This window comes from Streptomyces sp. NPDC058240 (genome assembly GCF_042882135.1).
Taxonomy (GTDB): domain Bacteria; phylum Actinomycetota; class Actinomycetes; order Streptomycetales; family Streptomycetaceae; genus Streptomyces.
This window is the reverse complement of record NZ_JBHVWT010000005.1, coordinates 272443-387785: the sequence shown is the minus strand read 5'-3', so window position 1 is coordinate 387785 and position 115343 is coordinate 272443. Positions and strand designations below refer to the sequence as shown.

General features: G+C 70.8%; 97 protein-coding genes, 1 tRNA gene, 1 pseudogene and 1 riboswitch (1 of these 100 running past the window's edge). Of the genes and pseudogenes, 37 read left to right on the top strand and 62 right to left on the bottom strand.

Features of this window, described 5'->3' with window-relative positions; all coding sequences use genetic code 11:
• The 3 genes from ACFVX4_RS13790 to ACFVX4_RS13780 form a co-directional block, all read right to left on the bottom strand.
• A protein-coding gene (locus ACFVX4_RS13790; protein ID WP_389975743.1) for a DUF5719 family protein crosses the window boundary here: on the bottom strand, positions 1-87 show its start. The gene continues 1434 nt to the left of window position 1, outside the view; only the first 87 of its 1521 coding nucleotides appear in the window; its start codon is at positions 85-87; the stop codon falls past the left edge of the window.
• On the bottom strand, positions 84-4019 hold the full coding sequence (locus ACFVX4_RS13785) for a glycosyltransferase (protein WP_389975740.1): 3936 nt from the start codon (positions 4017-4019) through the stop codon (positions 84-86). The genes ACFVX4_RS13790 and ACFVX4_RS13785 overlap by 4 nt, the downstream gene beginning before the upstream one ends.
• 326 nt (positions 4020-4345) lie before the next feature.
• Positions 4346-4609: a WhiB family transcriptional regulator gene (locus ACFVX4_RS13780; RefSeq protein ID WP_030927001.1), complete on the bottom strand. Its 264-nt coding sequence runs from the start codon at positions 4607-4609 to the stop codon at positions 4346-4348.
• 716 nt (positions 4610-5325) lie between these two features.
• Here ACFVX4_RS13780 and ACFVX4_RS13775 point away from each other — a divergent pair.
• The 3 genes from ACFVX4_RS13775 to ACFVX4_RS13765 all read left to right on the top strand — a co-directional run bounded on the left by ACFVX4_RS13775 (position 5326) and on the right by ACFVX4_RS13765 (position 8208).
• Positions 5326-5826 (top strand): cysteine dioxygenase, encoded by a 501-nt coding sequence (locus ACFVX4_RS13775; protein ID WP_389975737.1) that lies wholly within the window; start codon positions 5326-5328, stop codon positions 5824-5826.
• 103 nt (positions 5827-5929) lie between these two features.
• The gene (gene cofD / locus ACFVX4_RS13770) at positions 5930-6886 is read left to right on the top strand and encodes a 2-phospho-L-lactate transferase (protein ID WP_389975734.1); all 957 of its coding nucleotides are present in this window, start codon (positions 5930-5932) and stop codon (positions 6884-6886) included.
• A complete protein-coding gene (locus ACFVX4_RS13765) occupies positions 6883-8208 on the top strand; it encodes a coenzyme F420-0:L-glutamate ligase (protein WP_389975731.1) in 1326 nt (441 codons plus the stop codon). The genes cofD and ACFVX4_RS13765 overlap by 4 nt, the downstream gene beginning before the upstream one ends.
• Before the next feature lie 47 nt (positions 8209-8255).
• On the opposite strand, the gene ACFVX4_RS13760 is transcribed toward ACFVX4_RS13765, so the two are convergent.
• From ACFVX4_RS13760 to ACFVX4_RS13750, 3 genes are all read right to left on the bottom strand, one after another.
• On the bottom strand, positions 8256-9254 hold the full coding sequence (locus tag ACFVX4_RS13760; protein ID WP_389975728.1) for a DNA-3-methyladenine glycosylase family protein: 999 nt from the start codon (positions 9252-9254) through the stop codon (positions 8256-8258).
• A 98-nt stretch (positions 9255-9352) separates the two neighbouring features.
• Positions 9353-10444, bottom strand: coding sequence for a sugar phosphate nucleotidyltransferase (locus ACFVX4_RS13755; protein WP_389975725.1), 1092 nt, complete (start codon positions 10442-10444; stop codon positions 9353-9355).
• Between the two features lie 119 nt (positions 10445-10563).
• A complete protein-coding gene (locus ACFVX4_RS13750) occupies positions 10564-11979 on the bottom strand; it encodes a peptidoglycan recognition protein (protein WP_389975722.1) in 1416 nt (471 codons plus the stop codon).
• Between the two features lie 137 nt (positions 11980-12116).
• Between ACFVX4_RS13750 and ACFVX4_RS13745 the strand changes: the two genes are divergently transcribed.
• From ACFVX4_RS13745 to ACFVX4_RS13730, 4 genes are all read left to right on the top strand, one after another.
• Complete coding sequence (locus ACFVX4_RS13745) at positions 12117-12869, top strand: TIGR03089 family protein (RefSeq protein WP_389975719.1); 753 nt, start codon at positions 12117-12119, stop codon at positions 12867-12869.
• Positions 12870-13051: 182 nt separating this feature from the next.
• A complete protein-coding gene (locus ACFVX4_RS13740; protein ID WP_389975716.1) occupies positions 13052-14284 on the top strand; it encodes an LCP family protein in 1233 nt (410 codons plus the stop codon).
• 223 nt (positions 14285-14507) lie between these two features.
• Entirely contained in the window at positions 14508-16316 is a 1809-nt protein-coding gene (locus tag ACFVX4_RS13735) for an LCP family protein (RefSeq protein WP_389975713.1), read from the top strand.
• Positions 16317-16363: 47 nt separating this feature from the next.
• Positions 16364-18037: an LCP family protein gene (locus ACFVX4_RS13730; RefSeq protein ID WP_389975710.1), complete on the top strand. Its 1674-nt coding sequence runs from the start codon at positions 16364-16366 to the stop codon at positions 18035-18037.
• A 63-nt stretch (positions 18038-18100) separates the two neighbouring features.
• Here ACFVX4_RS13730 and ACFVX4_RS13725 read toward each other — a convergent pair whose 3' ends face one another.
• Complete coding sequence (locus tag ACFVX4_RS13725; RefSeq protein ID WP_389975707.1) at positions 18101-19114, bottom strand: glycosyltransferase family 2 protein; 1014 nt, start codon at positions 19112-19114, stop codon at positions 18101-18103.
• 276 nt (positions 19115-19390) lie between these two features.
• Between ACFVX4_RS13725 and ACFVX4_RS13720 the strand changes: the two genes are divergently transcribed.
• A complete protein-coding gene (locus ACFVX4_RS13720; RefSeq protein WP_389975831.1) occupies positions 19391-20755 on the top strand; it encodes an LCP family protein in 1365 nt (454 codons plus the stop codon).
• A 33-nt stretch (positions 20756-20788) separates the two neighbouring features.
• Here ACFVX4_RS13720 and ACFVX4_RS13715 read toward each other — a convergent pair whose 3' ends face one another.
• Positions 20789-21337, bottom strand: coding sequence for an acyl-CoA thioesterase (locus tag ACFVX4_RS13715; RefSeq protein WP_389975704.1), 549 nt, complete (start codon positions 21335-21337; stop codon positions 20789-20791).
• A gap of 119 nt (positions 21338-21456) precedes the next feature.
• Here ACFVX4_RS13715 and ACFVX4_RS13710 point away from each other — a divergent pair, with 119 nt between their 5' ends.
• Positions 21457-22740 (top strand): LCP family protein, encoded by a 1284-nt coding sequence (locus ACFVX4_RS13710; RefSeq protein WP_389975702.1) that lies wholly within the window; start codon positions 21457-21459, stop codon positions 22738-22740.
• A gap of 78 nt (positions 22741-22818) precedes the next feature.
• Here the strand turns inward: ACFVX4_RS13710 and ACFVX4_RS13705 are convergent, their stop codons facing one another.
• Entirely contained in the window at positions 22819-23829 is a 1011-nt protein-coding gene (locus tag ACFVX4_RS13705) for a DUF5954 family protein (protein ID WP_389975699.1), read from the bottom strand.
• Between the two features lie 94 nt (positions 23830-23923).
• Between ACFVX4_RS13705 and ACFVX4_RS13700 the strand changes: the two genes are divergently transcribed.
• Positions 23924-24664 carry an SMI1/KNR4 family protein gene (locus tag ACFVX4_RS13700; protein WP_389975696.1) on the top strand — a complete coding sequence of 247 codons (741 nt, stop codon included), beginning with the start codon at positions 23924-23926 and terminating at the stop codon, positions 24662-24664.
• Positions 24665-24701: 37 nt separating this feature from the next.
• Here ACFVX4_RS13700 and ACFVX4_RS13695 read toward each other — a convergent pair whose 3' ends face one another.
• Both ACFVX4_RS13695 and ACFVX4_RS13690 read right to left on the bottom strand, forming a co-directional pair.
• Positions 24702-24911 (bottom strand): DUF397 domain-containing protein, encoded by a 210-nt coding sequence (locus ACFVX4_RS13695; RefSeq protein ID WP_389975693.1) that lies wholly within the window; start codon positions 24909-24911, stop codon positions 24702-24704.
• Positions 24908-25786: pseudogene (locus ACFVX4_RS13690) on the bottom strand (helix-turn-helix domain-containing protein). The gene ACFVX4_RS13695 and the pseudogene ACFVX4_RS13690 overlap by 4 nt, the downstream one beginning before the upstream one ends.
• Positions 25787-25951: 165 nt before the next feature.
• Between ACFVX4_RS13690 and ACFVX4_RS13685 the strand changes: the two are divergent.
• From ACFVX4_RS13685 to ACFVX4_RS13665, 5 genes are all read left to right on the top strand, one after another.
• Positions 25952-26353, top strand: a complete 402-nt coding sequence (locus ACFVX4_RS13685; RefSeq protein WP_389975690.1) for an ATP-binding protein — start codon at positions 25952-25954, stop codon at positions 26351-26353.
• Between the two features lie 305 nt (positions 26354-26658).
• Positions 26659-27639: a helix-turn-helix domain-containing protein gene (locus ACFVX4_RS13680; protein ID WP_389975687.1), complete on the top strand. Its 981-nt coding sequence runs from the start codon at positions 26659-26661 to the stop codon at positions 27637-27639.
• 33 nt (positions 27640-27672) lie between these two features.
• Complete coding sequence (locus ACFVX4_RS13675; protein WP_389975684.1) at positions 27673-28557, top strand: hypothetical protein; 885 nt, start codon at positions 27673-27675, stop codon at positions 28555-28557.
• A 413-nt stretch (positions 28558-28970) separates the two neighbouring features.
• Positions 28971-29162, top strand: coding sequence for a hypothetical protein (locus ACFVX4_RS13670; protein WP_030115393.1), 192 nt, complete (start codon positions 28971-28973; stop codon positions 29160-29162).
• Complete coding sequence (locus ACFVX4_RS13665) at positions 29146-29670, top strand: DUF6879 family protein (protein ID WP_389975681.1); 525 nt, start codon at positions 29146-29148, stop codon at positions 29668-29670. The genes ACFVX4_RS13670 and ACFVX4_RS13665 overlap by 17 nt, the downstream gene beginning before the upstream one ends.
• A 773-nt stretch (positions 29671-30443) precedes the next feature.
• Here the strand turns inward: ACFVX4_RS13665 and ACFVX4_RS13660 are convergent.
• On the bottom strand, positions 30444-31601 hold the full coding sequence (locus ACFVX4_RS13660; RefSeq protein WP_124723042.1) for an acyl-CoA dehydrogenase: 1158 nt from the start codon (positions 31599-31601) through the stop codon (positions 30444-30446).
• Between the two features lie 243 nt (positions 31602-31844).
• Here ACFVX4_RS13660 and ACFVX4_RS13655 point away from each other — a divergent pair, with 243 nt between their 5' ends.
• Both ACFVX4_RS13655 and ACFVX4_RS13650 read left to right on the top strand, forming a co-directional pair.
• Positions 31845-33188 (top strand): UDP-glucose dehydrogenase family protein, encoded by a 1344-nt coding sequence (locus ACFVX4_RS13655; RefSeq protein WP_389975678.1) that lies wholly within the window; start codon positions 31845-31847, stop codon positions 33186-33188.
• Positions 33185-33556 carry a VOC family protein gene (locus ACFVX4_RS13650; RefSeq protein ID WP_389975828.1) on the top strand — a complete coding sequence of 124 codons (372 nt, stop codon included), beginning with the start codon at positions 33185-33187 and terminating at the stop codon, positions 33554-33556. The genes ACFVX4_RS13655 and ACFVX4_RS13650 overlap by 4 nt, the downstream gene beginning before the upstream one ends.
• A 56-nt stretch (positions 33557-33612) precedes the next feature.
• On the opposite strand, the gene ACFVX4_RS13645 is transcribed toward ACFVX4_RS13650, so the two are convergent.
• The 3 genes from ACFVX4_RS13645 to ACFVX4_RS13635 are packed head-to-tail and all read right to left on the bottom strand — an operon-like array spanning position 33613 to position 36488.
• The gene (locus ACFVX4_RS13645) at positions 33613-34806 is read right to left on the bottom strand and encodes a dipeptidase (protein WP_389975675.1); all 1194 of its coding nucleotides are present in this window, start codon (positions 34804-34806) and stop codon (positions 33613-33615) included.
• A gap of 6 nt (positions 34807-34812) precedes the next feature.
• Positions 34813-35352 (bottom strand): 5-(carboxyamino)imidazole ribonucleotide mutase, encoded by a 540-nt coding sequence (gene purE, locus ACFVX4_RS13640; protein WP_389975673.1) that lies wholly within the window; start codon positions 35350-35352, stop codon positions 34813-34815.
• The gene (locus ACFVX4_RS13635; RefSeq protein ID WP_266418405.1) at positions 35349-36488 is read right to left on the bottom strand and encodes a 5-(carboxyamino)imidazole ribonucleotide synthase; all 1140 of its coding nucleotides are present in this window, start codon (positions 36486-36488) and stop codon (positions 35349-35351) included. Before ACFVX4_RS13635 ends, purE begins: the two co-directional genes overlap by 4 nt.
• 173 nt (positions 36489-36661) lie before the next feature.
• Between ACFVX4_RS13635 and ACFVX4_RS13630 the strand changes: the two genes are divergently transcribed.
• The gene (locus tag ACFVX4_RS13630) at positions 36662-37210 is read left to right on the top strand and encodes a GtrA family protein (protein ID WP_389975669.1); all 549 of its coding nucleotides are present in this window, start codon (positions 36662-36664) and stop codon (positions 37208-37210) included.
• Positions 37211-37237: 27 nt separating this feature from the next.
• Here the strand turns inward: ACFVX4_RS13630 and ACFVX4_RS13625 are convergent, their stop codons facing one another.
• Together ACFVX4_RS13625 and ACFVX4_RS13620 are read right to left on the bottom strand one after the other, a co-directional pair.
• Complete coding sequence (locus ACFVX4_RS13625) at positions 37238-38503, bottom strand: ATP-binding protein (protein ID WP_385329147.1); 1266 nt, start codon at positions 38501-38503, stop codon at positions 37238-37240.
• Positions 38504-38518: 15 nt separating this feature from the next.
• Positions 38519-39196, bottom strand: coding sequence for a response regulator transcription factor (locus ACFVX4_RS13620; RefSeq protein WP_072488330.1), 678 nt, complete (start codon positions 39194-39196; stop codon positions 38519-38521).
• 491 nt (positions 39197-39687) lie between these two features.
• Between ACFVX4_RS13620 and ACFVX4_RS13615 the strand changes: the two genes are divergently transcribed.
• Positions 39688-41178: a peptide MFS transporter gene (locus ACFVX4_RS13615; RefSeq protein ID WP_389975666.1), complete on the top strand. Its 1491-nt coding sequence runs from the start codon at positions 39688-39690 to the stop codon at positions 41176-41178.
• A 110-nt stretch (positions 41179-41288) separates the two neighbouring features.
• On the opposite strand, the gene ACFVX4_RS13610 is transcribed toward ACFVX4_RS13615, so the two are convergent.
• The 6 genes from ACFVX4_RS13610 to ACFVX4_RS13585 all read right to left on the bottom strand — a co-directional run bounded on the left by ACFVX4_RS13610 (position 41289) and on the right by ACFVX4_RS13585 (position 46843).
• Positions 41289-42635, bottom strand: coding sequence for a hypothetical protein (locus ACFVX4_RS13610; RefSeq protein ID WP_389975825.1), 1347 nt, complete (start codon positions 42633-42635; stop codon positions 41289-41291).
• A 38-nt stretch (positions 42636-42673) separates the two neighbouring features.
• Positions 42674-43837, bottom strand: a complete 1164-nt coding sequence (locus tag ACFVX4_RS13605) for a hypothetical protein (protein ID WP_389975663.1) — start codon at positions 43835-43837, stop codon at positions 42674-42676.
• Positions 43834-44862: a hypothetical protein gene (locus ACFVX4_RS13600; RefSeq protein ID WP_389975662.1), complete on the bottom strand. Its 1029-nt coding sequence runs from the start codon at positions 44860-44862 to the stop codon at positions 43834-43836. Before ACFVX4_RS13600 ends, ACFVX4_RS13605 begins: the two co-directional genes overlap by 4 nt.
• Positions 44863-44912: 50 nt before the next feature.
• Positions 44913-45581, bottom strand: coding sequence for a peptidase (locus ACFVX4_RS13595; RefSeq protein WP_389975660.1), 669 nt, complete (start codon positions 45579-45581; stop codon positions 44913-44915).
• Positions 45582-45772: 191 nt separating this feature from the next.
• Positions 45773-46288, bottom strand: a complete 516-nt coding sequence (locus tag ACFVX4_RS13590) for an ATP-binding protein (RefSeq protein WP_389975658.1) — start codon at positions 46286-46288, stop codon at positions 45773-45775.
• A gap of 186 nt (positions 46289-46474) precedes the next feature.
• Entirely contained in the window at positions 46475-46843 is a 369-nt protein-coding gene (locus ACFVX4_RS13585; RefSeq protein ID WP_072488324.1) for an STAS domain-containing protein, read from the bottom strand.
• A 283-nt stretch (positions 46844-47126) separates the two neighbouring features.
• Here ACFVX4_RS13585 and ACFVX4_RS13580 point away from each other — a divergent pair, with 283 nt between their 5' ends.
• A complete protein-coding gene (locus ACFVX4_RS13580; RefSeq protein WP_389975822.1) occupies positions 47127-48197 on the top strand; it encodes an RNA polymerase sigma factor SigF in 1071 nt (356 codons plus the stop codon).
• 129 nt (positions 48198-48326) lie between these two features.
• On the opposite strand, the gene hutI is transcribed toward ACFVX4_RS13580, so the two are convergent.
• The 4 genes from hutI to hutU all read right to left on the bottom strand — a co-directional run bounded on the left by hutI (position 48327) and on the right by hutU (position 54041).
• The gene (gene hutI / locus ACFVX4_RS13575; protein WP_389975656.1) at positions 48327-49499 is read right to left on the bottom strand and encodes an imidazolonepropionase; all 1173 of its coding nucleotides are present in this window, start codon (positions 49497-49499) and stop codon (positions 48327-48329) included.
• A gap of 197 nt (positions 49500-49696) precedes the next feature.
• Entirely contained in the window at positions 49697-51082 is a 1386-nt protein-coding gene (locus ACFVX4_RS13570) for a formimidoylglutamate deiminase (protein ID WP_389975654.1), read from the bottom strand.
• Positions 51073-52305, bottom strand: a complete 1233-nt coding sequence (locus tag ACFVX4_RS13565; RefSeq protein WP_389975819.1) for an allantoate amidohydrolase — start codon at positions 52303-52305, stop codon at positions 51073-51075. Before ACFVX4_RS13565 ends, ACFVX4_RS13570 begins: the two co-directional genes overlap by 10 nt.
• 74 nt (positions 52306-52379) lie before the next feature.
• Positions 52380-54041 (bottom strand): urocanate hydratase, encoded by a 1662-nt coding sequence (gene hutU / locus ACFVX4_RS13560; protein ID WP_389975652.1) that lies wholly within the window; start codon positions 54039-54041, stop codon positions 52380-52382.
• A gap of 358 nt (positions 54042-54399) precedes the next feature.
• On the opposite strand from hutU, the gene ACFVX4_RS13555 reads away from it, so the two are divergent.
• Positions 54400-54864 (top strand): roadblock/LC7 domain-containing protein, encoded by a 465-nt coding sequence (locus ACFVX4_RS13555; protein ID WP_389975816.1) that lies wholly within the window; start codon positions 54400-54402, stop codon positions 54862-54864.
• 25 nt (positions 54865-54889) lie between these two features.
• Here the strand turns inward: ACFVX4_RS13555 and ACFVX4_RS13550 are convergent, their stop codons facing one another.
• Positions 54890-55426 carry a hypothetical protein gene (locus ACFVX4_RS13550; protein ID WP_389975813.1) on the bottom strand — a complete coding sequence of 179 codons (537 nt, stop codon included), beginning with the start codon at positions 55424-55426 and terminating at the stop codon, positions 54890-54892.
• A gap of 167 nt (positions 55427-55593) precedes the next feature.
• The gene (locus ACFVX4_RS13545) at positions 55594-56439 is read right to left on the bottom strand and encodes a MurR/RpiR family transcriptional regulator (protein ID WP_266418387.1); all 846 of its coding nucleotides are present in this window, start codon (positions 56437-56439) and stop codon (positions 55594-55596) included.
• A gap of 178 nt (positions 56440-56617) precedes the next feature.
• Between ACFVX4_RS13545 and ACFVX4_RS13540 the strand changes: the two genes are divergently transcribed.
• Positions 56618-57037, top strand: a complete 420-nt coding sequence (locus tag ACFVX4_RS13540; RefSeq protein WP_389975650.1) for a hypothetical protein — start codon at positions 56618-56620, stop codon at positions 57035-57037.
• Between the two features lie 57 nt (positions 57038-57094).
• Here ACFVX4_RS13540 and ACFVX4_RS13535 read toward each other — a convergent pair whose 3' ends face one another.
• Positions 57095-57856 (bottom strand): SDR family oxidoreductase, encoded by a 762-nt coding sequence (locus ACFVX4_RS13535; RefSeq protein WP_389975647.1) that lies wholly within the window; start codon positions 57854-57856, stop codon positions 57095-57097.
• Between the two features lie 150 nt (positions 57857-58006).
• Here ACFVX4_RS13535 and ACFVX4_RS13530 point away from each other — a divergent pair, with 150 nt between their 5' ends.
• The gene (locus ACFVX4_RS13530; RefSeq protein WP_389975644.1) at positions 58007-58843 is read left to right on the top strand and encodes a helix-turn-helix transcriptional regulator; all 837 of its coding nucleotides are present in this window, start codon (positions 58007-58009) and stop codon (positions 58841-58843) included.
• Positions 58844-59219: 376 nt separating this feature from the next.
• Here ACFVX4_RS13530 and ACFVX4_RS13525 read toward each other — a convergent pair whose 3' ends face one another.
• Positions 59220-60626, bottom strand: coding sequence for a cystathionine beta-synthase (locus ACFVX4_RS13525; protein WP_389975641.1), 1407 nt, complete (start codon positions 60624-60626; stop codon positions 59220-59222).
• 155 nt (positions 60627-60781) lie between these two features.
• Here ACFVX4_RS13525 and ACFVX4_RS13520 point away from each other — a divergent pair, with 155 nt between their 5' ends.
• The 3 genes from ACFVX4_RS13520 to ACFVX4_RS13510 all read left to right on the top strand — a co-directional run bounded on the left by ACFVX4_RS13520 (position 60782) and on the right by ACFVX4_RS13510 (position 64430).
• The gene (locus ACFVX4_RS13520; RefSeq protein ID WP_389975810.1) at positions 60782-61897 is read left to right on the top strand and encodes an SGNH/GDSL hydrolase family protein; all 1116 of its coding nucleotides are present in this window, start codon (positions 60782-60784) and stop codon (positions 61895-61897) included.
• Positions 61898-62062: 165 nt separating this feature from the next.
• Positions 62063-63283: an acetyl-CoA C-acetyltransferase gene (locus ACFVX4_RS13515; RefSeq protein ID WP_389975639.1), complete on the top strand. Its 1221-nt coding sequence runs from the start codon at positions 62063-62065 to the stop codon at positions 63281-63283.
• A 286-nt stretch (positions 63284-63569) separates the two neighbouring features.
• Positions 63570-64430, top strand: coding sequence for a hypothetical protein (locus ACFVX4_RS13510; RefSeq protein ID WP_389975636.1), 861 nt, complete (start codon positions 63570-63572; stop codon positions 64428-64430).
• Between the two features lie 73 nt (positions 64431-64503).
• On the opposite strand, the gene ACFVX4_RS13505 is transcribed toward ACFVX4_RS13510, so the two are convergent.
• Positions 64504-64821, bottom strand: a complete 318-nt coding sequence (locus ACFVX4_RS13505) for a hypothetical protein (RefSeq protein ID WP_266418380.1) — start codon at positions 64819-64821, stop codon at positions 64504-64506.
• Between the two features lie 100 nt (positions 64822-64921).
• Here ACFVX4_RS13505 and ACFVX4_RS13500 point away from each other — a divergent pair, with 100 nt between their 5' ends.
• The gene (locus ACFVX4_RS13500; RefSeq protein ID WP_266418379.1) at positions 64922-65149 is read left to right on the top strand and encodes a DUF4287 domain-containing protein; all 228 of its coding nucleotides are present in this window, start codon (positions 64922-64924) and stop codon (positions 65147-65149) included.
• Between the two features lie 69 nt (positions 65150-65218).
• Here ACFVX4_RS13500 and ACFVX4_RS13495 read toward each other — a convergent pair whose 3' ends face one another.
• Both ACFVX4_RS13495 and ACFVX4_RS13490 read right to left on the bottom strand, forming a co-directional pair.
• Entirely contained in the window at positions 65219-66106 is an 888-nt protein-coding gene (locus ACFVX4_RS13495; protein WP_385329124.1) for a Bax inhibitor-1/YccA family protein, read from the bottom strand.
• A 357-nt stretch (positions 66107-66463) separates the two neighbouring features.
• Positions 66464-66549, bottom strand: a tRNA-Leu gene (locus tag ACFVX4_RS13490).
• A 648-nt stretch (positions 66550-67197) separates the two neighbouring features.
• Between ACFVX4_RS13490 and ACFVX4_RS13485 the strand changes: the two genes are divergently transcribed.
• The gene (locus tag ACFVX4_RS13485; RefSeq protein WP_389975632.1) at positions 67198-67965 is read left to right on the top strand and encodes an ABC transporter ATP-binding protein; all 768 of its coding nucleotides are present in this window, start codon (positions 67198-67200) and stop codon (positions 67963-67965) included.
• A 58-nt stretch (positions 67966-68023) separates the two neighbouring features.
• Positions 68024-70552: an ABC transporter permease gene (locus ACFVX4_RS13480; RefSeq protein WP_389975629.1), complete on the top strand. Its 2529-nt coding sequence runs from the start codon at positions 68024-68026 to the stop codon at positions 70550-70552.
• Between the two features lie 88 nt (positions 70553-70640).
• Here ACFVX4_RS13480 and ACFVX4_RS13475 read toward each other — a convergent pair whose 3' ends face one another.
• The 13 genes from ACFVX4_RS13475 to ACFVX4_RS13415 all read right to left on the bottom strand — a co-directional run bounded on the left by ACFVX4_RS13475 (position 70641) and on the right by ACFVX4_RS13415 (position 84827).
• A complete protein-coding gene (locus ACFVX4_RS13475) occupies positions 70641-71945 on the bottom strand; it encodes a class I SAM-dependent methyltransferase (protein WP_389975626.1) in 1305 nt (434 codons plus the stop codon).
• A 323-nt stretch (positions 71946-72268) separates the two neighbouring features.
• Positions 72269-73654, bottom strand: coding sequence for an NAD(P)/FAD-dependent oxidoreductase (locus ACFVX4_RS13470; RefSeq protein ID WP_389975623.1), 1386 nt, complete (start codon positions 73652-73654; stop codon positions 72269-72271).
• Between the two features lie 414 nt (positions 73655-74068).
• Positions 74069-75010: an exopolyphosphatase gene (locus tag ACFVX4_RS13465; protein WP_385552084.1), complete on the bottom strand. Its 942-nt coding sequence runs from the start codon at positions 75008-75010 to the stop codon at positions 74069-74071.
• 124 nt (positions 75011-75134) lie between these two features.
• Positions 75135-75668, bottom strand: a complete 534-nt coding sequence (locus tag ACFVX4_RS13460) for a DUF501 domain-containing protein (RefSeq protein ID WP_124722936.1) — start codon at positions 75666-75668, stop codon at positions 75135-75137.
• Between the two features lie 59 nt (positions 75669-75727).
• Entirely contained in the window at positions 75728-76198 is a 471-nt protein-coding gene (locus tag ACFVX4_RS13455; protein ID WP_389975620.1) for a septum formation initiator family protein, read from the bottom strand.
• 124 nt (positions 76199-76322) lie between these two features.
• The gene (gene eno, locus ACFVX4_RS13450; protein WP_389975617.1) at positions 76323-77612 is read right to left on the bottom strand and encodes a phosphopyruvate hydratase; all 1290 of its coding nucleotides are present in this window, start codon (positions 77610-77612) and stop codon (positions 76323-76325) included.
• 286 nt (positions 77613-77898) lie between these two features.
• A complete protein-coding gene (locus ACFVX4_RS13445; protein WP_389975614.1) occupies positions 77899-78666 on the bottom strand; it encodes a transglycosylase family protein in 768 nt (255 codons plus the stop codon).
• A gap of 3 nt (positions 78667-78669) precedes the next feature.
• A riboswitch (cyclic di-AMP (ydaO/yuaA leader) is annotated at positions 78670-78841 on the bottom strand.
• Between the two features lie 300 nt (positions 78842-79141).
• Entirely contained in the window at positions 79142-80104 is a 963-nt protein-coding gene (locus ACFVX4_RS13440; RefSeq protein ID WP_389975611.1) for a transglycosylase family protein, read from the bottom strand.
• Positions 80105-80209: 105 nt separating this feature from the next.
• The gene (locus ACFVX4_RS13435; RefSeq protein WP_389975608.1) at positions 80210-81532 is read right to left on the bottom strand and encodes a cytochrome P450; all 1323 of its coding nucleotides are present in this window, start codon (positions 81530-81532) and stop codon (positions 80210-80212) included.
• Between the two features lie 97 nt (positions 81533-81629).
• Entirely contained in the window at positions 81630-82604 is a 975-nt protein-coding gene (locus ACFVX4_RS13430; protein WP_389975605.1) for a nucleoside triphosphate pyrophosphohydrolase, read from the bottom strand.
• Between the two features lie 46 nt (positions 82605-82650).
• Positions 82651-83307: a SurA N-terminal domain-containing protein gene (locus ACFVX4_RS13425; protein WP_389975602.1), complete on the bottom strand. Its 657-nt coding sequence runs from the start codon at positions 83305-83307 to the stop codon at positions 82651-82653.
• Between the two features lie 159 nt (positions 83308-83466).
• Positions 83467-83868 carry a GtrA family protein gene (locus ACFVX4_RS13420; RefSeq protein WP_389975599.1) on the bottom strand — a complete coding sequence of 134 codons (402 nt, stop codon included), beginning with the start codon at positions 83866-83868 and terminating at the stop codon, positions 83467-83469.
• On the bottom strand, positions 83865-84827 hold the full coding sequence (locus ACFVX4_RS13415; RefSeq protein ID WP_389975596.1) for a glycosyltransferase family 2 protein: 963 nt from the start codon (positions 84825-84827) through the stop codon (positions 83865-83867). Before ACFVX4_RS13415 ends, ACFVX4_RS13420 begins: the two co-directional genes overlap by 4 nt.
• A gap of 123 nt (positions 84828-84950) precedes the next feature.
• Here ACFVX4_RS13415 and ACFVX4_RS13410 point away from each other — a divergent pair, with 123 nt between their 5' ends.
• On the top strand, positions 84951-87494 hold the full coding sequence (locus tag ACFVX4_RS13410; protein ID WP_389975593.1) for a YfhO family protein: 2544 nt from the start codon (positions 84951-84953) through the stop codon (positions 87492-87494).
• Positions 87495-87532: 38 nt separating this feature from the next.
• Here ACFVX4_RS13410 and ACFVX4_RS13405 read toward each other — a convergent pair whose 3' ends face one another.
• The 3 genes from ACFVX4_RS13405 to ACFVX4_RS13395 all read right to left on the bottom strand — a co-directional run bounded on the left by ACFVX4_RS13405 (position 87533) and on the right by ACFVX4_RS13395 (position 91988).
• On the bottom strand, positions 87533-89071 hold the full coding sequence (locus ACFVX4_RS13405; RefSeq protein WP_389975590.1) for a protein kinase: 1539 nt from the start codon (positions 89069-89071) through the stop codon (positions 87533-87535).
• Positions 89068-89742, bottom strand: coding sequence for a hypothetical protein (locus tag ACFVX4_RS13400; RefSeq protein ID WP_389975587.1), 675 nt, complete (start codon positions 89740-89742; stop codon positions 89068-89070). Before ACFVX4_RS13400 ends, ACFVX4_RS13405 begins: the two co-directional genes overlap by 4 nt.
• Before the next feature lie 119 nt (positions 89743-89861).
• The gene (locus tag ACFVX4_RS13395) at positions 89862-91988 is read right to left on the bottom strand and encodes an N-6 DNA methylase (RefSeq protein WP_389975583.1); all 2127 of its coding nucleotides are present in this window, start codon (positions 91986-91988) and stop codon (positions 89862-89864) included.
• A 235-nt stretch (positions 91989-92223) separates the two neighbouring features.
• Between ACFVX4_RS13395 and ACFVX4_RS13390 the strand changes: the two genes are divergently transcribed.
• Both ACFVX4_RS13390 and ACFVX4_RS13385 read left to right on the top strand, forming a co-directional pair.
• Positions 92224-93057: a DUF4190 domain-containing protein gene (locus ACFVX4_RS13390; RefSeq protein ID WP_389975580.1), complete on the top strand. Its 834-nt coding sequence runs from the start codon at positions 92224-92226 to the stop codon at positions 93055-93057.
• A gap of 38 nt (positions 93058-93095) precedes the next feature.
• Positions 93096-93836, top strand: coding sequence for a hypothetical protein (locus ACFVX4_RS13385; RefSeq protein ID WP_389975577.1), 741 nt, complete (start codon positions 93096-93098; stop codon positions 93834-93836).
• A gap of 75 nt (positions 93837-93911) precedes the next feature.
• On the opposite strand, the gene ACFVX4_RS13380 is transcribed toward ACFVX4_RS13385, so the two are convergent.
• The 6 genes from ACFVX4_RS13380 to ACFVX4_RS13355 all read right to left on the bottom strand — a co-directional run bounded on the left by ACFVX4_RS13380 (position 93912) and on the right by ACFVX4_RS13355 (position 103520).
• On the bottom strand, positions 93912-94667 hold the full coding sequence (locus tag ACFVX4_RS13380; RefSeq protein ID WP_389975807.1) for an HNH endonuclease family protein: 756 nt from the start codon (positions 94665-94667) through the stop codon (positions 93912-93914).
• A gap of 264 nt (positions 94668-94931) precedes the next feature.
• On the bottom strand, positions 94932-95711 hold the full coding sequence (locus tag ACFVX4_RS13375) for a GntR family transcriptional regulator (RefSeq protein ID WP_389975574.1): 780 nt from the start codon (positions 95709-95711) through the stop codon (positions 94932-94934).
• Positions 95708-96157: a GntR family transcriptional regulator gene (locus tag ACFVX4_RS13370; protein ID WP_389975804.1), complete on the bottom strand. Its 450-nt coding sequence runs from the start codon at positions 96155-96157 to the stop codon at positions 95708-95710. Before ACFVX4_RS13370 ends, ACFVX4_RS13375 begins: the two co-directional genes overlap by 4 nt.
• 112 nt (positions 96158-96269) lie before the next feature.
• Complete coding sequence (gene mfd, locus ACFVX4_RS13365; protein ID WP_389975571.1) at positions 96270-99800, bottom strand: transcription-repair coupling factor; 3531 nt, start codon at positions 99798-99800, stop codon at positions 96270-96272.
• 349 nt (positions 99801-100149) lie between these two features.
• Positions 100150-102735, bottom strand: coding sequence for an ABC transporter permease (locus ACFVX4_RS13360; protein WP_389975568.1), 2586 nt, complete (start codon positions 102733-102735; stop codon positions 100150-100152).
• Positions 102732-103520 carry an ABC transporter ATP-binding protein gene (locus ACFVX4_RS13355; RefSeq protein WP_389975565.1) on the bottom strand — a complete coding sequence of 263 codons (789 nt, stop codon included), beginning with the start codon at positions 103518-103520 and terminating at the stop codon, positions 102732-102734. Before ACFVX4_RS13355 ends, ACFVX4_RS13360 begins: the two co-directional genes overlap by 4 nt.
• A 523-nt stretch (positions 103521-104043) precedes the next feature.
• On the opposite strand from ACFVX4_RS13355, the gene ACFVX4_RS13350 reads away from it, so the two are divergent.
• A complete protein-coding gene (locus ACFVX4_RS13350) occupies positions 104044-104454 on the top strand; it encodes a DUF485 domain-containing protein (protein WP_389975562.1) in 411 nt (136 codons plus the stop codon).
• The gene (locus tag ACFVX4_RS13345; protein WP_389975559.1) at positions 104451-106067 is read left to right on the top strand and encodes a cation acetate symporter; all 1617 of its coding nucleotides are present in this window, start codon (positions 104451-104453) and stop codon (positions 106065-106067) included. The genes ACFVX4_RS13350 and ACFVX4_RS13345 overlap by 4 nt, the downstream gene beginning before the upstream one ends.
• A gap of 191 nt (positions 106068-106258) precedes the next feature.
• On the opposite strand, the gene ACFVX4_RS13340 is transcribed toward ACFVX4_RS13345, so the two are convergent.
• Complete coding sequence (locus ACFVX4_RS13340; RefSeq protein WP_389975556.1) at positions 106259-106468, bottom strand: DUF397 domain-containing protein; 210 nt, start codon at positions 106466-106468, stop codon at positions 106259-106261.
• Positions 106465-107301 carry a helix-turn-helix domain-containing protein gene (locus tag ACFVX4_RS13335; protein WP_389975553.1) on the bottom strand — a complete coding sequence of 279 codons (837 nt, stop codon included), beginning with the start codon at positions 107299-107301 and terminating at the stop codon, positions 106465-106467. Before ACFVX4_RS13335 ends, ACFVX4_RS13340 begins: the two co-directional genes overlap by 4 nt.
• Before the next feature lie 106 nt (positions 107302-107407).
• On the opposite strand from ACFVX4_RS13335, the gene ACFVX4_RS13330 reads away from it, so the two are divergent.
• On the top strand, positions 107408-107674 hold the full coding sequence (locus tag ACFVX4_RS13330; protein WP_389975550.1) for a hypothetical protein: 267 nt from the start codon (positions 107408-107410) through the stop codon (positions 107672-107674).
• A 27-nt stretch (positions 107675-107701) separates the two neighbouring features.
• On the opposite strand, the gene ACFVX4_RS13325 is transcribed toward ACFVX4_RS13330, so the two are convergent.
• The 4 genes from ACFVX4_RS13325 to ACFVX4_RS13310 all read right to left on the bottom strand — a co-directional run bounded on the left by ACFVX4_RS13325 (position 107702) and on the right by ACFVX4_RS13310 (position 113862).
• Positions 107702-108682: a MarR family transcriptional regulator gene (locus ACFVX4_RS13325; protein WP_389975547.1), complete on the bottom strand. Its 981-nt coding sequence runs from the start codon at positions 108680-108682 to the stop codon at positions 107702-107704.
• Between the two features lie 419 nt (positions 108683-109101).
• A complete protein-coding gene (locus ACFVX4_RS13320) occupies positions 109102-109995 on the bottom strand; it encodes a cellulose-binding protein (RefSeq protein ID WP_389975544.1) in 894 nt (297 codons plus the stop codon).
• A 175-nt stretch (positions 109996-110170) separates the two neighbouring features.
• Positions 110171-112879: an SUKH-4 family immunity protein gene (locus tag ACFVX4_RS13315; protein ID WP_389975541.1), complete on the bottom strand. Its 2709-nt coding sequence runs from the start codon at positions 112877-112879 to the stop codon at positions 110171-110173.
• 5 nt (positions 112880-112884) lie between these two features.
• Positions 112885-113862 carry an SMI1/KNR4 family protein gene (locus tag ACFVX4_RS13310; protein ID WP_389975538.1) on the bottom strand — a complete coding sequence of 326 codons (978 nt, stop codon included), beginning with the start codon at positions 113860-113862 and terminating at the stop codon, positions 112885-112887.
• Positions 113863-114175: 313 nt separating this feature from the next.
• Between ACFVX4_RS13310 and ACFVX4_RS13305 the strand changes: the two genes are divergently transcribed.
• Positions 114176-114700 carry a YwqJ-related putative deaminase gene (locus tag ACFVX4_RS13305; protein WP_389975536.1) on the top strand — a complete coding sequence of 175 codons (525 nt, stop codon included), beginning with the start codon at positions 114176-114178 and terminating at the stop codon, positions 114698-114700.
• A 10-nt stretch (positions 114701-114710) separates the two neighbouring features.
• Positions 114711-115244 (top strand): SUKH-3 domain-containing protein, encoded by a 534-nt coding sequence (locus tag ACFVX4_RS13300; RefSeq protein WP_389975533.1) that lies wholly within the window; start codon positions 114711-114713, stop codon positions 115242-115244.
• The last annotated feature ends 99 nt before the right edge of the window (positions 115245-115343 follow it).

The following is a 115343-nucleotide window of genomic DNA, read 5'->3' as shown; positions in this document are numbered from 1 at the left end:
GTCGCCGGGCGCGGTGAGCGCGGCGAATCCGGTGACGGCGGCGAGGGCGACGGTGCCCGCGATGAGGGACAGGCTGGTGGACTTCACTCGGACTCGCCTCGCGATGCGTTGCCGGTCGGCCACGGGTTCTGGCCCGGGGCGGGGTTCTCGTCGGGGTTCTGCGGGTCGTACTGGCCCTGCGGTGCGCCCTGCTGTCCGCCCTGCTGCCCGTAGTGGGCCTGGGGGTCGTACGGGGCCTGGGCCTGGGCCTGGGGGTCGTACGGGGCCTGGGCCTGGGCCTGCGGGTCGTACGGGGTCTGGGCCTGGGCCTGCGGGTCGTACTGCTGCTGCGCGGCGTAGCCGTACGGGTCGTAGGTGTTCTGCTGGTACGGATCGGCGGCGAGGTGGTCCTGCTGCGTGCCGTACTGGCCGTTCTGCTGCGGGTCGTACTGGCCGTCCTGGTACTGGCCGGTCTGGTACTGCTCGCCCTGGTACTGCTGGTAGCCGGCGTCCTGGTACTGCTGCGCGTCCCATTCGCCGTACTGCTGCTGCGGCACGGCCGCGTACTGGCCGGTGTCGGCCTGCGGGGCGAAGGCGTCCTGGTCGTCGGTCTGCTGGGCGAAGGCGTCCTGGTCGTCGCTCCTGTGCGGTTGCGGCTCGGCGGTCTGCTCGGCGGGGGTGTGCTCCCCCGACTGCTGGGCCGGGATGTACTGGCCCGCCGCGTCCGGTGCCTCCTCGGCCGGACCGTTCCCGGCCGGCTCGGCCTCCGCCTCCGCCTGGGCGGCCGCGCGCAGCCTGCGGGCCCGGCGTCCCTCGCCGGCGACCGGCTCTGCGGGGACCGGCACGGTCTCCTCGGGAAGGTCGTCGTCGATCTCCCGGCGGCGGCCGGGCAGGGCGAGGACCAGCAGGACGACGGCCAGCGCGGACTGGGCCCAGATCCAGGCGGTGTGGGTGAGCGGGGTGTCGTACGTGAGGTCCAGCGTGCCGCCCTCGGCGGGGAGCTCGAAGCCCTGGGCCCAGCCGTCGACGGTCTTCGGGGTCAGCGTCCGGCCGTCGAGCGTGGCCTGCCAGCCGGGGTCGGCGGCGTCCGCGATCCGCAGCACGCGGCCGGAGCCGCCCGCGGGGACCTTGGTGTGTGCCTCGACGGGGAGGGAGCCGACGGGCAGCGGTTCCCCGTCGGCGCCGGACGGGACGATCATGACTCGGGCGACCTGGCGGTCGACCCGCCACAGCGCGCTGCCGTCCAGCTGGCTCAGCCGGCTGAGCCCCGGGGTCGAGTCGAGTACCCGGCTCATCTCCTTCGGAGCGCCGTCGCGGACCAGTACGTAACGGATCGCGAAGCCGCTGAGCTGGCTGCCCTGGTCGGCTCCGGAGCCCGCGACCAGGTTGGCGACGACCTTGTCGAGGTGGCTGTTGCTACCGCCCGCCTCGACCAGTTCGGCGTCACCGAGCCGCGCGCCGGAGCCGCGTACCAAAATGTACGAGACGGCTGCGGGCGAGGTGCCGCCGAGGACCAGGGTGCGCGGCTGGTCCCGGGTGGTGCTCTCCTCCGCCACGAACGCGGGCACCTGCACCGGGTCGCGGCGCTCCAGCGGGCCCGCCGCGCCACTGATCATCCAGCCCGCGGCGGCCAGCGCCGGGGCGAGCGCCGCGGCGAGGGCGATCAGCACGGCGACCGGCTGCCGCCAGCCGAAGCTGAGCTCGGCGACGCGTACCCGGGCACCGTCCGCGCCGACCAGCGCGGCGGCGATCAGCGCGATGCCGTAGACCAGGGTTGCGGGACCGGCCCAGCCCGAGCCGTTGGCCAGCGCGGCGAAGACCAGCGCCACGAGCGCGACCGCCCACGCGGTGCGTACCGCGAACTGCCGCTCCCCGCGCAGCAGCGCGGCCAGTGCGGCGAGCACGATGCCGAGCAGCAGCACACTGCCCGCCGCCTTGGGGCCGCCGGGGCTGATGCCGAGCAGGTCGAGCGCGGAGGCCGTGCCCGTACCGATGTCCAGGCCCGCCTCCTTCAGGAAGCCGGACGGGCTGGTGAGGAGCGAGAGCGACCAGGGCGCGAGAACGAGCAGCGGGGTGCCGATCGCGGCGAGGAAGCGGAGTCCGTACGCGGCGATGTCGTCGCGGCGCAGGGCGAGCACACCGATGCCGAGGACCGCGGCGAGCGGCCAGACGATCGGCGTGAACGCCATCACGAAGCTGAGGAGCAGGGCGTACGCCCAAGTGGCGCGCCAGCTGCCGCGGGCGTCACCGGTGGCTCGCATGCCGTACGCGGAGACGGCGGTACGGGCGATCAGCGGGAGCAGCACGGCCAGCACCGCGGTGCCGAGACGGCCGGTCGCCAGGGCGCCGGTCGCGGCGGGCAGGAAGGCGTACGCGATGCTCGCCCAGGCCCGCAGCAGCCTCGATTCGAGCAGCGGCCGGGAGGCGAAGTACGCGGTGAGTCCGGCGAGCGGTACCGAGCAGACCAGCAGCAGGGTGAGCGCGAAGCCGGTCGAGCCGAGGAAGAGCGCGGACAGGGCCGCGAGCACGGCGAGGTAGGGCGGCGCGGTCTGCGTGCCGCCGGTGCCGACCGTGTGCCAGCCGTCCGCGTACTTGCTCCACAGGTCGGAGACGTCGGCGGGGGCGGGCAGCAGTGCGCCGCCGGTCAGCGCTCCGCCGCCGAGCAGGCCGCGGCAGGCGACGAGCGAGACGAGGAGCAGGACGGCGAAGAGCACCGGGCCCGGCTTGCGCCCGATCCGCTTGAGCCGCGCGAACTGCTCGATCTCCAGGAAGTCCGCGTCGTCGCCACCGGGACCGGACTCCACGGCGCCGTGCCGGGAGCCGCCCGCGTCGGCGTCGGAGCCACTGCCGAAGTTCCCGGCGACCTGATCGACGGTGGCGCGGACAGTGGCACCGGGCGGCGGGAAGAGGCCGCGCAACTCGGCCTGGTCGACGGCTCCCTTGCCGCGGCTGCGCCGGGCCGAGAGGATCCGCCCGGGGCGCAGCAGGGTGCCGAAGAGCCCGGCTACCTCGTCGAGGGCCTGGCCGGGCACCTTGCCGACGAGATACGCGAGGGTGCGCAGCAGGGTCCCCAGGACGAGCCGGAGCATCACCCAGGGCAGTACCTTGGCGCGGGCGTTGACCAGCATCGTGTAGACGGCGCCGGCCTTGTCGACGCGGTGCGGGGAGGCGACGGAGCGCCCCGCGCAGTCGATCGGGCGGCGCTCGCGGGCGGAGGCCTCGGCGTGCCTGAGGACGGCGTCGGGGGCGACGAGCACCCGGTGTCCCGCGACGTGCGCGCGCCAGCACAGGTCGACGTCGTCACGCATCAGGGGGAGCCTGCGGTCGAACCCGCCGAGCTCCTCCCAGATGTCACGGCGGATCAGCATGCCGGCGGTGGAGACGGAGAGCACGGTACGGATCTGGTCGTGCTGGCCCTGGTCCTGCTCGCGGCGGTCGAGTCCGGTCCAGCGGCGTCCGCTGTTGGCGATGGAGACACCGACCTCCAGCAGCTGCTTGCGGTCGTACCAGCCGCGCAGCTTGGGGCCGACGATCGCGGCGTGCGGGTCGGCGTCGACGACGCGCAGCAGTTCGGCGAGCGCGTCGGGCTCGGGTGCACAGTCGTCGTGGAGCAGCCAGAGCCACTGCACCGGTTCGCCGTGCGGCAGTTCGGGCAGGTCGTAGGCGTCGTCGCGCCAGCTCCGGCTGACGGGGTCCCAGCTGCTGGGGCGCTTCAGGTACGGCAGGTCCTCGGGGGTGAGGGCGCCGGCCGTGCGGGTGGCCTCGTCGACAGCGGTGCCGAAGCTCGTACGGCGCGCGAGGTGCAGGACCCGTTCGGCGCCGAGCGCCTCGGTGACCAGCCGCGCGGAGTCGTCGGCGCTTCCGGTGTCGGCGGCGACGACGTTCTGTACGGGGCGTTCCTGCCCGAGCAGCCCGGCGAGCGCGTCGGGCAGCCAGCGTGCGCCGTCGTGGGAGACGAGCACGGCGGTGACGACATGCCGGGGGAACTCTGGGGCGGCGGCGGCCGCGTACGGCGCCGCCGATTGGCTGTGCACGGACATCGAGGTACGGGCCCTCCGGCCGGGTCCGGGGGGCGTCACCCCGGGGGCTGCATCGGTGTACACGCGCGCCCTGTCGGGGCGTTGGCGCGTCTCGGACGGGGCCCCACACTAACGGTACGGATAACCGCGGTGGCGCCGAGCGCTCGAACGGGGCCGCGGCCGGACGGTGGTGGAGCCGCGGCGGATACGGCGATGGCCCGTCGTCTGCGGGCAGGGCGCAGGCGGCGGGCCATGGTCGGTCGCGGTTCGGGATGTCCGGTGTCGGGGTGTGCGGTTGCCAGGGTGTTCCGGCGATGAGGCGTTTTCGTCGCCGCGGGGCTCCGCGGTCAGACGGCGGCCTTCTTCAGGCGGCGCCGTTCACGTTCCGAGAGACCGCCCCAGATTCCGAAGCGTTCGTCATTGGAAAGGGCATATTCAAGGCATTCGGACCGGACTTCACAGGCGAGACAGACCTTCTTGGCCTCGCGGGTGGATCCGCCCTTCTCGGGGAAGAAGGACTCGGGATCGGTCTGGGCGCACAGTGCGCGCTCCTGCCAGCCGAGTTCCTCGTCCGCGTCCTCGACCAGCAGTTGCTGGAACAGCTCGGTCATGTGCGCCCCTCGTCTGTCTCTTGCGTCCGCGTGATGCAGCCGTTACTGATTGCGGCCGAACGACACGAGTGAAATTACAAGTGTGTAGCTCCGGGCCAGTCAAGCGAAGATCTGCTATTGGCCCAGGTATTCACTCTGCGGAACCAAGCGTATGCGAAAAGTGCGCAAATCACCAAAAACCTGACATATGCCATGGGCCTCACCGCACCCCCGCTTCTCACCGAGTGAGACGACCGGAGCCACCCCGATGTTTCGATTCGATCACTGAAGCGACCAGGATCACAGTCGGGTCACGGGAGCCCAACGAGGTTTGGGGGCACGGTTGATGCGCCACATCTCCGTCGCGGCGACTACACAAACCAATCCCCACCTCCAGTAACCGGATGAGGTGAAACATTACCCCCAAATCGGGCATCGGGTTGACAGCAGCGGATCCAGCCGGTCTCCTTAAATGCATGCCAGCGACCGTCGCGATGTACGCCACCCACGTCCGTGGGTTCCGCACCGCTGTCCAGGCCCGCTGTTGCTGTTCCAGCTGTCACAGCTGTTGATGCCCCCAGGGCACCGGCTCTGATCCAGCTCCTCTCGCAGAGTCTCTCCGCAGCACTTCCGCTTCCGCAGGACTTCTTCATCCGCGGTTCTCCGCGCGGCCGAGGTTCTCCGGGCTCCGCGACACCCCGCACACGCACCCCCCATGCCGAGGAACCACCTCACCCATGAACAGCGACAGCGACCTTCAGATCGCCGGCGACATCCTTGAGGTCCAGCACCTCCTCCAGCCGGCCCGCGAGCACCCCTCCACCGTGGCCGAGTTCGTCGGACTCGCCCGCGGCATCGCCGCCGACCGTGCCCAGTGGGCACCGCTCGTCCGGTACGACACCACCACCCGCTGGTACCACCGGCTGCGCGTCGGACTCGGCTACGAGGTCTGGCTGCTCAGCTGGGTGCCCGGCCAGGGCAGCGGGCTCCACGACCACGGCCGGTCCTCCGGTGTACTGACCGTCCTGGACGGCCGGTTGACCGAGCGCACCGAGCGCACCACCCGCGCGCTGGACGCTGGTGCGCAGCGGGTCTTCGCGCCCGGCTATGCGCACGAAGTGGTCAACGACTCCCTCGAACCGGCCGTCAGTCTGCACATCTACTACCCGGGTCTGACCGAGATGCCGATGCACGCGGCGCAATGCGCCCCGGCGGCCGTGGATGTCGTACCCGCCTGACAGCCCGCCACCGCCCCCGCAAGGATCAGGCTGCGCCTGACAGCCCACCCGTCGCCCACCACCGCCCCCGCAAGGATCAGGCTGCGCCTGACAGACTGTCTGTATGCGCATTGTGGTTCTGGCCGGCGGTATCGGTGGTGCTCGTTTTCTGCGTGGCCTCAAGCAGGCCGCGCCCGACGCGGACATCACGGTGATCGGCAACACCGGTGACGACATCCATCTGTTCGGGCTGAAGGTCTGCCCCGACCTCGACACCGTGATGTACACCCTCGGCGGTGGCATCAACGAGGAGCAGGGCTGGGGGCGTACGGACGAGAGCTTCCACGTCAAGGAGGAGCTCGCGGCGTACGGCGTGGGGCCGGAGTGGTTCGGGCTCGGCGACCGTGATTTCGCGACGCACATCGTCCGCACGCAGATGCTGGGCGCGGGCTATCCGCTGAGCGCCGTCACCGAGGCGCTCTGCGCGCGCTGGAAGCCGGGGGTCCGGCTGCTGCCGATGTCCGACGACCGGGTAGAGACGCATGTCGCGGTCGACATGGACGGCGAGCGCAGAGCAATCCACTTCCAGGAGTACTGGGTGAAGCTGCGCGCCTCCGTCGAGGCGCAGGCGATCGTGCCGGTCGGCGCCGAGCAGGCGAAGCCGGCTCCGGGAGTGCTGGAGGCCATCGCCGAGGCCGACGTGATCCTCTTCCCGCCGTCCAACCCCGTCGTGTCGGTGGGGACGATTCTTGCCGTGCCCGGGATCCGGGAGGCCATCGCCGAGGCCGGGGTGCCGGTCGTCGGCCTCTCCCCCATCGTCGGGGACGCGCCCGTGCGCGGCATGGCGGACAAGGTGCTCGCCGCGGTGGGCGTCGAGTCGACGGCGTCGGCCGTGGCCACGCACTACGGTTCCGGGCTGCTCGACGGCTGGCTCGTCGACACGGTGGACGCCGGGGCGGTCGACGAGGTGGAGGCCGCGGGCATCCGCTGCCGTTCCGTGCCGCTGATGATGACCGATGTCGACGCGACGGCCGAGATGGCCCGGCAGGCGCTGGTGCTGGCCGAGGAGGTACGGGCGTGAGCGCCGACGCGGCCTCCGGTGCGGCGCCCTCGTACCGGGTCTGGGCGCTGCCCGGGATGCCCGAGGTGCGGGCCGGGGACGACCTGGCGAAGCTGATCGCCGCGACCGGGCCGGGTCTGGTCGACGGTGATGTCCTGCTGGTCACCTCGAAGATCGTCTCCAAGGCGGAGGGCCGGATCGTCGAGGCGACCGACCGGGAGGCGGCGATCGACGCCGAGACGGTCCGGGTGGTGGCGCGGCGCGGCACGCTGCGGATCGTCGAGAACCGGCAGGGCCTGGTCATGGCCGCGGCCGGGGTCGACGCCTCGAACACCCCCGCCGGAACGGTGCTGCTGCTGCCCGAGGACCCGGACGCCTCGGCGCGGGCGATCCGCGACGGGCTGCGGGACACGCTCGGCGTCGAGGTCGGGGTCGTCGTCACGGACACCTTCGGGCGCCCGTGGCGCAACGGACTGACCGATGTGGCGATCGGGGCGGCCGGGGTCCGGGTGCTGGACGATCTGCGCGGCGGCACGGACGCGTACGGCAATGCGCTGAGCGCCACCGTGGTCGCCACCGCCGACGAACTGGCCTCGGCCGGTGATCTGGTCAAGGGCAAGGCGGACGGGCTGCCCGTCGCGGTCGTGCGGGGGCTCGGTCATGTGGTGGACCCGGCGGACACCGCGGGCGGCGCTCGGGCCATGGTGCGGGTCGCGGCCGACGACATGTTCCGGCTCGGCACGTCGGAGGCGGTACGGGAGGCGGTGACCCTGCGGCGTACGGTGCGCGAGTTCACCGACGATCCGGTGGACCCGGGTGCGGTGCGGCGGGCCGTGGCCGCGGCGGTGACGGCGCCCGCGCCGCATCACACGACGCCGTGGCGGTTCGTCCTGCTGGAGTCCGAGGGGTCGCGGACCCGGCTGCTCGACGCGATGCGGGAGGCGTGGATCGCGGATCTGCGACGTGACGGCAGGAGCGAGGAGTCGATCGCCAAGCGGGTGCGGCGGGGCGATGTGCTGCGCCGGGCGCCGTATCTGGTGGTGCCGTGTCTGGTGATGGACGGCTCCCACACGTACGGGGACGAGCGGCGGGACACGGCGGAGCGCGAGATGTTCGTGGTCGCCGCGGGGGCCGGCATCCAGAACTTCCTGGTGGCGCTGGCGGGCGAGCGGCTGGGCTCGGCGTGGGTGTCGTCGACGATGTTCTGCCGCTCCGTGGTGCGCGAGGTGCTGGACCTGCCGGGGACGTGGGATCCGCTGGGGGCGGTGGCGGTGGGGCGCGCGGCGGCCGAGCCCGCGGCGCGGCCGGGGCGGGACGCGGAGGGGCTCGTCGAGGTGCGCTGAGGCGGGGCGCCGGGGGTGCTCCGGGAGCCGGGCCGGGGCGAGCGGCTCTACAGGCGGGCGATGTCGCCCCGGGTCATGCGCGGGGCGCGGCGGGCCGGGGTGTGGCCCGACAGCAGGATGAGGCGGGTGGCCCGGTGGCGCTGGCCCTCGTACGGGGCCAGGAGGGTCAGCATCTCCTCGTCGTCGGCGTCCCGGTTGCCCGCCAGGGCGTGGCCGACGATGCCGGGGAGGTGGAGGTCGCCGACGGTGACCGCGTCCGCGGCGCCGTTCGAGCGCTGGAGCGTCTCGGCGGAGGTCCAGGGGCCGATGCCGGGGATCAGTTCCAGGCGGGCCATGGCCTCGGGGAGCTCCATGGCCGCCGCCTCCTCCATGCGGCGGGCCACGCGTACCGCGCGCAGGATCGTGCCCGAGCGTTTGGCGTCGACGCCCGCGCGGTGCCATTCCCAGGACGGGATCAGGGACCAGGTGCGGGCGTCCGGCATGACGTGGAGACCCAGCGCGGTGAACGCGGCGTGGTCCGTGGGGCCGGGCGCCGGGGTGCCGTGCTTCCGGACCAGGAGGCGCCAGGCACGGTAGGCCTCGTCCGTGGTGACCTTCTGTTCCAGGATCGACGGGATCAGGGACTCCATGACCAGACCGGTGCGCAGCAGACGCAGGCCGGGGCGGTGGTGCCGGGTCAGGGCGAGCAGACGGTGGCGCGGGCGGAAGGCGTCCGGGTCGTCCGTCGCGCCGAGCAGCGTCGGGAGCCGGTCCAGCAGCCACGGTGCGCCGGGGCCCCAGGCCGCCGCGTCGACCCGGCCGCCCCGGGCGGTGAGGCGGAGGGTGCCGGGGCCCGCGGGTGTGCGGCTGGCCCGCCAGGCCGTGCCGTCCCCGGTCATCCGGAACGTGGGGTCGGCGGGGCCGCGGCGCAGTGGCCCGACGACCAGGCGCAGGTCGAGCGGGCCGGGCGGGGTCCACTCACGGGTCAGCGCGTCCGCCACCGGAGCCGCCGCCTGGTGCGGGACGGCCGCGCGGGGTGCGCTGCGGGGTGCGAATCGTCCTGCCACGGTGAGGTCCTCGGTCGTCGGGGTGCCTGTCGAGGGTATGCGCTGCGGCCGGTGTCCGGCTGTTCGTCGGTCCGCGCCGTTCGCGGGACCACTTCTCGCTATGCGTCGGAGGAGAAGCGCACTGCCGCGTCCGGGAGGACCGCCCCGCACCAGACGCGGATGCCGTCGCGCAGTTCGTTGTCGGCGCCGACCCGGGCCCCGTCCCCGACGACCGCGCCGGTGAGCACCGTACGGCTGCCGATCCGGGCACCGGCTCCGACCAGCGAGTCCTTGATCACGGCTCTTGGTCCGACGACCGCGCCGGCCAGTATCGCGGAGCCGTCGATCCGGGCTCCCTCGGCGATCAGGGCGCCCTCTCCGACCACCGTACCGCCGCTGATCTTGGCATCGGCGGCGACGGAGGCCGTCGGCAGCACGAGCCCGTCGCCGCATCGGCCGGGGACGGCCGGGGACGGGGCGCGGCCCAGGACCAGATCGGCGGAGCCGCGTACGAAGGCCTGCGGGGTGCCGAGGTCCAGCCAGTACGTGGAGTCGACCATGCCCTGGAGGTGCGCTCCGGAGGCGAGCAGTCCGGGGAAGGTCTCGCGCTCGACGGAGACGGGGCGGCCGGCCGGGATGGTGTCGATGACCGAGCGGCGGAAGATGTAGGCCCCGGCGTTGATCTGGTCGGTGACGATCTCCTCGGGTGTCTCGGGCTTCTCCAGGAACGCGGTGACCCGGCCGCTGCCGTCCGTGGGTACGAGGCCGAAGGCGCGCGGGTCCTCGACCCGGGTGAGGTGGAGGGAGACATCCGCTCCGGAGCTCGTGTGCGAGGCGACCAGCGACCGGATGTCCAGGCCGGTGAGGATGTCGCCGTTGAAGACGAGCACCGGGTCGTCCGGGCCCGCGGTCAGCCGGGACGCGACATTGCGTATCGCTCCGCCGGTGCCGAGCGGTTCGCGTTCGGTGACGTACTCGATGTGGAGGCCGAGCGACGAGCCGTCGCCGAAGTACGGTTCGAAGACCTCCGCCAGGTACGACGTCGCGAGCACGATGTGCTCGACCCCGGCTGCCCGGGCGCGCGCCAGCTGGTGCGTGAGGAACGGAACGCCCGCTGCCGGAACCATGGGCTTGGGCGTGTGCACCGTGAGCGGGCGCAGCCGGGTTCCCTTTCCGCCGACCAGGAGGATCGCTTCTTTTGCCTCTGTCACAGCACCGACTCTGCTTCCTGGTGGGGCCTGGCCTGGTTTCGGCTGGCCAGTGTATGCAGACCGGTTCGGTCGTCCCCGGTCAGCGGCCCGCAGCGGTCCGCAGCAGCCTTTCGTTCCGTTTAAGGGCGGCCCTGGAGCTTGGCGGAGCTGGTCCGGGCCGAGCCGAGCTTCTTGTAGAGACGCGCTCCGGGGCATTCGGTTGCGAAGCCGTCCCGGTGGCCGGAGATGACGTTGAGTCTGGCCTTCTTGCCCTTCTTGTACTTGTTCCCGCCGCCCGAGACGAGCGTGGTCTTGCCGCGCGGGTCGGCGCCGAACAGACCGAGCTTCCAGGCGGTGAGCTTCGCGACGGCGTTCACCGCGGCGGCGGGCGGGTTCGACCTGGTGAAGGTCCCGAGCACCGCGATGCCCATGGTGTTGGTGTTGAAGCCGAGCGTGTGCGCTCCGAGGACGGCCCGCGTCACGCCTCCCGCACGTCCTTCGTAGATGTTTCCGCACTTGTCGACGGCGAAGTTGTAGCCGATGTCGCGCCAACCGCTGCTCTTGACGTGGTAGCGGTAGATGCCGCGCAGGACCGAGGACGCCTGGGAGCACGTGTAGTTGTTGCCCGTGGCGCTGTGGTGGATGAAGGCGGCCTTGACCGTGCTGGTGTAGACGAATGTGCGTTCCCTGAGCTTCTCGTCGGCGCCCCAGCCCTTGCGGGTGATGATGCGCGGACGGGGACCGATGTACGGCTGGGCGCCGGGTGCGAGGCCCGCCTCCGCCTCGCCCTGCGCCTCGGACGCCGCCTTGCCCAGGGCGAGGAGCACGCTCGGGGAGAGGGGTGTGGTGCCCCCGTCCGCGGCGGCCTGGGCGCCTGCTGCGGACGGGGCGCCCGCCGTGGTTCCGGTTCCGGGACCGCTCGCGGCCTCGGTTTCGGCCTCGGCGTCCGTCGCGGGGAGCTGCTGCGGGTCCTTGCCCGGGTCGACGAGTTCGAGGCGCAGCCCGATCGGCAGCGGTACGGGGGAGGCGGTGCGGTCCTGCGGGTCCGGGGCCTCGGGGCGTACGCGGACCGCGACGCCGTCCGAGTCGCCGACCCAGAGCGGGGCGGTGGAGCCCCGGACGGAGCCGGATTCGCGCTCGGCGGTGCCGGGGTCGGCGCCGTGCTCGGCGTTGTGGGTCTCCAGGTCCTGCCAGTCCGACCAGTCACCGGTACCGGTGGCGCGGGTGCGGACCTGGACGGTGCCGTGGAGTTCGGCGTTCACGTCGTCCCAGACGACGCCGACCAGGGAGAAGGAGCGGACCTCGCGTTCGGGCAGCCCCTGTTCGGGGGCCGCCGCGGCCCGGGTGGGTTCGCCGGTGACCCGGTCGGACCGTGCCGGCAGGGTCCGCATCGGCAGGGACTGCGTCGAGCCCGGCGCATCGACGGGCTCGGCGGGTCCGGCCGACTCGGCGGGGACGGTGCGGGTGTCGGGGGCGGCGCCCGCGGGCACGGCCAGCGGCAGTACGAGAACGGCCGCGCAGGTGACACCGATCGAGGATGCAAGGAAGGCACGCATACGAATAATCCTGGGCATACTCCGGCAACTCCGGCCACCGGGATGTTTCCGTGCAATTGACGGCCCGTCTGCCCAACCGGTGTATCCGGCACCCTTCCTCCCCGCCGGGCCGGTCGCCGCCGCGTACCCTTGCGCGGATGAACGCCACCGACCGCACCCCTGCCGACCTGCTGCGTTCCGCACTCGCCGCGGACCCGGCCCGCCCCTTGGTCACTTTCTACGACGACGCCACCGGAGAACGCGTCGAACTGTCGGTGGCCACCTTCGCCAATTGGGTGGCCAAGACCGCCAACCTCCTGCAGGGCGACCTAGCCGCCGGACCGGGCGACCGGCTCGCCCTTCTGCTGCCCGCGCACTGGCAGTCCGCGGCCTGGCTGCTCGCCTGTTCCTCGGTCGGCGTGATCGCCGATGTGCAGGGCGACCCGGCCGGGGCCGACCTCGTCGTCAGCGGCCCGGACACCCTGGAGGCCGCGCGCGCCTGCCGCGGCGAGCGGGTCGCCCTGGCGCTGCGCCCGCTGGGCGGCAGGTTCCCGCAGGCGCCCGAGGGTTTCGCGGACTACGCGGTCGAGGTGCCGAGCCAGGGCGACCGGTTCGCGCCGTTCGCCCCCGTGGACCCGGACGCCCCCGCGCTGGCGGTGGACGGCGTCGAGCTGACATCGGCGCAGCTGGTGGCGCGGGCCCGCGAGGATGCCGACGGGCTCGGCCTGACCGCCGGATCGCGGCTGCTCACAGGACGTACGTACGACACCTGGGAGGGGCTGAGTGCGGGGCTGTTCGCGCCGCTGGCCGCCGGGGGGTCCGTGGTCCTGTGCCGGCACCTGGACCGACTGGGCGAGGAAGGGCTGGCGAAGCGTGTGCAGAGCGAGCGGGTCACCAACAGCGCGGTATGACAGGCACGCTGAGGACCACTCTTCCGGCCCACATCGCGTCGAGTCCTCGGGGGCTGCGCCTCAACTCCGGTACATGATCGGCGTTACGGACCACCAAGGACACAACCAAGCGTGAGGTTCAGCCGTCTACTCCTGCGACCGGCGGCCCGACGCGCCGCCGAACGTGAAGGATGGACGCAGACGTGAGCGAAAGCGCCGGCCCGCCGGACGACCCGGCGGCGGGTGGGGACAAGTCGCAGTCCGGGAACAGATCGGGCGCCACCCCGGTAACCGGAGCCGGGCACCGGCACCACTGGCTGCGCTGGACCGCGCTCGGCGCCTCGTTCGTCGTCCTGGTCGCGGCGGGCGTCGGCTGGTGGCTGTACCGGAAGCTCGACGGCAACATCAGGACCGACACTTCCGCGGCCGCCGAACTCAAGACGTACGAGCGGGAGCGGCCCGCCTCCGTGGTGCACGACGCGGAGAACATCCTGCTCATCGGCTCGGACAGCCGGGCCGGCGACAACCGCAAGTACGGCCGTGACGACGGCGGCAGCCAGCGCTCGGACACCACGATCCTGCTCCACCTCGCCGCGGACCGGAAGAGCGCCACCGCGATGTCCCTGCCGCGCGATCTGATGGTGCAGATCCCGGTCTGCCACAAGGCGGACGGCACGGCCACGAAGAAGCAATTCGCCCAGTTCAACTGGGCCTTCGAGTTCGGTGGCACCGCCTGCACGATCCGTACGGTCGAGAAGATGACCGGCATCCGGATCGACCACCACATGGTCGTCGACTTCAACGGCTTCAAGGACATGGTCAACGCCGTGGACGGGGTCGAGGTCTGCCTCAAGAAGCCGGTCGACGACGCCGACGCCCATCTGAAGCTCCCCGCCGGGCGCCAGACACTCAACGGCGAGCAGGCGCTGGGGTACGTACGGGCCCGCAAGTCAATCGGCAACGGCAGCGACACCGAACGGATGGACCGCCAGCAGCAGTTCCTGGGCGCGCTGGTGAACAAGGTCCAGAGCGACGGCGTGCTGCTCAACCCGACCCGCCTCTACCCGGTGCTGGATGCGGCCACCAAGGCGCTGACCACCGATCCGGGGCTGGACAGCCTCAAGGACCTGTACGAGCTGGTGCGCGGCATGCGCAACGTACCGACCGACAAAGTGCAGTTCCTGACCGTGCCCCGGCAGCCGTACGCCGCCAACCGGAACCGGGACGAACTCGTACAGCCCGATGCGGGCCGGCTCTTCAAGCGGCTGCGCGACGACGATCCGGTCGCCGTGGTCCCGGCGGACCGGCTCAAGCGTGACAACGAGAAGAACAACGGGAAAAACAATGCCGCGACCGATACCCCGGATGCTTCGGGCCCCAGCCCCACACCCACTTATTCGGGCAACAACGCGGCGGCGGACCTGTGCAAGCAGTAAAGCAATTCCCAAGCAGAAGCCGGTGATCGGCGTGTAATGAGCAGTATGACCAGTTGTAAGGACCGTGGAATTTGTCACGCACGTCGCTCGACGTGGAACAGGGCCGATAGTGTGACGCGATCCGGTGCTGCCGGCCACCAGGCCGCGCACTTCTGGAGCGAAAGATCGAGCGCCTGATCGGGGGAGGCGCCTCGCGTGGCACCGACGGAGGACTCAAGCAACCGTGGATGCGCAAAGCCGTGGGCGGGCGGACGGAATCGACCCCGCAGACCAGTGGGTACTCAACCCGCACACCGGCGATTACGAACTGCGACTGAATAATTCCGGAGGGGATTCGGACGGCCCTTCCCGTACTTCCGGCGCACGTGTCCCCAAGAGCAGAGGACCGGTCCGGGAGGGTGGCGGCGGGCGCAGAGGCGCCTCCCGTGACGACAGGGGCGAGCGCCGGAATCCGGCCCGCGACGGCCAGGGGTCCGGTTCGAACCGTGAGGTGCCGGGGCAGCGCAGCCGCCGTTCGGCCAACGGCCCGCGCGGCCAGGAGAGTTCCGGTCCGGGCGGCCCGGCGGGCCGCCGCAGCCGCAAGGCCCCCAAGGCCCGCCGCAAGAAGGCGCTGCTGTGGACGGGCGGCACGATGGCCTTCGTCCTGGTCGGCCTGTCGGTGGGTGGGTACGCGCTGTACCAGCATTTCAACGGCAACCTGAACACGGTCGACGTGGGCGGGGCCGGCAACAAGAACGTCTTCGACAACGACGCCCCGATCAACATCCTGATCATCGGTACCGACAAGCGCACCGGCAAGGGCAACGAGGGCTACGGCGACAAGGGCAGCGTGGGCCACGCCGACACCAACATCCTCTTCCACGTCTCCGAGGACCGCACCAACGCGACGGCGCTCAGCATCCCCCGCGACCTGATCACCGACATCCCGGACTGCAGGACCAAGCAGCCGGACGGCTCGGAGAAGGTCATCCCGGGTACGCCGAACGTCCGCTTCAACCAGAGCCTCGGCCAGGAGGGCCGTAACCCCGGCTGCACCATGGAGACGGTCAAGGAGATCACCGGCCTGAAGGTCGACCACTTCATGATGGTCGACTTCAACGCGGTAAAGGAGCTGTCCACGGCGGTCGGCGGGGTCGAGATCTGCCTGGCCAAGCCGGTCAAGGACCCGGACTCGCACCTGGACCTGCCGGCCGGTGAGCACCGCATCCAGGGCGAGGACGCCCTGGCGTTCGTACGGACCCGGCACAGCTTCGGCAACCATGGCGACCTGGACCGGATCAAGGTCCAGCAGCAGTTCATCGCCTCGATGATCCGGCAGATGCAGTCCGACGACACCCTGACCAGCCTGCCCAAGCTGTACAAGCTGGCGGACGCCGCGACCAAGGCGCTCACCGTGGACTCCGGCATCGGCTCGGTGAAGAAGCTGACCTCGCTGGCCCAGGAGCTCGGCAAGGTCAACACGAAGAACATCACCTTCACCACGGTGCCGGTGCTCGACAACCCGGCCGAGAAGACACCGGTCACCGTCGTACTGAACCCGCCCAAGTCCGACCCGCTGTTCGCCATGATGCGCGACGACACCTCGCTGACCGAGGTGAAGTCGAAGAAGAAGGCCGCGAAGAGCAAGCAGGACGCGCTCCTCAAGGGCTCCAAGGCCGCCGCGGGCGATGTCCGCGTCGATGTGTACAACGGCGGCAAGGTGCCCGGCGCCGCGCAGGCTACGGTCGCCTGGCTGCAGAACGACCAGGGCGTACTCAAGTCCACCAACAAGGCCAACGCCCCGGCGAAGGCCGCGAAGACGACGCTGGAGTACGCGCCGAACCAGGCGGACCAGGCCCGCGCGCTGGCGGCCATGATGGGCCTGCCCGGCTCGGCCATGAAGCAGGGCACCACGGACGCCGAAGGGCTCCAGGCGATGGTGCTGACCCTGGGGGACGACTTCAAGGGCGCGGGCACGCCCATCGTCGGACCGGCAAAGGTGCCGGCCGACATTCAGCAAGCAAACGCCGACAAGGCAGAGTGCGCCAAGTGACACCGGGTCACTGCGCGGAACCACGAGTCTGAGCAGCAGGGGGTCTGGTGGCACGGAGCGGTACGCCTGGGGAGGGGACGCGGCCACGCGTCCGGCACGCCGGCCAACTCGGCTGGGACGACGGGCTGTACGAGGAGGGGTCGGAGAGCAGCACGGACTCCGGCACCGGGGAGCAGCGGGCCGCTTCCGGGGAGAGCGGTCACCGGCGCGGTGGCTCGAAGCGGCGCGGCAAGAAGGGCAAACGCCGGGTGCTGCGCTGGAGCGCGTCGGTTCTCGCGCTGCTCATAATCGGCGGCGCGGGGGCCGGATACCTCTACTACGAGCACCTCAACAGCAATCTCAAGAAGGCCGATCTGACCCTCGGCGACAAGAAGATGGCCGACCACAAGGCCAACGCCGCCGGTCAGACGCCGTTGAACATCCTGCTCATAGGCTCGGACGCGCGGGACTCCAAGGAGAACCAGAAGCTCGGCGGGGCGAAGAACACCTTCGGGTCGCCGCCCCTGGCCGACGTACAGATGCTGCTGCACGTCTCCGCCGACCGCAGCAACATGTCGGTGATCAGCATGCCGCGCGACACGATGCTGAAGATCCCGAAGTGCACCGACCCGAAGACGAAGCACGTCTACCCCGCGACCACCGGTCTGGCGATGACCAACGAGACGCTCGGCCGCGGCGGCCCCGGATGTTCCGTGGCCACCTGGTACGAGCTCACCGGCATCACCATCGACCACTTCATGATGATCGACTTCTCCGGTGTGGTCTCGATGGCCGACGCGATCGGCGGCGTCCCGGTCTGCGTGAAGAGCAATGTCTACTCGCGCAACAGCGAGGGCAAGGGCTCCGGGCTGAAGTTGGAGAAGGGCACCACGAAGATCAAGGGCAAGCAGGCCCTCCAGTGGCTGCGCACCCGCTACGGCTTCGAGGACGGCACCGACCTCGGCCGCACCCACGCCCAGCACATGTACATGAACTCGATGGTCCGTGAGCTGCGCAAGGGCACCAAGCTCACCGACCCGGGCAAGCTGACCGACCTCGCCGAGGCGGCGACCGACGCGCTCACCGTCGACAAGTCCATCGAGACGGTCAAGAAGCTCTACGACCTCGCGGAGGAGCTCAAGAAGGTACCCACCAAGCGCATCACCATGACGACGATGCCGAACGTCTACGGGACGGGCACGCTCAAGGAGCGGGTGCTCCCCAAGCCCGGCGACGCCGACCAGCTCTTCCAGATGGTCCGCGACGACGTCCCGCTCGACGGCAAGGCGTCCAAGCGCAAGGCACCGGCCGCCGCCAAGAAGCCCACGGCATCCCCGGCCGAGATCCCGGTGACCGTCCGCAACGGAACGCGTACCGACACCGACTACCCGGTCAAGGGCCGCGCCTCGACGGTCAAGGAGCTGCTGACCGGCAAGGGCTTCACCCAGGCCTCGATCGACGCGCAGAACACCGAGGCGGAGAAGCGGACCGGGATCCTCTTCCCCACCGTGGACATGGAGGGCAACGCCCAGTCGGTCGCCAAGGCGCTCGGCATCCCGCTGTCGGCGGTGAAGAAGTCGACCGACGTCTCGGGCATCACGCTGACCGTGGGGGCCGACTGGCGCGAGGACGGCGACTACCACGCGCCCTCCGCCGAGGAGAAGACCCCGGACAGTGCACGGGCGCTCAACGGCGACGACGAGACGGCCTGCATGGACATCCAGCCGGGCTTCGGCTGGTAGCCGGGTGCGACGCACCGCGGGGCCTCTCCGGTACATCGGAGGGGCCCCGCGTGGTTTCGGTGCTCAGACGGTCACGGCCGGGCGGCGGCTGGCGATGACCTTCTTCGCGAGCGAGCGCGGGCTGGTCAGGAAGCCGTATCCCCACGACATGTGCATGGTCGCGAGGGCCACCGGGATCTGTGCCCGCGCCTTCAGCGACAGGCCCTTGCCCGCCGGTACGGACCCGGCGACGATCGCCGCGACGTACCCGGCGGGGACGACGAACGCCCACGGGGTGACGGCCGCGCCGACCACGATGCCCGCCGCGATCGCGCAGACGGCGGTGGGCGGGGCCAGGTAGCGCAGGTTGATCGAGCCGGAGTGGTAGCGGGCGACGACGTGCCGCCAGCGGCCGTAGTCCTTGTACTGCTTGGCCAGCGCCCGCACGGAGGGGCGCGGCCGGTACTGCACCTTCAGCTCGGGCGAGAACCAGATCAGGCCGCCGGCCTCGCGGATGCGGAAGTTCAGCTCCCAGTCCTGGGCGCGGATGAACTCCACGTTGTAGCCGTCGGCCTTCTCCAGCGCCTCGCGGCGGAAGACGCCGAGGTAGACGGTCTCCGCAGGGCCTGCCTGGCCGCCGGTGTGGAAGGCCGCGTTGCCGACGCCGATCTTCGACGTCATGGCTGCGGCGACGGCGTCCTCCCAGGCGTTCTCGCCCTCGGCGTGCATGATGCCGCCCACGTTCTGCGCACCGGTCTCCTCCAGGAGGCGGACGGCGGTCGCGATGTAGTTCGGCGAGAGCATGCCGTGGCCGTCGACCCGCACCACTATCGGGTGGCGGGAGGCCTTGATCGCGGCGTTGAGGGCGGCCGGGGTGCGGCCGGTCGGGTTCGGGACGGTGTGGACCCGGGGGTCCTCGCGCACCAGTTCCGCGGCGATCTCGTCCGTCCGGTCCGTGGAGGGGCCCAGCGCGATGACCACCTCCATCTCACCTGCGTACTCCTGCTCCAGGATGTGCCGGACGGAGTTCCTGAGGTGACGTTCCTCATTGAGCACCGGCATGATCACGGAGACGGCGGGGTGCTGCGCGGCAGACATGGTGGTCCTCGGGTGGTCCTCGGGAGCGCCGGGGGTTCGCACCCCACCAGGCGGCATGATTCGGCCGCCACGTTACCGCGAATGGGGGACACCGGCGCGCCCCGCCGAGTTGCGCACCGGGCCGTAGATCATATGGGCCTACTGTGCGAACGGTTCCCCTCGCACCGCGGAGGTCCCCCCGTGCCCACACCGCACCGCTCCCCCAGTTCGTCGCGCTCCCGCGCGGTTCCGCCGCAGCGCAGGTCCAGAAAACAGGACGAGCGGCCCCGCTGGGGCATGCGGATGGTGACCGGTCTCTCCGTGCTGGTGCTGGGGGCCGGCGGGATCGGTCATGCGGTGGTGACCAATCTGGAGACCGGGATCGACCGGATCGATCCGTTCAAGGACATGAAGAACCGGCCACGCGCGGGCAACGGCATGAATCTGCTGCTCGTGGGCACCGACGGCCGCGACCGGATCACCGCGGAGGAGAAGGAGAAGTACCGGCTGGGCGGTGCGCCCTGCCACTGCACCGACACGGTCATGCTGGTGCATCTGTCGGCGGACAAGAAGCGCGCGAGCATCGTCTCGCTGCCCCGCGACAGCTACGCCGAGATCCCCGAGCACACCGACCGGAACACCGGTGAGCAGCGCTCCGCGCACCCCGTGAAGCTGAACGCGGCCTATGCCGAGGGCGGGCCGAGCCTGACCGTGCGGACCGTCGAGCACATGACGGGCATCAAGATCGACCACTATCTGGAGGTCGACTTCACCAGCTTCATGAAGACGGTGGACACCCTGGGCGGGGTGAAGATCTGCACGACCCAGCCGATGAAGGACTCGTACACGGGTCTCGATCTCGCCGCGGGCACCCATGAGCTGAACGGCGGGCAGGCCCTCCAGTACGTACGCTCCCGGCATATCGACGGGGCCGCCGACCTGGGCCGGATGCAGCGCCAGCAGAAGTTCCTCGCCTCGCTGATCGAGCAGACGACCAGCAGCGGTGTGCTGCTGAACCCGGTGAAGTTCCAGGACGTCGCCTCGACGATGCTCGGCTCGGTCCGGGCCGACAAGGGGTTCGGTACGGAGCAGATGCTGGAGCTCGGCCAGGCGATGCGCGGTTTCTCCCCGGCCTCCTCCGAGTTCACCTCCGTACCGATGGGGAATGTCTCCTACCCGGTCAAGGGCATCGGCTCGACGGTGAAATGGGACGAGGCGAAGTCGAAGAAGCTCTTCCGGGCGCTGCGCGAGGACAAACCGCTCGCCCCCGCGCGGCCCGAGCAGCCGAAGGCGGTGAAGGTCGACGTCGCCCCCCGGGAGATCCGGGTCCAGGTCTACAACGGGACTGCCAGGGACGGGCTCGGCAAGACGGTCGACCACGCGCTGCGCGCCACCGGCTTCGACACCACCCGCGCCCCGCTCAACGGGGAGCCGCGCGGCCTCAAGCACACCCTGGTCACCTACGACCCGCGCTGGGACCAGTCCGCGAAGTCGCTGGCCCTCGCGCTGCCCGGGGCCGAGCTGCGGGCGGTGCAGGGACAGGGTGCCACGCTGCGGGTGACGGCGGGCGCGGACTTCGAGAAGGTGCGGCAGGTACAGGCCGACGAAAGGAACAACGGCGAGTTCGAAACGGTCACGGGCGACCAGGTGGCCTGCCCCTGACCGCGCCCCCGGGGACACCGGCCCCGGGCGCTCTCAGTCCTCGATGCCCTCCGCCGCGCGCTTCTCGCGCAGTTCCCTGATCGCGCGGCGGCGGGCGAGGCGGTGGGTGCGCCGGATCTGCGCCTCCTGGTAGCGCCGCTTGTCGCGCTCCGTCTCCGGGATCACCTGCGGCACGGGGCGCGGCTTGCCGTCCGCGTCGACCGCGGCGAACACCAGGTAGGCGCTGCCGACCTGCTGGGCGGGGGTGGATTCGTTCCAGCGCTCGGCCATGACCCGGACGCCGACCTCCATCGAGGAGCGGCCGGTCCAGTTCACCTGGGCGCGGACGTGCACGAGGTCACCGACCCGGACCGGCTCCAGGAAGACCATCTCGTCCATCGAGGCCGTCACGGCGGGACCGCCGGAGTGCCGACCGGCCACGGCGCCCGCCGCGTCGTCGACCAGTTTCATGATCACGCCACCATGCACCGTACCCAGCAGATTGGTGTCGCTGCCGGTCATGATGTGGCTGAGGGTGGTCCGGGAAGCGGCGGCCGGCTTGCCCGGAATGTCGCCCTCCGGGCGCGGGGCCTGATCTGTCATACCGTCCACCTTATGCGGGGGCTTCCTCCCGGCCGCAATGCATCAGCTTCGCAACAGCCCTGATGCGATTTCCCGCACCCCCTGTAATACCAGCACACCTGGCCTGCACACTGGACCGCATGAACGATTGGCCCGAGGGATGGTCCGACGACAACCGCGGCGGCAACCGCTATGGGCAGGGCAGCTCCAGCGAGCGACCCGAGGGCGCCCGCGCGATGCGGCACGTCCAGCGCCCTCCCGCCCCGCCTCAGCAGCGCCCCGCCCCGCCCCGGCAGCGCCAGGGGCAGTCGCAGCAGTACCCCGGCGGCCATGGCGACAGCGCAGGGTACGACAGCGGTTACAACACGGGCCAGGTCTACGGCGGCAACGCCGGCGGCCAGGGCAACGGCGGCGGCCAGGGCGGCGGCTACACCCAGGGGCGCCCGGCGCCCGACTGGCGCCGCCGGATCAAGATAGGCTCGCTGTCCCTGGTGGTCGTGGTGCTCACGGTCTCCATCGGCACGTACTTCTGGGCCGACTCCAAGCTCAAGCGCGAGGTGGACCTCTCCAAGGTCATCGAGCGGCCGAAGAGCGGTGACGGCACCAACTACCTGATCGTCGGCTCCGACAGCCGCGAGGGCATGACGGCCGAGGACAAGAAGAAGCTCCACACGGGCTCCGCGGAAGGCAAGCGGACCGACTCGATGATGATCCTGCACGACGGATCCAACGGGCCGACGCTGATCTCCCTGCCGCGCGACTCGAACGTCGAAATCCCCTCGTTCAAGGGCTCCGACTCCGGCAAGCTCTACCCGGGCCGCGGCCGCTTCACCAAGCTGAACGCCGCGTACGCCACGGACGGTCCCGAACTCCTCGTCCGTACCGTCGAGTTCAACACCGGCCTGCACATCGACCACTACGTCGAGATCGGCTTCGGCGGCTTCGCCCAGATCGTGGACGCGATCGGCGGGGTGGAGCTGGACATCCCCAAGGCCTTCAAGGACAAGTGGTCCGGTGCCGACTTCCAGGCGGGCAAGCAGACGCTGAACGGCGAGCAGTCGCTGGCCTTCGTCCGGACCCGGCACGCCTTCAGCAGCGACCTGGACCGGACGAAGAACCAGCAGAAGTTCCTCGCGGCGCTGGCGAGCCAGACGGCGACGCCCTCCACCATCCTCAACCCGTTCAAGCTGTACCCGACGATGGGGGCCGGCCTGGACACCCTGATCGTGGACAAGGACATGTCGCTCTGGTCCCTGGGCCAGATGTTCTTCGCCATGAAGGACGTCACGGGCGGCGACGGCAAGTCGATGAACATGCCGATCTCGGGATCCACCGGCGGCAACCTTGTCTGGGACAAGGCCAAGGTCAAGCAGCTGGTGGAGCAGCTCAACAACGACGAGAAGGTCACCGTCACCGAAAACTGACGACGACCGGCAGCAGGGCCCGGACGGTTCGCCGTCCGGGCCCTTGTGGTTCCGGCCGTGCCGGGTTCCGGCCCACCGCTATGCGCTGTAGTCGATGTTGCCCCACTCGTCCATCGTGGGACGGATCTTCGTGGGTTCCTGGTCGTCGACGTCCGAGCGCCGCGGACCCTCCGGGCCGGCGGGACCGATGCGCATCATCCGTTCGATCCGGGCGATCTCGAAGCGACGTCCCCGTACCTTCAGCTCGTTGGGCCGCACGCGCCGGGTGAACGCATCCACCGCCCGCGCGTACACGGCGGCCTCCTGTTCGTCGAGCTCCCCGGTCATCGGCAGGAACGTCTTCAGATAGTGGGCCAGCGAGCGCCGCGCGTCCTGCGGGGTGGGGTGCTGACTCGACGCCATCGACCAGGACTTCTCCTTGCGCTCCATCACCCGGAAGACGACCGGCAGCAGCACCAGGCCCGGATGGGTCCGCAACGCCCGTTGCGAATCCGCCAGTACATCGGGCGGGAAGCGCTCCGAGGTGTACGAGAGCGGCACCAGGCCCATCCGGTCCAGGCCCTCCGTCAGCCCTACCGCCGCCGCGTGGTCGATGACGAAGCCCTTGGTGGTCGAGGGCGTGCGCGGCTGGGTGTCCCAGCCCTCCGAGTCGACGTCCGTGGGCCTGGGCGGCTCCAGGCGCCCTTCGCCGGTCCGGGCGAACTCGTCGGCGCGCACGACGCGGTAGCGCGTATCGCCGACGGTCAGTTCATTCAGCGGCTCGGTCTCCAGCCGGGCCACCGCGTCCAGCAGGATGCGCCGCTCGCGGGGGTCGTCCGTGCTGTCCTTGGCCTTGAACCAGAGATGGGAGTTCAACTCGTCGCGGGCATCCTGCGGAAAGCCGGTGTCCATGTCGGTCAGTAGCCGCCACCGCGGTCGCTCGCCGCGTCGCTGCTCGGCGATGCCGAAGAGCGGCCCCCGGACCACGATCTTCCCGTACGTCCGGGACGAGGCGAACGCGTCCGCCTCGGCGACCAGGGACACCGGGTCGTCCCGGCGCTGCACATTGATGACGAGGTGATCCGGCGGTGCCTGATGGTGATCGCTCATGCACCCAGTGTGCCGAGACCGTGGACGGAAGGTACGGGGAATACAGGAAGGAGGGCGCGGAACCTTGTCAGTGGCGGCGCCTACAGTCGCACGCATGACCCAGGAGCCACAGCCCCCGAACCTCATGCTCGACCTCGACGCACTCGCCGCGGCCGTCGGCGAGCAGCCCGACGGCCAGGCGGCATGGCGTTTCATCCGCGCCTTCGCCCGCGACTGGAGCCAAAGCCCCCTCACCGGGACCGACGGCTATGCCCCCGCCGAACTCGACGCGGCCCAGGCCCGGCTCGGCCTGCCTCTGCCCGCCGCGCTGCGCGAGGCCTACCAACTGCTCGGGCGGCGCAAGGACCTGACCGACAATCAAGACGCACTGCTCGCCCCGCAGGACCTCTACCTGGACGAGGACCGCGGCGTACTGGTCTTCCGCGTCGAGAACCAGTCCTGCGCCTACTGGGGCATACGCGTCACGGACCTCGGCCAGGACGACCCGCCGGTCGTGGCCCGCGTCGACCTCGTCCGGCCCACCGCCGACGACTGGGCCGCGTGGCTGGGCCGGGTCAGCGTCGCGTTCGTCGAAATCGTCCTTTCCGAGGCTCTGTTCGCCGATGACGACCTGATGGGGTGGGTAACCCCCGACGACGACACCGGCCTGCCCGAGGACATCGCCGCCACCTTCCAGCGCCTGCCGTTCCCGGAATACCCGATCAGCCAGCAGCCGGGCTCACGCTGGTACGCGCACGACGAGATCATCCTCCGTGACGATCGCCAGTCCGCGTTGTTCCGTGCCCGCACCGAGGCGGCCTTCGACCGCTTCGACGGGGAGGACGAGGAGGACTGACGGGAGTCGTCCCGTCAGGGCCGGCGGCCGAGCGGGATCAGTGCTCGGCCGCGTAGGAGACGAAGCCCGCCCAGGCGTTGGGGCCGAAGGCGAGGCGTGGGCCCTGGGCGTTCTTGGAGTCCCGGACGTGAACCGTGCCGGGGGCGGCGGCGACCTCGACGCAGTCAGCCTCACTGCTGTTGCTGCTGTAGCTGCAATTGCGCCACTCCAGCTCATGGCCGCCCCTGGCGGAGAGCTCGCTGATCATGTTTCTCCCAGAAGTTGCTCGATGAAGGCCAACGACTCACGCGGGGTGAGAGCCTGGGCCCGGATCATGCCACACCGCAGCTCAAGGATTCGGAGCTGCTTCGGGTCGGATACAGCCCGACCATTGAACGCCCCTTCCGAACGCCCCATGGCCGTACCGTCCTTGAACTTCAGCACCTGCGTCTCCCCCTGCATTCCAGCGTGCTCCTCCCGGGCCGTTGGCATGACCTGAATGGCGACATTCCGCAACTGCCCGATCGACAGGAGGTGTTCGAGCTGCCGACGCAGAACCATTGTGCCCCCGAGCGGGCGCCTCAGCGTCGTTTCCTCCTACACAAAGCTGAGCGCGGGGGCCGGGACTCGCTCAAAGATCGCCTGCCTGGCCACGCGCCCCGCAACGGCCTGTTCAATCTCGTCCGGGTCGTACGGTGGCAGCCGCATCTCGAACAGCGCCCGCGCGTACTCCGCCGTCTGAAGCAGCCCGTGCAAGTTGTGATCTCCGTACGCCGACAACTCGACGGCTCGCCCCTCCAGCTTCGCCAGGTCCCGTACCTTCTTCGGGTACCGGACCTCCGCCACGTCCTGCTTCATCGCCGCGAGCTTTCCGCCCGCCCCGAGCACCTCGTCCGCCCTGTCCAGGAGCTCCGGCCGGGGGATTCGACGGCCGCCCTCCACCTTGTAGATCTGGTCCTCCCCGTACCCGATCGCGGCCCCGAACTCGCCGGCCCGCAGCCCCGCCGCCTCCCGCCACGCCTTGATCTGGCGGCCCACCGCCGCGACCACGGCCGCCCCCGACTCGTCATCGGGATCGACGTCCCAGCCCGGCTCGTCCGCCCCGGCGTCGCCGCGCTCCGTACCGGTCTCATCCACGCTCATCCGTGCCTCACTTCCGATGCGTTTTGCCGTTCTTGGCTCAACCCCTGATCTCTCCGACACGTCACCCCGGACAGCCGGGACAGCACTGGACAAGCACGGGACAATCGCCGTACGTAAGGGGCTCGTTGCTGTTCACGGTACGGACGCGCGGCCACGCTGAGTGACGTGACCCAAGAAATCACCCGAACCGAACATTTCGCTCCCGTCCGGCAGTTCACCGTGCTGCTCTCCCCCACCCGCCGAGGCGCCAGGCTCGCCCGTCTCCTGGCCACGGCACAACTGGGCGAATGGGGAATCGCCTGCGAACCGGCCGCGCACATCGTCGCCGAGCTGGCCGCCAACGCCGCCGTCCACGGCCGCGTACCCGGCCGGGACTTCCGACTCGGCCTCACCGCCCACCGCGACGAGGTCCTGCGGATCGAGGTGACCGACACCCGGGACGAGCAACTACCCGTCGCGTCCACGCCCGACCGGCTCGCGGAGGGCGGGCGCGGCCTGCTGATCGTCGAGGCACTCGCCGACCGCTGGGGCACCGTCGTCGGCCCCGTCCCGCACAAGACCGTCTGAGCCGAACTCGACCTCGTACCGCGACCGCTCCACCGGGTCGCGGAAACCCACGACCCGGTGAGCCACGTCCCCGCGTTCCACGACGCATAAAGCTTTAAAGAACTTGGGGAAATTACCCTCCCCACCCAAACCCGACCCCGCCCCGCTCCCGTCACTCACTCGGGTGACATGGGGCAACTGGGCTGGATTTCATACAGGTTGCCTGGCATATGCTCGCCGCGACAACTCCAGACATGCGACGGCCCCCGACCGAGATTCACAGTCTCAACCGGGGGCCTGACCACCGAGGAAGAAGAAGCTTCCCGATGGATACCCCGCAGATTACCGCGCCCCCGTGCGCCCCGTCCCCCGTACCCGGAGACGCCACGCCGTCATCCGGTGTCATCCACATCAACTTCCGGCATGCCGCAGGCTTCACCGTCATCGGCAACCACCTCGCCCAGCACCGCGGGCTCTCCCTCGCGGCGATCGGGCTGGCCGCCCACATCCAGTCGCTGCCCGCCGGAGCCAGGATCGGCATCAAGCGCCTCGCCGAACGCTTCCCCGAGAGCGAGACCCGCATCGCCGCCGCCCTGCGCGAGCTGGAAGCCCACGGCTACCTCCACCGCAGCCGCGTACGCCTCGCGGACGGCCGCATCATCACCCGCACCATCTCGTACAACCAGCCCGGCACCGACGCATCCACCACCGCAGCGCCGCAGCCACGGACGGTCCCCAGCAAACCGACCCCGCAGCCCACACCACCGCCACCGCAGCGCAAAACCGCTCCCGAACCGCGCCCCGCTCCGGCCCCCGCACCACCCCCGGCACCCATGCCGCAGCCACAGCCCGCCCCCGTCCTCGTACCGGCCCCCACCGCGCGCACAACGCCGCCACCGCCGCTCCCCCAGCCGCAGCAGCTCACGCCGGAGCTCCAGCGCGTGGCCACCACACTCCTCGCCGACCTGCGCCGCCACGCACCTCAACTCATCCTCTCCGAGCACGACATCCACACCCTCGCCCCCGGCGTCGCCACCTGGCTCGAACGCGACGCCCACCCCGACACCATCCGCCACGCCCTCACCACCGACCTCCCAAACCCCCTGAAACACCCCGCCAAACTCCTGCGCCACCGGATCACGGCACTCCTGCCACCACCGCTACCGGGAGCCCAGGACGTCGCACGCGCACGCCCCGGCGTCATCGTCATCCCGCTCCAGAACTGCGACCGCTGCGACCGCGCCTTCCGCTCCCGCAACCCCGGACACTGCCGCGACTGCCGGTCAGCCCTCCACACAGCCGCCTGACTGGAACATCACCCACAACCCGAACGGATCTGCATGGTCAGCTCGCCCCACGAGGCAATGCACCGCATCTTCCAGGAGTACCCCGGTCTCTTCTCCCGCGTCTCCGAGGTGCTCGGAGTCGACATCCCACCACCCACCTCGGCCACCGCGCTGCCCACGGACCTCACCGAAGCCCGTCCCGTCGAACGCCGGGTGGACACCCTCCTGCGCATCGAAACGGAGCACGACGGGCCCTTCCTCCTCGCCATCGAAGCCCAGGGCAAGAAGGACCCGCGCAAGACCGTCAGCTGGCCGTACTACGTCAGCTATCTCCACAACAGATATGGGCTGCCCATCCTGCTGCTGGTCGTCTGCCAGGACCACGCCACCGCCGAATGGGCCGCACGCCCCATTTCCATCGGCGTCCGTCAATGGCAGACACTCGCCCTGAACCCCCTCGTCGCGGGTCCGCACAACATGCCGGTCATCACCGATGTGACCGAAGCCCGCAAAGACCTCGCGCTCGCCACCCTGGCCGCCATCACACACGCCGACAATCCGGACGTCGGTGCCATACTGAAAACGCTGTCCGCCGCGCTGCGGGACACACCGGAAGCAATCGCCGACCCCATCGTCGAACTCACCGCACAGGGCCTGGGCAACCGCCCGGCCGCACAACAGTGGAGGAACCTGGTGGCCGTGGACACGTCTTTCTACAAGTCCTTCATGTCGGAAGAAATCCGGGACGAAGGCCGGGCGCAAGGCCGCGCGCAAGGCCGCGCCGAGGACATCCTGCTGGTCCTCGAAGCACGTGGCATCGCTCTCGCCGACGAGATCCGCGAGAAGATCACCAGCTGCGACGATCCCCAGCTCCTGCGCCAGTGGCTGAACCGCGCCGCCACCGCCGCCACCATCGAAGAAGTCTTCACCGGGGAGTGATCCAGCCCCGGTCTCCCCGCCACATACACACGTCCGGCCCCGATGCGCGCATCGGGGCCGGACGTGTGAAGCAATGACCGCTACGGCAGGTTCCGTGCCATCACGATGCGCTGGACCTGGTTCGTGCCTTCATAAATCTGCGTGCTTTACAGGTCATACGGCGCTGACCTGCACGAACACCCCTTCTAGAGAGGACCTCCCCAGCATTTCCCCGTGATCGTCAACGGTCTGCCCAGGTAGGGGCCGCGTTGGAGGCACCAGCACCGGCCGCGCAACAGACGAGCAGGCCTGGGGCAGGTTACGCGGTTTCCTGTTCCGTCAACCGTGATCGCTTGACCCGCGCACCTCACCCTCGGGAGCATCGAGCCACACGCGGGGCACTGGCAGCAGCACGCGAGAGGGGAACCAGGACCATGAAGGTCACCAAGCTGGTCAGCACGTGCGACATCAAGGACTGCCCGACGATTTACGCGACGGATCGCGGCACCTTCCTGGTGCAGGGTGAGACACCGACCGATCACGGGCTTCAGATTCCCGCTCACGAAACCCTGGTCGAGATCCCGATGGAACTGATCCAGAAGGCCATCCGTGACAACCTCATCTAGGACTCTCGGGGACCTCTTCGACACGTTCGAGCGTGAGGCGTTCCGCCTGGAAACCCTCGACGACTACAGCAAGTCCGGGAACGTCGACGCCTATCACGCGTTCCTCGCCGGGGAGCCGCAGCCGGACGACTACAACGCGGGCTGGGTCCAAGAGCTCCGCTCCCACACCGAGAAAGGAAAGCGGGTTTTCCGGGTGCACATTCTGTCCCGCCCGCTCACGGATTATCTTAGGTTCGAACTCGGGTGGGGCTACCGGAAGAACATGACCGGGGGTGAGGAGTTCTTCGTCCTCGACGTCACCGAAAAACCCAACCCACTGGAGAACGTTCCGGACTTCTGGTTCTTCGACTCCGAGTCCGTGGCTGTGATGAACTACGACGGAACCGGGAAGTACCTGGGATCGAAAGTGCTGCCACCGGAACGAACGGCGGAATTCACGCGGTACCGTGACGCGGCACTCGCGCACGCTGAACCGTTCACCGAATGGTGGGCCAAGTACGGGGCGTGAACAGAGCACAGCTTGGGGCCGCGCTGCGGGCGCTGCGAGTGGCATCCGGCAAGGAAGCCAAAGCAGTAGCCCGCAGCGCCCTCATGTCAAACTGTGGCCGGTCGACCGGTCCTCCCAGCCCGTTCCGCGGTCACCACGATTGCGGGCAGTTCCTTGATCTCGGCGGCCGTCGCCCCCACGTATGGGAGCACCTGAGAGGACGTAGCGCGTCCGCCGTGCATTTCGATCCGGGCCCGCACCTTGTCCTCAAGGCTGAGCGGCTGACGCTTCGCCTTCGGAGAGGTAGCCCCCTTGGTGATCCGGACGGCGTCCTGGACGGAACGGCGAACCAGGGTGAAGGCGGCCGGCAGCATCTCTTCCGTGACCGTCTCCGAGCACTCGTTTGAAGGTCGCTGACGTGGAGCAGCGGCTCTTGTGGATGGAGCAGGATCGGAAGCTCTCGGCCCGCACTCGGCGTCAGCGGTTCTCGTTCTTCTCCGGGATGATGGACTGGGCTGTGGTCAACGAGATCATCGGCCGGAACCGATGTTGACACCAGGCGCCGACGACCCACGGAGGCGTCAGAGGTCGCCTGATCCGCGTACGACAACAGCCCCCGGCATCACGCCGGGGGCTGCGCTATTTATGCAGGTCAGTGGCCGTTTTCAGCCCGGTACCCACCCAGGATTCTCCCAGCATGACGCCCAGGAACGGGCCAGAACGGGCCCCAACGGGCTGGAACCCGTAACCGTCTCCCCGGGCCGCCGAAACGGCTCCTGACCTGCAAAACCTTGCTAAGGCAGGTTCCTGGCCATCACGATCCGCTGGACTTGATTCGTGCCTTCGTAAATCTGGGTGATCTTCGCGTCGCGCATCATCCGCTCCACCGGGTAGTCCCGCGTGTAGCCGTAGCCGCCGAGCAGCTGGACCGCGTCGGTCGTGATCTCCATCGCGACGTCGGAGGCGAAGCACTTGGCCGCGGCACCGAAGAAGGTGAGGTCACCGTCGAGGCGCTCGGACTTGGCGGCGGCCGAGTAGGTGAGCTGGCGGGCCGCCTCCAGCTTCATGGCCATGTCGGCGAGCATGAACTGAATGCCCTGGAAGTCGGCGATCGGCTTGCCGAACTGCTTGCGCTCCTGGACGTAGCCCTTGGCGTAGTCGAGGGCGCCCTGGGCGATGCCGAGGGCCTGGGCCGCGATGGTGATGCGGGTGTGGTCCAGGGTCTTCATCGCGGTGGCGAAGCCGGTGCCCTCCTCGCCGATCATGCGGTCGGCGGGGATGCGGACGTTGTCGAAGTAGACCTCGCGGGTCGGGGAGCCCTTGATGCCGAGCTTCTTCTCCGGGGCGCCGAAGGAGACGCCCTCGTCCGACTTCTCGACGACGAAGGCCGAGATGCCCTTGGAGCGCTTGGTCGGGTCGGTGACGGCCATGACCGTGTAGTACTCGGAGACGCCCGCGTTGGTGATCCAGCGCTTCACGCCGTTGAGGACCCAGAAGTCGCCGTCGCGCACGGCCTTGGTCTTCATGCCGGCCGCGTCGGAGCCCGCGTCGGGCTCGGAGAGGCAGTACGAGAACATGCCGTCGCCCTTGGCGAGCGGGCCCAGGTACTTCTTCTTCAGGTCCTCGGAGCCGGAGAGGATCACCGGGAGGGAGCCGAGCTTGTTCACGGCCGGGATGAGGGAGGAGGAGGCGCAGACACGGGCCACCTCCTCGATCACGATGACCGTGGCGAGGGCGTCGGCGCCCGCGCCGCCGTACTCCTCGGGTACGTGCACCGCGTGCAGGTCCGCCGCGGTCAGGGCGTCCAGCGCCTCCTGCGGGAAGCGCGCCTCCTCGTCGACCGCCGCCGCGTGCGGGGCGATCTTCGCCTCGGCGAGCGCACGCACCGTCTCCCGGAGCATCTCGTGCTCCTCGGCCGGACGGTACAGGTCGAAATCGGTCGAACCCGCCAAGACGCTCACTCCCCAAGACGCTAACTACCGTTAAGTAACCCAATTTTAGAGCGCGACTCCCGAGATGGCCTACGCAATGCCCGCGTGAGCTTCACGACAGGGGTGGGCGAAAGGGAGGAAAGGGATCGGGAAGGGGTCGGGGAAGGGGTGGGCAAGCTGTGCGGACGGGCGGAAAACCTGGTCTTCGGGGGCACGACTATGCTCGTTCACCGCACGTCTGTCCGCATCTCACAGGAGCACTTCATGGCCCTCAGGATCACTGTGATCGGCACCGGCTACCTCGGCGCCACCCACGCCGCGGCCATGGCGGAACTGGGCTTCGAGGTACTCGGCCTCGATGTCGTGCCCGAGAAGGTCGAGATGCTCGGTGCCGGCAAGGTCCCGATGTACGAGCCGGGACTGGAGGAGCTGCTGGGCAAGCACGTCGAGGGCATCGCGGGGTCCACCGGACGGCTGCGGTTCACCACCTCCTGGGAGGAGGTGGCGGCCTTCGGCGATGTGCACTTCGTCTGCGTGAACACTCCGCAGAAGCATGGTGAGTACGCCTGCGACATGAGTTACGTGGACGCCGCGTTCGAGTCGCTGGCGCCCCACCTGACCCGGCCCGCCCTGGTCGTCGGGAAGTCGACCGTCCCGGTGGGCTCGGCGGCCCGGCTCGCGGCGCGGCTGGCGGAGCTGGCGCCGGTGGGTGCCGACGCGGAACTGGCCTGGAACCCGGAGTTCCTGCGCGAGGGCTTCGCCGTGAACGACACCCTGCACCCGGACCGGATCGTCGTCGGTGTGACGAGCGAACGGGCCGAGAAGCTGCTGCGCGAGGTGTACGCGGTGCCGGTCGCCGAGGGGTCGCCGTTCGTGGTGACGGACTTCCCGACCGCGGAGCTGGTGAAGACCGCAGCCAATTCGTTCCTGGCCACGAAGATCTCGTTCATCAACGCCATGGCGGAGGTCTGCGAGGCCGCCGACGGCGATGTGAAGAAGCTGGCCGAGGCGATCGGGCACGACGAGCGGATCGGCTCGAAGTTCCTGCGGGCCGGGATCGGCTTCGGCGGCGGCTGTCTGCCGAAGGACATCCGGGCCTTCATGGCACGCGCCGGTGAGCTGGGCGCGGACCAGGCGCTGACCTTCCTCCGCGAGGTCGACTCGATCAACATGCGGCGCCGCGGCCACATGGTGGAGCTGGCCCGGGAGGCCGTGGGCGGCGATTCCTTCCTCGGCAAGCGGGTGGCGGTGCTGGGCGCGACGTTCAAGCCGGACTCGGACGACGTACGGGACTCGCCGGCGCTGAACGTGGCGGGGCAGATCCATCTGCAGGGCGGCCAGGTCACGGTCTTCGACCCGAAGGGCATGGACAACGCCCGGCGGCTCTTCCCGACCCTCGGTTACGCGGACACGGCACTGGACGCGGTGCGCGGCGCCGATGTGGTGCTGCATCTGACGGAGTGGCGCGAATTCCGCGAGCTGGACCCGGCGACGCTCGGCGAGGTCGCGTCCCGCCGGATCATCCTGGACGGCCGCAACGCGCTCGACAGCGAGCTGTGGCGCGGGGCCGGCTGGACGTACCGGGCGATGGGCCGTCCGACGGCCTGATCCGAACGAAGGACCCTAAGGGCTGTCCCGACCCGGCCGCGCTCGCCGGTTTCTACGCGGGGCTGCTCGGCGGGGAGATCGTGCACGACGGGGAGGGCTGGGCGGAGCTGACCGGGGTCGCGGGCACGCTCCTCGCGTTCCAGGCCGCGCCCGGTCTCGTGCCGCCGCGGTGGCCGAGTGCGGACTCATCGCAGCAGGTCCATCTGGATCTGACCGTGGCGGATCTGACCGTGGAGGATCGGGACGCGGCGGAGAAGGAAGCGCTCGCGCTGGGCGCCACCGTGCTGGACGCCGAGAACCAGGAGCGGAGTTTTCGGGTGTACGCGGATCCCGCCGGGCACCCGTTCTGTCTCTGCGCCTGTCAGTAGACGACGTGTGGGGGCGCCCCGGAGGGCTCCCCCACACCCGACGTGACGGGACCGGCTCAGCCGGTCCGGCCGTCCAGCTGCTCGATCGTGGCGTGCGACGGGCCGCGGCGGGTGCGCAGCTCGCGCGCGACGTCCTCGGCGTCACGCAGCACCCGTACGGCGTTCTGCCAGGTGAGCTTGGCGAGGTCGGCGGTGGACCAGCCGCGGCCGAGCAGCTCCGCGATCAGGTTCGGGTAGCCGGCGACGTCCTGGAGGCCCTCCGGGAGGAAGGCCGTGCCGTCGTAGTCGCCGCCGATGCCGATGTGGTCGATGCCGGCGACCTCGCGCATGTGGTCGAGGTGGTCGGCGATGGTCGCCACGGTGGCCATCGGGCGCGGGTTGGCCGCTTCGAAGGCGGCGTGGATCTCCATGGCCTGCGCGGTGGTGTCGAGGTGGTGCAGGCCGTGCGCGCGCATGTTCTCGTCCGCGGCCAGGGTCCAGGCGACGGCCTCCGGCAGGACGAACTTCGGCACGAAGGTCGCCATGGCGATGCCGCCGTTGGCCGGGAGCCGGCCGAGGACGTCGTCGGGGATGTTGCGCGGGTGGTCGCAGATCGCGCGCGACGAGGAGTGCGAGAAGACCACCGGCGCCGTGGAGGTGTCGAGCGCGTCGCGCATCGTGGTGGCCGCCACGTGGGAGAGGTCGACCAGCATGCCGGTGCGGTTCATCTCCCGTACGACCTCGTGGCCGAACGGCGAGAGGCCGCCGACGCCGGGTTCGTCGGTCGCCGAGTCCGCCCAGGCGATGTTGTCGTTGTGCGTGAGCGTCATGTAGCGGACGCCCAGGGTGTGCAGGGCGCGCAGGGTGCCCAGCGAGTTGTTGATGGAGTGGCCGCCCTCGGCGCCCATCAGGGAGGCGATGCGGCCCTCGGCGCGGGCCGCCTCCATGTCGTCGGCGGTCAGTGCGCGCCGCAGGTCGGCGGGGTAGCGGCCGATCAGCTCCGCGACCACGTCGATCTGTTCCAGGGTGGCGCTGACGGCTTCGTCGCCCGCCATGTCGGTCCGTACGTAGACGGACCAGAACTGGGCGCCGACGCCGCCCGCGCGCAGCCGCGGGATGTCGGTGTGCAGATGGCCGGACTGGTCGGTGGCGATGTCGCGGGCGTCGAGGTCGTAACCGACCTGTTCGCGCAGCGCCCACGGCAGGTCGTTGTGTCCGTCGACGACGGGGTACTCGGCGAGGAGTTCCCTCGCCCGCTCCAGCTGCTGCACGGCCGCCTACTTCCCGAAGCCGAAGGAGTCGGCGCCCTGGACCTTGCTGCGGAGCCGCTTGCCCTTCTCCGTCGCCTGGTCGTTCAGCTCCTGCTGGAACTCCCGCATCCGGGCCAGCAGCTCGCCGTCGTGGGCGGCGAGGATGCGGGCGGCGAGCAGGCCCGCGTTGCGCGCGCCGCCGACCGAGACGGTCGCGACCGGCACACCGGCGGGCATCTGCACGATGGAGAGCAGGCTGTCCATGCCGTCCAGGTACTTCAGCGGGACCGGCACGCCGATGACGGGCAGCGGGGTGACGGAGGCGAGCATGCCGGGCAGATGGGCGGCGCCGCCCGCGCCCGCGATGATCGCCTTGAGGCCGCGGTCCGCCGCCTGCTCGCCGTACGCGATCATCTCGCGCGGCATGCGGTGGGCGGAGACGACATCGATCTCGTACGGGATCTCGAACTCGTCGAGGGCCTTGGCCGCCGCTTCCATGACGGGCCAGTCGGAGTCCGAGCCCATGACGATGCCGATGAGCGGTGCGGCGGTGGCGGGGGAGGTCATTCGGTGATCGTTCCTCGCAGGTAGTCGGCCGCGTGCCGGGCGCGCTCCCGCACGTCCGCCAGGTCGTCGCCGTAGGTGTTGACGTGTCCGACCTTGCGGCCGGGCTTCACGTCCTTGCCGTACATGTGGATCTTGAGCTGCGGGTCACGGGCCATGCAGTGCAGATACGCCTGGTACATGTCCGGGAAGTCGCCGCCGAGGACGTTGGACATGACCGTCCAGGTGGCGCGCGGGCGCGGGTCGCCGAGCGGCAGGTCGAGCACGGCGCGGACGTGGTTGGCGAACTGCGAGGTGATCGCGCCGTCCTGCGTCCAGTGGCCGGAGTTGTGCGGGCGCATGGCCAGCTCGTTGACCAGGATGCGCCCGTCACGGGTCTCGAAGAGTTCGACCGCGAGGTGGCCGACGACACCGAGCTCGGAGGCGATCTTGAGCGCGAGCTGCTGGGCCTCGCCGGCGAGTCGCTCGTCCAGCTCGGGGGCCGGGGCGATCACCGTGTCGCAGACCCCGTCGACCTGGATCGACTCGACGACCGGGTAGGCGACGGCCTGGCCGTGCGGCGAGCGGACGATGTTGGCCGCCAGCTCCCGTACGAAGTCGACCTTCTCCTCGGCCAGGACCGCGACGCCGGCCCGGAAGGGCTCGGCCGCGTCCGCCTCGGAGCGGACCACCCAGACGCCCTTGCCGTCGTAGCCGCCGCGGACCGTCTTGAGGATGACGGGGAAGCCCCCGGCCTCCTCGGCGAAGGCGGCGGCATCGGCCGGGTCCTTCACGATGCGGTGGCGGGGGCAGGGCGCGCCGATCTCGGTGAGCTTCGCGCGCATCACCCCCTTGTCCTGGGCGTGCACCAGCGCGTCGGGTCCCGGGCGCACGGGGATGCCGTCCGCCTCCAGGGCCCGCAGGTGCTCGGTCGGTACGTGCTCGTGATCGAAGGTGATCACGTCACAGCCGCGCGCGAAGGCACGCAGCGTGTCCAGGTCGCGATAGTCGCCGACGACGACTTCGCTCACCACCTGGGCCGCCGAGTCCTGGGGGGTGTCGCTGAGGAGCTTGAACTTGATGCCGAGGGGGATGCCCGCCTCGTGGGTCATACGGGCGAGCTGACCGCCGCCGACCATGCCGACTACCGGGAACGTCACTCCTCCAGGGTATCCGCCGCCCCGGGGAGCTCCCGACGACGCCCTCCGGCCGCCCCGCCGGGCGGTCGTGTCACAGCATCGCCACACCACTCACGGCATCCACGGGCGACGCGGGGACGGGCTGGTTAGCATGACCGGGTTGACGTAACCGACAGACGGGCTGAGCGATCACCATGAGCGAACGGGGCGCACTGCGGGCGCGGCTGGAGCTGCTGGCCCGGGAAGTCGCCAAGTTCGGCGTGGTCGGCGCGGTCGGCCTGGTGGTCAACATGGCGGTGTCCAACCTGCTCTGGCGCTACACGGACATCCCGACGGTACGGGCCGGTCTGCTGGCCACCGTCGTCGCCATCCTCGGCAACTACATCGGCTTCCGCTACTGGACGTACCGGGACCGCGACAAGAGCGGACGGACCCGCGAGCTGACGTTGTTCCTGCTGTTCAGCGCGGTGGGCGCGGTCATCGAGACCGGTGTGCTGTACACGGCGACGTACGGCTTCGGATGGAACAGCCCGCTCCAGAGCAATGTCTTCAAGATCCTCGGGATCGGCATCGCGACGCTGTTCCGCTTCTGGTCCTACCGGACGTGGGTGTTCAAGGCGCTGCCCGTCGAGAAGGCCGCGATGCCCGCCGAGAAGGCCGTGCCCGGTGGCACCGAGGGCTTCCTGAAGCAGGGGCGGACGGAGCAGGTGCCGCGGGTCGAGGCGGATTCGGTACGGCGATGACGGTCGGTGACGGACCGCGCCCGCCGCTCACCGCACCGGGCGTTCCGGTTCCTGCCGTTTCAGGGCCACTCGGCTGAGGAACAGGGCGAAGACCGCGGGCTGCTGCTGGAGCAGTTCGAGGCGGCCGCCGTCCGCCTCCGCGAGGTCCCTGGCCACCGCGAGGCCGATGCCGGTGGAGTTGCGGCCGCTGATCGTCCGCTCGAAGATCCGGGCGCCCAGGTCGGGGGGAACCCCCGGGCCCTCGTCCGTGACCTCGATGACCGCCTGGTTTCCGGTGACCCGGGTGCGCAGCGCGACCGTACCGCCGCCGTGCATCAGTGAGTTCTCGATCAGCGCGGCCAGCACCTGGGCGACCGCGCCCGGCGTGCCGACGGCCCGCAGCCCCTGCTTCCCGGAGCGGACGATGGCACGGCCCGCGCTCCGGTAGGCGGGACGCCACTCCTCGATCTGCTGCTTGACGACCTCGTCGAGGTCGAAGACGACGGCGGAGCCGGTACGCGGATCGCGGGCGTTGGTCAGCAGCCGCTCCACCACGTCGGTGAGCCGCTCGACCTGGGTGAGGGCGATGTTCGCCTCCTCCTTCACCGTATCCGGGTCGTCGGTGACCGAGATCTCCTCGATCCGCATGGAGAGCGCGGTGAGCGGCGTACGGAGCTGGTGGGAGGCGTCGGCGGCCAGCCGGCGTTCCGCGGTCAGCATCCGGGCGATCCGCTCCGCGGAGGCGTCCAGGACGTCGGCGACCCGGTCCAGCTCCGGCACCCCGTACCGCTTGTGGCGCGGTCGCGGATCGCCGGAGCCCAGGCGTTCGGCGGTCTCGGCCAGGTCGGTCAGCGGTGAGGTCAGCTTGTTGGCCTGGCGTACGGCCAGGAGCACGGCGGAGACGATGGCCAGCAGCGCCACCGCGCCGATGATCATCAGGGTGCGGCCGACCTCGCGGGTGACCGCGGAGCTGGATTCCTCGACGGTGACCCGCTCGCCCCGCTCCCCCTCGGCCGTGCTTCTGATCACGCTGCCGGTGGGGCGCTTGCCGATTTCGAGGGGCGCACGGCCGGGGATCTTGATCAGCGCGTAGCGCTTGCTGGCGATCTGCTGGGAGAGCAGCACGGAGGTGATCCGCTCGTCCTCCATCAGCCGGCTCTCGACGACGTTGATCAGCCGCAGCGCCTCGGAGTCGACGCTCTCCTGGGCGCTGTTGCTGATCGTGCGGGTCTCGACGATGACGAGGGAGACGCCGAAGACGGCGATCACCACGAGCACCACGGCGAGCGTGGAGTTGATCAGTCTGCGGCGCATGAGTGCTTCCGCACGTCAGCTCTTCTCGAAGCGGAAGCCGACGCCCCGTACGGTCGCGATGTAGCGGGGGTTGGCGGCGTCGTCGCCGAGCTTCTTGCGGAGCCACGAGATGTGCATGTCGAGGGTCTTCGTCGACGACCACCAGGTGGTGTCCCAGACCTCGCGCATCAGCTGGTCCCGGGTGACGACCCGGCCGGCGTCGCGGACCAGGACCCGCAGCAGGTCGAACTCCTTGGCCGTGAGCTGGAGTTCCTCCTCGCCCATCCAGGCGCGGTGCGACTCGACGTCGATCCGGACGCCGTGCGTCGCGGGCTGCGGCGCGGGCTCGGTGGCGCCGCGGCGCAGCAGGGCCCGGACGCGGGCGAGCAGTTCGGCGAGGCGGAAGGGCTTGGTGACGTAGTCGTCGGCGCCCGCGTCGAGGCCGACGACGGTGTCCACCTCGTCCGCGCGGGCGGTCAGCACCAGGATCGGCACGGTGTGACCCTCGGCACGGAGCCTGCGGGCCACTTCGAGGCCGTCCATCCCGGGCAGTCCCAGGTCGAGCACGACCAGGTCGATTCCGCCCTGGAGGCCGGCGTCGAGTGCGGTCGGACCGTCTTCACGGACCTCGACCTCGTAACCCTCCCGACGCAGGGCGCGGGCCAGTGGCTCCGAGATGGATGCGTCGTCCTCGGCGAGCAGTACACGGGTCATGCAGTGATGGTAGTCCGCGCGGAGGGGATGCCGTGAGGTGATCCAGAAGCCCTGCGGGTCTGCGAAATAAACGGGGAGTTGCCTTTGAATATGGGAGCGCGGTTCCATTGAAACCTGTGATCCATCTCTCAAGTCCGTTCATATCCGGCACTGTCGTGTCGTATGGTTGCTCGACGCCTGTTGCACTACTCAAGGACCCTTGGGCAGCTTTTAGTGCCAAGGGTCTCTTTTGTTGGCCGACTGGTACCCGCCAGTCGCGGACTCAGTGAATGACCTGTGGCCGGGCCCGGAGCGCGAGGATGCGCACCGGGCGTGGATCCCGATGCGGTCGGTCCCCGTCCCCTTCAGCCGACTCCTTCGCGAGTCCGGCGGCCGGGACGAATCCCCTCTCAGGCGTGAGGGGTGGGGCGTGCCCGTGCCGGTGCCGGCCTCCCCCCACCGGGCGCACCACGCTCACAAGGCGTAGCGTCCCGAGCACACAAGGATCGACCATGGCGTCCAGCCTGACGAAGGACCCGGCCAGTACACCTGGATCCGCGAAGACCTTCTTCGGCCACCCCCGCGGCCTGGCCACTCTCTTCATGACCGAGATGTGGGAGCGCTTCAGCTTCTACGGCATGCGGGCCCTGCTTCCGCTCTACCTGGTCTCCAATTCCGGCCTGCACATGAACGCGGCCACGGCCACCGCGATCTACTCCATCTACATGGCGATGGTGTATCTGCTGGCCATGCCCGGCGGCTGGTTCGGCGACCGGGTCTGGGGGCCGCGCAAGACGGTCACCATCTCGGCCGTGATCATCATGCTGGGCCACCTGACGCTCGCGCTGCCGGGCTCCGGCACCTTCTTCGCAGGTCTGGCGCTGGTCGCGCTCGGATCCGGTCTGCTGAAGGCCAACATCTCGACGATGGTCGGCCACCTCTACAACGGTCCGGACGACGCGCGTCGCGACGGTGGCTTCACCGTCTTCTACATGGGCATCAACCTCGGTGCCTTCGCCGCGCCGCTGATCATCGGCACGATCGGCGAGAAGGTGAACTGGCACCTCGGCTTCACCATCGCCGCGGTCGGCATGGCGCTGGGTCTGGCCCAGTTCCTGATCGGTACGCGCCACCTCAGCGCACGCAGCAGCGTCGTCCCGAAGCCGCTGTCGGCCGAGGAGCGCCGGACGACCCTGCGCAAGGGCCTGCTGTGGCTGATAGTGGCCGTCGTCTTCTACGGCGTGCTCGTCGCCACCGACGTCTACACGCTGAACTGGGCGCTCGTCCCGATCACCGTCGCCGGTCTGCTCATCCCGGTCGCGGTGCTGGTGCGGATCAAGCGGGACCGGGACCTTTCGAAGACCGAGCAGTCGAAGATGTCCGGCTACATCTGGTTCTTCGTCGCCGCGGCCGTGTTCTGGATGATCTACGACCAGGGCGGCTCCACGCTGTCACTCTTCGGTGAGTCCTCCACCACCAACAGCCTGTTCGGTGTGGACTTCCCGACCTCCTGGTACCAGTCGGTCAACCCGGTCTTCATCATGGCGCTGGCCCCGGTCGTCGCCTGGATATGGCTGGCACTGAACCGGCGCGGCAAGGAGCCGAGCACGGTCGTCAAGTTCGGCTCGGGCCTCTTCCTGGTCGGTGTCTCCTTCCTCGTCTTCATGCTGCCGCTGACCATGACGACGGACGGCGACAAGGTCAGCCCGATGTGGCTGGTGTCGATCTACTTCCTGCAGACCGTCGGTGAGCTCTGCCTCTCCCCGGTCGGCCTGTCGGTCACCACGAAGATGGCGCCCGCGAAGTACGGCAGCCAGATGATGGGTGTCTGGTTCCTCGCGGTCACCGCGGGCGACTGCACCACCAGCCTGCTGTCGCTGGCGGGGGTCGACCTGAACAAGACCGGCATGGTGGGTCTGGAGGCGGCGCTCGCGATCGTCGCGGCGTTCGCGATCTGGATGTACCGGAAGAAGGTCACCCAGCTCATGGGCGACGTGCGCTGACGCGCTGAACGCGTATCGCCCGCACAGCTGAACGCGTACCGCCCGTACACAAGGGCCTCCGCACCGGTCGACGGTGCGGAGGCCCTTGTGCCGTTGTTACGGGAGCCGGCTCACCTGGTGCCGCGCAGCCTGCGCCACGGGGTGAAGGTGAACACGGCGCCGCCGAGCAGGATCGCCGTGCCCGCGACCAGGCCCAGGGCGCGCAGGGTGCCGTTGTCCTCGGCCCCGGTGGCGGCCAGTCCGCCGCCGGAGGCCGTGCCGCCGGCCGTCGAGCCGGAGGCGCCCGTGGAGCCCGTGGTGGCGGAGCCGGAGGCGCCGCCCTGCTGGGCGGTGGTGTCGAGCTCCAGCGACGGGGTCACCGAGCCCTTGACCTTGCACGGGATGTTGATCTTCGAGGCGCCCAGGGTGACGTCGATCGTCAGGGTGCCGGGGCTGAGCGTGGACTTGCCGGACGCGCCGGGCTTGTAGGTGCCGGTCATGTCGGAGAGATCGACCGGCTTGCCCTGCTCCAGCGGTTCGGCGTTGGCGGGTCCGGTGACCTTCACCGAGCCCTTGTCGGCGCCGCCCATGGTGATGTCCATGGACGGCTTGAGCGCACCGGCCGGCAGTGCGGCCGGGCTGTCCATCACGCCCTTGGCCGTCTTGACCGTGAGGGCGTAGCTCCCGCCGCTCTTCTTGGCGTTGATCGTCACCTTGGAGGCGATGTCGGGCGGTCCCGGGGACGTACAGGTGAAGTGGACCGCGACCTCCTTGCCGGGGAAGTCGGTCTGTCCGCTGCCGCCGCCGGAGCCCGAGGTGGTGCCGCCCGCCGTCGTACCGCCCGCGGTGGTGGAGCCCGTGGTGGTGCCGCCCGCGGTCGTGGATCCGGAGGTCGTACCGCCCGCGGTCGTGGAACCGGTCGTCGAGCCGCTCGTGGTGCCGCTCGTCGTACCGCCCGCGGCGGTGGATCCGCCGCCGTCCGTGACCTTGATGGTCGCGCCCGGCTGCACGGTCTCCTTCGGACTGCATTTGGTGTCCGTGGAGATCGGCTTGGAGACGTTGATGTTGTACGCGTCCGGCGTCAGCGTGATCTCACCGGCCTTCTCCAGCTTCAGCGTGCCCTTCATGTCGGGCAGCACCATGGCGCTGTTCTTGGGGATCGGCGGGTTCTGCCGCGGCCCTTCCATCTGCACGGTGCCCGTGGCTGCGCCGCCCACCTTGAGGGTGCCGGTCGGCTTGACCGTGTCCTTGTCCAGGTCGAGCACGTCGGGGTTCTTGGAAGCGGCCTCGACCGTCTTCCAGACCACCTCGACGGTGTCCCCGACCTTGGCCTCGGCGGGCGCGGTCAGCTGCACCTCGGTGGTGCCCTGCACGGCCGGCAGCCCGGAGATGGGCGGCGGAATGCACTCCGTCCTGTACGAGACGTCGGCGGCCTGGGCCGGACTCGCGGCCAGCAGCATGCCCGCGCCGCCGAGCATCATCGCGACTCCCGCCGCGACGGTCCTGCGTTGCGTACTCACGAATGTCCCTTCGTCGTCGGTCTGTTCTCTGACGGTGCGGAATCGGGTGTGAACCACGGCAGTGCGGCCGTGGTGGTGGACGGGTCGTCGGTGGGCGCGGTCGCGGGGTCCGCGGCGCGCCCCGGTGCGCGGCGGCGCCTCGGGATCTTCGCGGACTTCGCGGACTTCGCGGTGGCATCGGCCGGTCCCGGCGGGCGGTGGCGTCCGGCGGGGCCCGGGGCGCGCGAGGAGCGGGGCCGTACCTTGTCGACGATCGCCATGCCGATCCGGAACACGGCGGCCGGTACGACGAGGCACAGCAGGATCCAGAAGAGCGTGACGCCCCAGGGGCGGCCGACCCCCCACGGCTGTTCGGCCAGCACCTTGCCGCCGTACCTGAGCGAGACCTGGTAGTCGCCGTGGGCGCCCGCCGTCAGTTCGACCGGCAGCTCGATCTGCGCCTTGCGGCCGGACCCGATGGTCCCGCGCCACTGCCGCTCCTCCCACTGCGGGGCGAAGACGCCGTGTGCGGTACCGATCTCGAAGACCGGGTCCTTGACGGGCGCGGAGCCCAGGTTGCCCACGGTGAAGACCAGTTGCCGGGCGGGCGGGGCGCCGAACCAGGTGAGGATCCCGCTGTCGCCCTCCAGCCTCGTGGTGGCGAGCACCGCGAGCCTGCCGCCCCCGGACTCCTTGGGCAGCGGGGCGATCGGGTGGCCCGCGACGACGAACCCGGCGTCGGCGGCGGCCTGTTCCCCGGTGACGGTGGCGACATGCACCACGCAGGGGCAGGGCACGGGCGGTTCGGCGACCGGCATCTTCTTACGGAAGGCGCCCTTGGCATCGGTCGTGACGGCCCGGCCCTCGGCGTTGGCGCAGGAGTTGGTGCCGCCGATCACGCCGCGGTCCGGCGCGGACCGTCCGCAGATCAGCATCATCAGCAGTGCCTTCGGGCGCCAGCCGCTGCCCTTCACGGTGATCTCACCGCCCTTGCCCGCCTGCTGCTTGGAGAGGGTGACCACGGGCTTCGCCTCCGCGGCCCGCGTGACCGCCGCCTCGGCTCCGGTCGCGGGGAGCATCGGCAGGGCGGGCAGCAGGGCCACGAGCAGCGCGACGAACAGCGCGACGGCCCACCGCTGGTGGCCGCTGCGGAGTGCTGCCGGTCCGGCCTGTCCAGTCACGATTCCGCTCCCGTCTTCGCCAAGTGCCTGCTCCCGGAGTGCTGCTGGTCGCCCGATGGCCGTCCGGGCCGCTCCTCGTCGCCCGGTGACCGTCCCGGCCGTTGTTCGTCGTCCGGCTGCCGGTCGCGCGACCACCTGCGCCGGTACGCGTACGTCCCCGCCCCGGCGGCGGCCAGGACCAGCAGCGCGCCGACGCTCAGCGGCGCCCACGGGACGAAGACCGCACGGGCCGTCGCCTCGCCGTGCGCGCCGCCCGCCGCCGTGACGCGCAGTCGTACGGTCGCCGAGTCGAGCGCGGGGACGTCCCGCCACGGCTCGGTGAGCCTGACGCGCTGTCCGGGCCGCACCCGCACCCGCAGGGTGCGGGCCTCGCGCCGCAGCAGCGTCCCGAACACCCCGTCGGCGCGGACGGCGATCCGCGGGGCGAGGACCGCGTTGCCGCGGTTGACCAGCGTGTAGTGGATGGCCCGCCCGGACACGCTGACGTCCTCGACGGTGAGCGCGGCCAGCGTCGGCCCGCCGACCCGCAGCCGGACCGGTACGCCCACCGAGCGGTCGCCGCCGCGCACGACGATCGCGCCGGGGTGGTCGCCGGGCGTCGCACCGGCCGGCACCGTGACGGTGAACGGCACATCGGCCCGGGTGCGGGCCGGGACGGTCACCTCGGTGACGGCGGTCCGCAGCCAGCGCCCGGCCCCGGTCGCGCCCTCGCCCCCGGCGCGTACGCCGGAGCCGCCGCTCTTCGCGTGGTCCGCGTCGGCGCCGCTCAGCCGCACGGTGACCGGGGACGGGCCGGGGTTGGTGACGGAGAGCCGGTCCTGCAGAACGGTGCCGGGCGGGCCCTCCAGATAGAAGTACGGTCTGCCGCCCGTGCCGGAACCGCTCACCGCGGGCCGCGCCGTCCACGAAGCGGCGCCCGGATGCGACGGAGGCGGCGTCGCGGCGCCGGCCACCGGTGTCATGGCGAGGGCACACAGCAGTACGGCAACGGCGAGTCGGGCGGCGTGACCGGTCGGCGACGGCATGGGCGGCTCCCTGGTGCGTGACGGCGGCGGCTGGGTCCGGCAGAACCGCCCTATCGGACCGCGGCCCCCTGCCCGCGCCTGGTCAGCCAGAGCACCCCGGCCGCACCGGTCAGCAGCACCGTGCCGCCCAGCGTGCCGAGTGCCACGGCCGAGTCGAGCGGGCCGGTCTTCGGCAGCTGCCCGCCGCCGTCCGGGGTGCTCTGCGCGTTGCCCGCGGCCGTCACATCGAGCTGCAGCGACGGTCCCGGGTTGTTGGAGGGGGTGCAGGTCGTGGTCGTACCGAGTGCCTTGATGGTGAGCACCCCTGCGGTGAAGTCGACCTTGCCGCTCTTCTTCGGGGTGTACGTACCCGACAGGTCACTGATCTTGATGGGGGTGTTGGCGGGTATCGCGGCGGAGTTCGGTGGGCCGGAGACCTGGACCTGGCCCGGGTCGGCACCACCCACCTTGATGACCGCGCTGGGGTTCATCGCCCCCTTGCCCAGTTCGACGGGGCTGGAGGAGACGCCCTTCTGGAAGGACATCGTGAGCCGGTAGCCACCGCCGCTCTTGACGCTCTTGATGTCGATGGGAGACACGGCGCTCTTGTCGCCGATCGGGGTCTTGCACTTGTAGTCGACGTCCACGACCGTGGCGTGGGCGGCGGGCGCGGCCATCAGCACCACCGTGCCCGCCAGCGCGGACGCCAGCGCGAGAGCTGTTCGCTTCTGGTAGGACACCTGAGTTCCCCTCATGCCGGAAGTCGCCGCACGCCGGTGCTGACCGACGCAAGTTACTGACGACACATCAGATCGGGCGCTCAAGGTACGCCCGGCGCCTTGTGGAGGGAAGACAAAGAGCGCGCCGATCCGGCGCGCTCTTCGGTGGTGCGAACGGCGGGGCGGTGCACCCCGGAAGTACGGCCTGCGGCCTACGCGGGCGCGGCCAGCTCCGCCCAGACGGTTTTCCCGGACCGGCCGGGCACCCGCAGGACACCCCAGTCCAGGCAGAGCCGCTGCACGATGAACATGCCGTGCCCGCCGGGCCGTCCGGCCCGGTGCGGGGTGCGCGGCGCGGGCTGTCCCGCGCCCGAGTCGACGACCTCCACCCGCAGCACCTTCGCCGTGCAGGCGATGCGCATCTCCTCGGGGCCGTCGGCATGCAGACAGGCGTTGGTGACCAGCTCGGAGACGACCAGCAGGACGTCCTCGGCGGCGGCCCGGCCATCGGCGCTCGACGCGGGGAGCCAGCCCCATTCATGAAGCGCCTGGCGGGCGAAGTCGCGGGCGGTCGGCACGATGCCGCTGACCCCCCGCAGCGACAGGGTGCGCCACTGTCGCTCGGCCGGCTCGGGGGAGGCCGCGCCGGCGCCCGCGTCCGCGTCCACGCCTGCGCCCTGCGGCTCACGGCCGAGGTCGCCCGGCGGATGCTGCCGGGTGGTGCTCATCAGCGCTTCACCTCACCGATTCACCATGTCGCCATCGAACAGTTACAGATACAGAGTGTGCGGGGCGCCCACGGCTCCGCCGGATGTCTTCTGCCCGGCCGAATCGTGACAACACCCACTTCGCCTACGCGGATCGCGTGACACCGGCAACACATGAGGCGCCCGGGGTCGCGATACGCGCCGCGGTCAGGTGTCCAGGGCCGCTTCGAGGGAGTCGTGGACGGTGAAGACCGCCTCGGCCCCGGTGATCTCGAAGACCCTCGCCACCACCGGCAGCATTCCGGCCAAATGGACCCCTCCCCCGGCCGCTTCCGCCTTCAGGCGGGCACCGAGCAACACATTGAGCCCGGTGGAATCACAGAATTCGAGTCCCGAGCAGTCGACCACCAGGCGTACTCGCCCTTGCTCGACCGCGTGCTCCAGGGGCTCCCGCAACAGATCCGCCGTGTGGTGATCCAGCTCACCCACCGGCGTCACGACCTCGCTGCACCCTTCGGTCCGGACCTCGACCTGAAGTCGACCCCGGTTCGCACTGCCGACCGTCCCGCGGTCCATGCCCGTCCCTCTTCGCCGTTCGTCACTGCCTGCGTCTCTGCGTGCGCAGATGCGTATGTGCTGCCTCTGACGTTCTTGAAACAGTACGCGGTCTGTGCGCCACGCGATACCCGAAGACCTCAACAAACCGGACATATAGCGTCAATTGGCGCTTGTAACTGCCCGTCCGGACCGGGTAAGGGTAAGGGGACACCCAAAACACGACCGGCTTCGGAGGCGCCGCTTCACCGCAGGAACACGTATGGGCATCGGCAGCCATATGCCGAGAACGATGGAGGAGACCATGTCACCCCGGCTCGACGGACCGCGTCCCCACAACGCGACGTCAGCATGTCCTCAGGGACTGACCCACTCAGACTCCCCTGCTGCGAGCGCCGAGAACGGCACCCGCAGCAGCACCAGCACCAGCACCAGCACCAGCACCAGCACCAGCACCACCGTCACCATCAGTGACACCAGCACCATCAGCGACACGGGCGACGCGAGCGGCACCGGCCGCATCGGTGGCTTCGACCGCATCGGCGCCGACGACCACGGCATGAGCGGCGGTCTCGAAGGACTTCCCGAGATCCCGCCTTTCGACGAGGTGGGCCCGCTGGACGCCAGGGCGTTGTCGAAGACGCTCTTCGAACGGCTCGAATCCCTCGAAGAGGGCACCCACGAGTACTCGTACGTCCGCAATACGCTCGTCGAACTGAACCTGGCCCTGGTCAGGTTCGCCGCCTCCCGGTTCCGCTCCCGCAGCGAGCCGATGGAGGACATCGTCCAGGTCGGCACCATCGGCCTGATCAAGGCGATCGACCGTTTCGAGCTCAGTCGTGGCGTGGAGTTCCCCACGTTCGCGATGCCGACCATCGTCGGCGAGATAAAGCGCTTCTTCCGCGACACCAGCTGGTCCGTGCGCGTCCCGCGCCGGCTGCAGGAGCTGCGGCTCGACCTGGCCAAGGCGGGCGACGAGCTCGCCCAGCAACTGGACCGATCGCCCACTGTGGGCGAGCTCGCCGACCGCCTCGGCATCACCCACGACGAGGTCGTCGAGGGCATGGCCGCGAGCAACGCGTACACCGCGAGCTCGCTGGACGCCAAGCCCGAGGAGGACGAGCACGAAAGCGCGCTGGCGGACCGTATCGGCTACGAGGACCACGGGCTCGAAGGCATCGAGTACGTCGAGTCCCTGAAGCCGCTGATCGCCTCGTTGCCGCGCCGCGACCGCACGATCCTCTCCCTCCGGTTCGTCGCCAACATGACGCAGTCGGAGATCGGTGAGGAGCTGGGCATCTCCCAGATGCATGTGTCGCGGCTGCTCTCCCGCACGCTGGTCAAGCTGCGCAAGGGCCTGACCCTGGAGGAGTGAACGGGCACGCGCCGCCCGCTCGTTCAGCATCCGAGAGGCGCACCGCGAAAACGTGCGGAAGGACCTGCCCCGGCAAAGGGGCGGGTCCTTCCGCACGTTTGACACCGTGTCACGGGTGCCGGGTGAGGCTCAGACGGTGCGTTCGCCGTGCCGCCAGACCGCGTGGACCAGCGGAACGCCCGGCCGGTAGGCGAGGTGGACATGGCTGGGCGCGTCGAGGAGCACCAGGTCGGCACGGGCGCCGGGGGCGATGCGGCCGATGTCGGTACGGCGCAGGGCCGCGGCACCGCCCGCGGTGGCGGACCAGAGGGCCTCGTCGGGCGTCATGCCCATGTCGCGTACGGCGAGGGCGATGCAGAAGGGCATGGAGGACGTGAACGACGAGCCCGGGTTGCAGTCGGTCGAGAGCGCGACGGTGGCGCCCGCGTCGAGGATGCGGCGGGCGTCGGGCCAGGTGGCGCGGGTGGAGAACTCGGCTCCGGGGAGCAGGGTGGCGACGGTGCTGCCCTGGGCCAGGGCATCGACGTCGGCGTCGGTGAGGTGGGTGCAGTGGTCGGCGGACGCGGCGTCGAGTTCGACGGCGAGCTGGACGCCGGGGCCGTGTCCCAGCTGGTTGGCGTGGACGCGGGGGTGCAGGCCCTTCGCCATGCCCGCGGTCAGGATCGCGCGGGCCTGGTCGCCGTCGAAGGCGCCCTTCTCGCAGAAGACGTCGATCCAACGGGCGTACGGGGCACAGGCGTCGAGCATCGCTCCGGTGACCAGGTCGACGTAGCCGGCCGGGTCGTCGGCGTAGTCCGGGGAGACGATGTGGGCGCCGAGGTAGGTGACCTCCTCGGTGTGTTGGGCGGCGATGCGCAGGGCGCGGGCCTCGTCCTCGACGGTGAGGCCGTAGCCGGACTTGGTCTCGAAGGTGGTGGTGCCCTGGCGCAGCGCCTCGGCGAGGTAGCGGGCGACGTTGGCGGCGAGCTCTTCGTCGGTGGCGGCGCGGGTGGCAGCGACCGTGGTCCTGATGCCGCCCGCGCTGTAGGCGCGGCCGGACATCCGGGCGTTGAACTCCTCGGTGCGGTCGCCCGCGAACACCAGGTGGGAGTGGGAGTCGACGAAGCCGGGGATCATCGCCCGGCCGCCCGCGTCGACGGCGTTGTCAGTGGCGGGTGCTTTGCTTGATTCACCGGTCCAGACGACCCGGTCGCCCTCGATGACGACGGCCGCGTCCTGGATGGAACCCAGGGGGGAATCCGCGCGCAGGGAGGGGTCGTTGGTGACCAGGCTGGCGATGTTGGTGATGGCGGTCGTCGTCATCGGGGGGCTGCTCTCCTTGCGGGGGTCCGGTCTCAGGGGCTGTCGGGTGACCTCGGACCGGGCGGCCACGCCCTGGCACGCACGCTTCCCGCGTTGTCGTCGGTCGACGACGCTCCGCGTCGCCTCCCTCCTCCGCCTTGGAATCGCACGCACCAGACCGCGTCCGCTTTTCCGGTCCGAGGTCACCCGACAGCCTCTCAGCCGTGCAGGGCGGCGATGGCCGAGGCGAGTGCTGCGGGTACGTCCTCGACGAGTGCGTGCCGCCCGTCGCGGACGATGTGCCGGCCTGCCACGACCGTGTGCCGCACATCGGCCGCGGAGGCGGCGAATACGACCGCTTCGGCGGCAAGTCTGGGCACCGGTCCCGCTGTTCTGACGGAATCCAGGGCGACGGTCGCCAGATCGGCGGGCGCACCGGGCTCGATGACGCCCGCCTCGGGCCGACCGAGCGCCGCGTGTCCGTCGACGGTCGCGGCGCGCAGCAGGGCGGCCGCCGTCCAGTGACCGCGCGCCCGGGTGCGCAGGCGCTCGTCGAGCTCCATCGCGCGGGCCTCTTCGAAGAGGTCGATCACGGCGTGGCTGTCGCTGCCGAGGGAGAGCGGCGAGCCGGCGCGCTGGAGGGCGACGGCGGGGCCGATTCCGTCGGCGAGGTCGCGTTCCGTGGTGGGGCACATGCAGGTGCCGGTCGCCGAGGAGCCGAGGAGCGCGATGTCCTCGGCGGTGAGGTGGGTGTTGTGGACACCGGTGGTGCGCGGGCCGAGGACCCCGTGGTCGGCGAGGAGCCGGGTGGGTGTGCAGCCGTGGGCGGCGAGGCAGGCGTCGTTCTCCGCGGTCTGCTCGGAGAGGTGGACATGGAGCGGGGCCTGCCGCTCCTCGGCCCAGGCGGCCACGGTGGCGAGCTGTGCGGCGGGCACGGCGCGCACGGAGTGGACGGCCGCGCCGATCAGGGCGTGGTCGCCGCCCTTGAGGAGGGAGGCGCGTTCGGCCCAGGCGTCCGCGGTGGTGTCGGAGAAGCGCAGCTGGTGCCGGTCGGGCTGCTGGTACTGGGTGGGGCGCTTGCCGAATCCGGCGGAGAGGTAGGCGGTGTCCAGCAGCGTGATCCGGATACCGGCCTCGCCCGCCGCCGCGATCAGGGCCTCGCCCATCGCGTTCGGGTTGTCGTACGGGGTGCCGCCCGGCGCGTGGTGCAGATAGTGGAATTCGCCGACCCCGGTGATGCCCGCCAGCGCCATCTCGGCGTACACGGCACGGGCGAGGTCGTAGTACGAATCGGGGGTGAGCCGGGAGGCGACCTGGTACATGGTCTCGCGCCAGGTCCAGAAGGTGCCGGAGCCGACCTGGACGGTGGAGCGCAGGGCACGGTGGAAGGCGTGCGAATGGGTGTTGGCGAGCCCGGGAACGGTGAGCCCGCGCAGCACGGTGGCGCCCGGCGGCGGGGTGGCGACGCCGGTGCGGACGCCCGCGATCAGCCCGTCGGAGACGTCCAGGGCGACGCCCGGCTCGACATGGGTGCCGAGCCAGGCGTGGGACAACCAGTACGTCACGGTGGCGGGCCTGCCCGTCGGTTGCGTTGTCAGCTGCACGCGAGACCTTCCAGTACGTCGGCGAGTGCGATCACCCCGGCCACGCAGTCGTCCTCGCCCGCGTGCTCGGCCGGAGAGTGCGAGATCCCGGTGGGGTTCCGTACGAACAGCATGGCGGTAGGGACCGAAGCGGACAAAATACCCGCGTCGTGTCCGGCGCCGGTGCCCAGGACGGGTACCGCCCGGTCGGCGCCACCGCCGTCCCGGCCGTCCTGGCCGTCCCGGCCCGCGAGGATCTTGCCGAGCTCGTCGCGCAGGGCGTGCTCGAACTCGACGACGGGAGTGAAGGACTCCCGTACGACATCGAGGTCGATCCCGGCCCGCTCGGCGTGCTCCCTGGCGGCCCGTTCGACACCGCCGACCACGGCGTCGAGGGACGCCTGGTCGGCGGCGCGGGAGTCGAGCCAGCCGCGGACGAGGGAGGGGATGGCGTTGACCCCGTTCGGCTCGACGGCGATCTTGCCGAAGGTGGCGAGGGCGCCGGCGAGTTCCGCCTCGCGGCGGGCGGCCAGCACGGTCTCGGCGTACGTGAGCATCGGGTCGCGCCGGTCGGCGAGACGGGTGGTGCCCGCGTGGTTGGCCTCGCCCCGGAAGTCGAACCTCCAGCGTCCGTGCGGCCAGATCGCGGAGGCGATGCCGACCGGGTCGCCGGTGAGGTCGAGGGCGCGCCCCTGCTCGACATGGAGCTCGACGAACGCGCCGATGCGGGCGAGCCGTTCGGGGTCCGGGCCGATGGCGTCGGGGTCGTACCCGGCCGCCTCCATGGCCTGCGGCAGCGTGATGCCGTCGCCGTCGCGGAGCCGGTGCGCCGCCTCGGCGGTCAGCTGTCCGGCGGCGAGCCGGGAGCCCACACAGGCGAGCCCGAAGCGGGCCCCCTCCTCGTCGCCGAAGTTGCTGATGGCCAGCGGCCGGGTGAACGTCGCCCCCCTGCTGCGGAGTTCGTCGAGCGCGGCGAAGGAGGAGACCACACCGAGCGGCCCGTCGAAGGCACCGCCGTCCGGAACGGAGTCGAGATGCGATCCGGCGACGACGGCGTCCCCGGCCAGGGGGTCGCCGAGCCAGGCCCACTGGTTGCCGTTGCGGTCGACCTCGTAGGTGAGCCCGCGCGCCTCGGCCTGCGCCCGGAACCAGGCACGGCAGTCGGCGTCGGCCCCGGTCCAGGCGTAGCGGCGGTAGCCCCCGCTGTCCTGATGCCGGCCGACCGGCAGGAGCTCCCGCCACATGGCCTGGAACGACGACGAGCCGCCTCCGGCCTTGCCCTCGGCCCCGTTCGCGGTCCCGCTCCCGGACGGAAGGCTCACTGTTCGCCCTCTGCCATCGGCACCCGCACGCCCTTGTCCGCAGCAACCGACTCCGCGATGTCGTACCCGGCGTCGACGTGCCGGATGACGCCCATGCCCGGGTCGTTGGTGAGCACCCGGCGGATCTTCTCGCCCGCCAGCTTCGTGCCGTCGGCGACGGTGACCTGCCCGGCGTGGATGGAGCGCCCCATGCCGACGCCGCCGCCGTGGTGGATGGAGACCCAGGAGGCCCCGGAGGCCACGTTGACCATGGCGTTCAGCAGCGGCCAGTCGGCGATCGCGTCGGACCCGTCGAGCATGGCCTCGGTCTCCCGGTACGGGGAGGCCACGGAGCCGCAGTCGAGGTGGTCGCGTCCGATGGCCAGCGGCGCGGCCAGCTCACCGCTCGCCACCATGTCGTTGAACCGCTCACCGGCCCGGTCGCGCTCGCCGTAACCGAGCCAGCAGATCCGGGCGGGCAGCCCCTGGAAGTGGACGCGTTCGCCGGCCATCTTGATCCAGCGGTGCAGCGACTCGTTCTCGGGGAAGAGTTCGAGCATCGCCTTGTCGGTCTTGTGGATGTCCGACGCCTCGCCGGAGAGCGCGGCCCAGCGGAACGGGCCCTTGCCCTCGCAGAAGAGCGGCCGGATGTAGGCGGGCACGAAGCCCGGGAAGTCGAAGGCCCGGTCGTAGCCCGCGAGCTGGGCCTCGCCGCGGATGGAGTTGCCGTAGTCGAACACCTCGGCCCCGGCGTCCATGAAGCCGACCATCGCCTCGACGTGCTTGGCCATCGACTCCCGTGCGCGCTGCGTGAAGTCGGCGGGCTTCTCGGTGGCGTACGAGGCCATGCCGTCGAAGTCCACCCCGAGCGGGAGGTACGCCAGCGGGTCGTGCGCACTGGTCTGGTCGGTGACGATGTCGATCGGGGCGCCCTCGGCGAGCATCCGCGGCAGCAGCTCCGCCGCGTTGCCCAGCAGACCGATGGAGAGCGGCCTGCGGGCGTCCCGCGCCTCGGTGGCCAGCTGGAGCGCGTGTTCCAGGGAGTCGGCGCGCACGTCCAGGTAGCGGTGCTCGATCCGGCGCTCGATGGCGCGCGGGTCGCAGTCGATACAGATCGCGACGCCGTCGTTCATCGTCACGGCGAGCGGCTGGGCGCCGCCCATGCCGCCGAGCCCGGCGGTCAGGGTGATCGTGCCGGCCAGCGTCCCGTTGAACTTCTTCGCCGCGACGGCGGCGAACGTCTCGTACGTGCCCTGCAGGATGCCCTGCGTGCCGATGTAGATCCACGATCCGGCGGTCATCTGGCCGTACATGGTGAGCCCCAGCGCCTCCAGGCGGCGGAACTCCTCCCAGTTCGCCCAGTCGCCGACCAGGTTGGAGTTGGCGATCAGGACGCGCGGCGCCCACTCGTGCGTCTGCATGACGCCGACCGGACGGCCGGACTGGACGAGCATCGTCTCGTCCTGCTTGAGCGTCCGCAGCGTGCGCACCATCGCGTCGAAGGAGCGCCAGTCACGGGCCGCCTTGCCGGTGCCGCCGTAGACGACGAGCTTGTCGGGGTGCTCGGCGACCTCGGGGTCGAGGTTGTTCTGCAGCATGCGCAGGGCGGCCTCCTGCTGCCACCCCAGGGCGCTCAGTTCCGTACCGCGCGGTGCCCGTACGGGGCGGGGTCCTGACATGGCGGTGCCTCCTCGCGACTGTAAGTCTTCTATTCACATCCTGATGGTCTGAATACTCGTAGTCAACAGTCCCGCACCGTCGCAAGGGAGCAACACCCGCGCCCACCCCGCGCACAGGCCGCCCCGACGCCCCCGTCGCGCGCCCTCCGCGCACTCCCGTACGCCTCCGGCATGTGCCCGTGGAAAGTTTCCAACCCCCTCCGGGAGCAGGCACGTTGCGTAGCCTCGTGGTCACACCGCACACCGAGCCGGGAGGGGCGACCGCGTGCCCGCGACCGCTCCGCCGCGCCGGCTCAGAGACCTATGGGAGGCCCCTGTGATCCGAGCACTCAGACTGCGCGCCGGGACGAAGCAGCCGATGGAGCCCGCGGCCGAGGCGCAGGAAATCCTTGCCGAACTCCAACGATTACGGGCCGCGGTCCCGCTCCTGTCCGGTGCCCTGGTCGCCGGTACCGACGGATACGTCCTGGCCCATGACACCCCGGGGGTGGAGCCCGAGGGTGTCGCCGCGCTGACCGCGACCGCGCTCTGCGTCGCGGTCCGGATGGCGGAGGCGACCGGGCGGGGCGGCTTCGGTGAACTTCTCGTACGGGGCGAGTCCGGCTGCATCGCCTCGTACCCCGCAGGCTCCTCGGCCGTTCTCACCCTGCTCGCCGAGGACCCCATCGACATCGACGCGCTCCATTTCGAGGGCCGCCGGGCGAGTGCCCTCATCGGCGAGCTGATCGACGCCGCAGCGCGCCGCGCCGCCTGTCCGGCGCCCTCGGTCCCCTCTCCCCGGCAGCTGCCCCCGCAGTCCGGCCCGCTGCCGCCCCGCACCTGACCGCCGGAGGCCCCGACGGGCGGATTCAGCGCCTGCGCCGCGCCCCTCCGGGCGCGGCGTCCCCCGCCATCGGCCCGGTCGTCCGATACCCCTTGACCTGCTTGCCCGCGGGCCGCCCGCGCTCCACCCAGTCGGTGCGCACCCAGTACAGGGCGTCGTCCCGGTGCTCGCGCCGCCCGATCCGGACGGCCTTGATCCAGAGCCCGGCGCCCACCCCGGCGAGCACCATCCCGCCGGCCCCGGGCAGCAGGAACGCGCTCGCCACCGCCACGAGGAACGCCCCGAACAGCCACCACCGGTGCCCTCGACGCCAGTTGCGTACGGTCACGGCGCGGTCCTGGAGGAAGTCGGACCGCCCGGCACGCGTGGCGCCCCCGGCCAGCTCCGCGTACCTTCGGCTCCGGACGAGCGCCACGACGGCCGCGGTGATCAGGAACAGTGCGGCCCCGGACAGCAGGCCGATCCGGCGCCCGGTGAGCCCCGGCACCAGCGCGCCGATCGCCGTGGCCAGCAGCCCCGGCCACCACATCGGTGCGGCTCCGGCCCGTACGATCACGGCCACCCTCGCCAACGACTGCGCTCCGCGCCCCACGTCCGTACCCCTCTCCGCAGCTCCTCGTGAGCCTTTCCGGCCCGGAGATTAGTGGCCGCAGATGAGCGATGCCTGAGAATCGGCGAAGTCCGGGAGCCGCCGGGCCCCCGCTGCCCTCGGCGCACGGTCCCCGTCCGTCACTCCACGAACAGTCCCCGCGCCGCCGCCCTCGCGTCGAACTCCTCCAGCCGCGCCTGCGCGTCGGGCAGGTCGTCGCACATCGCCTCCAGCAGCACCCGCCCCAGCAGCATGGGCGCACACGCCGTGTCGAAGGCCAGCCCGGTGCCGACGGCGGCCGGGATCAGCAGATCGCTGTACTTGGCGACGGGCGCGAACGCGGAGTCCGCCACCGACACCACGGCCATCCCCTGCTCCTGCGCGTACGCGAGGGCGTCCACGACCTCCTTCGGGTGCCGGGGCAGCGCGAAGCAGATCAGCGCGGAGGCGCCCGCCCGCCGGGCGGCGTCGATCCGGTCGCGCAGCATGCTGCCGCCCTCGTCGAGCACCCGGACATCGGGGTGGACCTTGGCCGCGAAGTACCCGAAGCCCCGCGCCTGCGAGGAGGCGGCCCGCAGGCCGAGCACCGGCAGTGGCCGTGAGGCCGCCAGCAGCCTGCCCGCCCGCTCGACCGGCCCGGGGTCGGCGAGCAGCTCCGCCAGGTGCCGCAGATTCTCGATCTCGCCGAGCACCGCCTGCTGGTACTCGTTGTACGCGTCGTCCCCGCCCGCCGGCTCGGGCTCGGCGGGGGCGACCTCCCGCAGATGCTTGCGGAGCGCCGGATAGCCGTCGAAGCCGAGCGCCACGGCGAAGCGGGTGACTGACGGCTGGCTGACCCCGGCGAGCTCGGCCAGCTCCACGCTCGACAGGAACGGGACGTCCCCGGCCCTGCGCACCATCGAGTGCGCGATGCGCCGCTGGGTGGGTGTGAGCCGGCGCCCCTCGAAGAGCTGCTGCAACCGCGCGGCCGGGCTGCTCCCGCTCATGCTGTCCCCTCGGTAGATCCGGCGCACCGCGATCCGGCGCCGACAAATCCATTCAGCCAGCAAGGCGTCTGCATGTCCATATGCAGCCGGGGCGATGTCCCCGTGCGGCCGGGGCGCGGGGGGAAGAGGGGGGGTAGCCCCACTGCACGCGGCGGTCGCGATTCGTACCGTGAAGGATATGGAAACCCGTGACCCCGAGCTCCGGAACGAGCTCGATGCCGCCCTGCATGCCCGTAGTGAGCTGGGTTCGGAGTACGAGCCCGCGCTCGTCGAGTCTTTTCTGGAGAAGGTCGAGCAGCGGCTCGACAGCACGCTCGACCGTCGCGTCCGGCGCCATCTCGCCGAACAGCGGGTGAGCGTCGCCAGGGGTGCGCACCCGCCGCAGCCCCTGGGGAACTTCGGCGAGCGCTACGGCTTCGGGATCATCTCGCTGATCCTGGCCGTCCCGCTGTCGGCGATCGGCGCCTCGACCGCCCACACCGGGGGCCTGGTCGTCGCCTGGCTCGGGATCGTCGCGGTCAACGCCGTGCACGCCGCCCGCAGCCGGCCGTGGTTCTCGCACCGTCCCGGACGTGCGGACTCCGACTGGGAGGACTGAGGGCCGGGGGCTGCGGAGCGGCCACCAGGAACACAGCGGCCCCGGGAGCGCACGGCACTACGCCTGACGGGTGGGCTGCACGATCAGCTGGCGCAGGTTGATGTGGCGTGCCCGGCTGGTGGCGTAGGCGATCAGGTCGGCGATCTCGTCGCTGGAGAGCCCGCCGAGCGCGCCGAGCATGTCATCGAGCTGTCCGCTCAGCTCGGCATTGTCGACGTGGCCGGCCAGCTCCGTGTCGGTGAGGCCCGGCTCGATGTTCGTGACGCGGACGTCGCGCGGCCCGAACTCGGTGCGCAGCGACGTCGACAGGTACGTCAGCGCGGCCTTCGTCGCCCCGTACACCGCGTAGTTGGGGAACATGATGTGCGCGCCGATGGACGAGATGTTCACCAGGTCCGCGGTGCGGCCCTCGGCGGCCACCGCCACCAGGTCGGCCGTGAAGGCCCGGATGATCCGCAGGGCGCCCGTCACATTGGTGTCGATCATCCGCTGCCACTCGTCGGTCCGGCCCTCGTCCACCGGGTTCGGCAGCATCACACCGGCCGCGTTGACCACCAGGTCCACCTGACCGAAGGTGCGGTGCACCAGCTCGGCCGCGGCGTCGACGGACGCCTGGTCGGTGACATCGGTGACCACGACGAGCGCCTCGCCGCCCGCCGCCCCGATCGCGGCGGCCAGCTCCTCCAGCCGCTCCGCGCGCCGGGCCAGCAGGGCGACCCTGACCCCCTGGGCGGCGAGCAGCCGGGCGGTCGCGCTGCCCATGCCGCTGGCGGCTCCGGTGATGACGGCGGTGCGGCCTGCGAGGGTCTTGTACGACATGTCCGTGCTCCTTGAGCCGTTGCGGGACCGGAGCGTTTCCCCGGGCCCGACTCCACTCTGCGTGGCCGCCCGGGGCCCAGCCAGGGCGACGCTGTTCCTGGGTCTGCCAGTACCAGGCTCGGTGTCCGCCCTTCTTCTACGATCGAGGCCATGGACGCTGACCTCGGTGATTTCCTCCGCTCCCGGCGGGCCCGCATCCAGCCCGAGGACGTGGGGCTGCAGCCGTACGGGCGCCGTCGCGTACCCGGACTCCGGCGCGAGGAGGTCGCCCAGCTCGCGGGGGTGAGCGTCGACTACTACATCCGGCTGGAGCAGGGGCGCGGCCCGAGCGTCTCGGACGCGGTGCTCGACGCGATAGCCCGGGTGCTGCGGCTGGACGAGACGGAGCACACGTATCTGCGCACCGTGGCACGCCCGAAGTCGCGCGCCTCCGCTCCGGCCTCCTCCCAGCGGGTCCGCCCCGGTCTGCGCCTGGTGCTGGACTCGCTCACCGCGGCCCCGGCGTTCGTCCTGGGCCGCCGGATGGACGTGCTGGCCTGGAACGCGCTGGGGGACGCCGTCGTCGGCTTCTCCCGGATGCCCGTCGCCGAGCGCAACATGCCGCGCCAGGTGTTCCTGGAACCGGCGGCGCGGAAGCTGTACCCGGACTGGGCCGCGGTGGCGGCGGAGACGGTGGCGTACCTGCGCCTGGACGCGGGCCTGCACCCCGACGACAAGCGACTGGCCACACTGGTCGGCGAGCTGTCCCTGAAGAGCGACGACTTCCGCCGGCTGTGGGCGGACCATCAGGTGAAGTCGAAGACGTACGGCGTCAAGCGCATCGACCACCCGGTCGCGGGCGAGCTCGTGCTCCCGTACGAGACGCTCGGCGCGGCCGGCGATCCCGACCAGTGCCTGGTGGTCTACACGCCGGAGCCCGGCAGCGAGACCGCCGAACGCGTCGCGCTGCTGGCGAGCTGGGCGGCCGCACCGGCACCGACCGGCTGAGTCGTCCGCACGCCCGCACGCCCGCACGTCCGCACGCCCACGGACCCGCGCCTCCACGGACCCGCGGGTCCGCAGGGTCCCCCGGGTCCGCAGGTCCCCCGACATGAGTGTGTCGCGGGGACCGCCGCACCCCCGGTTGCCCAGGGGGCGGGACGACGGCGGTCCCCGCGAGGGACACGGTCCGGGTCAGGGCCGGTCACCGCGTCCTGGCGACGATGGAGGTCCGGGAGCCGCTCCGTAGTCCGTGTCGCCGTATCGGGTGCCGGCGGGTCTCCCTGCCGGCACCCATCAATCTGCCGGACTCGTGTTAAGCCGGTGCTGCGCGGACGTGTCGCGCTCGTACCGTTTTCGCGAAGCCCGGACCCACGGGGGGGCGCTACGCCTTGCCGGCCGTCGCGTCCTTGGCGAGGAACGCCAGCAGGTCCTGTCGGCTGACCACGCCCTTCGGCTTGCCCTCCACCAGCACGATCGCCGCGTCCGCCGTGTTCGTACCGCCGAGCACCGCCATCAGGTCCTCGACCGGTTCGCCGGAGCCGACCTGCGGCAGCGGCGGCGACATGTGCTTCTCCAGCGGGTCGGAGAGCGAGGCGTGCTGGGCGAACAGCGCGTTCAGCAGCTCCCGCTCCACCACCGAACCGATGACCTCGGCGGCCATCACGTCCGGGTGGCCCGCGCCCGGCTTCACGATCGGCATCTGCGAGACGCCGTACTCGCGCAGGACGTCGATCGCCTCGCCGACGGTCTCCTCGGGGTGCATGTGGACGAGCGTCGGGATCGGGCCGTCCTTGTGGTCGAGCACGTCGGCGACGCGCGCGGACGGGCCGGTGTCCTCCAGGAAGCCGTAGTCGGCCATCCACTCGTCGTTGAAGATCTTGCTCAGGTAGCCGCGACCACTGTCGGGCAGCAGGACGACGACCACGTCGTCCGGGCCCAGGCGCTTGGCGACCTCCAGGGCGCCGACCACCGCCATGCCGCAGGAGCCGCCGACCAGCAGGCCCTCCTCCTTGGCGAGACGGCGGGTCATCTGGAAGGAGTCCTTGTCGGACACGGCGATGATCTCGTCCGTGACCGTACGGTCGTAGGCGCTCGGCCAGAAGTCCTCGCCAACGCCCTCGACGAGGTAGGGACGCCCGGAGCCGCCGGAGTAGACCGAGCCCTCCGGGTCGGCCCCGATCACCTTCACCGAACCGCCGCTGGCCTCCTTCAGATAGCGGCCGGTGCCGCTGATCGTGCCGCCGGTGCCGACGCCCGCGACGAAGTGGGTGATCTTCCCGTCCGTCTGCTCCCACAGCTCGGGACCGGTGGTCTCGTAGTGGGAACGCGGGTTGTTGGGGTTGGAGTACTGGTCGGGCTTCCAGGCCCCCGGTGTCTCGCGGACCAGCCGGTCGGAGACGTTGTAGTACGAGTCGGGGTGCTCGGGGTCAACGGCCGTCGGGCAGACGACGACCTCGGCACCGTAGGCGCGCAGCACATTGATCTTGTCCGTGGACACCTTGTCCGGGCAGACGAAGATGCACTTGTACCCCTTCTGCTGGGCGACGATCGCCAGGCCGACGCCCGTGTTGCCACTGGTCGGCTCGACGATCGTGCCGCCGGGCTGCAGTTCGCCGCTCTGTTCGGCGGCCTCGATCATGCGCAGGGCGATGCGGTCCTTGACCGAACCGCCGGGGTTGAAGTACTCGACCTTGGCCAGGACCGTCGCCTGGATGCCGGCCGTCACACTGCGCAGCCTCACCAGCGGGGTATTGCCTACGAGACTGATCATCGAATCGTGGAATTGCACCGTGTACTCCGGGGTCTCCGAGATGGTGCGGCAAGGGTATGCGTACGGGCACGAGATTGGGCGAAGCGATTGAACGACGGCCGCTGCGGGGCAGTTAGCTGTATGTACGGCGGTACGGCAACGAGGAGGTGGACCGGACTGTGTCAAGGGCAAGGGTGGCACGGCGGATCGCAGCGGGCGCGGCCTACGGCGGGGGCAGCATCGGGCTGCTCGGCGCTGCGGCGGCAGGCGTACTGCTGGCGGAGGTCCATCTGGCGAAACGGCAGGTGGGCGGCGGAATCGCACCGGTTCCGCCGAGCGCGGACGGTCGGTACGGGGTGGCGTTCGCCGGCCCCTCGGACCCGTTGCGGCTGGGGTTGCTGGGCGACTCGACGGCGGCCGGGCAGGGGGTGCGCCGGGCCGGGCAGACCCCGGGGGCGCTGCTCGCCTCGGGGCTCGCCGCGGTGTCCGAGCGGCCGGTGGATCTGCGCAATGTGGCGCAGCCGGGTGCCCGGTCGGACGATCTGGAGCGGCAGGTCTCGCTGCTGCTCGCCGACACCTCCCGTACGCCCGACGTCTGCGTGATCATGATCGGCGCGAACGATGTGACGCACCGGATGCCGGCCACCCAGTCGGTGCGCTGTCTGACCACCGCCGTGCGCAGGCTGCGCACGGCGGGCGCGGAGGTCGTGGTCGGCACCTGCCCGGACCTGGGCACGATCGAGCCGGTCTATCAGCCGCTGCGCTGGATGGCCCGGCGGGTGAGCCGGCAGCTGGCGGCGGCCCAGACGATCGGCTCGGTGGAACAGGGCGGGCGCACGGTGTCGCTGGGCGATCTGCTCGGGCCGGAGTTCGAGGCGAATCCGCGGGAGTTGTTCGGGCCGGACAACTACCACCCGTCGGCGGAGGGGTACGCCACGGCGGCGATGGCGGTGCTGCCCACGCTCTGCGCGGTGCTGGGGCTGTGGCCGGAGTCCGACCGGCTGGACGGGGCCCGGCGCGAGGACATGCTGCCGGTGGCCAAGGCGGCCTCCCAGGCGGCCAGGGAGGCCGGTACGGAGGTCACGGGGGCGCGGGCGCCCTGGGCACTCCTCAAGCACCGCAGGCGGCGGCGTCTGCCCGCGGCCACGGAGCCCCACCCGCATCCGGAGTCGCACGGGGAGACGGGAAGGACCGAGGAAACCAAGAAGAGAACCGGAGAGACCGAGGAGAGTGGGGAGACAGGAGCGACGGGGGAGACTGGAGAGACGGGGGAGTCGCACGGGGAGCCGCGCAATCTCCCGGCCAATTGATCGACCGAGCAGTCGGCAAGCAATCGGCGAGCAGTCGGACTGAGCGGTCGCTTAGAAAAGAGGTCGGCGTCACATGCGCTGCCCGGTGACCCGGCGTCTACGTACAGGTAACTTCCAAGTCAGCACCTGCCAGAACCCGCCTTCCAGCCCTCATGGAGCCGCGTGATGCCCGAAGCCGTGATCGTCTCTGCAGCCCGTTCCCCCATCGGCCGGGCCTTCAAGGGCTCGCTGAAGGACCTGCGCGCGGACGACCTGACCGCCACGATCATCCAGACCGCGCTGGCGAAGGTGCCCGAGCTGGACCCGAAGGACATCGACGACCTGATGCTCGGCTGCGGCCTCCCCGGCGGCGAGCAGGGCAACAACCTGGGCCGCATCATCGCCGTGCAGATGGGCATGGACCACCTCCCGGGCTGTACGGTCACCCGCTACTGCTCGTCCTCCCTCCAGACCAGCCGGATGGCGCTGCACGCCATCAAGGCCGGCGAGGGCGACGTCTTCATCTCGGCCGGTGTCGAGATGGTGTCCCGCTTCTCGAAGGGCAACTCCGACAGCTGGCCGGACACCCACAACCCGCTGTTCGCCGACGCCGAGGCCCGCACCGCGGCCCGCGCCGAGCGGGGCGGCGACGACTGGCACGACCCGCGCGAGGACGGCCTGGTCCCGGACGCGTACACCGCGATGGGGCAGACCGCGGAGAACCTGGCCCGCCTCAAGGGCGTCACCCGCCAGGACATGGACGAGTTCGGCGTCCGCTCGCAGAACCTCGCCGAGGAAGCCCTCAAGAACGGCTTCTGGGAGCGCGAGATCACCCCGGTCACCACCCCGGACGGCACGGTCGTCTCGAAGGACGACGGCCCGCGCGCGGGCGTCACGCTGGAGGGCGTGCAGGGCCTGAAGCCGGTGTTCCGCCCCGACGGCCTGGTCACCGCGGGCAACTGCTGCCCGCTCAACGACGGCGCCGCCGCCCTCGTGATCATGTCCGACACCAAGGCGCGCGAGCTGGGCCTGACCCCGCTGGCCCGGATCGTCTCGACCGGCGTCTCGGGCCTCTCCCCCGAGATCATGGGGTACGGGCCGGTGGAGGCCAGCAAGCAGGCGCTGAAGCGGGCCGGGCTCACCATCGACGACATCGACCTGGCCGAGATCAACGAGGCGTTCGCCGCCCAGGTGGTCCCCTCCTACCGCGACCTCGGCCTGCCGCTGGAGAAGGTCAACGTCAACGGCGGCGCAATTGCCGTCGGTCACCCCTTCGGTATGACGGGCGCCCGGATCACCGGCACGCTGATCAACAGCCTGCAGTTCCACGACAAGCAGTTCGGCCTGGAGACCATGTGCGTGGGCGGCGGCCAGGGCATGGCGATGGTCATCGAGCGGCTGAGCTGAGCTGAGCTGAACCGTGCCGGGCCGAGCCGGACGGCCCGGACCTGACATGGCCGTCAGCGGGCCCACGCCCCCTACGGTGGCCGGTTCCGAGCCCCGACCGTGACCGAATCTCCCCCAGGATGTGACCTATCTCCTGGGGGAGAGGCATTCCCGCAGGTCACACCCACATCAGGGTTAAACCCCAGGCCCAAAGACCTGTCCAATTCGTGACGTAATGCACTGACACAGGGCGCAGGTAGGGGACAAGCTGATGTAGGAAGTCGGGGGATCGATTGAAACCGGGAGTATGTCAGTGAGCGCCATGTCTCTTGCCCTGTTGCTGACCACCGCCGCCGCCACGGCCGTGGGCGCTGCTGCTCTGCACGCTGCTCACGGGCTGCGCAAGCAGGTCACGGCCCTTCGTACGGAGCTGGCCGAGGCCCGTGTGCACGGCGTCACCGTGCCCGCGCAGAGCCGCAGCACCGTCACCCCTGTCGCCGAGATACGCGCGGCCGTCGCCGAAGCACTGGCCGAGGAACGCGAGCGCGAGCTCGCCGAGGCCCGTGCCTTCTGGGCCACCCAGGAAGCGCGCGACGCCTCCGATGCCCCGTCCCTGCTGGGCGGCCTGACCGGGGTGGGCGAGGACGCCCCGTTCTTCATGCCCCGCCAGGCCGACTTCGCGGGCCTCGACGCGATGGACCTCGACGCCGGCGAAGCCCTCGACGAGCTGGCGGAACTGACGGAGCTGGCGGACATGACCGAGCTGCCCGGGACGGCGGAGTTCGCCGAGGACTCCCCCGAGCTGGCCGCCGCCCGCCGCCGGCACCCCTCGCACCCCGACTTCATACCGGTGCAGACCCCAGTCGTCACCGACCACGAGCGCACCGTGAACCGTCTCGAAGAGCTCGCCGACAGCGGTACGGAACTGGCCGATGTGCGCCCCGGTCCGCTCGGCACGCTCGACGTCTATGTCTTCGCCGACGGCACCACGCTCTGCATGACCCCCGGCCACCGCGAGACGGCCGAGCGTCTGGCCGGCTCGCTGCTCGCCGGCGAGCACCCGGTGCTGCTGGGCGGCTCCGGCGTCTCCGGCGCGTACACCCTGACCTTCTCCTGCGGCAAGGAGAACGTCTACATCCTCGCCGACCGCGTCATCGCCTCGTTCTGACACCGCGGCATACGGGCACAGCGGCTCTCGCCGACCGCCGCCCCGGGGCGATCCCCCGGACTGCCGCCCGCCGCTACGCGAACGCGCGCGCAGCGGCCTCGTCCACGAATTGCACGGCCTCGTCCAGCTCAGCCGACGGGGCCGTTTCCAGTGCCACCGCCAGATCACGCCCCGCCACGGCGAGTTGGTCGCCGATCGAGAAGATCCCGGCGTCGGGCATGGTGTGCGGCTCCCGGTCCGGCGCCTCGATCCGCTGGGCGCGCAGCGCCAGTTCCCGTGCCGCGGCAAGTCCTTCGGCGGCGGCGCCGCGCTGAAGGCGGCTCTGCGGGGCGGCGCGCAGGCGGTCGGCGAATCGGTCCACGGCGGTGATCAGCGGGGTCGTATCGAGCACTCGGCGACCCTACGCGCCCTGGCAGGACGGTTGCCAACGGGCCGATGCTCGGGCACGGTGTCGGCAAGGACCAGCAACGCGCAATGCGTCGGAGGCGCCGATGTCCCAAGTCTTCTCCGAAGAAACCCATCGCAATCTGCTCGCCCGGATCCCCCGCTGCACCGGTCGTGAAATCACCGACTGGCTCCGCACCGTGGAGGAAGGACCCGCTCTCCGCTTCGAGGAGAAGGTCAGCTGGCTGCGGAGCGAACACGACCTCGCCTACGGACACGCGAAGGCGCTCATCCACGAGTACGACCTCAGAAGGGCCGCCCGCAAGCTGCTCTAGGGCGTGGAAAACGGGAACGGCCCGCAGGCAGTGCCTGCGGGCCGTTCCCGTCGTGCGGGTGCGGACGGATCAGTCGTCGCCGCTGAGGATGGAGAGCAGACGCAGCATCTCCAGGTAGATCCACACCAGGGTCATGGTGAGGCCGAAGGCCGCCAGCCAGGACTCCTCGCGGGGGGCGCCGTAGGCGATGCCGTCCTCGACCTGCTTGAAGTCCAGGGCCAGGAAGCACGCACCGAGGACGATCCCGATGACGCCGAAGAGGATGCCGAGGCCACCGCTGCGGAAGCCCAGGCCGTCACCGCCGCCGAAGACGGCGAACAGCAGGTTGACCACCATCAGGAGCATGAAGCCCATGGCGGCGGCCATCACGAAGCCGTAGAAGCGGCGGGTGACGCGGATCCAGCGCATCTTGTACGCGAGCAGCACACCGGCGAAGACACACATGGTGCCCATCACCGCCTGCATCACGACGCCCGGTCCGATGTACGTGCTGACCGCGCTCGAGATCACTCCGAGGAAGACACCCTCGAAGGCCGCGTACGAGACGATCAGCGCCGGCACCGGCCTGCGCTTGAAGGACTGGACGAGCGACAGGACGAACGCCACCAGGGCGGCGCCGATCGCGATGCCGTACGACTTGCCGAGGTTCGCCTCGTCGACCGGCAGCAGCGCCCAGGCGAGCGCGGCGCCGAGCACCACGGTGCCCAGCGTGATCGCCGTCCGCGTGACGACGTCGTCGATCGTCATCGCGCCGGTGCGCGCCGGTGCCTGCGGGGCGCCGTACTGGGCGTCCGGCTGGGCGTAGGGGTTGGTGGCGTACGGGTTGGCGGCGGTGCCCTGCGCGTACGGGTTGGCACCCGCTGCGGGGGCCCCGGCCTGCGGCGCCGCATTGAAGCCCGCGTATCCGTTGTCGCGGCTGAAGCCCCGTCGCGAGAAGACCGGGTTGCTGCTCCTCATCTCACTCCTCCATGGCCACCCTGCGCGGCCTTCCCACAAGAGTAATGGGTAGGCAAAAGAATCAGACTACTGCTTGGGGAGGATCTTTGCGGATACCTGTCGGAGCGACAACCGCCCGTCAGCCACCGGGCCACGCGGCACCGCGCAGAAAACCGGCTGCGCCCCATACCGTCCGGACCCGCGGTCCAGTAACGTGCCGACCGACCGGTTTTACGGCGTCATCGCGTGTACGGCGTCATCGCGCCCGGACGACAGGAGCGGCGGCCGAAGTCATGGAGCATGTGCTGCGAGTGGCCCGCCATCCCGGAATCGGTCGTGGTCCGAGGCGTTCCGCCGGCTCGGCCTCCGAGTGAGTAGTGGTGCCTGGAACCGGACTCGAACCGGTACGCCCCCGAGGGGCAGCGAGGTTTAAGCTCGCCGTGTCTGCATTCCACCATCCAGGCCTGGCGCGCGGCTCCGCGTTGGCACATGACCCTATCCGGGGACTTCCCCCGAACAGCGGATCAGTGGCGCGATGTTGTCTTATTTTATTGACCGCTTGAGGGTCCGTCAGCACTCACGAAAGGGCATCGCCACATGCCTGGGCGGGGTAGCGGGCGCGGCGACCGGTAATCCGGATTGACGTAAAGTCGCCGCACCCGGACGGCGCATTCACCGGGCGCGCGCCGACGGCCGCCGCGGGCGCGCCACCGGGCCCGGCCCAGGGGCCGCGAAAGACCGGTCCCGGCGGCGGCCCCCGGACCGACGCCTCAGAAGCTGTCGGGTGACCTCGGACCGGAAAAGCGGACGCGGTCTGGTGCGTGCGATTCCAAGGCGGAGGAGGGAGGCGACGCGGAGCGTCGTCGACCGACGACAACGCGGGAAGCGTGCGTGCCAGGGCGTGGGGCCGCCCGGTCCGAGGTCACCCGACAGCCTCTCAGGGTCGGTGTCATACCGCAGGAGGACGCAGGGCCTTCCCGGTGCGACTCAAGACTGTCCCCGGAACGGGCACGCGGACTGACGACCGGCGGCGGAACGGCGGTGACGATTGAAGGGTTCCGAACAAAACCCCGGACGAGCCCTCGGCCGGAGCCCCGAAACAGGAGATTCCCGTGACCACTTCCACCGCACCCCGCGTCACCACGGTGGCCGCCCGCGCCACGGACCTGTCGAAGGTCTACGGAGAGGGCGAGACCAGGGTCACGGCCCTGGACCGGGTCTCCGTGGACTTCCCGCGGGGCGAGTTCACCGCGATCATGGGCCCGTCCGGCTCCGGCAAGTCCACGCTGATGCACTGCGTGGCCGGCCTCGACAGCTTCAGCAGCGGTTCGGTACGGATCGGCGACACGGAACTGGGCTCTCTCAAGGACAAGCAGCTCACCCAGCTCCGCCGGGACAAGATCGGCTTCATCTTCCAGGCGTTCAACCTGCTGCCCACGCTGACGGCCCAGGAGAACATCACGCTCCCCATGGACATCGCGGGCCGCAAGCCCGACGCCGCGTGGGTGCGCAAGGTCATCGACATGGTGGGCCTCTCCGACCGGCTGACCCACCGGCCGACCGAACTCTCCGGCGGCCAGCAGCAGCGCGTCGCGGTGGCCCGCGCCCTGGCCTCGCAGCCGGAGATCATCTTCGGTGACGAGCCGACCGGAAACCTGGACTCCCGCTCCAGCGCCGAGGTCCTCGGCTTCCTGCGCAACTCGGTGCGCGAGCTCGGGCAGACCGTGGTGATGGTGACCCACGACCCGGCGGCCGCCTCCTACGCGGACCGGGTCATCTTCCTCGCGGACGGCCGGATCGTCGACCAGATGCTGCACCCCACCGCGGACGGGGTCCTCGACCGGATGAAGGCGTTCGACGCCAAGGGCCGCACCAGCTGACGCCCGCCCTTCCCCGCGCCCCTTTCCGGAACCCCTCCCCATCCCAGGACTGACAGACATGTTCCGTACCGCCCTGCGCAATGTGCTCGCGCACAAGGCCAGGCTGCTGATGACCGTCCTCGCCGTGATGCTCGGCGTGGCCTTCGTCTCCGGCACGCTGGTCTTCACCGACACCCTCGGCAACGCCCTCCGTAACCAGTCGGCGAAGAGCTACGACGACGTCGCCGTGGCCGTCACCACCTACGCCGACCAGCGCGACGAGAAGACGGCCGGCATCACCGCCGCCACCCTGAAGAAGATCCAGGGCCTGGACGGCGTCGACACCGCCACCGGCCGGGTCTCCGGCTTCGCCGGGGTCGCCGACCCCGACGGCAAGCTGATCGGCAACGGCTGGTCGAACACCGGCGGGAACTACTCCCCCGGCAAGAACGGCAAGGACTCCGCGTACACCTTCGTCGACGGTACGGGCCCGGTCGCGGCCGACCGGATCGCGCTCGACAAGGAGACCGCGAAGCGGGGCGAGTACCACGTCGGTGACCGGGTCCGGGTCGCCACGAACGGGCCGGTGAAGGAGTACACCCTCTCCGGTGTCTTCACCACCGAGGACGGCGCGGTCAACGCGGGCGGCAGCCTGGTCCTCTTCGACACCGAGGTCGCCCAGAAGCTCTATCTCAAGCCCGGCGTGTTCAGGGACGTCAACGTGTCCGCCGCGCCCGGCGTCTCCGCCGAGAAGCTGCTGGCCGGAGTGAAGCCGCTGCTGCCCAAGGACGCCGAGGCCAAGACCGGCCAGGCGCTCGCGGACGATCAGGCCAAGCGGATCGAGGACGGTCTGAGCGGTCTCAACGGGATGCTGCTCGCCTTCGCCGGCATCGCCCTGTTCGTCGGTGTCTTCCTGATCGCCAACACCTTCACCATGCTGGTGGCCCAGCGCACCAAGGAGCTGGCACTGATGCGCGCCGTCGGCGCCTCCCGCCGCCAGGTCAAGCGCTCGGTGCTCCTCGAAGCGGCCGTCGTCGGCGTGATCGCCTCGGTCGTCGGCTTCGCCCTCGGCCTCGGCCTCGCCACCGGACTGCGCTCCGCGATGGGCCTGTTCGGCGGGAAGATCCCGGCCGGACCGCTGATCATCTCGCCCACCGCGGTCATCGCCGCGTTCGCCGTCGGTGTCCTGATCACCGTGCTGGCCGCCTGGCTGCCCGCCCGCCGGGCCGCCAAGATCCCGCCGGTCGCGGCGATGAGCAGCGTGCACGCGACGGCCACCGTCAAGTCCCTGGTGCTGCGCAACTCGATCGGCGCGGTGCTCACCCTGCTGGGCGGGGTGGCGATCGTGGCGGGCGCGGCCAAGTCGGGATCGGCCGGCCGGACCGTCATCGCCGTGGGCGCCTTCCTCACGCTGATCGGTGTCATCGTGCTGATCCCGCTGCTGTCGCGGCCGGTGATCGCACTGGTCCGCCCGCTGCTGAAGCGGCTGTTCGGGGTCTCCGGCAAGCTGGCCGCGCAGAACGCGGTCCGCAACCCGCGCCGTACCGGTGCCACCGCCTCCGCGCTGGCGATCGGCCTCACCCTGGTCACCGGCATCTCGGTCCTCGGCGTCACCCTCGGCCAGGCGGTCGACCGGATGACCACGGACAACATCAAGGCCGACTACATGGTGACGATGGCGAGCGGCGGTCCGCTCGACGAGTCGGCGCTCACCGCCCTGCAGAAGGCCGACGGGGTCTCGGCGGTCTCGCCGCAGCAGGCCACCTCGATCGAGGTCAAGGATGAGTACCACTCCGCGTCCGCCGTCACCCCCGGCGACGTGCAGAAGCTCTTCGCGCTGCCGACCGTCTCCGGCTCGATCGACGCGCTGGACAAGGGCGAGATCGCCGTCGACGAGAAGACGGCCAAGTCCAACGGCTGGAAGACCGGCGACACCCTCCAGGTGAAGTTCGACGACGCCAAGAAGGGCGAGCTGAAGGTCGGGGCGGTCTTCGAGGGGAACGAGATGATTTCCCCGGTTCTGCTCCCGAAGAACGTCGCCGATGCGCACGCCAGCATGTCGGACATCCGCGAGATCTGGCTGAAGATGGACGGCGGCGCGAGCGAGGCCAACGAGCAGGCCCTGGTGAAGGCTCTGGGTGACAACCCGGGGATGAGCATCATGGACCGTCAGGACATCCGTGACATGTTCGGCGGCTCGGTCAACCTCGCGATGAACATCATGTACGGGCTGCTGGCGATGGCCCTGATCATCGCGGTGCTCGGGGTCATCAACACCCTGGCGATGTCGGTCTTCGAGCGCCAGCAGGAGATCGGCATGCTGCGGGCGATCGGCCTGGACCGGCGCAGGGTGAAGCGCATGATCCGGCTGGAGGCCGTGGTCATCTCGCTCTTCGGTGCGGTGGTCGGCGTCGTGCTCGGCATGTTCCTCGGCTGGGCGATCGGGCAGACCCTGTCGTCGGACATCCCGGACTACGCGCTGGTCATCCCGTGGGACCGGATCGCGGTCTTCCTGGTGCTGGCAGGGGTCGTGGGTGTGCTGGCCGCGCTCTGGCCGGCCCGCAGCGCCGCGAAGCTGAACATGCTGACGGCGATCAAGACCGAGTAGCGAACCGGGCGGCATTGCGCCGGACGCGCCCGAGGGCCGGTACCCGCAGCACGGAGCTGCGGGTACCGGCCCTCGGTCCGTCCCGGTGTCAGCCGGTCGCGGACGCCGTCCAGTCGCGGGCCCGCAGCGGCATGCGGGAGGACCCGCCCGCCGCCGGACGCACCACGAGGATCTGGTTGACGCCGATCTTGTTGTGCTCGAAGGAGAGGGCGGAGGCGGCCATGTAGAGACGCCAGACCCTGGCCCGTCCCGGCGAGGTCATCCGGACCGCGCGGTCCCAGTGCTCCTCCAGGTTGGCCACCCAGTGGCGCAGGGTCAGCGCGTAGTGCTCGCGGAGCGACTCGACGTCGCGGGCCTCGAAGCCGGCCTCTTCGAGGGTGGCCACGGTCCGGCCCACCGGGGCCAGTTCACCGTCCGGGAAGACATAGGCGTCGATGAAGTCGTCCACGTGGTACGCGGACTCGTCCTTCTCGGGGCGGCGGGCGATCTGGTGGTTGAGCAGCCTGCCGCCGGGCTTGAGGAGTACGTACAGGTCGTCGGCGTACTCGCGGAAGCGGGCCGAGCCGACGTGTTCCGCCATGCCGATGGACGAGATGGCGTCGTACGGGCCGTCCCTGACGTCCCGGTAGTCCTGGACCCGGATCTCGATCCGGTCGGTCAGTCCCGCTTCCGCGATGCGCTTCCTGGCGAAGGCGGCCTGTTCGACGGAGAGGGTCACTCCGGTGACCCGGGCGCCGTACTCGCGGGCGGCGTGCATGGCCATGGAGCCCCAGCCGCAGCCGACGTCGAGGAGGCGGTCGCCCTCCTTCAACGCGAGCTTGCGGCAGACCAGGTCGAGCTTGTCGCGCTGGGCGTCCTCAAGGTCTCCGCCGTCCTCCCAGTAGGCGCAGGAGTAGACCATGGACGGGCCGAGGACCAGTTCGTAGAAGTCGTTGCCCACGTCGTAGTGGTGGCTGATGGCCTCCTTGTCGCGACGCCTGGTGTGGAGGGTGCCGGTGCGGCGGCGCACCTCCTCGGGCGGCGGGGGCGGCGGGGGCCAGGGACCGGCCAGTTGCAGCAGCCCCTTGGCGAAGGCCCGTACCCCGGGGTCACGGACCGGGTGGACGCTGTCCTTGGCGTCGGCCCCGCGTTCCCAGATCAGTGAGGCCATCAGGTCCAGGGCCTCGTAGAGATCGCCTTCGATGTCGAGCTCGCCCGCCACCCAGGCGCGGGCCAGGCCCAGTTCGCCCGGCTTCCAGAGCAGCCGGCGCAGCGCGCGGCGGTTCCGGATCACAAGTACGGGGGCCCCGGGCGGTCCCGATTCGCTGCCGTCCCAGGCCCGGATACGGACCGGCAGCTTTTCTCCCAGCAACTCCTCGGCAAGAGCGGTCAGCCGCAACGCGGCGTCTGCCATGGCGCACACCTCCGTGATGGTGTTCCCAATGTGCCCAAACATGGTCGAACATGCCTGCAACCACGCCGGGCACCCGTGCGCCGCGACGAGGTACGTACCCGTCAACAGTCTGCGGAACGCACGCCATCCCGCTACAGCGCAATGGAAGGGCAAAATAGCTGCACACCACATGCATCCGTTCGCCGCGCCGACCCGCGGCGCCCCGCACCGCGCCCCGTCGCGCGGGACCGGATACGCCGAAGGGGCCGCCCGCACCACGGATGGCGGACGGCCCCTTCGGGCGTTGTGCACGTACTGCGCGGGCGAGTGGGCCCGCGGTCGGACTAGGAGGCCTTGGCCTTCTCGCCCTCGGCCTTGGCGGCGGCCGGTGCCGGGGCCGGCTTGGCGGCCTCGTAGAACTCCTCGCGCGGCGTCTCCATGGCGCCGAGCGAGACGACCTCGCGCTTGAGGAACATCGCAAGGGTCCAGTCGGCGAAGATCCGGATCTTACGGTTCCAGGTCGGCATCGCCATGCCGTGGTAGCCACGGTGCATGTACCAGGCGAGGCGTCCCTTGAGCTTGATCTTCATCTTGCCCATGACGATCATCGCGACGCCCTTGTGCAGCCCCAGACCGGCGACCGCACCCTTGTTGGCGTGGCTGTAGTCCTGCTGCGGGAAGCCGCGCATCCCGGAGATGACGTTGTCGCCGAGGACCTTGGCCTGCCGCAGCGCGTGCTGCGCGTTGGGCGGGCACCAGGCGTTCGGGTTGCCGGCCTTGCGGCCGACCATGTCCGGAACCTGGGCGTTGTCGCCCGCGGCCCAGATGTAGTCGGTGCCCTGCACCTGGAGCTTCTCGGAGGTGTCCACGTGACCGCGCGGACCGAGCGGCAGGCCGAAGCGGGCCAGCGCCGGGTTCGGCTTCACGCCGGCCGTCCACACGATGGTGTCGGAGTCGACCTCGAGGCCGTTCTTCAGGACGACGTGACCGTCGACGCAGGAGTCCATGGAGGTCGAGAGGAAGACCTCGACACCACGGGACTCCAGGTGCTCCCGGCCCCAGGTGCCCAGCTTCGGGCCGACCTCGGGAAGGATCTTGTCGGCGGCGTCGACGAGGATGAAGCGCATGTCCTCGCGCTTCACGTTCGTGTAGTACTTCGCCGCGTCGCGGGCCATGTCCTCGACCTCGCCGATTGTCTCCGCACCGGCGAAGCCGCCGCCCACGAAGACGAACGTCAGCGCCTTGCGGCGGACGTCCTCGTCGGTCGTCGAGTCGGCCTTGTCCAGCTGCTCGAGGACGTGGTTGCGCAGGCCGATGGCCTCCTCGATGCCCTTCATGCCGATGCCCTGCTCGGCGAGGCCGGGGATCGGGAAGGTGCGGGAGACCGCGCCCATCGCGATGACCAGGTAGTCGAAGGGCAGCTCGTAGGCCTCGCCGACGAGCGGCGCGACCGTGGCGACCTTGCGGTCCTGATCGATGGTCGTGACGCGGCCGGTGAGTACCTCGGCCTTCGGCAGTACGCGTCGCAGCGGGACGACGACATGCCGAGGCGAGATGCTGCCGGCAGCAGCTTCGGGGAGGAAGGGCTGGTACGTCATGTACGAGCGCGGGTCGACGACCGTGACGGTCGCCTCGCCGTAGCGCATCTTCTTGAGAATGCGTCGAGCTGCGTACAGGCCTACGTACCCACCGCCTACTACGAGGATCCTGGGACGCTCCGTGGTGCTCATGCCATCGAGTATCCACCCCCCTCCGAGGGCATGCTCGTGAGCCCCTTCACAAGCTATGAGCAACCTTCTGCTACACTTCGCCGCCCACGTGACCGAGGTCATGGCGCCGCGGGGGAACCACGGAGCGACGGCGAACGTTGTTCACCGCTTGTGAGCTGGCCCTTGGCCCTCCGGACGGGGTGAACCACCGCTCCGATTCATCTACCGGCAACACGTCCGGAACACTTTCGCACGGAGACACGACGGCCCCGCGAGCGGCTCCGGATACCCATACGGACCAGAACCGCCCTCCGCGGGGCCGAATTCCTTGTGAAGAAGTTCACGAACTTCGTCGCGCCGTGTCTCGCGAACCACCGCCCGCGCGGCCCACACAGGCTCAAAGGTGCAGGCCAAAGCGCGCATGAGCATCGGGTTCTAGGCGATCGACCAGCCGATTCCGTCGAGGATGTCGTGCTCGCTGACCACGACTTCCCGGGCCCCGGTCCGCTCCATCACGGCGAGCAGGATCAGCGCCCCGGACGTGATCACGTCGACCCGTCCCGGATGCATCGCGCCGATCGCGGCCCGCTCGGCGTGGGTGGAGCCGAGGAGCCGTCCGGTGATCTCCCGGACCTGCTCGAAGGAGATCCGGGAGTGGTGGATCGCCTCGGAGTCGTACGCGTCGAGCCCCAGGGCGATCGCGGCGATCGTGGTGACCGTCCCCGCGAGGCCGACGAGGGTGGCGGCCCCGGTGAGCGGGACGCTCTCCTCGGCGAGGTCGAGGGCGGCGTCGATGTCGGCCCGGATCGCGCCGATCCGGTCGGCGGTCGGCGGGTCGGTCACGACGCCGTCGCGTACGAGGTGCCGCTCGGTCATCCGTACGCAGCCGATGTCCACGGAGCGCGCGGCCCGCACATGGTCGTCGCCGACGACGAACTCGGTGGAGCCGCCGCCGATGTCCACGACGAGATACGGCTTCGCCAGGTGATCGCGGCCCGCGAGCTCCTTGGTGGCTCCGGTGAAGGAGAACTCCGCCTCCTGGTCACCGCTGATCACCTCGGGCTCGACGCCCAGGATCTCCAGCACCCCGCGGACGAACTCGTCCCGGTTCTCCGCGTCGCGGGAGGCGGAGGTGGCGACGAAGCGGATCCGCTGCGCCCCGTGCTCCTTGATCACCGCCGCGTACTGACGGCAGGCCGCGAACGTCCGCTCCAGGGCCTCGGGGGCGAGCCGCCCGGTCCGGTCGACGCCCTGGCCGAGGCGGACGATCTCCATCCGCCGGTCGAGCTCGACGAGCTCACCGGTGGACGGGTCCGCGTCGGCGACGAGCAGGCGGATGGAGTTGGTACCGCAGTCGATGGCGGCCACGCGGGTCATGGAGTACTCCCAGCTCAAGCCCCTCCGGCGAACGAGGAGCGGGGTCGGGGCAGAGCCCCGGATCAAGCCCCTCCGGCGATCGAGGAGCGGGGGTCCGGGGGCGGAGCCCCCGGGAGACGAACGGTCAGCCCTCGTCCGGCGCGCCGCACGGCGAGACGCACGGCCCCTTGCGCCACCACTCCGGCAGCATCGCGATGGCCTCGTCGCCCAGCGGGTTCACCCCGGGCCCCGCGGCCAGCGAGTGCCCGACCAGGACGTGCAGGCACTTCACCCGGTCCGGCATGCCACCCGCGCTCGGGAAGCCCTCCAGCACCTCGATGGCGTCGCGCCGTGCGATGTAGTCCTCGTGAGCGGCCCGGTACGCGGCGGCCAGCTCGGGGTCCGTACCGAGGCGCTCGGTCATCTCCTTCATGACCCCGTTCGCCTCCAGCGTGCCGATCGCGGACGCGGCACGCGGGCACGTCAGGTAGTACGTCGTCGGGAACGGCGTACCGTCCTCCAGCCGGGGCTGCGTCTCGACCACGTCCGGGTTGCCGCACGGGCAGCGGTGCGCGATCGCGCGCAGACCGCGCGGCGGGCGGCCCAGCTGCTGCTGGAACGCGGCGATGTCCGCCTCGGTGGGCGCGGTGGACTCGGTCTGGGGAGGGGGCGTTTCCATGCCTGCCTAGGTTCTGATCGGGCTGCTCGAACTGCGGTTCTGCAGATGGATGAAGAGAGTCAGTCGCGGTCGGCGCTGTCGACGCCGTCCCAGAGGTTGGAGTGCCACGGCCGGCCGGACTTGTCCGTCCTGCCCTCGCGCTCCTTGACCGCGTCGGGGTCGATCACCGTGTAACCGGTCTCCCCGGGAAGAAGGTAGTGCAGGTGCGTGCGGGCCAGCTGCCTGATGTACGCGTCGTCCTGGAGGCGCGCCTTCTCGTCGCGCAGCTCCTCGGTACGGGCCTTGGCCTCCTGCGCCAGGCGCTCCTGGTCGGCGATCTCGTCCCGCTGCGAGACGTACTGCCGCATCGGGTACGCGAGCGCGACCACCAGGGAGCAGACGATGAGCGCGAGGAAGGCCGCCCGGCCGGTGAGCCGTGAGCGGCGGGCCTGACGGCGGTTCTGGGAACGGTAGACGCGGGCGGCGGTCTGCTCGCCGAGCAGCCGCAGCCGGGTCGCGGTGGAGAACCGGTCCCGGTCCTTCGCGGCCATGTCTCCGCCTCCCCACTACGCACGTCCGTCCCCGCACACGGTACGGGACCGGGTGCGGGGACGGACGGACGCCATGGCCTTCGGCCCCTGACGGGCCGAAAGGGATGATCAGCCCTTGCTGTGCCTACTGGTTCGCAGAGCGAAACCGCGGGAACGCCGAGCGGCCCGCGTACACCGCGGCGTCGTCGAGGATCTCCTCGATGCGCAGCAGCTGGTTGTACTTGGCGACGCGGTCCGAGCGGGCCGGGGCGCCGGTCTTGATCTGGCCGCAGTTCACGGCGACCGCGAGGTCGGCGATGGTGACGTCCTCGGTCTCACCGGAGCGGTGCGACATCATGCACTTGAAGCCGTTGCGCTGGGCCAGCTCGACGGCGTCCAGGGTCTCGGTCAGCGAGCCGATCTGGTTGACCTTGACGAGCAGGGCGTTGGCGGAGCCCTCCTCGATGCCGCGGGCCAGGCGCTCCGGGTTGGTGACGAAGAGGTCGTCGCCGACGATCTGCACCTTGGCGCCGAGCTTGTCGGTGATGACCTTCCAGCCGGCCCAGTCGTCCTCGTACAGCGGGTCCTCGATGGAGACCAGCGGGTACGCGGAGACGAGCTCCTCGTAGTACTCGGTCATCTCGGCGGCCGAGCGGGACTTGCCCTCGAACTCGTACTTGCCGTCCTTGTAGAACTCGGACGCGGCGACGTCGAGCGCGAGCGCGATGTCCTTGCCGGGGGCGTAGCCGGCTTCCTTGATGGCCTCGACGATGAGGTCGAGGGCGGCGCGGTTGGACTCCAGGTTCGGCGCGAAGCCGCCCTCGTCGCCGAGACCGGTCGAAAGACCCTTGGTCTTCAGTACCTTCTTCAGCGTGTGATAGACCTCGGCACCCCAGCGCAGCGCCTCGGAGAAGGACTCCGCGCCGATCGGCGCGATCATGAACTCCTGGATGTCCACGTTGGAGTCGGCGTGCGAACCGCCGTTGAGGATGTTCATCATCGGAACGGGCAGCAGGTGCGCGTTCGGGCCGCCGAGGTAGCGGAACAGCGGCAGGTCCGAGGCCTCGGAGGCGGCGTGGGCGACGGCCAGCGAGACGCCGAGGATGGCGTTGGCGCCGAGCGAGCCCTTGTTCTCGGTGGCGTCCAGGTCGAACATCGCCTGGTCGATCAGCCGCTGCTCGGTGGCGTCGTAGCCGACGAGCTCCGGGCCGATCTGCTCGATCACGGCGAGGACGGCCTTCTCGACGCCCTTGCCCTGGTAGCGGTTGGGGTCACCGTCGCGAAGCTCGATGGCCTCGAACGCACCGGTGGAGGCGCCGGACGGAACGGCAGCACGGCCCGTGCTGCCGTCGTCGAGGCCGACCTCTACCTCGACCGTGGGGTTTCCGCGGGAGTCGAGGATTTCCCGGGCTACGACGACGTCGATGGACGGCACGAGGCATCTCCTTCTGGGATATGACGCTGGTTGTGCAGGGTCGCTTTGGCCTTGCGACAAGAGCCTAACCGGCCCGGCCCGCTGAGCCCGACGACCGCCCGACCCCTGGGACGAAAAAGGACCCGAGGGCGCACATTGGCGGGCAAACAGGCAGAAATTTACTGGCCAGTAACTACAACACTTGAACGGTCCGGCGCTCCCCCGAGCACAGACGGCCGAACCCCGGCCCGGCGCGTACGGGGGAATGCGCGCCGGGCCGGGGTGCTCGGGGAGGAGAGAGCCTCGACTACTTCGTCAGGTGCAGCTGCTGACCCGGGTAGATCAGGTCGGCGTTCTTGACGATGTCCTTGTTCAGCTCGAACAGCTGCTGCCAGCCGCCCTCGACCTTGTGGTCGGCCGCGATCTTGCTGAGGGAGTCGCCGGAGACGACCTTGTACTCGCCGTCGCCCTTCTTGACCTTCTCGCCGGTCGGGGTGGTGACGGTCTTCTTCGACTCGGCCTGCGGGGCGGCGGAGCGCTCCGAGCGGGAGGCGGCGGGGGCCTCGGTGCGCTCGCTCTGCCTCGGCTGGGCCGACTGCGACTGCTGCTTCGGGGCGGCCGGGGCGCTCTGCTGCTCGGAGGCGCCGGAGCTCGCGGTGGAGTTCGAGGAGGAGCCGGTGCTGACGCCCGGGTCGACACCGTCGTTGGTCAGGTTGCCGGCGCCGGCGCAGGACCAGGCACCCGGGCCCTGCATGTCGAGGAGCTTCTCGGCGGTGGCGATCTGCTGGGCCTTGGTGGCCAGGTCGGCACGGGCGGCGTACTGCGTACCGCCGGCGGCGGCCCAGCTGGACTGCGAGAACTGCAGACCGCCGTAGTAGCCGTTGCCGGTGTTGATGGACCAGTTGCCGCCGGACTCGCACTGGGCGACGGCGTCCCAGGTGGCGACGGAGGCGGCGGAGGCGCTGGTCGCACCCATCAGGGGCACGGCGACGGCGGCACCGGCGACACCGGCGAGCGTGGCGATACGGACGGCCTTGGACGGGCGGCGGTGCTTGCCCTTGCTGGAAAGCAGCATGGAACTTCTCCTCACCGACGCCTACGAGGTGAGCTGTCGGGTTCGGGCCAAGTGAGTTGCCCGGTCGCACGTCCTAGCACGCGACTTCACCCCAAGCCGGTCCTGATGCGTCTTTCGACGATCGGGCCCGGCGCTTACCTGGGTCCCCCGCTCCTGCCTACGGCGCTTTACGCGTCTGTTCCCTTCGACCGACGGCAGGATTCGGCGTGACGGTCGACGGGGCCCGCGGTGCGAGCGGTTCCGACCGTAAACATACGCAACCCTCACATTCAAAGATGGACACATCGGACAATCAACCCGTACTTGCATCTGAAGAACCGTCGTTTCCGCAGGTGGGACGTGATGCGGAAGGGCCTCCCAGGCGCGACACGCCAGTTGACGCAAAGAGACCCATGTCTCACTTACGCATAAGCGGACATAGGTCCCTGAACTACCCCGATTTTTGAGGTGCTTTTAGTCGATTATCAGACTGCTCTCACTGGGCCTTCACATCGAGATCGAGGCTCTGGCCAGGGAGGATGAGGTCCGGGTCGGAGCCGACGGCACCCTTATTGGCCTCATAGAGCGCGGGCCAGCCTCCGGGAACCTTCTGTGCATCAGCAATCGACCAGAGGTTGTCGCCGGGCCGGACGGTGTACGCGCCGTCAGCCGCCGGCTCGGCCGTGTCGCGCGCGCCGTTGCCGCCACGGGAGGCGTGGCGGCCCGACTCACGGCCGCCGCCGTCCGTGTCGCGACTCCCCGCGGTGGCCGGCGCGCCGCGGTGCTTGCCACCCGCATCACTGGACGAGTCGGGTGAATCGGACGTGTCACGGGGCGCACCGGAGGACGCTCCGGGAGACGGAGTGGTCGAAGCCGAGGGCTTCGGGGACGGCGAGGCCTTCCTTGACGGCTTGTCGGCCCCGTCCGAGCCGTCCGCACCGTCCACGGCGTCCGAGCCGTCCGAGGCGCTCCCGGACGGCGTGGCGTCGTCGGACGGGTCCGCCGACGCGTCGTCAGCCGGCTTCGCGCTCCCGGTCGGGTCGTCGGCGGGAACGGAGCCCGGGTCGACCCCCGGCGGCGTCCCGTCCACCGCGAGGCCGGAGATGACCGCACAGCTGGGCCAGGCCCGCGGGCCCCGGTCATCCAGGACCTTCTCGGCCACCTCTATCTGCTGCGCCCGGCTGGCGAGGTCCGCGCGCTCCGCGTACGCCTCACCGCCGTACGCCTTCCAGGTCTCCGGCGAGAACTGCAGGCCGCCGTAGTAGCCGTTCCCGAAGTCCGCACTCCACGCGCCGCCGCTCTCGCACTCGGCCACCCGGTCCCAGGTCGTGGCGTCGGCCGCGTGCGCACCGGACGCGCCGAGCAGCGGGATGGCGATCGCCGATCCGGTCACGCCCGCGGCGACGACGATGGCGGGTGCCTGACGGGGGCGACGGTGTCTGCCGTTCGCGGAGCCCATGGGGTTGCCTTCCGTGTGACTGACATGTGACTGGTGAGTCGAACGGTGAACCTAGCGGGACTCGAACGCGCGTCACAAGTCGATGCAGCGCAGATCACGCGAAAGTCACAGAACTGACGGAGTGTCACTTCTGGTGGTCGCGGGCCCCGGCGTGAACTCCACGGGGAGCGTGCGAAGTCCACGCATGATGAGCCCGCCACGCCACCGCAAATCGGTAGGTTCCACCGCAAGTCGCAGGTCCGGAAGGCGGTTCAGAAGCGTGGCGAGCGCGGTCTGTCCCTCCAGCCGGGCGAGCGGCGCTCCCAGGCAGTAGTGGATGCCGTGCCCGTATCCGAGGTGCTGATTGTCACGCCGTGCGAGGTCGAGCGTGTCGGGGTCCTCGAAGCGCTCCGGGTCGCGGTCGGCCGCGGCGAGCACCACGAGCACGGGGTCCCCGGCCTCGATGTCCTGCCCGCCGAGCGTCAGCGCTTCGGTGGCGAACCGCCAGGTGGCCAGCTCCACCGGGCCGTCGTACCGCAGCAGTTCCTCGATCCCGGTCTCCAGCAGCCCGCTCTCCCCCGAGTCGAGCGAGTGCTGGAGCCGTTCGCGCTGCCCCGGGTTGCGCAGCAGCGCGTAGACCCCGTTGCCGATGAGATTGACCGTCGTCTCGAATCCGGCGAAGAGCAGGATGAAGGCCATGGCCGCGGCCTCGTTCTCGGTGAGGTGCTCGCCGTGGTCGCTGGCCCGGATCAGCCCGGAGATCAGGTCGTCCCCCGGGTTCTCCCGCTTGCGGTGGATCAGTTCGGCGAGATAGCCGCGCATCTTCTTCACCGATCTGGCCACCCCGCCGCGCGGACCGCCGCCGTGGCGGATCATCATGCCCGCCCAGTCCCGGAAGTCGTCCTGGTCCTCGGGCGGGACGCCGAGCAGATCGCAGATCGCGTAGATGGGGAGCGGGAAGGCGAAGTCGTGGATGAGGTCCGCCTTCCCCTCCTCGATGAAGCGGTCGATGAGGCGGTCCGTCAGTTCCTGCACGCGCGGCGCGAACTCGGCGACCCGGCGCGGGGTGAACGCCTTGGAGACGAGGCGGCGCAGCCGGGTGTGGTCGGGCGGGTCGATGTTCAGCAGATGCGTCATCAGCTCGGCCTTGCGCTCGCCCGGGATGCCGGTCTTCCCCTTGGCGTGCGCCGGCTCGGCGTGGTGCGCCGGGTTCTTGGAGAGCCGGGAGTCGGCGAGCGCCTGCCGCGCGTCCGCGTACCGGGTCACGAGCCAGGCCTCGACACCGCTGGGCAGTGCGGTCCGGTGCACGGGGCTGTGCTCGCGCAGCCAGGCGTACGCCGGGTACGGGTCGGTGGCGAACTCCCAGGTGAAGAGTTCGGGTGCGCCGACGGGGCAGGCGGGCTGATCGGTGGCGCGGTCGGCGGGACGGTCGGCGGGGCTGTGGTTCACCCCCCGACGTTATCCGTTGCCCCCGGACGTCATCCGGCGCCCTCCGGCACGGTCCGTCGTCACCCTCCGGCACGGTCCGTTCCGTCGCCCTCCGGGGCTAGGCGTTGCCCTCCGCCGTCCTGATGGCGTCGCGGTAGGCGCGGCCCGCGGCCCTCAGTGCGGCCTCGGGGTCGATACCGTCCTGCTCGGCGCGTACGGCGAGGGCGAGGAGCTCGTAGCCGATGCCGTCGCCGGTGGGGAGCGGCACGTCGAGTCCCGCGGTACGGACCCGGCCGGCCAGCTTCGCCGCCAGGGCCAGACCGGGCTGGCCGAGCGGGACTCCGTCGGTGACCGAGTCGCGCTGCTTCTCGATGGCCTTGGTCCGCAGCCAGTGCGCGTGCACGTCCTCCGGGGTCTCGGCGCTCTCGTCGCCGAAGACGTGCGGGTGGCGGTGGATCAGCTTCTCGACGAGGGTCGCGGCCACGTCGTCGACGGAGAACGGCTCCGCCCCGTCCTCGGGGCGGCCTTCCTCGGCGATCCTGGCGTGGAAGACGACCTGGAGGAGTACGTCGCCGAGTTCCTCGCGCAGCTCGTCGCGGTCGCCGTCCTCGATCGCCTCGACGAGTTCGTACGCCTCCTCGATGGCGTACTTGGCGAGGCCCTTGTGGGTCTTCTGCGAGGTCCACGGGCATTCGAGCCTGATCCGGTCCATGACCTGGACCAGATCGAGGAGCCGGGCGCCCGGCAGATCGTACGAACCGGGCAGCAGCTCCAGGTCCGGCATCCGCACCCGGCCCGAACCGGCGAGCCGGGCCAGACCGTCGGTCAGCGGCTGATCGCCCTCGCCGCCCGCGAGGACGACGACGGTCCGGCCGCCCGCGCAGGCGTCGACGAGTTCCTGCGCGGTGGACACGGAGTGCTCGACGGTGACGCCCGCCTCGCGCAGATACGGCAGCTGCGGGTGGTCCGGCTCGGCGCAGAGCACCCGGTCGGCGGCGTGCAGCGCCTGCCAGGCGGGCCAGGACAGGAGTCCGGGCGCGACACGGTGGCTGGCGGTGAGCAGAACGATACGGCCGGGGTCTTCAGCGTTCACTGTTCGAATCTACCTCGGTCGTTCGCGTCGCCCGTTCCGCGGCCGGTCAGGCGCCGGCCTCGGTGTCCGCGCCGGCCGGCTTGGTGACCTGGGTGATCCAGGGGGCCTTGTGGTCGGCGAGCTGGGTCTGCTTGCTGTCCCAGGTGCCGTAGCGCGGATTGACGTCGACGCGCAGTGCCTTCGACGCCTTGCCGAGCGCCTCGCCGACGGCCTGCTGACCGGCGGGCTGCTGCAGGTCGGCGCCGAGCGCCTGGGCCAGCTTCGTCAGCTGGACCTGCTCGCGCAGGACGGCGTCGATCTGGCCGGGTGCGACCCAGCCCCGCTGGAGCATCGCCGTCCGCAGCTGCGCCTCCCCGCCGGACTGGGCCGCCGCGGTCTTGCGCATCTGCTGGATCTCGTTGCGGTTGACGCTCACGCCCGCGTCCTGCGCGGCCCGGTCCAGCACCCGGTCGAAGATCATGGTTTGCAGTTTGACCCGGCTGAGCTGCCCGGACTTGTCGATGAGCTGGGAGGCGTCCTTCGAATCGCGCTGGGCCTCGCGTACGGCCGCCACCTGGCTCTGCAGCGTGGAGACCTCGATCCGGTCCCCGCCGACGACGGCCGCGGCGCCCGGGTGGGCCTCGCTGCCGCAGGCGGTCAGGAGTGGGGCGCCGGCGAGCAGGGCGGCGGAGACGGTGAGCGCGGTGCGACGGCGGCGGTGCAAAGGAACCTCCCGGGGAGACTTTGTGCATCAGTGCACAAGACCTTGCGGTGATCGATGTTAGGCAGTGGACGTGGCTGGGGCCACCGATTCGACCAACGATTCGGAAGGAGTTGCGGATATGGGCCCGTTGGGGACCGCCCGGGGCCGCCCGACAGCCTCTCAGGGCACGCGTTCGGCCGACGGGGCCGGGGTGTCCGGTCGCAGCATGATCGTGCGCGAGACGACGAAGGTGATCGGGATGGCCGCCGCGGCCGCGACCAGCGGCGCGTACCGGCTGCTGAACCCGGCGAGATCGACCAGCAGATAGACACCGCCGGTCGTGATGACGAAGTTGGCGGCGTTGGTGAGCGGGAAGAGCAGGAACTTCCGCCAGGTGGGCCGGGTCCGGTAGGTGAACCAGGAGTTCAGGAAGAAGGAGCCGATCATGCTCAGCGCGAAGGCGATCGCATGGGCGGCGATATAGGGCAGCCACGTCAGCAGGACGAGGTAGCAGCCGTAGTACGTGCCGGTGTTCACCACTCCCACGAGGGCGAATCGGGCCATCTGTGCTGTGACCGTCATCGGCGTACGAACTCCTGGGGCTCCCGTATCTTCTGCGGCGCCCCGGTGTTCGTGGCCTTCACCAGGAAGTGCGGGCGTCGCTTCACCTCGTAGTAGATACGGCCGACGTACTCGCCGACCACCCCGACCATCACCATCTGGACCCCGGCGAGTGCGGTGACCACGACGAGAAGGGTGACATAGCCGGGGGTGTCCACCCCCTGCACCAGGGCGACCCCGACGATCCACGCCGCATAGGCGAAGGCCACCGACAGCAGCAGCATGCCCAGGTAGAGCGCGGCGCGCAGCGGTTTGTTGTTGAAGGACAGCAGCCCGTCGAGACCGTAATTGAGCAGCTTTCCGAAGGTCCAGGCGGAACTGCCCTGTTCGCGGACGGCATTCTCGTAGTTGAAGGTCGTCGTGCGGAATCCCACCCAGGCGAAAAGGCCCTTGGAGAACCGGTTGTATTCGGTGAGTTCCAGTACGGCGTCGACGGTGCGGCGGGACAGCAGCCGGAAGTCCCCGACACCGTCGACCAGTTCCACGTCCACCATGCGGTTGATCAGCCAGTAGTAGGCGCGGGCGCTGAGGGTGCGGGTGACGCGGTCGCCCTTGCGGGTGCGGCGGGCGATCACCTGGTCGTAGCCCTGCGCGTGTTCCTCCAGCATCCGGCCCACGAGCTCGGGCGGGTGCTGGAGGTCGGCGTCCATGATGACCACGGCGTCGCCCTCGGCGTGCTGGAGGCCGGCCAGCATGGCGGCCTCCTTGCCGAAGTTCCGGCTGAAGGAGACATAGCGGACCCGTGGGTCGGCGGCGGCCAGCTCCTGGAGGATCACCAGGGTCCGGTCCGCGCTGCCGTCGTCGACGAACACCAGCTGGAATTCATGTCCCAGCCCGGCCATTTCGTCCGTGACGCGTTCATGGAAGCGTTCGAGGATCTCTTCCTCGTTGAAACAAGGCACCACCAGAGAGATCAGCACGGATGTACATCAGCGCGGCCAGATGTCGGAACCCGATGCAGCACGTGACCGATGAGCGTCCATCAAGTGAACTGACCCATTTCGGCCCGGGTTTGAGCGTTCGAAGCTGGCATATTCCTGCGTATGCCGACTTCCCGCCCCCGCCTGCGCGCGGGCTCGCTCGCCGCGCTGCTCACCGTCGCCGCAGTCTGCGCGGGTGACACCGTGGCGCGCGTCTTCCCGTTCGGGCCGCACACACGCAGCGTCAACGACCTGGGCAATCAGTTCGTGCCGTTCCACGCCCGGCTGTGGGACCTGCTGCACGGGAATGCCGACGGCGGGCTGCTGCTCAACTGGTCCTCCGGGTACGGGACGAGTTTCCTGCCGGATCTCGGCACCTATCTGACCAGCCCGTTCGCCCTGCTCGTCGGGGTCTTCCCGCGTGACCGGATCGATCTCGCGGTCTATGTGGTCACGGTCCTGAAGATGGCGTCGGCGGCGGCGCTGATGGCCCTGTTCCTGCTGACGCTGCGCGGCGGGCGCTGGTGGGCGGCCGGGGCGCTCGGCGCTTCGTACGCGCTGTGCGGCTGGTCGGTTGCCGAGGCCTCGTACAACCCGATGTGGCTGGACGGGCTGGTCGCCCTGCCGCTGCTCTGCCTGGTCGCCGAATGGGCCCGTACGGGACGGCACCGGGTCGCCGGTCCGCTGCTCGTCGCGGTGATGTGGGCGGCCAACTTCTACACGGCGTACATGGCGACGCTCGGTGCCGCCCTGGTGCTGGCCGTCCGGCTCTTCACCGAGCGGGACGACCGGCGGACGGTGGTCCGGGGGCTGGTGCGGGCCGTCTGCACGGTCGGGGTGGGCGTCGGGCTCTCGGCGCCCGTCCTGCTCCCCGTCTACCTGGGCACCAAGCACGCCTACCCGGGCTGGGACCGTCCGTTCGCGCCCGCCGCATGGCCCGATGTGCTCGCCCGGCTGCTGCCCGCCACGTACAGCTTCTTCACCCCGGCCCTCTTCCTCGGCACCGGCACCCTGCTCCTGGCCTGTGCGCTGGCCTTCCAGCGGTCCGTGCCGGGGCGCGAGCGGTGGGCGTGGACGGGGCTGGTGGCCGGGGTCGCACTGTCGTTGCAGTGGGGCCCCACGCATCTGCTCTGGCATGCCTTCACCACGCCCAACGGCAGTCCGTACCGGCAGACGTTCGTGCTGGCCGGGCTGGTGGTGATCGCCGCCTGGGTCTCGGTCTCGTACGACTGGCCGGGGCGGCGGGCGCTGCTCGGCGGGGGCGCGGTCCTGGTGCTGCTCGCGGCCGGGGCCGGCTTCAGCGACCTGGTCACCGGGTGGACGTATCCGCTGTTCGCGGTGGGTCTGGTGGCCGCGGCCTGCGCTCTGGTGCTGGTCGGGCGGGGCCGGCGGCTCGCGGCGCTGGCCGCCGTGCTGCTGATCGGCGCGCAGGCCGGGCAGGCCGCCGCGACCACCGCGTACTTCGACCGGCAGCGGCTGAACCGGCTCGACGACTACGCGCCGTGGGGCGAACGGCAGCGGACCCAGGCGGCCGTGGTCGCGGGCGCCGACGGCTGGCCGGGCTATCGCACGGACCCCGGCCGGGAGCAGACCACCGCGAACGATCCGCTGCTGGTGGGCGGGCAGGGCGGCGCGTACTACAGCAGCCACACGCCCGCCGTGCTGACCCGCACGATGCGGGCGCTCGGCGGCGGGTGGACGTCGAACGGCCGGGCCGTGCAGAGCCTCGACAACCCGGTCACGGACGCAGTCTTCTCGGTCGGCGCGCGGGTGCGCGGGCCGCGCGATCCGCACCAGGGGGCGAACCTCCCGGACGACCGGCCGGTGACGGTGAGCCGTGCCGAGACGCCGCCACTGGTGACGGTGCGCCGGCCGGGCGGTCCGGTGCCGTACGGCCGTTCACCGTTCCGGAACCAGGAGCAGCTGCTCGGCTCGCAGGTCTACACGGTCCCGACGACAGTGCTGCGGACGGCGGACGGCGACGCGGTGGCCGACAAGGGGGCGTACGACTACCGGGTCGGACGCGGCACCTACACGCTGACCGCCGCCTGCCCGGCGGGCACCGAGGCATATCTGTGGTCGCCCGACATGTTCGGCTGGGCACGGCTCGGCGACGGCCCGGAGGTCGATTTCAAGGGGCAGTTGCCGGCCCGGCGTGCCGCGATGCAGCACCTGGGCACGGTCGGCGGGGCCGGGAGCGTGCGGGTCACGCTGACCCCGGTGCGCGCCGGGACCGTGCCGCATCGGGCGATCGGCTGTCTGGACCGGGCCCGGCTGTCCTCGGCGGTCGCCGGACTGAAGCGCACCGGCGCGGCCACGGTCCACGTCACCGACCACGGCATCCGGGCCGAACTGCCGCCCGGCACCACCGGAACGGTCGTGATCGCCGCGCCCCGGATCGCGGGCTGGAGCTGCCAGGGCCGCCCCGCCGACAGCTACCTGGGCCTGGTCGCCACCCCGGCCCCGGCCCGCGGCACGGCGGTCGACTGCACGTTCCGGCCCCCGGGCCTGCGGGCGGGCGCGTTGACCGGTGCGGGCGCGCTCAGCGTCCTCGTGCTCGGCGGGGCGGTGCTCGCGTACCGGCGGCGACGGGACGCGGAGGCCGGGCTGCCCGGCCCCGACCGGCAGCGACAGCACGCCGGGACACCGGAGCCCGTGGACGCCTGACAGGGGCCGGGGGCAGGACGCCTGCCCCCGGCCGGTGGTCAGCCGCCCCGCACCTCCACCTGACGGTCGAGCCGGCGGCGCAGCTCCACCGGCAGCGGGTGGTGGGGCCCATAGGCCCGCTCGGCGTCGTACAGCAGCGCCTGGAGCTGCACGTGCGCCGTCACGTGGTCGCCGAGCGCGAGCAGCAGGTGCGCGATGCGGTTGCGGATCTCGAAGGAGCGGGCCGGGTCGCCGCCCGTGGCGCGGTGGTTCTCGTAGTACGGGAGGACCGCGCGGTACTCCGCGAGCGCGGCGGCCGGTTCGCCGAGCTGCTCCAGGCACTGGGCCGCGTCGTAGCGGAACTGGAGCGTCTGCGCGTCGGCCGGGCCGGCCTCCGCCGCGCGGTCGTCGGCGAGGCGGCGCAGCTCGGGCAGGGCACGGCGGTACTGGCCGTCGTCCATCAGCGTCGCCGCGTACTGCTTGCGCAGGATGCGGACCACGGCGGAGTCCTCGCCGTGCTGCTCGGCGGCGACCGGGAGGATCGAGCCGAGGATGTCCACGGCCTGGGTGATGCGGCCCTCGCCGAGCAGCTTCTTGACGTCGTCGACGGCGGCGGCCACATCGGGCCGGGCCGCCGCGGGGGCGGGCGGGGCCGGTGGCGGGGGCGGGGCGGCGGCCCGGTCGGGCCACGGGGCGTGCGGGCGCAGGAAGGGGCGGGTCGGGTCGAGCGGTCCGACGGAGAGCCCGGTGCCCGGCGAGGGGAGCAGCGGGGCGAGGTGTTCGTACACCTCCTGGGCGCCGGACGGCCGGTGCTGCGGGTCCTTGGCCAGCAGCCGCAGCACCAGCGCTTCGAGCGGCTCGGGGATGTCGGGCCTGATCCGGCGGACCGGGACCGGCGGCTCGTAGAGGTGGCGGTGCAGCACACCGAGTGCGGTGGACCCGGCGAACGGCACGTCGCCGCTGAGCAGTTCGTGGAGGAGCACGCCGAGGGCGTACAGATCGGTGTACGGGCCGACGGCGCCGCCCATCGCCTGCTCGGGGGCCATGTAGGCCGGGGAGCCGATCGGCGAACCGGTGTGGGTGAGCCGGGTGGTGTCGGTGTCGAGGACGGAGGCGACGCCCAGGTCGAGGACGGTGACGGTGCCGTCCGGGCGCACCATCACGTTGCGGGGCTTGAGGTCGCGGTGGACGATCGGCACCGCGTGCACGGCGCACAGCACGGCGCAGAGCTGGGCGGCGACCGCGACGGACCACTGCCAGGGGTACGGGTCGTGCTCGGCGAGATGGTCGGCGAGGTCGGCGCCCTCGACATACTGCATGACGAGGAACAGGTCGTCGCCGTCGCTGCCCGCGTCGTGGACGGTGACCAGGCCGGGGTGGTCGACCTGGGCGGTGACCCGGCACTCGCGGACGAAGCGGCGGCGCAGCTCGCCCGCGGCCTCGCTGCCGATGGGGCCGGTGACCCGGTCGGGGCGGAGCAGCTTCACCGCGACGCGGCGGTCCAGGCGCTGGTCGTAGGCCGTCCAGACCTGGCCCATGCCGCCCTGTCCGAGGATGGTCGCCAGTTGGTACCGCCCGCCGATGACTCGTCCGCTCACCGCCCCTCCTCCTTGCGGAGGTAGTCGCTCAACTCGTCGAGCTCGGCGCGGACCTGGTCGATGCGGTGGGGCTGGGGCGAGGGTTGCGGCTGGGGCTGGGGTGAAGGCTGGGGATGCTGTGCCGGTTGTACCGGCGGCGCGGGCGCGGGGGCCGGCATGGGCGCGGGCATGGGCGCAGGAGTGGGTGCAGGAGTGGGTGCAGGAGTGGGTGCAGGAGTGGGCGCGGGGGCGGGCATCCGCATCGGCACGGTGGGCGCGTATCCGTATCCGTAGCCGTATCCGTACCCAGGCACCGAGGCCGCGTAGCCGCCCATCCGGTGCTGCTTCGTCAGCCGTTCGTAGTGGCGGACGTCCCCGACCAGGTAGTACGCGACCGAGCCCAGCATCACCACCAGCAGCAGCGGGATGAGGACGTTGTCGATGCCGGTCGGCTCGTCGCTGCCGTCCCTGCCGAGGATCGGCAGGAGCACGCAGACGAAGACGAACCCGGCCCCGGTCAGCCACCAGTCGGACGCCCGGCGGCGCACGATCGCGAGACGGAGCAACGGACTCCACAGCAGCATCCCGAGCGAGCACACCGAGAGCACGGCGAAGAGCACGCGCATCGAGACGATCCAGACCCGGCTGGGAACCCGGCGCGGCGGCGTCGGCGGATGACCCGGGGCGTACATGGCTGCTCCTGGAGACCTGGTCGTGAACATCCGCGCACACGCTCCGTGTACGCAGATCCGAGCGTAAAGGGCGACACCGACAACCGGCCCCGGGTTGTACGGATCGGCTGTGGTTCAGCTCACTCCGGCGCGACCGTGCCATCCGTCAGCCCGTCGTACATCCCCTGGACGAGCTGTCCGCCGAGCCGGCCGGTCAGCCGCAGGGCGTCCTCGAACTCGGCCAGGGCACGGAATCGTTGCCCGTAGCGCTGCTGCTCCGCGAGCGGCAGCCGGGGCAGTTGGAGGCGGCGGGCGTCCAGCCGGGTGGCGGTGGAGGCGTAGCTGCTGGCCTGGCGGTTGTTGGCGGTGCCGCGCAGGAAGCCGGCCAGGAACCAGGGGTCGAGGGCGGCCGGATCGGGGCGCAGCAGCTGGAGGTTGCGGCCCAGTGCGGCGCCCGCGGTGGCGTCGTCGACGACTCGCGCGACGGAGCCGCCGCCGAGCACGGGGACGACGACATCGCCCGGTTCGACGAGGACCGGCTCCTCTGCGGGCCCGTCGACGGGCAGGCTTCCCGAAGGGGCGGTGGAGCCGAGGACGTCGTGTTCGGTGAGGACGGGCCCCGGGCCGGTGCCGGAGCCGCCGGTGCGGAGCTGGAGGGCGCCGGCGCGGGCGAGTTCGCCGACGGTGGTGAGCGGCCAGTGGGCCGGTTCGAAGGGGAGCACGGCCACCGGGGTGAGGGTGTCGGTGAGACCGAGCGTCTCGGTGAGCCGCTCCCGTACCCGGATCAGCTCGGCGGGTCCGCCCGCGGCGGCCGGTGGCGGCAGATGGCGGGCGGGGGCCAGGTCCACGTCGTCGTCGAGGAGTTCGATGACGGGTACGGCGCGGCTGACGCCGGGGCGGGCCGAGGCAGGGTGGCCCGGCTCGGTCCGGCCCTCCCGTCCGGGGCTTCCCGCGTCGTCGAAGCACTGCCAGGCGTCGAGCACGGCACCGTGCACCGCCTGCCAGTCGAGCCGGTCGCGCCCGCCCGCGGGGGCGGTCGCCGCCGGGCCCGCCGCAGGCGATTCGGCGGGTTCGGCGGTGTCGACGAGCAGCAGTTCGGGCGAGGGGTGCCGACCGCTGCCGGGCTTGCGGAGCACCCAGAGGTGGAGCGGGATGCCGTACGGGGGTGCGGCGCCGGCCGGGAGCGCGATGACGGCGCGCAGGGCGCCGCGGCGCAGCAGATCGGCGCGGATCCGGCGGCCGGAGCGGCGCGAGGCGGCGGCCGGGGGCATCAGCAGGACGGCGGTGCCGCCCTCGCGCAGATGGGCCAGGGCGTGCTGGACCCAGGCGAGTTCGGACTCGGTACGGGCCGGGAAGCCGTACTCCCAGCGCGGGTCGTAGGCGAGCTCGTCGTGGCCCCAGTTGCGTTCGTTGAACGGCGGGTGGCAGAGCACCGCGTCGGCGGCGAGCTGCGGGAAGGCGTCGGCGCGCAGGGTGTCGGCGGTCCGTGCCGCCAGGGCGCAGCCGGTGTCGGTGTGCAGGGCGAGCCTCAGCGCGGTGAGCGCGGCGAGGTCGGGGTCGGTCTCCTGGGCGTACAGGGCGGCCGGCCGGCCGACGGCACGCAGCAGGGCGCCGGTGCCCGCGGCCGGGTCGAGGACCGTGCGGGCGGGCCGCTCCCCCGTCTCCACCAGGGCGGCCATCAGTTCGGCGAGTCCGGGCGGGGTGAGGGTGTACTGGCGCGGGTTGGCGTCCAGCTGACGGCCGAGCAGGAACTCGAAGGTCTCCTGGACCCCGGTCCCGGCGGCGAGTTCGGCGGCGGCGCGGAGCAGCGGAACGGACGGGAGCAGTTCGGCGGGGCTCGGGGCGTGAACGGCCCGTCCGGCTTCCACCGCCGGTCCGAAGCGGGTGGTGAGCACCTTGTCGACGGCGAGGGAGAGCACGCCGGCCATCCCTTCGTCCGACGCGGCGGTGATCTCCGGCCAGGCCTTGGGGGAGGTCCGCAGGAGCAGCAGGGCGCAGCCCGTGTGGACCAGGGCGGGGACCGCGCCGGCCGGGTGCCCTGCGAGCTGCTGCCAGACCCGTTCCCGCAGCGGGACCTCGGCGAGTTTCCCCTGGTCGCGAAGCCATTGCTCGACCTCGGGCAGTGCGAAGGACGGGCTCGTCTCGGTGCCGCCGACGGGCTTGGGGAAGTCGGCGTGGCGGCGGCGCCAGTTGCTGACCGCGGCGCGCCCCACCCCCGCCAGCCGTGCGATCCCGGCCGCGGTCACCTCTGTCGAGTTCTCCGGCACTGACTGTCTCCCTGGTCCTGGCGCTCGTCCCGGTACTGCTTGTCGGCGAGCATACCGACCCGGTTCGCACGGCACCGATTCACAGCGTGCATCAACCCATCCATCGTGGATCGTGTTGACTCGGTTCACAAGCTCTGCTGTTATTGACCCATCGCCGCACGACAGCGAGCGATGCACGAGCACGACGCACGAATCCGCTCATCACCCATCCCTGCTTTTGCCGGAGGGCACAGCCATGTCCCAGTTCACACAGCCGCCGCAGTCCCCGCAGCCCCAGCAGCCGTACGCCCCCGCCCAGATGCCGGGCATGCGCCCGGCCCGTAACGGACTGGGCATCGCCGCCCTCGTCCTGGGTGTCATCGGCGCCGTGTCCGGCCTGATCCCGTTCCTGTTCTGGCTGGCGGGCATCCTCGGCCTCATCGCCCTGGTCCTGGGTCTGGCCGGCCGGGGCCGCGCGAAGCGCGGCGAGGCCACCAACAAGGGGATGACCACCTTCGGCGCCGTGCTCGGCCTGATCTCGCTGATCCTCGCGGTGGTGGGTGCGGTGATCACCTTCAAGGCCGTGGACGACGCCGTGAACGACCTCAACAAGGCGGTGTCGGACACCACGGCCTCCGCGAAGCCGAAGCCCGGCGGCGACTCCGCCAAGGGCGGCGCGGACAAGAAGAAGGACACCGGCAAGGCGCTGGAGGCGGGCGACTCGGCCGTGTACGACGACGATCTGACGGTCACGGTCGGCGACGCCGCCTCGTACACCCCGGACGCCTACGCCGCCGGACACACCAAGGGACAGAAGGCCTACCGGGTCGCCGTCGTCATCGAGAACGCGGGCAAGGAGAAGTTCGACGCCGCGCTCGTCAGCGTCTCGGCGCGGGCCGGCCAGGACGGTGTGGACGCCGAGCAGATCTTCGACAACAAGGTCGGCACGGGCTTCAGCGGCACGGTCCTGCCGGGCAAGAAGGTCACGGTCCAGTTCGCCTTCGACACCCCGGCGGACGCCAAGAACCTGACCGTCGAGGTCAACCCCGGCTTTACGTACGACGCCTCGCAGTGGGACCTGAAGCTCTGACCGTCCCCCTCGGACCGACCGACCGGAGCCCGACCACCATGCGCCTTCTCGCCCGCGCCTCGGCAGCCGCCCTGAGCGCCGCGACCGCCCTCGCCCTCGCGACGGCCTGCGGAATGCTCCCGGACGACGCACCCGACGCCACCGCCCCCTACGCCCGGCTGACCGCCCCCGAGGTCGTCAACAAGGCCCTCGCGGCGACCCGCGCCGCCAAGTCGGTACGCATGACGGTGGAGACGACCTCCCCCGAGGGCCCGGTCGAGGCGTACGTCGCCACGGACATCAGGGGCGAGTGCACGGTCACGCTCTCCATGGGCGCGGCGGGCACCATGGAACTGGTACGGACGGGCGGCACGGTCCACACCCGGTCGGACGCCGCGATGCTGCGCTCAGTCTCCGCCTCGCAGGCCAGGAAGCTCACCGGCCTCGCCAGCCAATGGGTGAGGCCCACCACCGCCGACCGGCACGCGAAGCTGGCCGAACGCTACTGCGACCGGGAGACCTTCCTCGACCTCCTCGCACCGAGGAGCGGAACGGCCCGCAAGGGACGGACGACCGCACCCGGCTCCGGCACACCCGCCCTGGCCGTCACCGGCGGGACGGCCGACGGGAAGTGGACGGCGGACATCGCCACCGACGGCAGACCTTTCCTGCTCAAGCTGCGCCTGAACCCTCCCCACCCGCACGGCGCATCGGGAAACGACACCGACCACGCCGCCCCCGTGACAGTCGAATTCTCGGAATTCGACAAACCGTTCAAGGCGAACAGGCCGAAGCCCTGAACCCCTGAACGCTCCAGGCCGCAGAACCCGCCCCACCCCAGGGCGGGTTCTGCGTACACCGCCCCACTCCTGCGCTCACCCGCCGCACTGCTCCAGCATCGCCGTCTTGTCGGCGGCGGTGACCGGCAGTTCGTACTTCAGGGACACCTGCGCGAACCGCACCGCGTACGAGCAGCGGACCGGCTTGTACGGCGGCAGCCAGGAGGCCGGCCCCGAGTCGCGCTTGGCGTTGTTGGCCGGTCCGTCCACCGGGATGAGGTTGAGCGGGTCGTTGGCGATCTGCTGCCGCTTGGCCTCGTTCCAGCGCGAGGCGCCCATCTGCCAGTCGTACGAGAGCGGCATGACGTGGTCGATCTGGACCTTGGTGGCCTGCTGCTTGCGCCAGTCGATGGTCGAGCCGGTGTACGGGTCCTTGAGGGTCATCGACACGACCACACAGTCCGAACCGGACCGGAACTTCACGTCCTTGCCGTCCCTGGCGAGGAGGTCGTTACGGGTGTCGCAGCCGTTCCTCGCGAGCGGTATCCCGTCGATCGAGTCCTTCCACGCGTAGCCGAACTTGTCCCGCGCGTAACCGGTCTTCGGCCCCCGCCCCTTCGTCGCCACCTTCTCGATGACCTTCCGCCCGGCCGCCCGGTCCGCCTCGGACGTGAGCGGCGCGAGCCCCGGCTTCGTACCGTCGGCGTTGTCGAGCGGGCCGGCCCCGAATCCGGTGACGGCCTGCCCGCCGCCGTCCGAGCCGCCGCCCTGCCGTCCGGTCCCGGAGGACGCGCTCTCGGGGTCGCAGCCGGCCAGGGCCAGCACCGCCGCCACGCTGAGGGCGGGCAGCATCACTCGGTAAGCGCGGGGAGATATCACTCGAAACCGTCCTGACGGGGAGAAAGCCGAACCCGGGAATCCTACGGACGCCTTCTCCTCGCGGACATGCACATGCCGACGGCCCGAGCGATTGCGGCGTGAATCACACCGGCCGAGCCACCGGACCGCTTAACGTACATCCGTGTACGTTACCTAGATGTATGATTCCGCCCCCGGCTGGAACGGGTGGCCCGGGAGGCTGCGGGCTGATGGCTCCCGCACCTCCTCCTGCGGTGCTCACTCGGCTGTGAACTCGTACTGCAGCTCGTACAGATGCCCCGCTTTGACCATGATGGTCGCCTCGATGGGCCGACCGTTGTCGCTGTAGACGACGCGCAGGGTGCGGAGCACTGGAAGGTCACCGGGCAGTCGCAGGGCCCGGTACTGCTCCTGTGTGGGAATCCGGGCGGAGACCCGGTCCACGCTGAGCCGTGGCGGGTAGCCCAGGTCGGCGAGGAGTGTCGGCGTGCCGCCGGGGATCTTCCGGCGTGCCTCCATCGCCGTGCCACGGGTGATCTCCAACGGGTAGTACGACGCGACAAGTTCGGCGGGCTCGTCGTCGATCAGGAGAAGTTGCCGCCGCAGGAACGCGGTGCCGGACTCCGGGAGCCCGAGAGCCTCGGCGACGTCCGTGGGCGGTCGGCTCTCCGCGACCTCAAGAAGTGTGCTGCGTGCCCGGGATCCACCCTTGACGATCTCGGTCAGCCAGCGATACGGCTCGCCCGGACCCGCCGCGGCCATGTACGAGGCGGGGCGGACGGTTCGCTGCCGGTGTTCGCGGACCGTCACGGCGGCACCCGCCCTGCCGACCACCAACTGTTCTTCCTTGAGCAGTTGCAGTGCCTTCTGCACCGTCGCGTTCGAGGCGTCGAACTGCTCCTTGAGGTGCGCCGTGGACGGCAGAGCCGCCCCGGGCGCGAGATCCCCGCCCATGATCTGGTCTCTGAGATCGGCGGCGATCCGTTCGTGCAGTGAACGACGGTCGGTGGCATCCGCTTCGGGTCCGGGCACGGTCATCCGATCCTGATCTCGTATCGCAGTTTCTGACGTCGTGGCGGCATCGCCATCACATCGACCTGAATGGGCCGGTCCGCCCCGTCGAGGGTAAGGCGGGTCAGTTGCAGCACGGGTTCACCGGCCGTCAGCCGCAGTTGCTCACACTCGCGATCGGTCGCCGACCGCGCAGTCACGTCCTCGCGCACGCGCACACCGACATACCCCAGGTCCGCCAGCAGCCGGATCGCCCCGCCACGGATCTTGGCGGTTCCTGCGAGGCCAGTGCCGAACGCGATATCCAGCGGGTAGTACGTGTCCGTCAACTCGCAGGGTTCGTCATCGAGATACATGATCCTGCGGCGGACGATGACGCACTGCCCAGCCGGGGTCCCCAGCAGCTCCGCGACCGTTTCCGGCGGCTCCACCTCGCCCGCCCGGACGATCCGCTGAGGAGTCGATGACCACATCGTCGGTAAGACCGTGTGGCTCACGTTCAAGATGCCCGCCGCCCACCTCACGCCGTGAAAAACCCGGCCCCGCCGCACTCGCGACGGGGCCGAATCAGTAGGCGTCCCGGGGCTACGACCCCAGGATCGTAGTGAGGAACTCCCCCGTCCAAGCCAGCAGTTCACGTCCCACGACCGGCTTGCCGCCGACCTTGCCCGTGGTGGGGCGGGGGACCAGGATCTGGTGGACGGCCGGCTTGATGACCGTCCTCGGGTAGAGGCGCTTCAGCCTCAGCTCCTGCGATTCGCGCAGCTCCACCGGGGCGAACCGGATGTTCGGGCCCTGGAGGACGATCTCGCCGACGCCGCAGGCGCGGGCCAGCATGCGCAGGCCGGCGACCAGGAGGAGGTTCTCGACCGGTTCGGGGAGCTTGCCGTAGCGGTCGGTGAGTTCCTCCCGGACGGCCCTGATGTCGTCCTCCGTGTTGGCGGAGGCGATGGCGCGGTACGCCTGGAGGCGCAGCCGCTCGCCGGGGGCGTAGTCGTGGGGGACGTGGGCGTCGACCGGAAGCTCGATCTTGACCTCCAGGGGCGGCTCCTCCTCCACGCCGCCTTCGAGGGACGCGCGATAGTCGGCGACGGCCTCGCCCACCATGCGTACGTACAGGTCGAAGCCGACGCCCGCGATGTGGCCGGACTGTTCGCCGCCCAGGAGGTTTCCGGCGCCGCGGATCTCCAGGTCCTTCATCGCCACGTACATGCCCGCGCCCATCTCGGTGTGCTGGGCGATCGTGGCCAGGCGCTCGTGGGCCGTCTCGGTGAGCGGCTTCTCCGGGGGATAGAGGAAGTACGCGTAGCCGCGTTCGCGGCCCCGGCCCACACGGCCGCGCAACTGGTGGAGCTGGGAGAGGCCGAAGTTGTCGCCGCGCTCCACGATCAGAGTGTTGGCGTTGGAGATGTCGATGCCGGACTCGACGATCGTCGTGGAGACCAGGACGTCGAACTTCCTCTCCCAGAAGTCCACCACCACCTGTTCCAGGGCCTGTTCGGACATCTGGCCGTGAGCGGTCGCGATCCTCGCCTCGGGGACGATCTCGCGCAGCCGCGCGGCGGCGCGGTCGATCGACTCGACGCGGTTGTGGATGTAGAACGCCTGGCCCTCGCGGAGCAGTTCGCGGCGGATGGCCGCGCCGATCTGCTTCTCCTCGTACGGGCCGACGAAGGTGAGGACCGGGTGGCGCTCCTCGGGGGGCGTGGTGATCGTCGACATCTCGCGGATGCCGGTCACGGCCATTTCGAGCGTACGGGGGATCGGCGTCGCGGACATGGTGAGGACGTCCACGTTGGCGCGGAGCTTCTTCAGCTGCTCCTTGTGCTCGACGCCGAAGCGCTGCTCCTCATCGACGATGACCAGGCCCAGGTCCTTGAACCGGGTCTCGGAGGAGAAGAGGCGGTGGGTGCCGATGACCAGGTCGACGGAGCCCTCGCGGAGCCCTTCGAGGGTCGCCTTTGACTCGGAATCCGACTGGAAGCGGCTCAACGCCCGCACATTGACCGGGAATTGGGAGTAGCGCTCGGTGAACGTGCCGTAGTGCTGCTGGACCAGCAGGGTGGTGGGTACGAGGACGGCCACCTGCTTGCCGTCCTGGACCGCCTTGAACGCCGCCCGTACCGCGATCTCCGTCTTGCCGTAGCCGACGTCGCCGCAGATCAGCCGGTCCATCGGGACGGACTTCTCCATGTCCTCCTTGACCTCGGCGATGGTGGACAGCTGGTCGGGCGTCTCCGCGTACGGGAAGGCGTCCTCCAGCTCGCGCTGCCAGGGCGTGTCGGGGCCGAAGACATGGCCGGGGGCCGCCATCCGGGCCGAGTACAGCTTGATCAGGTCGGCCGCGATCTCCTTGACGGCCTTCTTGGCGCGCGCCTTGGTCTTCGTCCAGTCGGCGCCGCCGAGCCGGTGCAGGGTGGGGGCCTCGCCGCCGACGTACTTGGTGACCTGTTCCAGCTGGTCGGTCGGGATGTAGAGGCGGTCGCCGGGCTGGCCGCGCTTGGCGGGGGCGTACTCGACGAGGAGGTACTCGCGGGTGGCGCCCTGCACGGTGCGCTGCACCATTTCGATGTAGCGGCCCACACCGTGCTGTTCGTGGACGATGTAGTCGCCGGTCTCCAGCGTCAGCGGGTCGATCGTCTTGCGGCGGCGGGCCGGCATCCGGCCCAGGTCCTTGGTGGCGGTGCGCTGGCCGGTGAGGTCCGTCTCGGTGAGCACGGCGAGCTTCAGCGCCGGGTCGACGAAGCCGTGGTCGATCGCGCCGCAGGAGACGTGGACGACGGACGGGGAGATCTCCGCCAGGTCCGGGTCGAGGCGGGCGGCGATGCCCTCGCCGCTCAGCACCTCGACGGTGCGGGAGGCGAGGCCCTGGCCCTCGGTGACGTACACCGTGCGCCAGCCGTCGGCGAGCCGGCCCTTGGTGTCGGCGAACGCGCGGGCGGTGTCGCCGCGGTACGCCTCCGGGGCGTGCATCGTGAGCTTGAGGGTGTCCTCGTCGAGCTCGTCGTCCGCGGCGAACGGGGAGACCGACCACCACATCATCTCCAGCTCGCGGGCCCGGTCCCGGACGTCCGCGATGCCCCACAGCGAGGCCGCGCCGACATCGATCGGGGCCTCGCCTCCGCCCGCGGTGGCCGCCCAGGAGGCCTGGAGGAACTCCTGGCTGGTGGCGACCAGGTCGGCGGCCCTGGTGCGGACCCGCTCCGGGTCGCAGACCAGCGCCATCGACCCCTTCGGCAGCACGTCGAGCAGCAGCTCCATGTCGTCGACGAGGACCGGGGCGAGGGACTCCATGCCCTCCACCGCGATCCCCTCGGCGATCTTGCCGAGCAGCTCGCCCAGCTCCGGGTGCTGTTCGGCGAGGGCGGCGGCCCGTTCCCGCACCTCGTCGGTGAGCAGCAGCTCGCGGCAGGGCGGCGCCCACAGCCCGTGCTCGGCGATCTCCAGCGACCGCTGGTCGGCGATCTTGAAGTAGCGGATCTCCTCGACGTCGTCGCCCCAGAATTCCACCCGAAGGGGGTGCTCCTCGGTCGGCGGGAAGACGTCCAGGATGCCGCCGCGCACGGCGAATTCGCCACGCTTCTCGACCAGTTCGACCCGGGAGTACGCGGCCGCCGCGAGCGCGTCGACCGTCTTGCCGAGGTCGGCGCTCTGTCCGATGCGCAGCGCTACGGGTTCCAGGTCGCCGAGCCCCTTGACCTGCGGCTGGAGCACGGAGCGGATCGGCGCGACGACGACGGAGACCGGGCCGGTCTCCGGGTCGTCCTTCCTCGGGTGCGCCAGGCGCCGCAGCACGGCGAGGCGGCGGCCCACGGTGTCCGAGCGGGGCGAGAGCCGCTCGTGCGGCAGGGTCTCCCAGGACGGGAACTCGGCGATCGTGTCCGGCGGCAGCAGGGTGCGCAGCGCGGCCGCCAGGTCCTCGGCCTCCCGGCCGGTCGCGGTGACAGCGAGCACGGTCCGCCCGGTCTCGCGGGCCAGCGCGGCGACGGCGAAGGGGCGGGCGGCGGGCGGGCCGACGAGGTCGACATGCATGCGGTGGCCGTCACCGGCGGCCTTCACCGCTTCGGAGAGTGCCGGGTCACGTACGACGACATCCAGCAGACCGTGCAGGCTCATGAAGGGCTTCCGTCCGGGTAACAAGGGCGAGGTCCGGCAGCCGGCTGCTGCCAGGGGGCTACACGAAGAGCAACGCGAAGGGCAACGCGAAGCGCCCGACACGTCGCACGGGTCGGGGGTTCCCAGCCTACGACTCCGGTGCGACAGCCGCGCCCGCAATCCGGCCCGGCGGGGCGTCCGGGGCGACGTCCCGGACGCACGAATCCGGCCCCGGGGTGTTTGGAGGAACACCCCGGGGCCGGATCCGGTCATCCTACGTCGGCCGTCACCCGCGCCAGGGCCTCTCGTTCGGATCATGCCGGGCTCGCGTGCCCCGGTGCCTGATCCGGCCTGATCCGAACGAAAGACCCTAATCCGTGGCGATCGCGTTCAGGACGTTCATCCGGCCCGCCCGGAACGCCGGGACCAGGGCGGCGAACAGGCCCACGAAGGCCGAGGCGACGAAGACCGTGAGGATCGTCGGCCACGGGATCTCCAGGACGCCGAGGCCCTCCAGGGCCAGCAGCTTCTGGGCCGCGGTGCCCCAGCCCATGCCCAGTCCGAGGCCGAGCAGGGCGCCGAAGACCGCGATGACCACCGACTCCAGGCGGATCATCCGGCGCAGCTGGCGGCGGGAGAGGCCGATGGCGCGCATCAGGCCGATCTCGCGGGTCCGCTCGACCACCGACAGGGCCAGGGTGTTCACCACGCCGAGGACGGCGACGATGATCGCGAGCGCCAGCAGGCCGTAGACGATGTTCAGCAGCTGGCCGATCTGGTCCTTCAGCTGCTGCTTGAAGTCGGCCTGATTCTTCACCTCGTACTGCGGGTACTTAGCCAGGGCGCTCTTGAGGGCGGCGTACGCCTCCTTCTCCTTGCCGTCCACGGCCTTCGCGAACATGGCCACGTTCTGCGGCAGGGCGTCGGCGGGGACGTACCGCGCGGCGGTCGTGATGTTGACGTACATCCGGCCCTTGTCGATGTTCACGTCGTCCGAGGTGATCGCGGCGACCTTCAGCTTCGCGGTCTCGCCGCCCTTGAAGGCGACGGTGATCCGGTCACCGACCTCGACGCGGTGCTCGGTGGCGTACGTCTCGCCGACCGACATGGCGTCCTTGCCGTACGCGGCGGCCAGCTCGCCGGAGACCGTCTCGCGGCGGACGTCGTCCTTGTACGAGGGGTCGGCGGCGACCAGGCCCCCGTCCTCGGTGGTGCCGTCGGGGGCGGTCAGCCGGGCGCCCACCATCTTGTAATTGGTGAGGTGCTCGATGTCCGGCACGGTCGTCAGGGCCTTCGCCGCCTGGGCCACGATCGGTGCGCCGTCGCCGCCGGCCGGCTGGACGATGAAGTCCGCGCCGACCGACTTGTCGAGTTCCTCGGTGGCCGAGGCGACCATGGAGGAGCCGACCACCGAGAGGCAGGCGACCAGGGCGAGGCCGACCATCAGGGCGGCGCCGGTCGCTCCGGTGCGGCGCGGGTTGCGCAGGGCGTTGCGCTCGGCGAGCCGTCCCACGGGGCCGAACATCCGCAGCATGACCGCGCTCAGCACCCGGACCACGAAGCCGGCCAGCAGCGGGCCGATCACGATGAAGCCGATCAGGGTGAGGAGCACGCCCACACCGAGGAGGAGCGAGCCCTCGCTCGACTTGTCGGCCTTCGTCGCGGCGAGGAGCGCGGCGCCGCCGGCGAGCGTGAGGACCAGGCCGATCGCGGCCCGGACCCGGCCCGCGCGGCCGTCCGCCGAGGTTCCGGCGTCGCGCAGGGCGGCCATCGGGGAGACCTTCCCGGCCCGGCGGCCCGGGAAGTACGCGGCGACGACGGTGACGACGATGCCGAGCACGAGGCCGACCACGGGGGTCGTCCAGGCGACGGTGAGGTCCTTGGTGGAGAGCTCCATGCCCATGGCGCCCATGAGCTTCATCAGGCCGACGGCGAGGCCGACGCCCGCGCCCACGCCGAGGAGCGAGCCGACGACGCCGAGGAACAGCGCCTCGATCAGCACGGACCGGTTGACCTGCTTGCGGCTGGAGCCGATGGCCCGCATCAGGCCGATCTCGCGGGTGCGCTGGGCGACCAGCATCGAGAAGGTGTTGACGATCAGGAAGATGCCGACGAGGAGGGCGATCCCGGCGAAGCCGAGCATCGCGTACTTCATGACGTCGAGGAAGGAGCCCATCGAGTCCTTGTTGGCGTCCGCGGCCTCCTTCTGTGTCTGGATCTTGTACGTGGAGTGGCCGCCGAGCGCCGTGGCGACGTTCTTCTTCAACTGCTCGTCGGCCACGCCGGATTCGGCGGTGACGGAGATCAAGCTGAAGACATCGGGCTTGCCGAGCAGCTTGGTCTGCGCGGTGGCGGTGTCGAAGTAGACGACCGCGGCACCGGGGTTGGTGACCTTGAAGGTGGCGATGCCGCTGATCGCGGCCTTGATGTCGCCGTTGGCGGTGATGGTGCGCAGCTCGTCGCCGAGCTTCAGGTGGTGCTTCTCGGCGGTGTCGGCGTCGACCATCACCTCGGTCGGGCCGCGCGGTGCGTGACCGGAGGAGATCTCCATCGAACGCAGGTCGTTCCTCGTCCAGTTGCCCGCGATCGTCGGGGCGCCCGAGGCCGAGCCCATGTTCTTGTCGTGGCTGTCGACGACGGTGACGGACATGCTGGAGACCGCGCCCTCGGCCGCCTTCGCGCCGGTGGCCTTCGCGACCTGCCCGACGGCGGACGCGGGGATCGTGACGGGCTTGCCGTTGCCCGGGAGCCGGTCGTCCTCCTTGGGCTCCTTCGGGCTGACCGTGACATCGGCCGCGGTCGCGGCGAAGAGCTTGTCGAACGTGGTGTTCATGGTGTCGGTGAAGACGAGCGTGCCGCACACGAACGCCACCGACAGCAGGACCGCGACGGCGGAGAGCGCCATGCGTCCCTTGTGGGCGAAGAAATTCCGCCTCGATGTCTTCCAGACGGTCATGACGTCCGCCCGCGCGAGTCGAAGTCCTTCATCCGGTCGAGGACCTGGTCGGCCGTCGGGTTGTGCATCTCGTCGACGATGCGTCCGTCGGCGAGGTACAGCACCCGGTCCGCGTAGGAGGCGGCCACCGGGTCGTGGGTGACCATGACGATGGTCTGGCCCAGCTCGTCGACCGACCTGCGCAGGAAGCTCAGCACCTCGGCGCCGGCCCGCGAGTCCAGGTTGCCGGTGGGCTCGTCGCCGAAGATGATCTCCGGCCGGGCGGCGAGCGCCCTGGCCACCGCGACGCGCTGCTGCTGGCCGCCGGAGAGCTCGGTGGGCCGGTGCTTGAGCCGCTCGGCGAGACCGACGGTCTCCACGACCTGCCGCAGCCAGGCGTCGTCGGGCCTGCGGCCCGCGATGTCCATCGGCAGCGTGATGTTCTCCAGCGCGTTGAGCGTGGGGAGCAGGTTGAACGCCTGGAAGATGAAGCCGATCCGGTCCCGGCGGAGCTGGGTGAGCTTCTTGTCCTTGAGCCCGGTGATCTCGGTCTCGTCGAGGAAGATCTGCCCCGAGCTCACGGTGTCCAGGCCGGCCAGGCAGTGCATCAGGGTCGACTTGCCGGAGCCGGACGGGCCCATGATCGCGGTGAACTGCCCGCGGGCGATGTCCACGTCGACATGGTCGAGCGCGACGACCCGGGTCTCCCCCGCCCCGTACGCCTTGACGACCTGCCGCGCTCGCGCAGCGACGGCCGTACGCCTTCCAGTACCCCCGTGCCTGGGAATGGTTACAGCCGTTGTCACGGTTTATCTCCTATATCGGTCAGCGTGGGGAATGCGTCGGTGCGCGTACAGAGTCTGATGTCGGGAGCGGATCCGGCGCACTGGTGCCCGGCGCAGTTCACGGGTGGGGTTTTCCCCACCCCCGCCCCTGCGTCCGACCGCATCCGCGGTGGGATTCGGCCGCTTTTCGCGGTGTAGGAACACGCTAAGGAACAAACCCCCGCGGCCACGTCCTCCGCCGGGAGGAACCGTCCCTGGCCAGTTGTAAGGAGCTCCCCCTAAGGGTCTCGGCCCCTGGGTGGAGTCCCGTATCAGGGGCTGGACCCAAGGGTGTACCGGCCGGGGCGACCAGGGCCCACTTCACGCCCGGCCGCCACCTTCCATTCACGGGGCCTCACGCAACCAAGCCATTACCGTGGGTAATTCAGGCCACCCTCTCCCCAACTGCCGTACCCACGAGTAATGTTCGCGCTTCCGACCGCACCCCGCACTCCTGCCTTGCCGTCCAGACCAGGACCCGAGCCATGCAAGGAGCAGCACCCCGATGTCGCACGGAAACCCGCCCCCATCCCCCCACCACCCCGACTATCTGCTCCCCTGGCAGAGCTCGGAGCAGGCACCGCCCGCCCGGCCGCCGAGCACACCCGACACACCCGCACCGGCGCCCACCCCCGGCCGCCACAGCGACCTGCGCCGGCTGCGCACCGCGTACCGACTGCTGCGGCGCATCGCGACCCTGACCGCGCTCGGCTACTTCGTGGCCTTCCTGCTGCTCTCCGGATTCGCCAAGGACCTGATGGACCGCCCCCTGTTCGGCGGTCTCAACATCGGCCTCGCACTGGGGCTCTGCCAGCTCCCCGTGACCCTGCTCGCCATCGTCGTGTACGAGCGGACCGCACGGCGCACGGTCGACCCGCTCGCCGCCCGGATCCGAAGAGCGGGAGCGGCCCGGTGAACGGATTCAACAATTCCGCGCAGTCGATGTCCCTGGTGGCCTTCCTCGCCGTGGGCACCGTGGCTCTGCTGCTCTGCGTGATGACCGGCCCGGACCGCGACGACCTCGACGAGTTCTACACCGGCTCCCGCTCGCTCTCGCCCATGCAGAGCGGCCTCGCCCTCGCGGGCGACTACCTCTCCGCGGCCACGGTGCTCGGCACCACCGGCATCATCGCCCTCACCGGCTACGACGGGATGATCCTCGCCCTGAGCATCACCCTCTCGCTCGTCCTGCTGATGTTCCTGCTCGCCGAACCCCTGCGCAACACGGGCGGGTTCACCATGGGCGACCTGCTCGTGCGCCGCGCCCCCGGCCGCGCGGTCCGCATCACCGCCTGCGCCGCCACCCTCGCCGCACTCGTTCCGATGATGGTCGTCCAGCTCGCCAGCAGCGGCGATCTGCTCGCCTTCATCCTGGGATTCGACACCTCGGGATTCCGCACCGGCGCCATCATCGGGCTCGGCACCCTGATGATCGGCTACGCGGCGATCGGCGGGATGAAGGGCACCTCGCTGATCCAGATCGTGAAGACCGTGGTCCTCTTCGTGGCCGCCTTCACCATCGCCGTACTGATCATGAACCGGTTCGACTGGAACACCGACTCCCTGCTCTCCGCCGCCCGGCAGAGCAGCGGCGCGGGGGCCGCGTATCTGCGCTCGGGGCTCCAGTTCGACGGCAGCGGACTCGACATGGTCAGCTCCGAACTGACCGTGGTGCTCGGCGCCGCCTGCCTGCCGCACGTCACCATGCGCATGTCGAGCGCCCGCTCCACCCAGGCCGTCCGACGCTCGATGTCCTGGGCGGTCGGCGTGGTCGCCACGATCTGCCTGCTGCTCGTCGTGATCGGCTTCGGCGCGGGGGCCCTCGTCGGCCACGACGTCATCACCGCCGCCGGGGCGTCCGGGAACAGCGCGATCCTCCAGATCAGCGGCGAGGTCGCGAACGGTACGCAGATGGGGGCCCTGGTCATCACGACGATGACGACGGCGATCTTCCTGACCCTGCTCGCCTCCGTCGCCGGAATGATCCTGTCCTGCGCCAACTCCCTCGCCCACGACCTCTTCGCGCACGGCCTGCACGGGGTGCGCGACCCGGACCGCAAGCCGCTGCCGGGCCTTTCCGAGATGCGTACGGCACAGATCTCGGCGATCGTCGTCGGACTGCTCGCCACCGTTCTCGCCGTCGTGGCCAGACACTGGAACGTACAGGCGCTGGCGACGCTCTCGTTCTGCGTCGGCGCGTCCGCGTTCGCCCCGGCACTCGTCTACAGCATGTTCTGGCGGCGCTTCACCCGTACCGGGCTGCTCTGCACCCTCGTCGTCGGCACCCTCACCACGCTGGTGCTGATCACCGGCACCAACCTGGTCTCCGGCTCACCCACCTCGGTCTTCCCCGACCACGACTTCAACTGGTTCCCGTACACCACCACCGGGCTCGTCTCCATCCCGGCCGGATTCCTGGCGGGCTGGCTGGGGACGGTGCTCCCCCGCCACACGGCCCCCGCGGCACGCCGGCTCTACCAGGGCGAGGAACCCCGGATCCTGGCGGGCGTGCCACCGACACACCAGTGAGCCCGGCCCTCGCCCGCTCCACGGCCCTCTGCCGCCAGGCGGCATGACGACAGCCCCGCGCACTCCGGATCGATCGAGAGTGCGCGGGGCTGTCGTCGTTGCGCGGGGCTGTCGTCGTTGCGCGGGGCTGTCGTCGTTGCGCGGGGCTGTCGTCGTTGCGCGGGGCTGTCGTCGTTGCGCAGGAGGTGCGGTCAGACCGAGCCGAACTCTCCAGCCTTGACCCCTGCCACGAACGTGGCGAATGCAGCGGGGGAGGTGCTCAGCACGGGGCCGCTCTGGCTCTTCGAGTCACGGACGGGAATGACACCGAGCGAGCCGACGAGGTTGGCGGCGACCTCGACGCAGGCGCCACCGTTGTTGCTGTAGGAGGACTTGAACCAGCGGGGGGATTCGGTCGTCACGGGGAACCCTTTCGTAACTGGCTGATCATGGCCACGGATGCCGCTGGGGACAGAGCCCCGGCCTGCAACTGATGGTAGGCCGTCAACAGGGGGACAACCGAAGCGCTTTCCCTGTTGAGGGTACCCAGGTGGGAGGACTCGGCATAGGACATGAGCTGGCGGTCCGGCAGGGTCAGTATGTACAGCGGCAGGTCGAAAGGACGGAGCTCCGCCATGTCGAACGGGGCGACCTGGAGCACGGTGTTGGGCAGCTCGGCGAACTCGATCAGCCGCTCCAGCTGCGCGTCCATGACGGCGGGTCCGCCGACCGGGCAGCGGAGGCAGCTTTCGTCCAGCACGACCAGGAACAACGGCGGATGCGTGCGGGCGAGTGCGGCCTGCCGCTCGGCGACGAGCGAGATCCGTTCCTTCGCCTGATCGTTGGTGATCGCCCCGCGCTTGACGGCGCTCTCCGCGAGCACGGTCGCGTATTCGGGCGTCTGGAGCAGGCCGGGCATCACACCCACTTCGTACAGCCGGATCTCCGCAGCACGACTCTCCTGCCCCACGTACTCCGGGAAGCCCTCCAGCAGAGAGCCGTGCCGGATCTCGCGCCAGTGGCGCTCGAACGTGTCAGCTGTATCGCCCGTGCCGAAAGCCCGGTCCGCGCTGCGCGAGAAACGCAAGGTCGGAAGTTTCCGGCTGGTTTCGACCGCCGAGATATGGGTGCTGGAGTACCCCATGCGATCGGACAGGTCCTCCTGCTTCCAGCCACGCTCCTCGCGCCAGCTGCGGAGACGTGCGCCGAAGGCCGCTTCCGGGGAACTGTCCGGGTTCAGCTCCTTGCGGTTCAAAGGGTTATCACCAACCTTTCATCCAGGTCCGCCACGTTGATCGGGTTCCGACTCTAGGCCACCCTGAATCCCCTTGGTAGTGGAATCGCTACGGAGCGGAGTTGACGTGACCGAAGAGAACGTTGCCGTGAATCGCCACGAGCCCTCTCAAGCTCAAGTCCCGCCCCCCGGAACGCTCATGAGGGACGCCGGTCACAGCAACCGGGCCGGGGAGTTTCGAGGGGTCACCGGCCCGTACTGGGCGTTGCGGCCGGTCGGCGGCGGTATCGAGTGGGAGGCCGAGCCGGAGTGGGTTCGCGCGCTCACACCCGCCGAGCGGCTGAGCGTCGAGAACGCGTTGCGGAACCTCAGGAGCAGTCGGGGCGGGTTGTGAACGCGCCGGCCGGGCAGGGGCGACGCCTCACGGAGCCGGTCGGGCGACCGGACCGAACTCCCGGCAAGGCCTGCACAAGCCGTCACGGAACGCCTCGGGCCTCCCGGGCGCACCGCACTCGGTGCACTCCATCATCAGACGGCGTACGGGAGTTGCCTGCGTGGCCGGGGTCGTGGCGGGCAGGCGGGGCGGGAGCTTGTCGTGGAGGCGGCGGCGGACGAAGCCGAAGGGTGAGTCGACGGACGCGGGGAGCCCGGCGGTGAGGGCGTGCGTCAGGTAGTCGGCGTCCACACCGCGTGCCAACCACTCGGCGGCCGCCTGCTCCAGTGCCGCACAGTCCGCTGCCGAGAGGGCCAGGCGGGAGTCGGTACGGCCGAGGCGGGCCAGGGCGGCAAAGGCGGGAGAAGGTCCCGGCGGGGACTGCGGCTCCGGCTCTGCAGTGCGCTGCTGCGGCACCACCGGGGTGGGCAGCTGCGACGGTACGTGCACGGGCACAGGCACGGGCGCAGGCGCGGGCACCTGGGCCGGGGCGCCCGCCTCGGGCTCGGCAGGCGCCGGGGGCTCCACCGCCTTCGCGGTCGACACCGGCGCGGACCGGCGCTCCTCGGCGGCGAGTAAGGTGTCCCACCACTCGTTGTCGTGAGCAACCCGCGACCAGAAGGTACGCGTAACCCAGCGGACCTGGTCGCCGTTCTCGCCGCTCAGGCACCGGACATGCCGCAGATGACCGGCCACCCCCAGGGCCCGCAGCGCGCTGCCGACGGCCATCTGCCCGTAGAGGGGCTGGCTCTTCGCCAGCGACTTGACGTCCATCGCCGCCCCCTCGGGCAGGGCATCCACGTAACCGGCGATGTGCCGTTCGCGATCGGGCAGCAACGCGAAGTCGGCCTCGCGCGGCGGGCGTTGCTCCGGAACGGATCGCTTTCCGTAACCGGGGCGGGCCTTCGGGTGCGAGGGGCGTGAGGATGCGGGCGCGCACAGGGCAGGGCTAAGGTTTGAAACAGCCACGGGATCGCCTCTGAATTCGATCTTGGGGTCAGACCCCGGCCGGTGCTGGTACACCGCGTCGGGGTCGTTACGTTGGGCACCGTAAGCAGCCGCGACTCCGCGCCGCAAGTCGATCACAACTAGTCATACTTGCTGGCCGTGACGGGTCAGGGAGGGCGGGGAGGTTTCCCCAACCAACCCTTGTATCCAACCAGTTGGTACACACCGCTCGAATCCCGGCCCTCGCACCCCGACTCCCGAAGCCCGAAGCTCAAGACCCGGCCCCAAGCCCATCTCCGTACCCACGAAAGAGTGAACAGACCCTCCCGGAGCTCGAAGCCCGGAGCCCGGAGCCCGGAGCCCGGAGCCCGGGACTCGGGACTCGGGGCTCGGGGCTCGCGTCCCGGAACGCCGAAGCCGGGGTCAGTCCTCCGCCGGGCTCAGTCCTCCGCCGGTGTCACCCGCCCGGTGAGCGCCGCGAGCGAATTCCGTACGTGTGCCATGTGCGCCTGCACCTCCTCGCGGCCCTCCTCGTGCTCCCGCATGATCCGCTCCGTCTCCCGGACCACCCGCTCCTCACGGACCCTGGCCGCCGCGATCAGCTCCGCGGCCCGCGCCTCGGCGTCCTCCTGACCGTGCCGGGCGGCCTCCTCCGTCTCCGCGAGCGCCCGCCGCGCCTCGGCCAGGCGGGCCTCCGCCTGCTCGGTCAGCTCGTCGTGGTGCGCCGACTGCGCGGCCTCGGCCCCGGCCAGTTCGAGCTCGGCCGCCTGCCAACGCTCGGAATGCTCCTGCTCCTGGTGCGCGAGGACGCTCTCGGTACGGCGGATCGTCTCCGCCATCATGGACTCCGAGCGCTCCCGCACCTCCGCGGCCTCCTCGCGGGCCTCGGCAACGGTCCCGTCAGCGGTGCCCCTCGCCGTGGACAGCGTCTCGTCGGCGTGGGTCACGGCCGCGGCCCGCATGGCCTCGGAGTCCGCCCGCGCCGAAGCACGGACCCTGCGGCCCGCCTCGTCCGCCGCGTCCCGCAGCGCCTGCGCCTCCTCCTGGGCGGCGCCCCGCAGGGTCTTCGCCTCGCCCTCGGCGAGCGCCAGGATCTGCTGGGCACGCTCACCCAGCGATTCGTAGTTCTGCGGGGCGAGCGTGGCGACGACCTCGCTCAGCCGGACCGACTCCGCCGACAGCTCCTCCACCAACGCGGTCAGCCGGGACACCTCGTCCAGCGCCGCGTCCCGCTCCGCCGAAAGCCCGGCCACCGCGCGGTCCACCTGCTCCGGACGGTAACCACGCCCTCGTCCGCCGACGAAGCCGTGCGCGGACACCGGTGCAGAACTCATCCTTGAAGCCTCTTTCCGACTCTCCGACCATCAGCAGTACGTCAAGGATGCGGCAATTGGCCCAGAAGTCGGAATCGATCAACTGCTTTCCGGGCGGAAGCGACAGGCATCACAGACAGCGCACGGCGCCCGGCCCCCTTCCGGGAGCCGGGCGCCGTCCGCGGAACCCGCCGGGTCAGATCAGCCCGTCCCACATCTGTTCGAGAAGCACGGACCACCAGCTCTCCGGCGACGCCAGCGCCGCCGCGTCCAGCGCCACCAGCTGGGCCTGGAAGTCGACCGTCCAACGGCCCGCCTGCTCCGGGTTGAGCCCGAAGCGCAGCCGCCACATCCGGCCGAGCAGCGCCATCGAACGCTGGAACTCCGGCAGCCCCGTGTTCACGAACTGCGGCGCCACCGACTGACCGCCCGGCCCCGCCTCGACCGGCACGGCCACGATGTTCGCGGTCCCGTACTGGACACAGATCGCCCGCCCGAAGTCGGACCCCATGACGAGATACGACCCCGCGTCGGGGGCGGCCTGCACCTGGCGCTGCGCGGCGAGCTCGGCCAGCGTCGGCACCACCGGCTGACCGGGCTGCGCCCAGAAGAACGGCCCGAAGTCGGCGGGCAGCCCCGCCCACACCAGCGTGCGCGCCACGGTCTCGGGCACACCCTGACGGGAGACGGCACGCTGATCGAAGCGGCAGATGCCCTGCGGCCCGAAGGTCTGCAGCAGCTCGTCCGCGATGACCTCCGGCGGCGCCGCCATCGCGGGCGGCATCTGCGGCAGCGGCGCGCGCACCGGAGCCGGACGGGCCTTCCCTCCCGCCACCTGGTGCAGTTCGCCCTGGTGGGTGAGCAGATGCTGCATGCCCTGTTGACGGCTGGCGTGATCGGTGCCGTACGGGGCGACGCTGGTGATCCGCACCTGCGGCCAGGTCTCACGGATCATCCGCGCACAGTAGCCACCGGGCAGCTCGCAGGACTCCAGCTCGGTGTGCAGCTCGATGACCTGCTGCGGCGGCACGTTCATCGCCCGCAGCTCGTGCAGCATCTGCCACTCGGGGTGCGGGGTGCCGGGCGCCGAGCGCCGGATCAGCTGCTGCTCGCTGCCGTCGGGCGCGCGGTAGCGCAGCACGGCCTGGTAGCCGGGCCCGACGGTCGGCTGACCGGTGGGCGCCTGCGGATTGCCGTACGCCGGGGGCGGTACGGGGCCGGGTGCGCCGCCCTGCGGCACTCCGGGCGGACCGGGAGGACCAGGAGGACCGGGCGGGCCGGGGGGCTGCGGCGCACCGGGGCCGCCCATGCTCGGATCGGCGAGCATCGTCGCGGCATGGTGCACCCCACCACCGGGCGGCGGCGTCGAACCGGGCGGCGGAGGCGGCACCGGAGCACCAGGAGGACCAGGAGGCCGCAGCCCACCCGGACCACCCATGCTCGGATCGGCGAGCATCGTCGCGGCATGGTGCACCCCACCACCAGGCGGCGGCGTCGAACCAGGCGGCGGAGGCGGCACCGGAACACCAGGAGCACCCGGCGCACCAGGAGAACCAGGAGCACCAGGAGCACCAGGAGGACCAGGAGGCCGCAGCCCACCCGGACCACCCATGCTCGGATCGGCGAGCATCGTCGCGGCATGGTGCACCCCACCACCAGGCGGCGGCGTCGAACCAGGCGGCGGAGGCGGCACCGGAGCACCCGGCGCACCCGGAGCACCCGGAGGCGGCAGCGGTGCACCGGGCGGGCCCGTCTGAGGGGCGAGCTGGGTCGGCAGGTACCCGCCCGCCGGAGCACCGGGCGCACCCGGTCCCGAGGGCGGCGGCACAGGCGGACCCGGCCTGGCACCCGGGGTTCCGGGGGCACCGGGCGGCGGCGGGGTCGACGGACCGCCACCACGCGCACCACGCGGCGGCACCACGGCCTTGCTGGTGGCCGCATCGGCGATGTCACCGGCACCCGGACCCGGAGCATTCGGACCCGGAGCACCCGGACCCGGAGCACCCGGACCCGGAGCGTTCAGACCCGGAGCACCCGCGCCCGGAGCACCCAGCGGAACACCCGGGGCGCCGCCCTGCGGGGGCAGACCGGGCACGATCGCCGTCCGGGGCAGCTGACTGCCGCCCGACATCAGGGCGGTGGGCGCATCGGCCGGAACGACCGGCGGCGGGGTGCCGTCGTCATCGGCACCCGAGAGCGGCGGCGCGAACACCGTGGCCGGGAGCGGCACCGCCCCGTCGTCGGAACCCGCGTTCGTGTCCGTACCGGCCCAGGGGGTGGACCCGGCGGGCACGTTCGGCGGGGATACCGGGACACCGTCATTGGCCGTGGGCTCGTACGCGACCTGCCCGCCGTGCGAACCCGGCGACGCCTGACCGACAGGCGCGGCGGGGGAGGCGGGCGAAACAGGAGCGGCAGGTGAAACAGGAGAGACGGACTGAGCAGGCGTGACGGGCGGAGCAGGAGAGACCGGAGGGGCCGAGGGCGCCGCCGGAGGTGCCACGTTCTGGCCCCGGTTCTCCCGGCGGTCCGGGATGCCCAGCTTGTCGGCCGCTTCCTGGAGCCACTCCGGAGGGCTCAACAGGAACGACGTCTGATTGAGGTCGATGCGCTGCGGCGGCTCCGGAGCGGCCGCGGCCGCCGCGTGGGCGCCGTACTCCTCCTCGTACCGCCGGATCACCTCGCCCACCGGCAGCCCCGGCCACAAGGTGGCCTCACCGCTGTCCCTGGCGATCACCAGCCGCTGCCTGCCGCCGTCCGAGACCGGGCCCTCGGCGCGATCCTCGCCCCACACCACGAAGCCCAGCTCGAACTCCCGCACCCGCACCTCACGGTGCTGGTACGCGGGCACATCGCCGTTGATCCACTCGTCCGCGCGCTCCTGCGCCTGCGCAAAGGTCACCATCGCGCTCACCCCTCCACCGGGACGGCCCGCGCGAAGCCGCCGTCCACCATCAGGTTCGCCACGGTCTCCAGCTCCGGCGGATTGCCCGCCAGACGCTGCAGGAAGGCATCGAAGTCACCGCCGCACGGCAGCAACAGCCGGTCCACCCGCTCCTGCACGTTCCAGCCGTCCTGGTCCCGGGCGTCGTCGTACGCGCAGAACCAGACCGAGCCGACACCGTTGCCCTTCACCTTCACCGCGATGATGCCGCCCTGGACGAAACCGACGCCCAGGAAGTCCTTGGTGAGGTGATCGCGCAAGCACTTGTTGATGTACACCAGGTCGTTCGCGGCGGCCTGCTCGCGCACCGTGAAGAACGGCTGGTCGACCAGAAGCCCCAGCTCCGCGTCGAGCGCCGCGCCGACCGGCGCCGAACCACCCGCCGCCTTGAGGAACGAACGGTAGGCACCCGGCAGCCGATAGCCGAGGTCCTCCTCGACACCCAGCACCTGCGCCTCGCTCACCGCCACGGCACCCTTCGGCAGCCGGAAATGCGCGGGCCGGGTCTCCTGCAACGGGCGGGTCCCCCGCTTGTTGTGGTCGACCGCCGTGGCGGCAAGGCCACCGTGATGTCTGAGCAGCGCCTTCACCTCGACCGGGACCAGCTCCATACGCCGGCCACCGGGCACGTGGTGCCACGTCCAGCCGTGCGGGGTGGCGACCGCCGGGATCGTGTCCCACAGCTCATGGCCGCTCGCCGCCAGCGCCGCATTGGCCGACACGTAATCGGTGAGCCGCAGCTCATCGACCCCGAAGCCCTGCGGAGGCTCGGCGATCTCGGCGACGGCACGCGCGTACGGCGCGAAGTCCGGGCTGCCGTTCTCATCCATGCGCACACCACCGGGGTGGCGGGACGCCCGGACCGGGTCCGGGAAATGCACGAGCTGCCCGGCGTAGGCCGCGTTCGGTGGCGCGGCTTGCTGCCCGAGCCGACCTGTCGTCATGGCGGTTGCCCCCTGCTGCGTCTGGCTGGTGAGGACCGGCCTGCCCAAGGGGGACGGTCCGGGCACAGCCTATGCGGTGGCGCAAGGGCGGGTCTCGCCCATGTGACCTGTCCTACGCCTCCCCCTCCGCATCCGTCACGAACCGTCACACCGACGTGACGGACGAGCGACGCTCCCGCCACGGCCGGGCGACACGGAGACACGTTTCACTGCCCCAGCTTCCCCACCAGCCGGGACATTTGGCAGGCTGTCACCGCAACTCGGGGGCGTGCACACCGCGCAGCTACCGCTGCGGCACGGGAGGGAAAGCGCCATGAACACCGCACAATCAGCCACATCCGGGGATCCGCGCCTCAGCTGGAGCAGCACCGACGCCGGCCGCACCCCCCGCCTGCACCACCGCCGCGACGGCATCCTGCCCGCAGTCGCGGCGGCCCTGTCCGTACGCGGCGAGACACTCACCTGCACCGCGGGCAAGGGCGACCAGCCCCCCGTACTGCACCCACTCGTCCAGGACTTCCTCGACACCCTCCCCAGCAGCCGGCGCGAACGCTTCACCGGCCGCTGCCCCGAGGCGATACTGCTCTCCCGGCAGCTCACCGCGGCGGAGTCGAACCGCTCCAAGCGCGCCCAGCGCAAGCCGCTGACCAACGGCGAGGCCCGGCGCGCCCTCAAGCACTCGCGGCTCACCGCACGACGCATCCGTGAGGACGGAGACCCGATGCACGGCAGCTACGCGCCGCCGTGCCGCTCCTGCGCAGCGATGCTCGCCCACTTCGGCGTACGTCCCGTCGACCTCACGACCACCGGGGCGGCGACCGCCGCCGAGAAGGGCTGACCGCACGCCGATGCGCGACCGAACCGACCTACCCGAACAAACGAGCCCCGCGGACCGCGACCGGAACGCCTCCACCCGCTTCCCCGTCGCCGTCGACGCCGCCCTGCGCGCCGCGGGCTGGCAGCCCGGCCGCTGGGACATCCGGCAGGCCGAGGAATGGGCCGACGCACTGCGCTCGCACGCCTCGCCCGCCGGCCACCAGCACGCGGTCTTCCCCGCGGCCGTGGAGGCCTGGGCCGAATTCGGCGGACTCCACATCACCGCGTCCGCGCCGGGCCGCCAGATCGCACCCGCCCCGGTACGCATCGACCCGCTGAGCGGACTCCACCTCGCCCGCACCCTCGGCGACCTCGGCCGGGCGCTGGAGACCGAGGTCAGCCCCCTGGGCCAAGAAGGGGACGGACAGGCGGTCCTGGCGATCGACACCGAAGGCCGCGTCTACAGCATCGACCACACCGGCGACTGGTACCTCGGCCCGGACATCGACCGGGCGCTGGCGACCCTGATCGCGGGCATCCAGCCGGAGCGCCTCGTCTCGGGTTAGGCCCTGTTGGGGAAAGGGCGTCGTCGCACCCACAGAAAAAAAAAGGTTGGCAAAAAGAACCAAAGGACCTTCAGCGGGTTCCGGACCCACAAAACCCAA

Bases quoted from the DNA above. Each gene is read 5' to 3' on its own strand.
- ACFVX4_RS13780 (WP_030927001.1), bottom strand. From the start codon at position 4,609: ATGACCGAGCTGTTCCAGCAACTGCTGGTCGAGGACGCGGACGAGGAA.
- ACFVX4_RS13350 (WP_389975562.1), top strand. From the start codon at position 104,044: ATGTCGCACGGAAACCCGCCCCCATCCCCCCACCACCCCGACTATCTG.
- ACFVX4_RS13475 (WP_389975626.1), bottom strand. From the start codon at position 71,945: ATGGCAGACGCCGCGTTGCGGCTGACCGCTCTTGCCGAGGAGTTGCTG.
- ACFVX4_RS13590 (WP_389975658.1), bottom strand. From the start codon at position 46,288: ATGAGCACCACCCGGCAGCATCCGCCGGGCGACCTCGGCCGTGAGCCG.
- ACFVX4_RS13470 (WP_389975623.1), bottom strand. From the start codon at position 73,654: ATGAGCACCACGGAGCGTCCCAGGATCCTCGTAGTAGGCGGTGGGTAC.
- ACFVX4_RS13445 (WP_389975614.1), bottom strand. From the start codon at position 78,666: ATGCTGCTTTCCAGCAAGGGCAAGCACCGCCGCCCGTCCAAGGCCGTC.
- ACFVX4_RS13515 (WP_389975639.1), top strand. From the start codon at position 62,063: ATGCCCGAAGCCGTGATCGTCTCTGCAGCCCGTTCCCCCATCGGCCGG.
- ACFVX4_RS13385 (WP_389975577.1), top strand. From the start codon at position 93,096: ATGCGCCTTCTCGCCCGCGCCTCGGCAGCCGCCCTGAGCGCCGCGACC.
- ACFVX4_RS13620 (WP_072488330.1), bottom strand. From the start codon at position 39,196: ATGACCCGTGTACTGCTCGCCGAGGACGACGCATCCATCTCGGAGCCA.
- ACFVX4_RS13360 (WP_389975568.1), bottom strand. From the start codon at position 102,735: ATGACCGTCTGGAAGACATCGAGGCGGAATTTCTTCGCCCACAAGGGA.
- ACFVX4_RS13580 (WP_389975822.1), top strand. From the start codon at position 47,127: ATGTCACCCCGGCTCGACGGACCGCGTCCCCACAACGCGACGTCAGCA.
- ACFVX4_RS13300 (WP_389975533.1), top strand. From the start codon at position 114,711: ATGCGCGACCGAACCGACCTACCCGAACAAACGAGCCCCGCGGACCGC.
- ACFVX4_RS13495 (WP_385329124.1), bottom strand. From the start codon at position 66,106: ATGAGGAGCAGCAACCCGGTCTTCTCGCGACGGGGCTTCAGCCGCGAC.
- ACFVX4_RS13750 (WP_389975722.1), bottom strand. From the start codon at position 11,979: ATGCGTGCCTTCCTTGCATCCTCGATCGGTGTCACCTGCGCGGCCGTT.
- ACFVX4_RS13705 (WP_389975699.1), bottom strand. From the start codon at position 23,829: ATGAGCGATCACCATCAGGCACCGCCGGATCACCTCGTCATCAATGTG.
- purE (WP_389975673.1), bottom strand. From the start codon at position 35,352: ATGACCTCCCCCGCCACCGCCGCACCGCTCATCGGCATCGTCATGGGC.
- ACFVX4_RS13680 (WP_389975687.1), top strand. From the start codon at position 26,659: ATGGATACCCCGCAGATTACCGCGCCCCCGTGCGCCCCGTCCCCCGTA.
- ACFVX4_RS13440 (WP_389975611.1), bottom strand. From the start codon at position 80,104: ATGGGCTCCGCGAACGGCAGACACCGTCGCCCCCGTCAGGCACCCGCC.
- ACFVX4_RS13785 (WP_389975740.1), bottom strand. From the start codon at position 4,019: ATGTCCGTGCACAGCCAATCGGCGGCGCCGTACGCGGCCGCCGCCGCC.
- ACFVX4_RS13535 (WP_389975647.1), bottom strand. From the start codon at position 57,856: ATGTCGTACAAGACCCTCGCAGGCCGCACCGCCGTCATCACCGGAGCC.
- ACFVX4_RS13630 (WP_389975669.1), top strand. From the start codon at position 36,662: ATGAGCGAACGGGGCGCACTGCGGGCGCGGCTGGAGCTGCTGGCCCGG.
- ACFVX4_RS13745 (WP_389975719.1), top strand. From the start codon at position 12,117: ATGAACGCCACCGACCGCACCCCTGCCGACCTGCTGCGTTCCGCACTC.
- ACFVX4_RS13380 (WP_389975807.1), bottom strand. From the start codon at position 94,667: ATGCTGCCCGCCCTCAGCGTGGCGGCGGTGCTGGCCCTGGCCGGCTGC.
- ACFVX4_RS13420 (WP_389975599.1), bottom strand. From the start codon at position 83,868: ATGACGGTCACAGCACAGATGGCCCGATTCGCCCTCGTGGGAGTGGTG.
- mfd (WP_389975571.1), bottom strand. From the start codon at position 99,800: ATGAGCCTGCACGGTCTGCTGGATGTCGTCGTACGTGACCCGGCACTC.
- ACFVX4_RS13370 (WP_389975804.1), bottom strand. From the start codon at position 96,157: ATGTGGTCATCGACTCCTCAGCGGATCGTCCGGGCGGGCGAGGTGGAG.
- ACFVX4_RS13700 (WP_389975696.1), top strand. From the start codon at position 23,924: ATGACCCAGGAGCCACAGCCCCCGAACCTCATGCTCGACCTCGACGCA.
- hutU (WP_389975652.1), bottom strand. From the start codon at position 54,041: ATGTCAGGACCCCGCCCCGTACGGGCACCGCGCGGTACGGAACTGAGC.
- ACFVX4_RS13510 (WP_389975636.1), top strand. From the start codon at position 63,570: ATGTCAGTGAGCGCCATGTCTCTTGCCCTGTTGCTGACCACCGCCGCC.
- ACFVX4_RS13775 (WP_389975737.1), top strand. From the start codon at position 5,326: ATGAACAGCGACAGCGACCTTCAGATCGCCGGCGACATCCTTGAGGTC.
- ACFVX4_RS13715 (WP_389975704.1), bottom strand. From the start codon at position 21,337: ATGACAGATCAGGCCCCGCGCCCGGAGGGCGACATTCCGGGCAAGCCG.
- cofD (WP_389975734.1), top strand. From the start codon at position 5,930: ATGCGCATTGTGGTTCTGGCCGGCGGTATCGGTGGTGCTCGTTTTCTG.
- ACFVX4_RS13310 (WP_389975538.1), bottom strand. From the start codon at position 113,862: ATGACGACAGGTCGGCTCGGGCAGCAAGCCGCGCCACCGAACGCGGCC.
- ACFVX4_RS13305 (WP_389975536.1), top strand. From the start codon at position 114,176: ATGAACACCGCACAATCAGCCACATCCGGGGATCCGCGCCTCAGCTGG.
- ACFVX4_RS13695 (WP_389975693.1), bottom strand. From the start codon at position 24,911: ATGATCAGCGAGCTCTCCGCCAGGGGCGGCCATGAGCTGGAGTGGCGC.
- ACFVX4_RS13545 (WP_266418387.1), bottom strand. From the start codon at position 56,439: ATGAGCGGGAGCAGCCCGGCCGCGCGGTTGCAGCAGCTCTTCGAGGGG.
- ACFVX4_RS13725 (WP_389975707.1), bottom strand. From the start codon at position 19,114: ATGTCTGCCGCGCAGCACCCCGCCGTCTCCGTGATCATGCCGGTGCTC.
- ACFVX4_RS13455 (WP_389975620.1), bottom strand. From the start codon at position 76,198: ATGGCCGCGAAGGACCGGGACCGGTTCTCCACCGCGACCCGGCTGCGG.
- ACFVX4_RS13710 (WP_389975702.1), top strand. From the start codon at position 21,457: ATGAACGATTGGCCCGAGGGATGGTCCGACGACAACCGCGGCGGCAAC.
- ACFVX4_RS13675 (WP_389975684.1), top strand. From the start codon at position 27,673: ATGGTCAGCTCGCCCCACGAGGCAATGCACCGCATCTTCCAGGAGTAC.
- ACFVX4_RS13555 (WP_389975816.1), top strand. From the start codon at position 54,400: ATGGAGCCCGCGGCCGAGGCGCAGGAAATCCTTGCCGAACTCCAACGA.
- ACFVX4_RS13585 (WP_072488324.1), bottom strand. From the start codon at position 46,843: ATGGACCGCGGGACGGTCGGCAGTGCGAACCGGGGTCGACTTCAGGTC.
- ACFVX4_RS13565 (WP_389975819.1), bottom strand. From the start codon at position 52,305: ATGTGGCGGGAGCTCCTGCCGGTCGGCCGGCATCAGGACAGCGGGGGC.
- ACFVX4_RS13390 (WP_389975580.1), top strand. From the start codon at position 92,224: ATGTCCCAGTTCACACAGCCGCCGCAGTCCCCGCAGCCCCAGCAGCCG.
- ACFVX4_RS13600 (WP_389975662.1), bottom strand. From the start codon at position 44,862: ATGCCGTCGCCGACCGGTCACGCCGCCCGACTCGCCGTTGCCGTACTG.
- ACFVX4_RS13720 (WP_389975831.1), top strand. From the start codon at position 19,391: ATGCGGATGGTGACCGGTCTCTCCGTGCTGGTGCTGGGGGCCGGCGGG.
- ACFVX4_RS13465 (WP_385552084.1), bottom strand. From the start codon at position 75,010: ATGACCCGCGTGGCCGCCATCGACTGCGGTACCAACTCCATCCGCCTG.
- ACFVX4_RS13315 (WP_389975541.1), bottom strand. From the start codon at position 112,879: ATGGTGACCTTTGCGCAGGCGCAGGAGCGCGCGGACGAGTGGATCAAC.
- ACFVX4_RS13410 (WP_389975593.1), top strand. From the start codon at position 84,951: ATGCCGACTTCCCGCCCCCGCCTGCGCGCGGGCTCGCTCGCCGCGCTG.
- hutI (WP_389975656.1), bottom strand. From the start codon at position 49,499: ATGACGACGACCGCCATCACCAACATCGCCAGCCTGGTCACCAACGAC.
- ACFVX4_RS13400 (WP_389975587.1), bottom strand. From the start codon at position 89,742: ATGTACGCCCCGGGTCATCCGCCGACGCCGCCGCGCCGGGTTCCCAGC.
- ACFVX4_RS13610 (WP_389975825.1), bottom strand. From the start codon at position 42,635: ATGCTCGGCGGCGCGGGCATGCTGCTGGCCGCGAGTCCGGCCCAGGCC.
- ACFVX4_RS13320 (WP_389975544.1), bottom strand. From the start codon at position 109,995: ATGAGTTCTGCACCGGTGTCCGCGCACGGCTTCGTCGGCGGACGAGGG.
- ACFVX4_RS13655 (WP_389975678.1), top strand. From the start codon at position 31,845: ATGGCCCTCAGGATCACTGTGATCGGCACCGGCTACCTCGGCGCCACC.
- ACFVX4_RS13500 (WP_266418379.1), top strand. From the start codon at position 64,922: ATGTCCCAAGTCTTCTCCGAAGAAACCCATCGCAATCTGCTCGCCCGG.
- ACFVX4_RS13670 (WP_030115393.1), top strand. From the start codon at position 28,971: ATGAAGGTCACCAAGCTGGTCAGCACGTGCGACATCAAGGACTGCCCG.
- ACFVX4_RS13615 (WP_389975666.1), top strand. From the start codon at position 39,688: ATGGCGTCCAGCCTGACGAAGGACCCGGCCAGTACACCTGGATCCGCG.
- ACFVX4_RS13460 (WP_124722936.1), bottom strand. From the start codon at position 75,668: ATGGAAACGCCCCCTCCCCAGACCGAGTCCACCGCGCCCACCGAGGCG.
- ACFVX4_RS13625 (WP_385329147.1), bottom strand. From the start codon at position 38,503: ATGCGCCGCAGACTGATCAACTCCACGCTCGCCGTGGTGCTCGTGGTG.
- ACFVX4_RS13375 (WP_389975574.1), bottom strand. From the start codon at position 95,711: ATGACCGTGCCCGGACCCGAAGCGGATGCCACCGACCGTCGTTCACTG.
- ACFVX4_RS13480 (WP_389975629.1), top strand. From the start codon at position 68,024: ATGTTCCGTACCGCCCTGCGCAATGTGCTCGCGCACAAGGCCAGGCTG.
- ACFVX4_RS13540 (WP_389975650.1), top strand. From the start codon at position 56,618: ATGGAAACCCGTGACCCCGAGCTCCGGAACGAGCTCGATGCCGCCCTG.
- ACFVX4_RS13530 (WP_389975644.1), top strand. From the start codon at position 58,007: ATGGACGCTGACCTCGGTGATTTCCTCCGCTCCCGGCGGGCCCGCATC.